General features: G+C 69.5%; 107 protein-coding genes, 4 pseudogenes and 1 riboswitch (2 of these 112 cut by a window edge). Of the genes and pseudogenes, 53 read left to right on the forward strand and 58 right to left on the reverse strand.

Annotation, left to right across the window (positions count from 1 at the left end; genetic code table 11):
- The 3 genes from ACIA8E_RS12360 to ACIA8E_RS12370 all read right to left on the reverse strand — a co-directional run.
- Positions 1–271 carry the 5' portion of a DUF1990 family protein gene (locus ACIA8E_RS12360; RefSeq protein ID WP_399297166.1) on the reverse strand. The gene continues 239 nt to the left of window position 1, outside the view, so 271 of the gene's 510 nt are visible here — the first part of the coding sequence; it begins with the start codon at positions 269–271; the stop codon falls past the left edge of the window.
- Entirely contained in the window at positions 268–1230 is a 963-nt protein-coding gene (locus ACIA8E_RS12365) for a YndJ family protein (RefSeq protein WP_399297168.1), read from the reverse strand. Before ACIA8E_RS12365 ends, ACIA8E_RS12360 begins: the two co-directional genes overlap by 4 nt.
- 152 nt (positions 1231–1382) lie before the next feature.
- Positions 1383–1886: a cyclic nucleotide-binding domain-containing protein gene (locus tag ACIA8E_RS12370; RefSeq protein ID WP_399297170.1), complete on the reverse strand. Its 504-nt coding sequence runs from the start codon at positions 1884–1886 to the stop codon at positions 1383–1385.
- Positions 1887–2189: 303 nt separating this feature from the next.
- Between ACIA8E_RS12370 and ACIA8E_RS12375 the strand changes: the two genes are divergently transcribed.
- The 7 genes from ACIA8E_RS12375 to ACIA8E_RS12405 all read left to right on the forward strand — a co-directional run bounded on the left by ACIA8E_RS12375 (position 2190) and on the right by ACIA8E_RS12405 (position 10195).
- Positions 2190–3242, forward strand: coding sequence for a chitinase (locus ACIA8E_RS12375; protein ID WP_399297172.1), 1053 nt, complete (start codon positions 2190–2192; stop codon positions 3240–3242).
- Between the two features lie 108 nt (positions 3243–3350).
- The gene (locus ACIA8E_RS12380) at positions 3351–5417 is read left to right on the forward strand and encodes a SpoIIE family protein phosphatase (protein ID WP_399297174.1); all 2067 of its coding nucleotides are present in this window, start codon (positions 3351–3353) and stop codon (positions 5415–5417) included.
- A gap of 166 nt (positions 5418–5583) precedes the next feature.
- Positions 5584–7008, forward strand: a complete 1425-nt coding sequence (locus ACIA8E_RS12385; protein ID WP_399297176.1) for a wax ester/triacylglycerol synthase family O-acyltransferase — start codon at positions 5584–5586, stop codon at positions 7006–7008.
- 120 nt (positions 7009–7128) lie between these two features.
- The gene (locus ACIA8E_RS12390) at positions 7129–8127 is read left to right on the forward strand and encodes an aldo/keto reductase (RefSeq protein WP_399297178.1); all 999 of its coding nucleotides are present in this window, start codon (positions 7129–7131) and stop codon (positions 8125–8127) included.
- A 2-nt stretch (positions 8128–8129) separates the two neighbouring features.
- Complete coding sequence (locus ACIA8E_RS12395) at positions 8130–8441, forward strand: L-rhamnose mutarotase (RefSeq protein WP_399297180.1); 312 nt, start codon at positions 8130–8132, stop codon at positions 8439–8441.
- Between the two features lies 1 nt (position 8442).
- Positions 8443–9300 carry an amidohydrolase family protein gene (locus ACIA8E_RS12400; RefSeq protein ID WP_399297181.1) on the forward strand — a complete coding sequence of 286 codons (858 nt, stop codon included), beginning with the start codon at positions 8443–8445 and terminating at the stop codon, positions 9298–9300.
- 34 nt (positions 9301–9334) lie between these two features.
- Positions 9335–10195 (forward strand): Fpg/Nei family DNA glycosylase, encoded by an 861-nt coding sequence (locus ACIA8E_RS12405; RefSeq protein WP_399297183.1) that lies wholly within the window; start codon positions 9335–9337, stop codon positions 10193–10195.
- A 27-nt stretch (positions 10196–10222) separates the two neighbouring features.
- Here the strand turns inward: ACIA8E_RS12405 and ACIA8E_RS12410 are convergent, their stop codons facing one another.
- Entirely contained in the window at positions 10223–10918 is a 696-nt protein-coding gene (locus ACIA8E_RS12410) for a zf-HC2 domain-containing protein (protein ID WP_399297185.1), read from the reverse strand.
- Between the two features lie 36 nt (positions 10919–10954).
- Here ACIA8E_RS12410 and ACIA8E_RS12415 point away from each other — a divergent pair, with 36 nt between their 5' ends.
- The 4 genes from ACIA8E_RS12415 to ACIA8E_RS12430 all read left to right on the forward strand — a co-directional run bounded on the left by ACIA8E_RS12415 (position 10955) and on the right by ACIA8E_RS12430 (position 14932).
- Positions 10955–11737: a LytR/AlgR family response regulator transcription factor gene (locus ACIA8E_RS12415; RefSeq protein WP_399297187.1), complete on the forward strand. Its 783-nt coding sequence runs from the start codon at positions 10955–10957 to the stop codon at positions 11735–11737.
- A 62-nt stretch (positions 11738–11799) separates the two neighbouring features.
- Positions 11800–12162: a hypothetical protein gene (locus tag ACIA8E_RS12420; RefSeq protein WP_399297189.1), complete on the forward strand. Its 363-nt coding sequence runs from the start codon at positions 11800–11802 to the stop codon at positions 12160–12162.
- Positions 12159–13640, forward strand: a complete 1482-nt coding sequence (locus ACIA8E_RS12425; protein ID WP_399297191.1) for a cation acetate symporter — start codon at positions 12159–12161, stop codon at positions 13638–13640. Before ACIA8E_RS12420 ends, ACIA8E_RS12425 begins: the two co-directional genes overlap by 4 nt.
- A gap of 62 nt (positions 13641–13702) precedes the next feature.
- A complete protein-coding gene (locus tag ACIA8E_RS12430; RefSeq protein WP_399297193.1) occupies positions 13703–14932 on the forward strand; it encodes a sensor histidine kinase in 1230 nt (409 codons plus the stop codon).
- 37 nt (positions 14933–14969) lie between these two features.
- On the opposite strand, the gene ACIA8E_RS12435 is transcribed toward ACIA8E_RS12430, so the two are convergent.
- Positions 14970–15503 (reverse strand): hypothetical protein, encoded by a 534-nt coding sequence (locus ACIA8E_RS12435; protein ID WP_399297195.1) that lies wholly within the window; start codon positions 15501–15503, stop codon positions 14970–14972.
- A 128-nt stretch (positions 15504–15631) separates the two neighbouring features.
- Between ACIA8E_RS12435 and ACIA8E_RS12440 the strand changes: the two genes are divergently transcribed.
- Positions 15632–15832, forward strand: coding sequence for a zf-HC2 domain-containing protein (locus ACIA8E_RS12440; protein ID WP_376513452.1), 201 nt, complete (start codon positions 15632–15634; stop codon positions 15830–15832).
- Here ACIA8E_RS12440 and ACIA8E_RS12445 read toward each other — a convergent pair.
- Positions 15763–16335 (reverse strand): sigma-70 family RNA polymerase sigma factor, encoded by a 573-nt coding sequence (locus ACIA8E_RS12445; RefSeq protein ID WP_399297197.1) that lies wholly within the window; start codon positions 16333–16335, stop codon positions 15763–15765. The genes ACIA8E_RS12440 and ACIA8E_RS12445 overlap by 70 nt on opposite strands.
- Positions 16336–16560: 225 nt before the next feature.
- Positions 16561–19461, reverse strand: a complete 2901-nt coding sequence (locus ACIA8E_RS12450) for a glycoside hydrolase domain-containing protein (RefSeq protein WP_399297199.1) — start codon at positions 19459–19461, stop codon at positions 16561–16563.
- A gap of 97 nt (positions 19462–19558) precedes the next feature.
- Between ACIA8E_RS12450 and ACIA8E_RS12455 the strand changes: the two genes are divergently transcribed.
- The 4 genes from ACIA8E_RS12455 to ACIA8E_RS12470 all read left to right on the forward strand — a co-directional run bounded on the left by ACIA8E_RS12455 (position 19559) and on the right by ACIA8E_RS12470 (position 24414).
- Positions 19559–20698: an ROK family protein gene (locus ACIA8E_RS12455; protein WP_399297201.1), complete on the forward strand. Its 1140-nt coding sequence runs from the start codon at positions 19559–19561 to the stop codon at positions 20696–20698.
- A gap of 99 nt (positions 20699–20797) precedes the next feature.
- Positions 20798–21790: an ABC transporter permease gene (locus tag ACIA8E_RS12460; RefSeq protein ID WP_399297203.1), complete on the forward strand. Its 993-nt coding sequence runs from the start codon at positions 20798–20800 to the stop codon at positions 21788–21790.
- Positions 21787–22707 (forward strand): carbohydrate ABC transporter permease, encoded by a 921-nt coding sequence (locus ACIA8E_RS12465; protein WP_399297205.1) that lies wholly within the window; start codon positions 21787–21789, stop codon positions 22705–22707. The genes ACIA8E_RS12460 and ACIA8E_RS12465 overlap by 4 nt, the downstream gene beginning before the upstream one ends.
- Before the next feature lie 75 nt (positions 22708–22782).
- Entirely contained in the window at positions 22783–24414 is a 1632-nt protein-coding gene (locus ACIA8E_RS12470; RefSeq protein WP_399297207.1) for an extracellular solute-binding protein, read from the forward strand.
- A 40-nt stretch (positions 24415–24454) separates the two neighbouring features.
- On the opposite strand, the gene ACIA8E_RS12475 is transcribed toward ACIA8E_RS12470, so the two are convergent.
- From ACIA8E_RS12475 to ACIA8E_RS12495, 5 genes are all read right to left on the reverse strand, one after another.
- Positions 24455–24916, reverse strand: a complete 462-nt coding sequence (locus tag ACIA8E_RS12475; protein WP_399297209.1) for a universal stress protein — start codon at positions 24914–24916, stop codon at positions 24455–24457.
- Between the two features lie 202 nt (positions 24917–25118).
- Positions 25119–25772 carry a class F sortase gene (locus ACIA8E_RS12480; RefSeq protein ID WP_399297211.1) on the reverse strand — a complete coding sequence of 218 codons (654 nt, stop codon included), beginning with the start codon at positions 25770–25772 and terminating at the stop codon, positions 25119–25121.
- Positions 25773–26033: 261 nt separating this feature from the next.
- Complete coding sequence (locus ACIA8E_RS12485) at positions 26034–26564, reverse strand: hypothetical protein (RefSeq protein WP_399297213.1); 531 nt, start codon at positions 26562–26564, stop codon at positions 26034–26036.
- 163 nt (positions 26565–26727) lie between these two features.
- Positions 26728–27504 (reverse strand): hypothetical protein, encoded by a 777-nt coding sequence (locus ACIA8E_RS12490; RefSeq protein WP_399297215.1) that lies wholly within the window; start codon positions 27502–27504, stop codon positions 26728–26730.
- Positions 27505–27519: 15 nt separating this feature from the next.
- Positions 27520–27984 carry a hypothetical protein gene (locus tag ACIA8E_RS12495; RefSeq protein WP_399297217.1) on the reverse strand — a complete coding sequence of 155 codons (465 nt, stop codon included), beginning with the start codon at positions 27982–27984 and terminating at the stop codon, positions 27520–27522.
- 204 nt (positions 27985–28188) lie between these two features.
- On the opposite strand from ACIA8E_RS12495, the gene ACIA8E_RS12500 reads away from it, so the two are divergent.
- The 3 genes from ACIA8E_RS12500 to ACIA8E_RS12510 all read left to right on the forward strand — a co-directional run bounded on the left by ACIA8E_RS12500 (position 28189) and on the right by ACIA8E_RS12510 (position 32358).
- On the forward strand, positions 28189–29166 hold the full coding sequence (locus ACIA8E_RS12500) for an SCO0930 family lipoprotein (RefSeq protein ID WP_399297219.1): 978 nt from the start codon (positions 28189–28191) through the stop codon (positions 29164–29166).
- Between the two features lie 202 nt (positions 29167–29368).
- Entirely contained in the window at positions 29369–30187 is an 819-nt protein-coding gene (locus tag ACIA8E_RS12505; protein WP_399297596.1) for an SAM-dependent methyltransferase, read from the forward strand.
- Positions 30184–32358 (forward strand): putative bifunctional diguanylate cyclase/phosphodiesterase, encoded by a 2175-nt coding sequence (locus ACIA8E_RS12510; protein ID WP_399297221.1) that lies wholly within the window; start codon positions 30184–30186, stop codon positions 32356–32358. Before ACIA8E_RS12505 ends, ACIA8E_RS12510 begins: the two co-directional genes overlap by 4 nt.
- 224 nt (positions 32359–32582) lie before the next feature.
- On the opposite strand, the gene ACIA8E_RS12515 is transcribed toward ACIA8E_RS12510, so the two are convergent.
- Entirely contained in the window at positions 32583–33473 is an 891-nt protein-coding gene (locus ACIA8E_RS12515; protein ID WP_399297223.1) for a LysR family transcriptional regulator, read from the reverse strand.
- A gap of 95 nt (positions 33474–33568) precedes the next feature.
- On the opposite strand from ACIA8E_RS12515, the gene ACIA8E_RS12520 reads away from it, so the two are divergent.
- Genes ACIA8E_RS12520 through ACIA8E_RS12530 form a run of 3 tightly spaced genes read left to right on the forward strand, consistent with a single transcriptional unit; the run spans position 33569 to position 36970 of the window.
- Positions 33569–34276 (forward strand): succinate dehydrogenase, encoded by a 708-nt coding sequence (locus tag ACIA8E_RS12520; RefSeq protein ID WP_399297224.1) that lies wholly within the window; start codon positions 33569–33571, stop codon positions 34274–34276.
- 1 nt (position 34277) lies between these two features.
- Positions 34278–36227: a fumarate reductase/succinate dehydrogenase flavoprotein subunit gene (locus ACIA8E_RS12525; protein ID WP_399297226.1), complete on the forward strand. Its 1950-nt coding sequence runs from the start codon at positions 34278–34280 to the stop codon at positions 36225–36227.
- Complete coding sequence (locus tag ACIA8E_RS12530; protein WP_399297228.1) at positions 36224–36970, forward strand: succinate dehydrogenase/fumarate reductase iron-sulfur subunit; 747 nt, start codon at positions 36224–36226, stop codon at positions 36968–36970. The genes ACIA8E_RS12525 and ACIA8E_RS12530 overlap by 4 nt, the downstream gene beginning before the upstream one ends.
- Before the next feature lie 118 nt (positions 36971–37088).
- Here the strand turns inward: ACIA8E_RS12530 and ACIA8E_RS12535 are convergent, their stop codons facing one another.
- Entirely contained in the window at positions 37089–39512 is a 2424-nt protein-coding gene (locus ACIA8E_RS12535; protein ID WP_399297230.1) for an ABC transporter, read from the reverse strand.
- Positions 39513–39681: 169 nt separating this feature from the next.
- Between ACIA8E_RS12535 and ACIA8E_RS12540 the strand changes: the two genes are divergently transcribed.
- Complete coding sequence (locus ACIA8E_RS12540) at positions 39682–40170, forward strand: hypothetical protein (protein ID WP_399297598.1); 489 nt, start codon at positions 39682–39684, stop codon at positions 40168–40170.
- A gap of 58 nt (positions 40171–40228) precedes the next feature.
- Here ACIA8E_RS12540 and ACIA8E_RS12545 read toward each other — a convergent pair whose 3' ends face one another.
- Positions 40229–40444, reverse strand: a complete 216-nt coding sequence (locus tag ACIA8E_RS12545) for a dodecin (RefSeq protein ID WP_399297232.1) — start codon at positions 40442–40444, stop codon at positions 40229–40231.
- A 201-nt stretch (positions 40445–40645) separates the two neighbouring features.
- On the opposite strand from ACIA8E_RS12545, the gene ACIA8E_RS12550 reads away from it, so the two are divergent.
- The 3 genes from ACIA8E_RS12550 to ACIA8E_RS12560 all read left to right on the forward strand — a co-directional run bounded on the left by ACIA8E_RS12550 (position 40646) and on the right by ACIA8E_RS12560 (position 44067).
- Positions 40646–41902: an extracellular solute-binding protein gene (locus ACIA8E_RS12550; protein ID WP_399297234.1), complete on the forward strand. Its 1257-nt coding sequence runs from the start codon at positions 40646–40648 to the stop codon at positions 41900–41902.
- 417 nt (positions 41903–42319) lie between these two features.
- On the forward strand, positions 42320–43222 hold the full coding sequence (locus ACIA8E_RS12555) for a GNAT family N-acetyltransferase (RefSeq protein ID WP_399297236.1): 903 nt from the start codon (positions 42320–42322) through the stop codon (positions 43220–43222).
- Positions 43219–44067: a lysophospholipid acyltransferase family protein gene (locus tag ACIA8E_RS12560; protein ID WP_399297238.1), complete on the forward strand. Its 849-nt coding sequence runs from the start codon at positions 43219–43221 to the stop codon at positions 44065–44067. The genes ACIA8E_RS12555 and ACIA8E_RS12560 overlap by 4 nt, the downstream gene beginning before the upstream one ends.
- Here ACIA8E_RS12560 and egtD read toward each other — a convergent pair.
- From egtD to egtA, 4 genes are read right to left on the reverse strand one after another with little or no spacing between them, the layout of a single operon-like run.
- Positions 44010–44972 (reverse strand): L-histidine N(alpha)-methyltransferase, encoded by a 963-nt coding sequence (egtD, locus tag ACIA8E_RS12565; RefSeq protein WP_399297240.1) that lies wholly within the window; start codon positions 44970–44972, stop codon positions 44010–44012. The two genes, ACIA8E_RS12560 and egtD, sit on opposite strands and share 58 nt — an antisense overlap.
- Complete coding sequence (gene egtC / locus ACIA8E_RS12570) at positions 44969–45724, reverse strand: ergothioneine biosynthesis protein EgtC (protein ID WP_399297242.1); 756 nt, start codon at positions 45722–45724, stop codon at positions 44969–44971. The genes egtD and egtC overlap by 4 nt, the downstream gene beginning before the upstream one ends.
- A complete protein-coding gene (gene egtB / locus ACIA8E_RS12575) occupies positions 45724–47073 on the reverse strand; it encodes an ergothioneine biosynthesis protein EgtB (RefSeq protein ID WP_399297244.1) in 1350 nt (449 codons plus the stop codon). Before egtB ends, egtC begins: the two co-directional genes overlap by 1 nt.
- The gene (egtA, locus tag ACIA8E_RS12580) at positions 47066–48403 is read right to left on the reverse strand and encodes an ergothioneine biosynthesis glutamate--cysteine ligase EgtA (protein WP_399297246.1); all 1338 of its coding nucleotides are present in this window, start codon (positions 48401–48403) and stop codon (positions 47066–47068) included. The genes egtB and egtA overlap by 8 nt, the downstream gene beginning before the upstream one ends.
- 149 nt (positions 48404–48552) lie before the next feature.
- Between egtA and ACIA8E_RS12585 the strand changes: the two genes are divergently transcribed.
- A complete protein-coding gene (locus tag ACIA8E_RS12585) occupies positions 48553–49389 on the forward strand; it encodes a TIGR02452 family protein (RefSeq protein WP_399297248.1) in 837 nt (278 codons plus the stop codon).
- A gap of 245 nt (positions 49390–49634) precedes the next feature.
- On the opposite strand, the gene ACIA8E_RS12590 is transcribed toward ACIA8E_RS12585, so the two are convergent.
- The 3 genes from ACIA8E_RS12590 to ACIA8E_RS12600 all read right to left on the reverse strand — a co-directional run bounded on the left by ACIA8E_RS12590 (position 49635) and on the right by ACIA8E_RS12600 (position 52235).
- Positions 49635–50084 (reverse strand): type II toxin-antitoxin system PemK/MazF family toxin, encoded by a 450-nt coding sequence (locus ACIA8E_RS12590; protein ID WP_399297250.1) that lies wholly within the window; start codon positions 50082–50084, stop codon positions 49635–49637.
- A 231-nt stretch (positions 50085–50315) separates the two neighbouring features.
- Positions 50316–51857 carry a flotillin family protein gene (locus tag ACIA8E_RS12595; protein WP_399297252.1) on the reverse strand — a complete coding sequence of 514 codons (1542 nt, stop codon included), beginning with the start codon at positions 51855–51857 and terminating at the stop codon, positions 50316–50318.
- A 159-nt stretch (positions 51858–52016) separates the two neighbouring features.
- A complete protein-coding gene (locus ACIA8E_RS12600) occupies positions 52017–52235 on the reverse strand; it encodes a hypothetical protein (protein ID WP_399297254.1) in 219 nt (72 codons plus the stop codon).
- Between the two features lie 49 nt (positions 52236–52284).
- Between ACIA8E_RS12600 and ACIA8E_RS12605 the strand changes: the two genes are divergently transcribed.
- The 3 genes from ACIA8E_RS12605 (at position 52285) to ACIA8E_RS12615 (ending at position 55485) form a co-directional block, all read left to right on the forward strand.
- Positions 52285–53307: a LacI family DNA-binding transcriptional regulator gene (locus ACIA8E_RS12605; protein WP_399297255.1), complete on the forward strand. Its 1023-nt coding sequence runs from the start codon at positions 52285–52287 to the stop codon at positions 53305–53307.
- 119 nt (positions 53308–53426) lie between these two features.
- A complete protein-coding gene (locus ACIA8E_RS12610; protein ID WP_399297257.1) occupies positions 53427–53750 on the forward strand; it encodes a hypothetical protein in 324 nt (107 codons plus the stop codon).
- A 298-nt stretch (positions 53751–54048) separates the two neighbouring features.
- Positions 54049–55485 (forward strand): aldehyde dehydrogenase family protein, encoded by a 1437-nt coding sequence (locus ACIA8E_RS12615; protein WP_399297259.1) that lies wholly within the window; start codon positions 54049–54051, stop codon positions 55483–55485.
- 98 nt (positions 55486–55583) lie between these two features.
- Here ACIA8E_RS12615 and trxA read toward each other — a convergent pair whose 3' ends face one another.
- Positions 55584–55958, reverse strand: a complete 375-nt coding sequence (gene trxA / locus ACIA8E_RS12620) for a thioredoxin (protein WP_399297261.1) — start codon at positions 55956–55958, stop codon at positions 55584–55586.
- Positions 55959–56073: 115 nt separating this feature from the next.
- On the opposite strand from trxA, the gene ACIA8E_RS12625 reads away from it, so the two are divergent.
- Positions 56074–57516, forward strand: coding sequence for a dihydrolipoyl dehydrogenase family protein (locus ACIA8E_RS12625; RefSeq protein ID WP_399297263.1), 1443 nt, complete (start codon positions 56074–56076; stop codon positions 57514–57516).
- A gap of 322 nt (positions 57517–57838) precedes the next feature.
- Here ACIA8E_RS12625 and ACIA8E_RS12630 read toward each other — a convergent pair whose 3' ends face one another.
- The 4 genes from ACIA8E_RS12630 to ACIA8E_RS12645 all read right to left on the reverse strand — a co-directional run bounded on the left by ACIA8E_RS12630 (position 57839) and on the right by ACIA8E_RS12645 (position 60477).
- On the reverse strand, positions 57839–58336 hold the full coding sequence (locus ACIA8E_RS12630) for a hypothetical protein (RefSeq protein ID WP_399297265.1): 498 nt from the start codon (positions 58334–58336) through the stop codon (positions 57839–57841).
- Between the two features lie 73 nt (positions 58337–58409).
- Positions 58410–58964, reverse strand: coding sequence for a hypothetical protein (locus tag ACIA8E_RS12635; protein WP_399297267.1), 555 nt, complete (start codon positions 58962–58964; stop codon positions 58410–58412).
- A 165-nt stretch (positions 58965–59129) separates the two neighbouring features.
- Entirely contained in the window at positions 59130–59633 is a 504-nt protein-coding gene (locus tag ACIA8E_RS12640; protein WP_399297269.1) for an Asp23/Gls24 family envelope stress response protein, read from the reverse strand.
- A gap of 247 nt (positions 59634–59880) precedes the next feature.
- Positions 59881–60477, reverse strand: a complete 597-nt coding sequence (locus ACIA8E_RS12645; protein WP_399297270.1) for a histidine phosphatase family protein — start codon at positions 60475–60477, stop codon at positions 59881–59883.
- A gap of 127 nt (positions 60478–60604) precedes the next feature.
- A riboswitch (adenosylcobalamin (AdoCbl) riboswitch) is annotated at positions 60605–60753 on the forward strand.
- 3 nt (positions 60754–60756) lie between these two features.
- On the opposite strand from ACIA8E_RS12645, the gene ACIA8E_RS12650 reads away from it, so the two are divergent.
- Positions 60757–60975: a CbtB domain-containing protein gene (locus ACIA8E_RS12650; RefSeq protein ID WP_030980799.1), complete on the forward strand. Its 219-nt coding sequence runs from the start codon at positions 60757–60759 to the stop codon at positions 60973–60975.
- A 28-nt stretch (positions 60976–61003) separates the two neighbouring features.
- Positions 61004–61777, forward strand: a complete 774-nt coding sequence (locus ACIA8E_RS12655; protein WP_399297273.1) for a CbtA family protein — start codon at positions 61004–61006, stop codon at positions 61775–61777.
- A gap of 89 nt (positions 61778–61866) precedes the next feature.
- Here the strand turns inward: ACIA8E_RS12655 and ACIA8E_RS12660 are convergent, their stop codons facing one another.
- Together ACIA8E_RS12660 and ACIA8E_RS12665 are read right to left on the reverse strand one after the other, a co-directional pair.
- Positions 61867–62454 (reverse strand): GNAT family N-acetyltransferase, encoded by a 588-nt coding sequence (locus tag ACIA8E_RS12660; protein ID WP_399297275.1) that lies wholly within the window; start codon positions 62452–62454, stop codon positions 61867–61869.
- A gap of 130 nt (positions 62455–62584) precedes the next feature.
- The gene (locus ACIA8E_RS12665; RefSeq protein WP_399297277.1) at positions 62585–62950 is read right to left on the reverse strand and encodes a tetratricopeptide repeat protein; all 366 of its coding nucleotides are present in this window, start codon (positions 62948–62950) and stop codon (positions 62585–62587) included.
- 168 nt (positions 62951–63118) lie between these two features.
- Between ACIA8E_RS12665 and ACIA8E_RS12670 the strand changes: the two genes are divergently transcribed.
- Together ACIA8E_RS12670 and ACIA8E_RS12675 are read left to right on the forward strand one after the other, a co-directional pair.
- On the forward strand, positions 63119–64084 hold the full coding sequence (locus ACIA8E_RS12670; RefSeq protein ID WP_399297279.1) for a pirin family protein: 966 nt from the start codon (positions 63119–63121) through the stop codon (positions 64082–64084).
- A gap of 474 nt (positions 64085–64558) precedes the next feature.
- Positions 64559–65218, forward strand: a complete 660-nt coding sequence (locus tag ACIA8E_RS12675) for an MSMEG_1061 family FMN-dependent PPOX-type flavoprotein (RefSeq protein ID WP_399297281.1) — start codon at positions 64559–64561, stop codon at positions 65216–65218.
- A gap of 224 nt (positions 65219–65442) precedes the next feature.
- Here the strand turns inward: ACIA8E_RS12675 and ACIA8E_RS12680 are convergent.
- From ACIA8E_RS12680 to ACIA8E_RS12720, 9 genes and pseudogenes are all read right to left on the reverse strand, one after another.
- Positions 65443–65589 (reverse strand): annotated as a pseudogene (locus ACIA8E_RS12680) (sulfite oxidase-like oxidoreductase); the annotation flags it as partial.
- Positions 65590–65753: 164 nt separating this feature from the next.
- The gene (locus tag ACIA8E_RS12685) at positions 65754–66080 is read right to left on the reverse strand and encodes a DUF1048 domain-containing protein (protein WP_399297283.1); all 327 of its coding nucleotides are present in this window, start codon (positions 66078–66080) and stop codon (positions 65754–65756) included.
- A gap of 1 nt (position 66081) precedes the next feature.
- Complete coding sequence (locus ACIA8E_RS12690; RefSeq protein WP_399297285.1) at positions 66082–66438, reverse strand: DUF1048 domain-containing protein; 357 nt, start codon at positions 66436–66438, stop codon at positions 66082–66084.
- Positions 66435–66761, reverse strand: coding sequence for a PadR family transcriptional regulator (locus ACIA8E_RS12695; RefSeq protein ID WP_363189592.1), 327 nt, complete (start codon positions 66759–66761; stop codon positions 66435–66437). The genes ACIA8E_RS12690 and ACIA8E_RS12695 overlap by 4 nt, the downstream gene beginning before the upstream one ends.
- Before the next feature lie 120 nt (positions 66762–66881).
- A complete protein-coding gene (locus tag ACIA8E_RS12700; RefSeq protein WP_399297287.1) occupies positions 66882–67028 on the reverse strand; it encodes a hypothetical protein in 147 nt (48 codons plus the stop codon).
- 285 nt (positions 67029–67313) lie between these two features.
- On the reverse strand, positions 67314–68249 hold the full coding sequence (locus tag ACIA8E_RS12705) for a GNAT family N-acetyltransferase (RefSeq protein ID WP_399297289.1): 936 nt from the start codon (positions 68247–68249) through the stop codon (positions 67314–67316).
- Positions 68250–68364: 115 nt separating this feature from the next.
- Positions 68365–68712 carry a YciI family protein gene (locus ACIA8E_RS12710; protein ID WP_399297291.1) on the reverse strand — a complete coding sequence of 116 codons (348 nt, stop codon included), beginning with the start codon at positions 68710–68712 and terminating at the stop codon, positions 68365–68367.
- Positions 68709–69644, reverse strand: a complete 936-nt coding sequence (locus tag ACIA8E_RS12715; RefSeq protein WP_399297293.1) for a virginiamycin B lyase — start codon at positions 69642–69644, stop codon at positions 68709–68711. Before ACIA8E_RS12715 ends, ACIA8E_RS12710 begins: the two co-directional genes overlap by 4 nt.
- Positions 69641–70294, reverse strand: coding sequence for a CatB-related O-acetyltransferase (locus ACIA8E_RS12720; RefSeq protein ID WP_399297295.1), 654 nt, complete (start codon positions 70292–70294; stop codon positions 69641–69643). The genes ACIA8E_RS12715 and ACIA8E_RS12720 overlap by 4 nt, the downstream gene beginning before the upstream one ends.
- A 248-nt stretch (positions 70295–70542) precedes the next feature.
- On the opposite strand from ACIA8E_RS12720, the gene ACIA8E_RS12725 reads away from it, so the two are divergent.
- On the forward strand, positions 70543–71433 hold the full coding sequence (locus tag ACIA8E_RS12725; RefSeq protein WP_399297297.1) for a LysR family transcriptional regulator: 891 nt from the start codon (positions 70543–70545) through the stop codon (positions 71431–71433).
- Positions 71434–71473: 40 nt separating this feature from the next.
- Here the strand turns inward: ACIA8E_RS12725 and ACIA8E_RS12730 are convergent, their stop codons facing one another.
- The gene (locus ACIA8E_RS12730) at positions 71474–72277 is read right to left on the reverse strand and encodes a Cof-type HAD-IIB family hydrolase (protein ID WP_399297300.1); all 804 of its coding nucleotides are present in this window, start codon (positions 72275–72277) and stop codon (positions 71474–71476) included.
- Positions 72278–72771: 494 nt separating this feature from the next.
- Between ACIA8E_RS12730 and ACIA8E_RS12735 the strand changes: the two genes are divergently transcribed.
- The 7 genes and pseudogenes from ACIA8E_RS12735 (at position 72772) to ACIA8E_RS12765 (ending at position 77756) form a co-directional block, all read left to right on the forward strand.
- The gene (locus ACIA8E_RS12735; protein WP_399297302.1) at positions 72772–73011 is read left to right on the forward strand and encodes a hypothetical protein; all 240 of its coding nucleotides are present in this window, start codon (positions 72772–72774) and stop codon (positions 73009–73011) included.
- A gap of 52 nt (positions 73012–73063) precedes the next feature.
- Positions 73064–73210, forward strand: coding sequence for a hypothetical protein (locus ACIA8E_RS12740; protein ID WP_399297600.1), 147 nt, complete (start codon positions 73064–73066; stop codon positions 73208–73210).
- Between the two features lie 39 nt (positions 73211–73249).
- Complete coding sequence (gene gnd / locus ACIA8E_RS12745) at positions 73250–74281, forward strand: phosphogluconate dehydrogenase (NAD(+)-dependent, decarboxylating) (protein WP_399297304.1); 1032 nt, start codon at positions 73250–73252, stop codon at positions 74279–74281.
- 5 nt (positions 74282–74286) lie between these two features.
- Positions 74287–74979: a 6-phosphogluconolactonase gene (pgl, locus tag ACIA8E_RS12750; protein WP_399297306.1), complete on the forward strand. Its 693-nt coding sequence runs from the start codon at positions 74287–74289 to the stop codon at positions 74977–74979.
- A 48-nt stretch (positions 74980–75027) separates the two neighbouring features.
- Positions 75028–76437 (forward strand): glucose-6-phosphate dehydrogenase, encoded by a 1410-nt coding sequence (zwf, locus tag ACIA8E_RS12755; protein WP_399297308.1) that lies wholly within the window; start codon positions 75028–75030, stop codon positions 76435–76437.
- Positions 76438–76561: 124 nt separating this feature from the next.
- Positions 76562–76930 (forward strand): annotated as a pseudogene (locus ACIA8E_RS12760) (transposase); the annotation flags it as partial.
- Positions 76931–77228: 298 nt separating this feature from the next.
- Entirely contained in the window at positions 77229–77756 is a 528-nt protein-coding gene (locus ACIA8E_RS12765) for a DUF1062 domain-containing protein (protein ID WP_399297602.1), read from the forward strand.
- A 63-nt stretch (positions 77757–77819) separates the two neighbouring features.
- Here the strand turns inward: ACIA8E_RS12765 and ACIA8E_RS12770 are convergent.
- The 3 genes and pseudogenes from ACIA8E_RS12770 to ACIA8E_RS12780 form a co-directional block, all read right to left on the reverse strand.
- Positions 77820–77922: pseudogene (locus ACIA8E_RS12770) on the reverse strand (IS5/IS1182 family transposase); the annotation flags it as partial.
- A 176-nt stretch (positions 77923–78098) separates the two neighbouring features.
- The gene (locus ACIA8E_RS12775) at positions 78099–79403 is read right to left on the reverse strand and encodes a ThuA domain-containing protein (RefSeq protein WP_399297310.1); all 1305 of its coding nucleotides are present in this window, start codon (positions 79401–79403) and stop codon (positions 78099–78101) included.
- A gap of 20 nt (positions 79404–79423) precedes the next feature.
- On the reverse strand, positions 79424–81583 hold the full coding sequence (locus ACIA8E_RS12780; RefSeq protein WP_399297604.1) for an RICIN domain-containing protein: 2160 nt from the start codon (positions 81581–81583) through the stop codon (positions 79424–79426).
- 1052 nt (positions 81584–82635) lie between these two features.
- On the opposite strand from ACIA8E_RS12780, the gene ACIA8E_RS12785 reads away from it, so the two are divergent.
- Entirely contained in the window at positions 82636–83586 is a 951-nt protein-coding gene (locus tag ACIA8E_RS12785) for an AEC family transporter (protein ID WP_399297312.1), read from the forward strand.
- 16 nt (positions 83587–83602) lie between these two features.
- Here the strand turns inward: ACIA8E_RS12785 and ACIA8E_RS12790 are convergent, their stop codons facing one another.
- From ACIA8E_RS12790 to ribA, 5 genes are all read right to left on the reverse strand, one after another.
- Positions 83603–84763: an alpha/beta hydrolase gene (locus ACIA8E_RS12790; RefSeq protein ID WP_399297314.1), complete on the reverse strand. Its 1161-nt coding sequence runs from the start codon at positions 84761–84763 to the stop codon at positions 83603–83605.
- 424 nt (positions 84764–85187) lie between these two features.
- Positions 85188–85754, reverse strand: coding sequence for a hypothetical protein (locus ACIA8E_RS12795; protein ID WP_399297316.1), 567 nt, complete (start codon positions 85752–85754; stop codon positions 85188–85190).
- A gap of 432 nt (positions 85755–86186) precedes the next feature.
- The gene (locus tag ACIA8E_RS12800; RefSeq protein WP_399297318.1) at positions 86187–87185 is read right to left on the reverse strand and encodes a cytochrome d ubiquinol oxidase subunit II; all 999 of its coding nucleotides are present in this window, start codon (positions 87183–87185) and stop codon (positions 86187–86189) included.
- Positions 87182–88621, reverse strand: a complete 1440-nt coding sequence (locus ACIA8E_RS12805; protein ID WP_399297605.1) for a cytochrome ubiquinol oxidase subunit I — start codon at positions 88619–88621, stop codon at positions 87182–87184. Before ACIA8E_RS12805 ends, ACIA8E_RS12800 begins: the two co-directional genes overlap by 4 nt.
- A gap of 214 nt (positions 88622–88835) precedes the next feature.
- A complete protein-coding gene (ribA, locus tag ACIA8E_RS12810) occupies positions 88836–89492 on the reverse strand; it encodes a GTP cyclohydrolase II (protein WP_399297320.1) in 657 nt (218 codons plus the stop codon).
- Between the two features lie 214 nt (positions 89493–89706).
- On the opposite strand from ribA, the gene ACIA8E_RS12815 reads away from it, so the two are divergent.
- Both ACIA8E_RS12815 and ACIA8E_RS12820 read left to right on the forward strand, forming a co-directional pair.
- Positions 89707–90537, forward strand: a complete 831-nt coding sequence (locus tag ACIA8E_RS12815) for a creatininase family protein (protein WP_399297322.1) — start codon at positions 89707–89709, stop codon at positions 90535–90537.
- Positions 90534–91439, forward strand: coding sequence for a RibD family protein (locus ACIA8E_RS12820; RefSeq protein WP_399297324.1), 906 nt, complete (start codon positions 90534–90536; stop codon positions 91437–91439). Before ACIA8E_RS12815 ends, ACIA8E_RS12820 begins: the two co-directional genes overlap by 4 nt.
- On the opposite strand, the pseudogene ACIA8E_RS12825 reads toward ACIA8E_RS12820, so the two are convergent.
- The 5 genes and pseudogenes from ACIA8E_RS12825 to ACIA8E_RS12845 form a co-directional block, all read right to left on the reverse strand.
- Positions 91371–92285: pseudogene (locus tag ACIA8E_RS12825) on the reverse strand (YbhN family protein); the annotation flags it as partial. The gene ACIA8E_RS12820 and the pseudogene ACIA8E_RS12825 overlap by 69 nt on opposite strands.
- Positions 92286–92314: 29 nt before the next feature.
- Complete coding sequence (locus tag ACIA8E_RS12830) at positions 92315–93352, reverse strand: methyltransferase domain-containing protein (RefSeq protein WP_399297607.1); 1038 nt, start codon at positions 93350–93352, stop codon at positions 92315–92317.
- Positions 93280–94437, reverse strand: a complete 1158-nt coding sequence (locus ACIA8E_RS12835) for a glycosyltransferase family 4 protein (RefSeq protein WP_399297326.1) — start codon at positions 94435–94437, stop codon at positions 93280–93282. Before ACIA8E_RS12835 ends, ACIA8E_RS12830 begins: the two co-directional genes overlap by 73 nt.
- Complete coding sequence (locus ACIA8E_RS12840; RefSeq protein ID WP_326607045.1) at positions 94410–94808, reverse strand: 6-carboxytetrahydropterin synthase; 399 nt, start codon at positions 94806–94808, stop codon at positions 94410–94412. Before ACIA8E_RS12840 ends, ACIA8E_RS12835 begins: the two co-directional genes overlap by 28 nt.
- A gap of 111 nt (positions 94809–94919) precedes the next feature.
- Entirely contained in the window at positions 94920–95927 is a 1008-nt protein-coding gene (locus ACIA8E_RS12845; RefSeq protein ID WP_399297328.1) for a zinc-binding alcohol dehydrogenase, read from the reverse strand.
- Between the two features lie 113 nt (positions 95928–96040).
- On the opposite strand from ACIA8E_RS12845, the gene ACIA8E_RS12850 reads away from it, so the two are divergent.
- Complete coding sequence (locus ACIA8E_RS12850) at positions 96041–96799, forward strand: CDP-alcohol phosphatidyltransferase family protein (protein WP_399297330.1); 759 nt, start codon at positions 96041–96043, stop codon at positions 96797–96799.
- Positions 96800–96815: 16 nt separating this feature from the next.
- Here the strand turns inward: ACIA8E_RS12850 and ACIA8E_RS12855 are convergent, their stop codons facing one another.
- The 6 genes from ACIA8E_RS12855 to ACIA8E_RS12880 all read right to left on the reverse strand — a co-directional run bounded on the left by ACIA8E_RS12855 (position 96816) and on the right by ACIA8E_RS12880 (position 104830).
- Complete coding sequence (locus ACIA8E_RS12855) at positions 96816–98540, reverse strand: ArnT family glycosyltransferase (RefSeq protein WP_399297332.1); 1725 nt, start codon at positions 98538–98540, stop codon at positions 96816–96818.
- A gap of 112 nt (positions 98541–98652) precedes the next feature.
- On the reverse strand, positions 98653–100290 hold the full coding sequence (locus ACIA8E_RS12860) for a sulfatase (protein ID WP_399297334.1): 1638 nt from the start codon (positions 100288–100290) through the stop codon (positions 98653–98655).
- Positions 100291–100783: 493 nt separating this feature from the next.
- The gene (locus ACIA8E_RS12865; protein ID WP_399297336.1) at positions 100784–102391 is read right to left on the reverse strand and encodes an MDR family MFS transporter; all 1608 of its coding nucleotides are present in this window, start codon (positions 102389–102391) and stop codon (positions 100784–100786) included.
- 57 nt (positions 102392–102448) lie between these two features.
- Positions 102449–103054 (reverse strand): TetR family transcriptional regulator, encoded by a 606-nt coding sequence (locus tag ACIA8E_RS12870; protein WP_399297337.1) that lies wholly within the window; start codon positions 103052–103054, stop codon positions 102449–102451.
- Positions 103055–103263: 209 nt separating this feature from the next.
- Positions 103264–103545, reverse strand: coding sequence for a hypothetical protein (locus tag ACIA8E_RS12875; RefSeq protein ID WP_399297339.1), 282 nt, complete (start codon positions 103543–103545; stop codon positions 103264–103266).
- A 109-nt stretch (positions 103546–103654) separates the two neighbouring features.
- Entirely contained in the window at positions 103655–104830 is a 1176-nt protein-coding gene (locus tag ACIA8E_RS12880; RefSeq protein ID WP_399297340.1) for a thiolase family protein, read from the reverse strand.
- Positions 104831–104976: 146 nt separating this feature from the next.
- Here ACIA8E_RS12880 and ACIA8E_RS12885 point away from each other — a divergent pair, with 146 nt between their 5' ends.
- The 6 genes from ACIA8E_RS12885 to ACIA8E_RS12910 form a co-directional block, all read left to right on the forward strand.
- The gene (locus tag ACIA8E_RS12885) at positions 104977–106134 is read left to right on the forward strand and encodes an acyl-CoA dehydrogenase family protein (RefSeq protein WP_399297342.1); all 1158 of its coding nucleotides are present in this window, start codon (positions 104977–104979) and stop codon (positions 106132–106134) included.
- 23 nt (positions 106135–106157) lie between these two features.
- Positions 106158–106922 (forward strand): SDR family NAD(P)-dependent oxidoreductase, encoded by a 765-nt coding sequence (locus ACIA8E_RS12890; RefSeq protein WP_399297344.1) that lies wholly within the window; start codon positions 106158–106160, stop codon positions 106920–106922.
- 37 nt (positions 106923–106959) lie between these two features.
- A complete protein-coding gene (gene fabG, locus ACIA8E_RS12895) occupies positions 106960–107727 on the forward strand; it encodes a 3-oxoacyl-ACP reductase FabG (protein WP_399297345.1) in 768 nt (255 codons plus the stop codon).
- A gap of 134 nt (positions 107728–107861) precedes the next feature.
- The gene (locus tag ACIA8E_RS12900; protein WP_399297346.1) at positions 107862–109403 is read left to right on the forward strand and encodes an AMP-binding protein; all 1542 of its coding nucleotides are present in this window, start codon (positions 107862–107864) and stop codon (positions 109401–109403) included.
- A 14-nt stretch (positions 109404–109417) separates the two neighbouring features.
- The gene (locus ACIA8E_RS12905; protein WP_399297347.1) at positions 109418–110200 is read left to right on the forward strand and encodes an enoyl-CoA hydratase/isomerase family protein; all 783 of its coding nucleotides are present in this window, start codon (positions 109418–109420) and stop codon (positions 110198–110200) included.
- 30 nt (positions 110201–110230) lie between these two features.
- On the forward strand, positions 110231–111174 hold the 5' portion of the coding sequence (locus tag ACIA8E_RS12910; protein ID WP_399297349.1) for an acyl-CoA dehydrogenase family protein. It continues 178 nt past the right edge of the window; the window shows 944 of its 1122 coding nt (coding positions 1–944); it begins with the start codon at positions 110231–110233; the stop codon falls past the right edge of the window.

The following is a 111174-nucleotide window of genomic DNA, read 5'->3' on the forward strand; positions in this document are numbered from 1 at the left end:
CCGTCCAGACCACCTCGCACGGCGCGGTGAACCGGAACGGGCCGACCCCGATCGACACCCGTACGGTGGTCCCGGCCTCGGCGCGAGCCGTCGACGCCCGAACCCGGGCGCCGGAGGTGCGATGCATGCGCCAGTCGGTGACGGCGCCGCCCGCAACCTCGAAGGCGGCGCGGCCGCGGCCCACCGCGACCCGGTGGTGGAGATGGTGGTACCCGTCGGGGAGCGGGCCGAGCCGGGTGGCGCCGACCTCGGGATAGGTGAGGGTGCTCATGACGTCCTGTCTTCGAGGTCGGTGAGGTCGGTGAGGGCGGGGCCGGTGAGGCGCGGGTCCGTGCGGACCGAGGTGGTGAGGGCCGGGTCGGCAGGGGGCCGCTCGGACCGAGGACGGTCGGGCGGGGCCTGCTCGGGACGGTCCTGGAGCCGTCGCCAGGCGAGCACCGAGCAGAGCGCGAACCCCAGTGCGTTACCGAGACCGTGGGTCGCGGCCATCCAGGTCAGCGTGGGGTGGGGCAGCCCGGTCGCCTCGCCGAGCGCCCAGCTCAGCGCGAGCACCATGGTCACCACGAGCACGGCGGACGAGACGGCGAACAGCATGCGGGTGGTCCGGTCCCGGCCGCTGCCGCGAATCGTGCGCCAGGTCAGCAGGGCGACGGTCCACATCCCGGCCGTCAGCACGACTGCCCCGGCCAGCTCGGCCCAGTCGCCGATGAAGTATCCGATGAGCACGAGCAGGGTGCCCAACGGCACGCTCGACGCGGCGAACCGGCCGGCCGGGCCGTCCGCGACCCGGCAGACGAGTCCGGCGATCAGTGCGGCGGCGAACCCGGCGAAGTGGAAGTGCGGCACGGTCAGCGCGAGAATGCCGAGCCCGAAGCCGAAGAGGGTATGCCCGGAGCGTTCGGCGACCAGCGCCGTGGCGGCGACCGAAGGGGTGACCAGGGCGGTGAACAGCGCGATCTCGGCGGTGCGGTGAGCGGCGGAAGCCCGGACCGTGCGGAGCAGACGGGGCGGCGCATGCAGGGCGAGGAGTACGGCCCCGAGGGCGTAGCAGCCGGCGAGGACCGTGGCGGGTCCGCCGCGCGGCAGCCAGAGGGCTACGGCTCCAGGGACGGCGAAGAGCGGCCACAGTCGGCGGATCCGGTCGAGCTCGGGTGCCCCGGTCAGCCGCAGCCCGGCCGGTACGACGACCAGCATGCCCAGCATCACGATCAGGTCGACCAGTGCGGACATGACACACCCCCTGTCTTGAACGTGTTCAAGTAGTTGCCCGCGCCGACTCTAGAGCTTTTCTTGAACGTGTTCAAGGAGGGGTGTCGGGGATGTGTTGCCGGTTCAACAGGGGATGGTGGAACGGCGGGTGGTGTGCGACCGTGCGCGGCGCGTCAGATGTCCGCGAGGTCCTGGCCGATGTCCGCTTCATGGGCCGTATCCGCCAGGTTGCCGGACTGCGGACCATACAGGGCGAGCAGCCGGGTCCGGGTCCCGCGCAGCCGTGCCGCCACGGTCTCCGCGACGTACTTGTACAGCGCGCGGCCCAGCTCGGCGTCGTCGTCGCACAGCGCGCAAACGGCCGCGGCATCGAACTCCACGGCTTCCACCGGGTAGATCGCGGCGGCGCCGAGATGCCAAATGCGTGGCGGGAACAGCCAGGACCAGCCCAGCAGTTCGTCTCGGCCCAGCGTCTCGATCACCGCGGCGCGACGGCCGGGCACATGGAGGTCGAGTTCGACCTGGCCGGACCGGATGATCCAGAAACGGTCGGCCTTTCGGCCCTCTTCGAAGATCCGGGTGCCGACGGGCAATGACACCACGTGGGCCGCCTGGTCGAGCAGTCGCGCGCGCCCTTCGGGTGGGAGCGCGTCCAGCAGATTCTTGGCCGTTGACATTCCGTCCTCCGTCCGCCACGGATTCCGGGGCGCTGTGCACGTGGACTGCAGCCGCACCGGCACACCACCTCTAGAGAACGATATGCGCTCTTCCGCGCCGCCGCTCGGGCGCGGCAGGGGCCGTGCCGCGCCCGGCTCGTGGAGCCTCCCGCGCCGAGCGGCCCGCTCGGCGGCCTTGCCTGTCGTGGGTACAGGCCCATTGACGGAAGGTCTGGACCATTTTAGCGTGTGCATTGTCAGGTGCATGATGACAGCCATTCCGACGGTGCGGTGGGCGGCCGGCCATGACAGAAGGGAATCCGCATGTTCGGACGGACATCGCGTCTGCTCGGGATCGGCCTGGCGGCCGTGTGTCTCGTGCAGACGCTCGTCGCCGCGACCCCGAGCGCGGCGCAGGACGAGACCTGCGCGGTGAAGTCGAAGCCCGCGGGCAAGGTGCTCCAGGGTTACTGGGAGAACTGGGACGGTGCGGCGAACGGTGTACACCCGCCGCTCGGGTGGATCCCGATCACGGACTCCAGCATCACCGCCCACGGGTACAACGTGATCAACGCGGCCTTCCCGGTCATCCGCTCCGACGGCACCGTCCTGTGGGAGGACGGGATGGACTCGACCGTGAAGGTCCCGACCCCTGCCGAGATGTGCCAGGCCAAGGCGTCGGGTCTGACCACCCTGCTGTCCATCGGCGGTGCCACGGCCGGGATCGACCTCAGCTCCAGCGCCGTCGCCGACCGCTTCGTCGACACCGTGGTGCCGATCCTGCAGACATACAACTTCGACGGCATCGACATCGACATCGAGACCGGCCTCACCGGCAGCGGCAACATCAATCAGCTGTCCACGTCGCAGGCCAATCTCATCCGCATCATCGACGGTGTACTCGCCCGGATGCCCGCCAACTTCGGCCTGACGATGGCGCCCGAGACGGCGTACGTCACCGGGGGCAGCGTGGCGTACGGCTCCATCTGGGGCGCGTACCTGCCCATCGTGAAGAAGTACGCGGACAACGGCCGGCTCTGGTGGCTGAACATGCAGTACTACAACGGCAGCATGTACGGCTGCTCCGGCGACTCGTACTCCGCCGGAACCGTCCAGGGGTTCACCGTGCAGACCGACTGTCTGAACAACGGCCTGACCATCCAGGGCACCACGGTCAAGGTTCCGTACGACAAACAGGTCCCGGGTTTGCCGGCGCAGCCCGGCGCCGGAGGCGGCTACATGGCGCCGAACCTGGTCTCACAGGCCTGGAACACCTACGGCGGCGGGCTGAAGGGCCTGATGGACTGGTCGCTCAACTGGGACGGGTCGAAAGGGTGGACGTTCGGGGACAACGTCAAGGCGCTCCAGGGGCGCTGAATTCGGCGGGACAGCGGTGCGGCGGAGGGGGCCCGGCGACCGGGCCCCCTGGCGTCCGGCGACCGGGATCATTCGAAGAATCGGACAATTGATGGCAGAGTGACCCGCATGGATGATCGGGTTGCGGGTGCCCTGTCACTCCCGGACGGCTGGCCCGCCCACCCGGATCTCAGCCTCGCCCTGAACCGTATGGGCAGCTTCGACTGGGACCTCGACAGTGGCCTCATGCATATGGACCGGCCCGCACTCGACGTGTTCGACCTGCGCGTCGACGAATACGACGGCCGGCCGGAGAGCCTCGGTCCTCGGGTGCCGACCGACGAGGCCGCACGGCTCGATGCCATGGTGTCCCAGGCCCTCAAGTGCGGGCAGGCCAACTACGGTGCCTACTTCCGCATACTCCGGCGTGACGGCACGCTGCGCTGGACCCACACCCAGGGCTTCATCCGTCGCGACGAGGCCGGCCGCCCCCACCGCATCATCGGCATCGTCCGGGACGCCACCCAGGAGCTGGCCGACTCCACCGCCCGGCGGGAGCTGGACGAGGAGCGGCGCCGCCGCACCAGCCTGGTCGAGACCACCACGGCCGCCCTGGCCCATGCCCGTACCGTCCAGGACGTCATCGACGTCCTGAAGAACTCGCAGGGCCTCGCCCACCTCGGTGCCACCAGTCTCGTCGTGGGGCTGGTCGAAGCCGGGCGCATCCACCTCGTCGCGGACGGCCCTGCGGGGTCCTTCGTGCCGGGCACCCGTTTCACCCGTACGGACGAGCCGTACCCGATGAGCGAAGTGATCCGTACGCTCAGGCCTCGTTTCATCGTGTCCGCCGAGGACTTCGCCATCTCGTACCCGATCCTGTGGCCGCACATCAGCGGTCTCGGCATCACCTCCGCCGCCTATCTGCCGCTGATCGCCCAGGCCCGGCCCATCGGTGCACTCGGACTCCTCTACAGCGACAAGGACGGCTTCGAGGGCGACGAACGCAATCTGCTGGTCGCGCTCGGCAGCTCCATCGCCCAGAGCCTCCAGCGGGCCATGCTGTACGAGCAGGAGCACGACCTCGCCGAGGGGCTCCAGCAGGCCATGCTGCCCCGCCGGATCCCCGAGGTGCCGGGCGCGCAGATCGCCGTGCGGTACCGCTCGGCCCGGCAGGGGCAGGACATCGGGGGCGACTGGTACGACGTCATTCCGCTGCCCGGCGGCCGCGTCGGCGCCGTCATCGGGGACGTACAGGGCCATGACACACATGCGGCGGCCGTCATGGGACAACTGCGCATCGTGCTCCGCGCGTACGCGGCGGAGGGGCACAGCCCGGCCACGGTCATGGCGCGGGCCTCCGCGTTCCTCCACGAACTCGACACCGAACGCTTCGCGACGTGCACGTACGCCGAGGTCGACCTGACCACCGGGGTCATACAGCTGGTCCGGGCCGGTCATATCGATCCGCTGGTCCGGGACGCAGACGGGAGCTGTCGCCGGATGCCCGTCGAGGGCGGGCTGCCGCTGGGCCTTTCAGCCGAGTTCGGAGGGCTCGAGTACCCGGTCAGCACGATGGAGCTGGACCCGGGTCAGACGATGGTGCTGTACACCGACGGCCTGGTGGAGCTGCCCGGCGTCGATCTCGACGAGGGGATGCAGCTGCTGGCCGCCATGATCCGCAACGGTCCTCAGGACCTCGAGCAGCTGGCCGACCAGCTCTGCGAGGAGGTCGACGAGTGCGGCGGTGAGGACGATGTGGCGGTGCTGCTGCTGCGCCGCAGGGCCGCGCACGCGCCCCGGCCGGGCGGCCGGCTCCAGCAGAATGTGCCCCAGAACGACCCGGAGGCGCTGATCTCGTCCCGGCACATGATCCGGGCCGCGGTACGGGCCTGGGGCGCGAAGGAACGGGCGGACGAGGTCGAGCTGGCCGCCGACGAGCTGATCACCAATGCGCTGACGCACACCGACGGCGGGGCGATCGTCACCATTCGGGTGCTCACCGGCCCCATGCGGCGCCTGCGGGTCGATGTCGAGGACCGGTCGAGCGCACTGCCGCGACGCCGGGACGCGGGCGAGACCGGGGTGTCCGGACGAGGCCTGATGCTGGTGGACCGGCTGGCCGACACGTGGGGTGTGGAGTCCCGCGGCACCGGCAAGTGTGTCTGGTGCGAATTCATCATTCCGGAGCGCGAATGACGGGTCGGGCGGAGGGGCTGAGCCGGTGGAGGGAGCGGGCGACACTACCAGACAGTAACAGAACGTAACATGTCTGTACTTGACCGTAACCGATCGAGGGGGATTGACTGCGACTGCGGCAGTCGTTGACTCCGGCAATCTTTGTCTTCGATGACATGAGGACCCGTTGGGCACTGAGCTACTGGCACCTCTCGATCTGGCGTTCTGGCACCTCGAATCCGATGCGCACCCGATGCACCTCGGAGCGCTCGCCGTCTTCTCGCCGCCCCCCGCTCCCGCGCCCGCCGTCGATGCGGAGGCGGTACTGCGGCTGCTCGGCACCCGCGCGGCTGCGATCCCCCGGCTGCGGATGCGTGTACGGGACGTCCTGCTGCCGGTCGGCGGCGCCGCCTGGTCCGTCGACAAGGACTTCGACGTGTACCGGCACGTCAAGCGAGTGCGGCTGCCCCAGGACGAGGTGGATCCGGCGGGCGGCGGGTTCATGGCAGGGGCCACCCGGCTCGCCGGTGAGCTGATGGAGCAGCCTCTCGAACGCGGGCTGCCGCCCTGGCAGATGTACGTCATCAGCGGCGCCGACGACGGCCCCTTCGCCGTGCTCGTGAAACTGCATCACGCCCTCGCCGACGGAATGCGCGCGGTCGCCATCGGCGCCGGGATCTTCGACGAGATCGCCTCCGTCGGGGCCCGCGCCCGCGGCGGCGCGAGCACCCGCCTGGCGCGCCCGGTCCCGCCCCGCTCCTGGATGCCCGGGCCACGCCAGGTGGTCGGCTTCGCGCTGGGCCGGATCGAGGATCTCGGCCGGGCGTTCGGTGTCGGCGCTTCCGTCGTACGGGCCAGCCGCCTCGATCTGCGCGGCGCCCCCGCACTTACCGCGACCTCCAGCGGCACCCGGCGACTGGCCACCACCGACCTGGACGCCGAGGCCGTCCGCCGGATCCGCCGGATCGTCGGCGGCACCACCAATGACGTGCTGCTCGGCGTCGTCGCCGGGGCGCTCCGCCGCTGGATGCTGGAGCGCGGCGACCAGCTGCCCGACGCCGACCCACGCGCCCTCGTCCCCGTCTCCCGGCGCAGGCCCGGTGCCACCGCCGCCACCGGGAACCGGCTGTCCGCCTATCTGCTGGGCCTCCCCGTCTCCGAGGCCGACCCGTGGAACCGGCTGCGCGCAGTCCGTACGGCCATGGACCGCAACAAGGCGGCCGGACCGCTGCGGGGCGCGGGTGCGGTCGCCGTACTCGCCGATCAACTGCCTTCGCTGGCACACCGCTTCGGCGCCCCGCTGGCGGGCAGCGCGGCCCGGATGCTCTTCGACGTACTGGTCACCAGTGTGCCCCTGCCGCGCTCGGCGCTCTCGCTCGGTGGCTGCCCGCTGCAGGCCGTCTATCCGATGGCGCCGCTGGCCCGCGGCCAGTCCCTGGCCGTCGCCCTGTCCACGTACAGCGGCCGGGTGCACATCGGTCTGGTCGCCGACGGCAAGGCGGTCCCGGACCTGGAGCGGCTGGCCCGCTGCGCCGAGGACGAGCTGGAGGAGCTGCTCGCCCTGATGCCCGCGGACCAGAGCGCCCACCTGTCGGAAGGCGTTCGCCTATAGGTCGGATAAATTTCCTCGTACAAGTGCTATGTGATGGCGTTCAGGGAGTTGACGCGCCCAAGTGATCCGATGAATATTCGTTGTGCAGAAACAGCGATCATCGGGGAGGGCGGCAACGGCATGCGGCGAAACAGGCTGGGAAGCAGTGCGGTCGAGGTGACCGAGCTGTCCTTCGGGGCGGCGGGCATCGGCAATCTCTTCCACGAGGTCGATGCCGCGCAGGCCGCCGCCGCCGTGGACGCCGCCTGGGACGAGGGCGTCCGCTACTTCGACACGGCACCGCACTACGGGCTCGGCCTCTCCGAACGCAGGCTCGGCGAGGCCCTGCGCCACCGGCCCCGGGACGCGTACGTGGTGTCCACCAAGGTCGGACGGGTGCTCGACCCCCTGCCGGCCGGCGAGCCGGCCCCGGACGACGGTCTCTCCGAAGGCTTCGCCGTAAGGGCCACCCACCGACGCCGATGGGACTTCAGCGCCGACGGCGTACGCCGCAGCATCGAGGACAGCCTCGAACGGCTCGGCCTCGACCGGATCGACATCGCCTATCTGCACGACCCGGACGACCACGCCGAGGAGGTTTTCCGCACGGCCTACCCGGCCCTGGAGAAGCTGCGCGCCGAAGGTGTTGTCGGCGCCATCGGCGCGGGCATGAACCAGACCGCGATGCTCACCCGCTTCCTGCGCGACACCGACGTCGACACCGTGCTCTGCGCCGGTCGCTACACCCTCCTCGACCAGTCCGCGCTGGCCGAGCTGCTGCCCGAAGCAGCCGCGCGCGGCCGCGCCGTCGTCGTCGGCGGGGTCTTCAACTCCGGGCTGCTCGCCGACCCGCGCCCCGGCGCGACCTACGACTACGCCGCCGCCCCGATGACCCTGCTCGACCGGGCCCTGCGCATCAAGTCCGTCACCGAGGCGCACGGCGTACCGCTGCGCGCCGCCGCGCTGCGCTATCCGCTCGCTCACCCGGCCGTCGCCTCGGTGCTCGTCGGCACCCGCTCGCCGGACGAGATGCACGACGCCGCCGACCTGCTCTCCCGTGAGATCCCGGACGCCGTCTGGGACGACCTGCGCGCGGAGGGCCTGCTCACCGAGGGCCCGCTCGACGAGGACGGACGCTGATCATGAGGATCGCCCTGCACACCAAGGTCCGTGCCGACCGTATCGAGGAGTACGAGGCAGCGCACCGCGAAGTCCCCGCGGAACTCACCACCGCGATCCGCGCGGCGGGCGCCACTTCGTGGACGATCTGGCGCAGCGGCACCGACCTCTTCCACGTCATCGACTGCGCGGACTACGCCCGGCTCCTCGCGGAGCTGGAGCAGCTCCCCGTCAACGTCGCCTGGCAGGCCCGGATGGACGAGCTGCTCGATGTCTCGCACGACTACTCGTCGGACGGCGCCGCTGCCGGTCTCCCCGTCGCCTGGGAGCTGTGACATGACCGGCCGGGAACGGATCGTCGACGCCCACCACCACGTATGGGACCTGGCGGTACGCGACCAGGAGTGGATCACCGGGGACGAAATGGCCCCGCTCGCCCGCACGTTCACCCTCGCCGACCTGGAGCCCGAGGCCCGCGCCGCCGGGGTGTATGCCACCGTCCTCGTCCAGACCGTCACCGTCCCCGGGGAGACCCCCGAGTTCCTCGCCCTCGCCGACGGCAACGACCTCGTCGCGGGCGTCGTCGGCTGGACCGACCTCACCGCGCCCGACATCGCCGACACCCTGGCCGCGCTGCGCGAACTCCCCGGCGGCGACCGGCTCGTCGCCATCCGCCACCAGGTCCAGGGCGAACCCGACCCCGAGTGGCTGCTGCGCCCCGACGTCCGTCGCGGGCTGTCCGCCGTGGCCGCCGCCGGACTCGTCTACGACCTGGTCGTCCAGTCCCATCAGCTGCCCGCCACAGTCTCGGCCGCCGCCCTGCTGCCCGAACTCACCTTCGTACTCGACCATGCCGGCAAGCCGCCCATAGCCACCCGGAGCCTGCACCCCTGGGCGGCCGACCTCAAGGCCCTGGCCGGCCACCCCAACACCGTCTGCAAGCTCTCCGGCCTGGTCACCGAGGCCGACCTGCGCTCCTGGACGGTCGACGACCTCCGCCCGTACGCCGACACCGTTCTCGACGCGTTCGGGCCCGACCGGCTGATGTTCGGCTCCGACTGGCCGGTCTGCCGGCTCGCGGCGAGTTACGCGGAGGTCGTCGACGCGGCCCGCGCCCTCACCGAGGACCTTGCCGAGGACGAGCGGGCGGCGGTCTTCGCGACCACCGCCGAGCGGGTGTACGGACTTCGATAGGCACGGGCCCGTCGGGTGCGGCACCCTGGGAACCATGCCCGAACTACCGGAGGTCGAGGCCCTGCGGGTCTTTCTCGACGAAAACCTGGTCGGCAAGAAGATCGCCCGCGTCCTGCCGCTCGCCGTCAGCGTGCTCAAGACCTACGACCCACCGCTCTCCGCCCTGGAGGGCGGCACCGTCACAGGCGTCGCCCGGCACGGCAAGTTCCTGGACATCGGCGTCGGCCCGCTGCATCTGGTCACCCATCTCGCCCGGTCCGGCTGGCTGCACTGGAAGGACAGCTTCCCCGCCACCCCGCCGCGACCCGGCAAGGGACCCCTGGCGCTGCGCACCGTACTCACCGGTGGTGACGGCTTCGACCTCACCGAGGTGGGCACCACCAAACGGCTCGCCGTGTATCTGGTCCGCGACCCGGCCGAGGTGCCCGGCATCGTCCGACTGGGGCCCGATCCGCTCGACGACGCCTTCGACCGTGACGCGTTCGCCGCGCTGCTTGCCGGGGAACGCCGTCGGATCAAGGGCGCTCTGCGCGACCAATCGCTGATCGCGGGCATCGGCAACGCCTACAGCGACGAGATCCTGCACGCCGCGAAGATGTCACCGTTCAAACTGACCGCGAGCCTCACCGACGACGAGACCACCCGGCTGCACAGCGCGCTGCGCACCACGCTCCGGGACGCCGTGGCACGCTCCAGCGGAGTGGCGGCCGGAAAGCTGAAGGCGGAGAAGAAGAGCGGGCTCCGCGTCCACGGCCGCGCCGGCGAACCCTGCCCGGTCTGCGGGGACACCATCCGGGAGGTCTCGTTCAGCGACTCGTCGCTGCAGTACTGCCCGACCTGCCAGACGGGCGGCAAACCGCTGGCCGACCGCCGGCTCTCCAAGCTGCTCAAATAGCGCGCCGCCGCGCTCACCGCCGGTCCCTCAGCGAGTGAGTTGCAGCAGCCGTCGTCCGTCCGCCGCACGGATCTCGAAACGGTCGATGGCCGCCGGGTGCAACGCAGCCCCGCCCTGCATCGACAGCGGATTCTTGTCCGGGCCCGCCACCGACCAGGTGGTGACGGTCTCCTCGCTGCCGTCCCGCCCCACCGCGACCAGTGCGCACACCCCCGCCAACGGCACGCGCGACACCTCCAGGCCGACATCCGTGCCCCACTCCTTCGCCCCGGTCGTCACCACGGCCGCCAGCCCCGTGGACCGGTCGGCCGCCGCCCACCGCTGCACCTGCGCCTGCCCCGGAGGCCCGGCCGACTCACCGACCACCACGAGCGGCCCGCCCACCGCGAGGACCACCGCCGCCGCCACCAGCGCCAGCCGCCGCCTGCGGCTCCTGCGCCGCGCGGCCACCACCGCACCCACCGCACGCCGCATCAGCTCCGGGCCTGCCCGTACCACCGGATCCACCCCCGGAGGCGTCCGCCGCACATGCTCCGCGAGCACCGCAGTCACCGCGCCGAACTCCGCCGCCCGGACTTCGCACAGGGGACACTGGGCCAGATGCTCCTCGAAGCGGAAGGCATCGGCAGCGCCGAGCACGCCCAGTGCATAGGCGCCGACATTGCGATGAGGTTCCGGGGTGCGCATGCCGTCTGGTACGGACCGGGCCCGTGAATCACTCAAGCCAACTCCACCGGACACGCTCTACACTCCGGCCTCATGCTGCGCGTACTGGCCGTCGACGACGAAGCACCCGCCCTGGAGGAGCTGCTCTACCTCCTGCGCGCCGATCCGCGCATACGCAGCGCCGAGGGCGCCACCGGGGCCACCGAGGCGCTGCGCCGGATCGGCAGCGCCGTCGACGTGGGGCCTGACGACCCGTCCGCCATCGATGTCGTCTTCCTCGACATCCACATGGCCGGCCTCACCGGACTCGATGTCGCCCAGTTGCTGGCCGGGTTCGCCGCGCCCCCGCTCATCGTGTTCGTCACCGCCCATGAAGGCTTTGCCGTCCACGCGTTCGACCTCAAAGCCGTCGACTACGTCCTCAAGCCCGTGCGCCGCGAGCGGCTCTCCGAAGCCGTGCGCCGCGTCGCGGAACAGATCGGCGACCGCTCCGCACCCGCGCACGCCACGCCTGTCCACTCCACCGCCGTCCACGACACCGCGGCCGACCAGATACCCGTCGAACTCGGCGGAGTCATCCGGTTCATCCCGGTCGACGACATCGCATACGCCGAAGCGCAGGGCGACTACGCGCGGCTGTACACCGCCACCGGCAGCCACCTCGTCCGTATTCCCCTCACCACCCTCGAGGAGCGCTGGCGCTCGCGGGGCTTCGTGCGCATCCACCGCCGCCATCTCGTCTCCCTCGCGCGCATCGACGAGCTGCGGCTCGACGCGGGCACCATGAGCGTCCGCATCGGCACCGCGGAGCTCGCCGTGAGCCGACGTCACACCCGCGCGCTGCGCGACCTGCTGATGCGGCGGACCGGCCGCTGACCAGGGCCTACCCGGGTTCGAACCCTTCCCAGACCGCCCCCGGCTGCGTACACTCCGGGCCCATGTCCGCAGAGTCGACGCCCCGGCGTGAAGTGGTGACGGGGGAGCCCCGGCGGGTGCGCCCACTGCCGCGATACCGCACCCAGTCGGAGATCGACGAGCAGACCGCGCTCGGTGGCGCCTATGTCCGGTCGCTGATGCGCAGTCAGCTGCGTGCCGGACTCACCGCCTTCAGTGTGCTCGCCGTGGTCGCCGGTACCCTCCCGTTGGTCTTCGAGGCCCTGCACAGTGCCGCCGTCGTATGGGCGGTCCTCGGCTTCGCCGCCTATCCGCCGCTGACCCTGATCGCCTGGTGGTACGTGCGGCGGGCCGAGCGTAACGAGCGTGACTTCGCGCGGCTCGTGGAAGGCCGCCCCGCACAGTGAGCCGGACATACGCGGTGGCGGCCGTGGCCGCCGTCGTTCTCACCACCCTTCTCGTCGGCGGTTTCGGGCTGCGCATCTCCCGTACCACCTCGGACTTCTACGTCGCCTCCCGCACCGTCCGGCCCCGGCTCAACGCTGCCGCGATCAGCGGCGAGTACCTCTCCGCCGCCTCCTTCCTCGGCATCGCGGGCCTGGTGCTCGTGCACGGGCCCGACATGCTCTGGTACCCGGTCGGCTACACCGCCGGCTATCTGCTGCTACTGGTGTTCGTCGCCGCGCCGCTGCGCCGCTCCGGGGCGTACACCCTGCCCGACTTCGCCGAGGGGAGGCTCGAATCGCGGCAGGTGCGCAGGCTGGTGAGCGTCCTCGTCGTCGGGGCGGGCTGGCTCTATCTCGTACCGCAGCTCCAGGGCGCCGGACTCACGCTGAAAATCCTGACCGGTGCGCCCGGCTGGCTCGGCGATGTGCTCGTCGCGTCGGTCGTCGTGACGGCCGTCGCCGCGGGCGGCATGCGGTCCATCACCTTCGTGCAGGTCTTCCAGTACTGGCTGAAGCTGACCGCGCTCCTGGTCCCCGCGATCTTCCTGGTGCTGGCCTGGCACGGCAGCGGGCACCCCCGGGGCACCTTCGACGAGCAACTGTCCGTCTTCCGCGCCGACCACCCCCTGTACGCCACGTACGGGCTGATCATCGCGACGTTCCTCGGCACCATGGGGCTGCCGCACGTCGTCGTCCGCTTCTACACCAGCCCCAACGGCCGCGACGCCCGCCGCACCACCGTCGTCGTGCTCGCCCTCATCGGCACGTTCTATCTGCTGCCGCCCGTCTACGGAGCGCTCGGCAGGGTGTACGCCCCCGAGCTGATTCACGGCGGAGACGCGGACGCGGCGGTGCTGCTGCTGCCCGAGCGGGTCATCGGCGGACTCGGCGGGGATCTGCTCGGCGCGCTCATCGCCGGCGGCGCGTTCGCCGCGTTCCTGTCGACCGCCTCCGGACTCACCATGGCCGTCGCCGGAGTCATCACCCAGGACGTCCTGCCGTCGCGCGGGGTGCGGCACTTCCGGCTGGCCACCGTGCTCGCCATGTGTGTCCCGCTGGCCGGTTCGCTGATGGTCAGCCGGGTGCCGGTGGCGGACTCGGTGGGGATGGCCTTCGCCGTGTCGGCGTCGTCGTTCTGCCCGCTGCTGGTCCTCGGTATCTGGTGGCGGCGGCTCACCCCGCCCGGAGCGATCGCCGGGCTGCTGCTCGGTGGCGGCTCGGCGTTCCTGTCCGTCGCCATCACCGTCAGCGGTGCGGCGCGTCCGCCGGGATGGCCGCACACGCTGCTCGCCTGGCCCGCCGTCTGGTCGGTGCCGGTCGGCTTCCTCGCGATGGTTCTGGTGTCGCTGGCCACGCCCGGCCGCATCCCGCCCGGGACGAACGCCGCGATGACGCGCTTCCACCTGCCGGAAGCGCTGATGCCCGGCAGACACCGATGACTTGGGGCCGCGATGACTGAGGAACGCGATGCGCCGGGGGCCTCGACACCTGGGGGACAGCCATGACCGGGGCCGGTTACGCCGTACTCGTCCTGCTCGTGCTCCTGCTGTTCGGCGGCGGCTTTCTGCTCGGCCGCCGTACCGCCCGCCCCGTTCGCACCAGCGACGTCGGCACCCCCGTCGAGCACGCCACCTTCGAGACCCTGCACACCGCCTCGCTCGCCGCGCCCCCGCTGCGCGCCGGACTCACCGAGGAGAGCGCCCGTAAGTCCGCCCGCAGGCTGCGTTCCCTGCTCGGCACCGACGCACTCTGCCTCACCGACCGGGACCGGGTGCTCGTCTGGGACGGCGAGGGCGACCACCACGGCAAGCACGTCATGGACCAGGTGCGGGGCCTCCTCGCGAGCGGTCGCGACACCGCCTTCCACAGCGAGTGCGACGACCTGGACTGCCCGCTGCGATGGGCCGTCGCCGTGCCGCTGACCGTCGACCACCGGGTCCTCGGCACCCTGATCGCCTACGCCCCGCGCGAGTCCGCAGTGCTGGCCAGGGCGGCCGGAGAGGTCGCCCGGTGGGCCTGCGTACAGCTGGAACTCGCCGAACTCGACCGGTCCCGGACTCAGCTCATCGAGGCCGAGATCAGAGCCCTGCGCGCCCAGATATCCCCGCACTTCATCTTCAACTCCCTCGCTGCCATCGCGTCGTTCGTCCGCACCGACCCCGAGCAGGCCCGCGAGCTGCTGCTGGAGTTCGCCGACTTCACGCGATACTCGTTCCGCAGCCACGGCGACTTCACCACCCTCGCCGACGAGTTGCACTCCATCGATCAGTATCTGGCGCTCGTACGGGCCCGCTTCGGCAAGCGACTCTCGGTCAGGCTCCAGGTCGCCCCCGAAGTGCTGCCCGTCGCACTGCCGTTCCTCTGTCTCCAGCCGCTCGTCGAGAACGCGGTCAAGCACGGCCTCGAAGGCGCCGTCACCCTTCCCCGAGACCTCGACTCCCGTCGAGCTGGGGAGACCCCGATCCGCATCACCATCAGCGCCCTGGACGCGGGCTCCGAGGCGGTGGTCGTCATCGAGGACGACGGCACCGGCATGGATCCCGGACGACTCCGGCAGATCCTGCGCGGCGAGGGCGGCATCTCCACCGGCATCGGGCTGCTCAACGTCGACGAGCGGCTGCGTCAGGTGTACGGCGACGACTACGGGCTCGTCATCGAGACGGGGATCGGCGCAGGGATGAAGATCACCGTGCGTCTGCCGAAGTACCGCGCCGGGGTCCACGGTTCGTGACCGCCATCAACGGCGGCACCCGCCGGGCGCGCAGCGGTCAGTACAGGTGGATCGCCAGATGCCCCAGCGGCAGTCCCAGCTGCCAGGCCGGCGTCCACACCTGGGCCGTCTCCTGCAGCCACTCCAGATCCTCCTCGACATCGACCGGCTCCCACGGCGCCGGACCGATCGCATCGAGGTCGGCCGCGAGCAGCTCGGTCTCCTCCAGCCACCGCCACGCGACGCGGGCCAGCGCCAGATCGGGGTCCGGTCCGCCTCGCTCACCGTCCGGCGCCGGAGCCGCTGCCAGTGTGTCGAGCCGCTCGCATACCCATCTGCGCCAGGCGGTCCCGTACGCGGTCAGCAGCCGCAGCTCGTCCATCCGGGTCGCGGGCAGGGCATCGGCCACGCCTCCGTCGGAGAGAAAGATGGTCAGGGCGAGCGCATCGCGCCCCGCGCGGTACTCCAGCGTCGACGGCTCCATCAGATCGCCGGTCCGCAGCAGCTCATCGGCGATGTACTCGGCGTACATCCAGGCCATCGGGACCAGCAGCCCGCCCCCACTGGTTCCATCCGTACGTTCCGGACGCATCCCGTCTCGCCTCTTTCTCTTCTCGGCACCGGGCTACACGCAGCATTGAACCGGGGGAGCGCGCCCCGCGTGGCCAGAAGGACAGGATCCGTCGGACCGGATCCGTCACAGACAGACATGAGGTTGCGATGACCGCCGATCCCGGGGAGGGCCCGCATGTGCGGCAGCTGCTCGGCGCCTATGTTCTCGACGCGCTCACGCCCGGGGAGACCCGTCGCGTCTGCCGCCATCTGCGGGAGTGTGACGGCTGCGCCGCCGACTATGTGGAGGTCGCGGAGGCCGCGGCCCTGCTCGGCCTGGTCAGCGAGGAGGACCTGCTCGGGGAGTAGCCGGGCAGATTACGGGACAGCAGGCGCAGCGCGTAGTACGAGCGGGACTTGACCGTGCCCGCGGGAATGCCGAGCACCTGCGCCGTCTCGCCCACGCTCAGCCCGCGGAAATATATCTGCACCAGCACCGCACGGTGCTCGGGGCTGAGCGTGCGCACCGCCTCGCGCACATCGAGCGCGGCGACGGTGGACTCCGTGGAGTCCTCCCGGTCCGGGGCGCTCTCCAGCGCGATGTCGCCGACCTCGGCCGGCCGGGCCTGCCGGGACCTGCGCGCGTCGATCGCGAGGCGCCGCGCGACGGTGAAGAGCCAGGGCCGCATCGAGTCGTACGGACCGTCGAGGGCCTCCGGGTGCTGCCAGGCCCGTACCAGCGTCTCCTGGAGGAGGTCCTCGGCCCGCTGCCGGTCGCCGAAGGTCAGACCGAGCAGGAAGTGCAGGAGCGCGGGACCGTGTTCGCGCTGCAACTTCGCGAGGGCCTTTTCATCGGTCGTCGTCGTGGTCATCGTGCACGCCCTTCCCCGCGGAGGCCCTTGCCGCCGCGCCGCTGCCTGCGCCGTATACGAACGCATTCGCGCCGAGACGAACAGCAGATGCACCGAGGCGTGCGACGAGCGGTCGCACAGAGCGGCGAATGGTGCGGTGAACGGTCGGGCGGACGCCGAGTGGGCTCAGGGCCTTCTTCGGCACCCCCGGCCCGTCCTCGGCCGCGGCGGCCGAGGACGGGCCGGTCAGCGGGGCACCGGAGCCGGCCGTACGGACAGCAGCCAGCCGCGTCCCGGCGCCACCGGCACCCGCTCACCCGCCGCGAAGGAGCGTTCCGGCTGGAACCCCTCGATCGCGGGCGCATACGCCGCCACCGGGCCGTCGGCGTCCGTCAGGACACACCCCACCGGTTCCGCCGCCCATGACGCGACCGCGGTCACCGTCCCGCCGGGTCCCTCCCAGGTGGAGGCGAGGACATCGTCCCGCCCGGTGGAAACGGGAGGTTCGTCCGCCCACCAGCCGGTGAACTCGGCCTCGGTGAGGCGTAGTTCGTCGAGGGCCCGCCATATCGGCCGCACATCGGTCATCGGTGCGCGCGCCGTCATCCCGAAGACCAGGCCCCGCCACGGGTTGCCGCCGCCCTCCAGCATCTCGCCCATCAGCCCGAACGGGATCCCCGACAGCTCCACCAGCCAGTACGCGGGATCGGCTCCCTCGTAGTCGAACAGCTCGCCCAGCCAGAGGCGGTCGGTGTACGGCATCAGTTCCGCGTAGAGATTGGCGCTGGACGCGAAGCCGTCCGGCTCCCGGTACTGGTTGCAGGAGTGCAGATCGACCAGGGGTGCCGTGTCCCCGGAGCGGGCCAGGGTCTTGCGTACGCGCTTCATGGTGGTCCGGTCGTACGCCACATCGTCGAGATAGAGGCCGTCGACCCCGATCCGGCGGCGCAGCCGGTCGATGCCGCACACATAGGAGTTGTGCCACCGCGAGTCGCCCGAGGTCACGACGGCCACATCGGCGACGTCGGGTGCCACCCAGCCGGGGACGTAGTCCGTGCCCAGATGCTCGTGCAGCCAGGCGTGTCCGCCGCCGGGCCCCGGCGCCAGCACTTCGCTTCCGAGGGATGCCAGGACGGGCAACTCCGGGTTGTGCCGGGTGAGTTCACGCACCGTGTCGTACACCTTGACGCGGATGCCGAGCCGGTGCGCCTCGGCGGTGTACTCCTCGAGCACATCGGCAGCGAGCAGGGGGTCGTTCAGGTAGGGGTTGGGCGGGGTGGCGTGGTGGAGGTTGACGACGTTCGCGCCGTAGGCGGCGATCTCGGCGGGGGAGGCGTATGCGTGGAAGTACCGCTCGGCGAGTTGGCGTCGCACCCGGATCGGCTTGAACGGCGTGAGCAGGAGACGCAGTTCGAAGCAGCGGCGCTCCCCGGCGGCGAGCCTCAGCGGGCCGCTGTACGCGGTCAGCGTCCGCACCCCGTCCGCGGTGCGCAGCCGGATGCCGCCGTGCCCGTCGCCCGCCCAGGAACGCGGTGCGACGAGTGGCTTCTCGCGGTAGTAGTTGGTGTTCAGCGGCCGCGCATAGTGCTCGTCGCGCAGCGACACCTGGATGCCGGCCGAGGGGGAGCCGAGCCAGAGGGAGTCCTGATTGCGCGTGGGGGTGTCCCACTGCCAGTCGTACGTCTCCGGGCAGACCTGCCCCGGCAGTCCGAGCCCCATTGCGTACCGGGCGATCGCGGCAACGACCGGCACATCGAGCCGTACGTCGAGGGCGAGGTCGTCGACCGCCTCGACGGTGGTCCGTACGACAAGGAAGCCGTCGGCCTCCAACTCGCCCTCGGTGGCGAGACGGAGCCCAGGACCGGTGGCTTCGGTGGACCAGCGCACCCGAGCCGGTCCGGTACGGTCCACCTTCACCGGAACCCGGTCGAGCGGGCGGCCGACCGTGAGCGTCACCGGCCCGGCCAGCAGATCGCGCTCCGGCCCGTCCGTGCCGGTCACCGCCGAGGTGAACGAGGAGGTGAGCCGCTGCGGCAGCCCGTCGGGGCCGATCTCGACCGCCCGGCCGAGGATCTCCAGCCGGCTTCCGGCCACCTTCACCGGGGTGAACGGCGGGACGACTTCGTCGTCCTGGCCGAGCGTCGAGTCCAGCCAGCGCAGCCGGGCCAGACGTGCCGGATCCCCGGCGCCGTGGTCGTCCACGGTCCGCGGATCCACGGTGATCCGCAGCGGCAGCACCTGCTCGCCGGCGCCGTCGGCGCGTACGGCGACCTCGCCCTCGTACGTCCCGGGCTCCGTGTCCGCCGGGACGTCCAGGCCGAACCAGAGCACGTGTACGCGCCCCGCGTCGATGCCGATCCGATGCTCGAACGGCAGCCCGCGTGCGTCGGTGCCGCCGGCGGTGAGCGACCGGACGGGGAAGGGCAGCCCGCGGACCTCGGTACGGACCTCCGTCAGCGCCCGCACCGCGTACACCCCGGTCTGCAGCACATAGAACTCGCCCCGCGCCGCCGAACCCGAGAACGGCGCGAACGGCACGGCGCCCGCCCAGCGGGCGGGCAGCCCGTCATACCGGCCGAGCGGGCGCTCGCGGTCCTCGCCGAACAGCAGGAACGGCTCGTCCGGGTGGGCCGCGGTCAGCGCCGCGCACTCGCCGGCGGTGGCCGCGAACCCCATCGGGGCGAAGGAGTCGACGGCGCTCACGGCCTCGTACCGGAACGCCTCCGCGCGAGGCAGCGTGGCCCAGACCCGCTCCGGCCGATGCAGCCCGCACCGATGCACCCAGCCGGGTTCGGCGGTCCGTGTCGGCTGCCGGTACGCGGCCTGCGGATAGTACGGCCGGCCGGTATGCGCGTACGGCAGGTAGTGCACGGCGTAGTCACCCTCGCCCTCCACTGGCTCGAAGGCGATCCGGCCGTGCCCGGCCGTCACCTCGATCGGCACAGTGTTCCGCACCCGCCGACCGGACGGCGCGAGCACGATGACGTCCACCGCAGCGGGGTCCGGATCCCGGCGACGCCATGGCAGTTCGGCCCCGAACACCGGGCCGCCCGAGGGCGCGCGTACCAGGATCCGGTGGTTGCCGTACATGTCGCTGTCCCATGATCCGAGCCCGCACTCCAGCTCGGGATGGCCCTGCTCACCCATGTCCGCACTCCCTCAAGGGCGCTATTTATTAGGTAAGTTGCTCAATCGCCATGGGCCACCATGGAGAGACTTCGATCACGCTGTCAAGGGAGAGGCCATGGACCGGGGTGGGGACGCCTCGCTGCTGCGCCGACTGAACACGGCCGCCGCGCTACGGGTGATGCGGGAACGCAACGAGGTCACCGTGCCGGAGCTCGCCGGGCTGATCGGGGTGTCCCGGCCGACCGCCCAGGACCTCACGGCACAGCTGCTGCGCGAGGGCAGGCTGGTGGAGCTGGAGGCCAGCAGCGGCGCCGTCGGCCGCCCGGCCCGCCGGTTCCGCTTCCGGGCCGAGGCGGGTCATGTCGTCGGCGTGGACATCGGAGCGCACAAGGTGCTGGTCCACGCCGTGGACCTGCTCGGCCGCACGGTCGCCGCGCAGCGCGTCGTGGTCACTCCCGTCATGACCGCTCGGCGGCGACTCAAGGCCGTCCGCGGGGCGATCGAGACCTGCCTGGCCAAGCCGGAGGCCGCCGGGGTGCGCCCTCTGGCCACCGGGATCGGCACCAGCGGCATGGTGGACCTGGCGGGCCGGGTGGTGCGGAGCACCGCGCTGCCCGGCTGGACCGGACTCGACCTGGGCCATGAGCTCGCCGGCTGCGCGCCGGGGCCGGTGTTGGTCGGCAACGACATTCAGCTCGCGACGCTCGCCGAATGCGCCGGGGGAGTGGCCGTCGGCGTACGGGACGCCATCTACCTGTACGTCGGCAACCGACCCGGCATCGGCCTGTGGCTGCACGGCCGGCTGCACCGGGGCCACGGCGGTGCAGCCGGCGAACTGCTGCCCCCGGACGGCTGGTCGGCGGCATACCGGCGGCTGCTGGACTGGGCCGCCGGACACCAGGGTGCCGAGCTGCCCACCCGGAACAGCGCCGCCCGCGCCGTGGTCGAGGCCGCGGCCGCGGGGGACGGCGGCGCACGGTACGCCCTGCGCGCCTTCGCCGAGTCGCTCGCCGAATGCCTGGCGCCACACGTTGCCGCGCTCGATCCGGAACTGGTGGTGCTCGGCGGCGGCATCTCCCGGGCCGGCGCGCTGCTCAGCGAGCCGTTCGCCGCGGAACTCGCGGGCCGCTGCCCGAATGCGCCATCCGTGCGGAACTCCGCACTGGGCGAGGAATCAACTGCAATCGGGGCAGCCCGGCTGGCATTGGAACACATCGATCACGCCGTGCAGAAAAGTCCAACTGCCCAGGACTGATTGGCTGTTGACCTACGGGTTCGGCACTTCGATGATGTGGCCACTCTTTTCGGAAAGTTGGTTTCTAAATTCGTCGAGCCGCCAGGCCAGGGAGTACGTGTGACATCCGCCGCAACAGCGCGCAGCCCACGGGCTGCGTCCCCACCCGAGCCCAGGGCCGAGAGCGGTCGGCCCCCGCTGCGGCGCGTACCCCTACGGGTGCGGCTGCGCAACAACTGGGTGATGCTCGCCCTGATGGCCCCGGGCCTGCTCTTCTTCGCCGTCTTCTTCTACGTGCCGATGCTGGGCAACATCGTCGCCTTCCAGGACTACCAGCCGTTCATCGGCTTCAAGGACAGCCCCCTGGTGGGACTGGCCAACTTCCAGGAAATGTTCGCCGATCCGGCGTTCTGGGAGTCCGTACGCAACACCCTTGCCTTTGCGGCGCTGCAACTGATCTTCTTCTTTCCGGCGCCGCTGGCCCTCGCCCTGCTCATCAACAGCCTGGTCAGCAGCCGCGTCAAGAGGTTCGTGCAGAGCGTCGTCTACCTTCCGCACTTCATCTCCTGGGTGCTGGTCGTCGCCCTCTTCCAGCAAGTACTCGGCGGCGCCGGACTGATCAGCAACTTCCTTCGTGACCACGGCCTTTCGGCCCTCGACGTGATGACCGACCCCGGTACCTTCCCCATGCTGATCACCGCGCAGGTGATCTGGAAGGACATCGGCTGGGGCATGATCATTTATCTGGCGGCGCTCGCCAACGTCGACCAGAGCCTGTACGAATCGGCCGCCGTGGACGGTGCCGGACCCTGGCGGCGCATGTGGCATGTCACGCTGCCGGCCGTCCGCGGAGTAACGATCATGCTGCTGGTGCTGCGCCTCGGCGACGTACTGTCCGTCGGTTTCGAACAGTTCCTTCTGCAGCGCGACGCGGTCGGCGCCCGGGCCGCCGAGGTACTCGACACCTATGTCTACTACCACGGCGTGGTCTACGGCGACTGGGGCGTCGGCGCCGCCGCCGGCCTGGTCAAGGGCGTGGTCGGCGCGCTGATGATCTGGGGCGCCAACCGGCTGGCCCACGCATTCGGAGAGCAAGGGGTGTACAGCAGATGAGCATCGGACTGTCCTTGTCGAAGCCCCGGACCGCGGACCGCCAGGCCGCCTGGGAGGAGCCGCCCACCCGGCTGGGATCGGCGGCCAAGGCCGTCGTGATCACTGTCATCGTCGCTGTGATGACAGTGCCGTTCCTCATCGTGCTCTCCACCAGCCTCGCCTCCCGCGAGGAGATCACGGCCGCCGGCGGGTATGTCCTCTTCCCGACCGAACCGACCCTGCAGGCCTACCGAACGATCCTGTCCGGCGGACTGGTCACCCGCGCCGTCACGGTCAGCGTCCTGATCACCGGCGTCGGCACGGCACTCTCCCTCCTGACGACCATCGCCCTGGCCTACGCGCTGAGCAAGCGAGGCGTCCCCGGCAGCAAGCCCGTCCTGCTGCTCGTCCTGTTCACGCTGCTCTTCGCCCCCGGCATGATCCCGATGTACGTCCTGGTGAGGGAACTCGGTCTGCTCGACTCCTACTGGGCGCTGATCCTGCCGGGCCTGGTCAACGCCTTCAACCTGGTGGTGATGCGGGCGTTCTTCATGAACATCCCCGACGAGCTCTACCAGGCGGCCCGGATCGACGGTGCGGGCGACTGGCGGATCCTCACCCGGATCGTGCTGCCGCTCTCCAAAGGCGTCATCGCCGTCGTCGGGCTCTTCTACGCGGTGACGTACTGGAACGCGTTCTTCAACGCGATGCTCTACCTCAACGACTCCGGGAAGTGGCCGGTCCAACTGCTGCTGCGGACCTATGTGGTGCAGAACAAGCAGATGGCGGCCGATCAGCTCGGCGTGGCCCATCTGCCGCCTCAGCAGTCGATCTCCATGGCGGTCGTCATGATCGCGCTGATCCCGATCCTGCTGCTCTACCCGTTCCTCCAGAAGTACTTCACCAAGGGCGTGCTCACCGGCGCGATCAAGGGCTGACCCGCGCCCGCTCCTCGCCGTCCTCCCCTCACCCGTCCCCCCTCTCACCCTGTTGCGGAGATTTCCATGACCGGCATGTCCCGACGCACTTTCCTGGGCCTGAGCACCGCCGTCGCGGCGGGCGCCGCCGCCACGGCGCTCACCGGCTGCGGTTCGTCCACCGGCCACCGGACCGAAGCCGCCTCGGCAAAGGTGAAGCTTCCCGCGTACGCCCCCTTCACCAAGGTCACGCCCGATCTGCCGGCCAACGCGAAGGGCCTCTCCGCGGGCTATCTCTCGTACCCCAAGGAGCTGATCCGGAGCGTCCCCAAGGCTCCCGGCGACGGTTCGAAGGTCACCCTGCTCACCGAGATCTGGACCCAACCGCCGCTCCCCGAAGGTTCCAACGAGCACTGGCAGAAGATCAACAAGGAGCTCGGCGTCGACCTCTCCGCGATCCTGGGCACGGATCCCGGGTACGAGGAGAAGTTCTCCGCCACCGTCGCCGGCGGGGACCTGCCCGACCTGATGTGGATACCGCCCAACCAGGGCATCCAGCACATTGCCGAGTTGCTGGAATCGAAGTGCGCCGACATCACCGACTACGTCTCGGGTGACGCGGTCAAGGACTACCCGAACCTCGCCGCGATGACCCCCGCGCACTGGAAGACCGCCGTGGTCAACGGCAAGATCTGGGGTGCGCCGAGCCCCTACCCTGCGTTCGGCCAGGTCTACGCCGGCAACCCCGAGGTCTGGGAGAAGGCGGGCGGCCTGTCCGCGGGCAGCCCCGACGAGTTCCTGGCCAAGTGCAAGGAGGTCACCGGCGGCAAGGTCTGGGCGCTGGAACCGATCTATGTCAATGCCGTCAGCGTGCTGAGCCAGTGCTTCGGCACCCCGAACAAGTGGCGGCAGAACAAGGACGGCTCGCTCACCTTCTGGCAGGAGACCGACGAGTACCTGGCGGCACTGGACTTCGTGCTCAAGCTCAAGCAGGCCGGCGTCTTCTACCCCGGCGACCCCAAGATGGCCGACGCCTATCTGAAGATGGCGCAGGGATCCATCGGCGCCACGGTGTTCGCCAATCCGTCCGGCGGCCGTGCCAACCTCCGTACCAACGACCCGTCGCTCGCGGCGGAGATCCTGATCCCGTTCGCCGCGGGCGGCCGGCAGCCGAACCACCACTACCACCTGGGCACGATCGGCTACACCGCCATCAAGAAGGGCAGCGAGAAGCGGGTACGGATGCTGCTCGGCGTGCTGAACTACCTCGCTGCGCCGTTCGGCAGCAAGGAGCGAGAGCTCCTGGAGTTCGGCACCGAGGGAGCCGACTTCACGTACGACGAGCAGGGCTTCCCGCAGCGCACCAAGAAGGGGAAGCAGCAGGTCGAGGGGTTCTACAGCGGACTGGCGACCGCGACGACCGCACCGTTCGCACTGCTGCCCTCGGCCTTCCCCGGCACCCACGGCCCCGAGGACGTGAAAGCGACGTACGCCGTCGAGCAGAAGCTCATCACGACCGCCATCGCCAACCCGACGGTTGGCCACTACTCCGACGCGTACACCGAGCACTACGGACGCATGTCGACCGAGGCCACGGACCTGGTCAACGACATCGTCAGTGGCCGCAAGAAGATCGGCGAGTGGAAGCCGTTCTGGACCGGGTGGCGCCCCAAGGGGCTGGACCAGATGGCCCGGGAGTTCCAGAAGTCCATCGAGAAGAACGCCTGACCGCCCGGAAGGCGGGGCCCGCCCCGACACCGTCGGCCGGTTACGGAACGACGGTGACGGGCCAGCGCCCTGCCTTCACCAGCCGGATCGCCACCGAACCGATGAACCGGTGCCCCGCCGACTCCGACGCGCCCACCACGACGGCGTCCGCCTTCAGCTCGTCGGCCGCGGTGACCAGCCCGTTGTACGGATCACCACGGAAGGTGTGGAACTCCCAGCGCACATCCCATATGTCCTTCAGCCGCTCGGTCGCCGCACGGATCTCGCTCACCAGACCCTCCGCGACCTCGCCGGTCGTGTCGGCGACCGGCGCTCCGAGCGCGGCACCCGCAGCCATCACGGGCTGCACATAGACGAGGGCGAGCAGGGCGTGCTGCCGACGGGCAAGCCCGGCAGCGTACGCGGCGGCGCGCATCGAGGAATCGGACCCGTCGAGGCCCGCGACGATCACCTTCGGACCGTCTGTGCCACGTTCGAACTGGTGGGGCTGCTGGTCTGTCACGGCAGTGAGGTTAGCCGCTCCCGCCGCCACCCTTGACCCGGGCTGCCCCGCCGCCGGGTCCGGAGCCGCCGGTTACCACGGGTGCGCTCCCTCCATCGGGTGCAGAGTGCTCCGGAACGAAGGATGCTGCTCCGACGACGCCTGCCTGGATCACGGTGCCGCACCGCAGCTGAGCGCGCGGTGGCGGCTGCTCGGCCCTGGATCAGTGGGTCGCGACCAGGCGGGCGAAGACGACGACACCGGCGTCGTGGCCGTCGGCTGTCGTGCAGCCGCCGGGGGTGATGAGCCGCAGCTCCGCCCTGTCGGTGTCGCTGTACACCCGGTCGCCGGGGAAGTCGGCGGTGGAGATCACCTCGACCCCGTAGACCTCGAACACCGCGACCCGGTCGTCGTGCCGTGGCACCTCGATCCGGTTGCCCTCCCTCAGCGAACCGAGGCCGTGGAACACGGCAGGTCCCGCCATGGTGTCGACATGGCCGACGAGAACCGAAGTGCCCAGCTGGCCCGGTGCGACGCCGTCGCGGTACCACCCGGCGACCTGGGGATCCTCCGGAGGGGGTGTGCCGAGCGAGCCGTCCGGCTCCAGGTTCACATCGACGAGCGGCGCATCGACCCGGATCGCAGGGATGACGACGCGTGAGGCGGCGGCGTACGCCAGCGGCCGCTCCGTGACGTCCGCCGGAGGTGCACCGGAGGCGTCCTGATGGCGGTGGGCCGAGGCGGCGACCGGCCGGGGCGGGCCCGGCGAGGGGTCCGGACCGTTCCGCACCAGGGCGAGGCCGGTGAGCAGTACCAGGGCGAGCGCGCCCCAGGGCGAGTATCTGGTCCGCTCGACGCGCCAGTGGTCCCGGCCCATGTTTCTCCCTTCGTCGCGACGCCAACGCTAGGCGTGCGGCGGCCGGGCGGCGATCAGGGAAGGGCGAATGGGTGGCAGGCCGAGAGGTCCTCCTCCGTGGAGCCGTGGCCGGATGACGATTCTGTCCATTCGTCATATGTGGCGCCGTCAGATCGACGGGTGCCGACGGGACATGTCGGGTCATCGGTCCGATGTGCCCGTCACCCCGGGTCCTGATCCAGGACCCGGGGCGACGGGCGTTCCACCGTAGGCTCGCGCCGTTCAGTGGTGGCGGCTCTCCCTCCGCCGGCGCACCACGAAGAGGGTGCCGGTGGTTGCGACCACTGCCAGTGCGGTACCGCCGACCACCTCCGCGGAACTCATGCGGCCGATGCCGCCGAGGCCACCTTGCACGCTGCGCGGCGCGATCGCCGTGGAGCCGGTGGGTGTGGGATTGCCGGCGGAGATCGTGAGGCGGATCTTCGCCGTGGAGGTAGGGGACGTGTTGCAGATGAACGTCACTTCATAGGAAGCGCCGGGTTTGGCATCCCAGTCGACCGTTGCCGCGGCGGTGCCCCCGCTGGGAATGGTGATGCTGTCGAAGACGCCCGAACTGGCCGTCGCTGCTTTTGAGCACCCCCGGGCGGCCAGGGTGACCTGGCCGCCCGGCGCGACCACCGACGGGGCGACGATGGGTCCGGTCGCGCTGGGCGCCTCCCCCGACATCGCGGCATGCGCGGTCGCGGCCGGAGCAGTCAGAGTGAGAGCGGTGGCGCCGAGCAGGGCGACGGGTGCGACACCTATGGGGCGCATGATGATTCCTCCGAGTCCCCGAGGAGCAGCTGCGGAACGGTTTCCCACAAAGCGTCAGATATGCACCTCGATGGGGGAAACGCTAGAAGTGCCGCATATCATGCGCGATCGGGGTCCGGCGAATGGGGCACGGGTGTCCCTCGGGCGGCGCACCGCCATGCCGTCAGGACGACGGCCCGTCCCCCGCGTTGGGGAACAGATCGAGGAACGGCGCGGCGGTGGCGGAGATGCCGCGGCCGAACGGGGAGTCGAAGTCCCAGATCAGGAAGAGCAGGAAGGCGATGAGCACGCTGAACAGCCCGGCCAGCAGCAGCTCCCGGAACGTTCTGCGGATCTGCAGGGTGAAGATCAGTCCGACGGTCACCAGCGCCCCGGTGATCAGACCGAACCAGACGACGCCCGGCATGGTGGCGCCGGCGCTCTGCCCACGGGCGCTGCGTGCGTCGTCGGCCGCGGCGACCTGGTCGACCAGTGGCTGATAGGCCTGCCCCTCGTGGTCGGTCTTCGGCCGGTATTCGGTGACATCGGCACGTACTCGGCCGAGGAGTTCCGCGCCCCGGTCGGTGAGATCTCCGTGCTCGCTCATCGCCTGCCACTCGTCATGGACGACATAGCTGACGTACGCGTCGACGTCGGCGCGGATCCGGGCGCGCACCTCGGCCGGGTAGACCGAGGAGCGGACGTTCACCTCGTGCAGTGCCTGGGCCTCCTGGCGTACGTACTCCTGGGCGGCGCTGCGGCCCTCCCAGACGCCCGCGATGGCGAGGCCGAGCACGATCGCGTACACCACGCCGATCATCATCGTCATGTACTCGATGACGTCAGGGGTCTCTGACGGGTCGTCGTCCTCCGCGATCCGGCGGTTGTTGAGGACGGCGATGGTCAGCACGACGGCGCAGGCCGCGGCCATGGCGAGGGTGAGAACAAGCCATTCCGACATGGGCTTCTCCGTGGGTCATCGGGAGCGGGGACGTAGCACGGCGACGGCGAACACCGCGGGGGCGGTGATCAGCAGGGTGAGTGTGACCAGGGAGGGGCCGTGCTGCGGGACCTTGCGCGGCGGCCTGCGGTAGGCGGGTAGCGCCACCGGCCTGGGCGGGGGTGGTGTGGGGCGTGCGGAGGGCGGGGGCGGCGGGGGTGGCGGCGCGGGCTCCGGTTCCGGTGCGGGTGGTGGCGGTGGTGGCGGTGGTGGCGGTGGGGGCGGTGGGGGTGGTGGGGGCGGTGGCTCGGGCCGGGGAGTTGGCTTGGGCGCTGGGCCCGCCTGGCAGTGCCCGTCGCCCGTCGTGGCGACCGCCGCGTTCCCGCCGCCGTCCCCGATCGAGGCGTACGAACAGTTGTCGGCCGCCGCAGGCACCGGGGCGGCCAGGAGCCAGATGAGTGCGAGGGCTGCGGTGAGCCGCCCCATGAGTGATCCGTACACGACGGGGAGCATGTTCCGGCTGGTGGGACCACACGCGGACCGCGGCCAGGATTCCCCTGATGGAGGGGACCTGGGGCGCTGGGGGTTTGCGGCTCGGGAAAATTCTGCGGACGCGTTGAACAAAGAAGCACCCGCCGCCCGTACCTAGGGCCATGAACGACGCGGACGTGCGTCGCAACTGGCGGAAGAATTACGGGAGTTGACATGAACACCTGGCGGAACGCCTCGCTCGCGGTGACCGCGGCGGCCCTGTTGGCGCTGACGACGGCGTGCGGTCAGGACAAGGGCACCGAGTCCCCCAACGGACAGAACGTGGGCAATGCGAGCCCGGCCGGGCAGGCGGGCAGCGGCTACGACACGGACAGCGGCTATGGCTCCGACACCGGCTACGGCTCCGATTCCGGGGCGCAGTCCGCCAAGTCGAAGCAGGCCGGACAGCTCGCGGCGTGGGACAGCAAGAAGCTCGGCAAGGTGCTGACGGACAGTGAGGGATTCACGCTCTACCGCTTCGACAAGGACACCGCGAGTCCACCGAAGTCGAATTGCGAAGGTGACTGCGCGAAGATCTGGCCGGTGGTCCCGGCGGGCAATGTCACGGCCGCCGCCGGTACCGACGACGCACTGATCGGCAAGGTCACCCGCGCGGACGGCACCCAGCAACTCACCATTGCGGGCTGGCCGATGTACCGGTATGCGAAGGACGCCAAGCCCGGCGACGCCAATGGGCAGGGTGTGGGAGGCACCTGGTTCGCCTCGGCTCCCGACGGCAAGAAGGCTGCGGTGAACGCCGACGGGCCGGCCGGTGGTGAGCAGGCTGATCTCGCGGGACTTTCGGTGCGAAAGGACCCGGAACTCGGGAACATCGTTGTCGACAAGCGCGGGATGACGGTCTACCGGTTCAAGAAGGACACTGCCTGGCCGATGAAGTCGGCCTGCACCGGGGCCTGCCTCTCGAAGTGGCCGGTTGTCGCCCCATTGGCCAAGAATGATGTTTCGGGTGTTACCACCAAGGGATTTGTCACCTTCAATCGACCCGACGGACTCAAGCAGCAGGCCATCGACTGCTGGCCCATCTATACGTTCTCCGGTGACACGAAGCCCGGTGACACCAACGGCCAAGGCGTCGGGGGCACATGGTACGCGGTGTCGCCCGAAGCAAAGCTCGTGGGCGCCCCGAAGTAACCTCACAACAGCCGTTCCGGACCGGCCCGTCGCTGAATGTCACACTTAGCGACGGGTCGGTTGCACATGCCACTGGTGTGTGACCGATAACGGACCGGTAATTTCCGTTTCCGCTCGCTCTCCTGGCGGTCGATCAGTAGCCTCTGGTCCACACTGACCATGAACATGGCCGGATCACCGTGGCGACTTGTTGGAGACATCGATGGAGCGTCCCGCCTGGGCACCGCAAGGCATTGACATATCGGTGCCGAGCGTGTCACGCATGTATGACTTCTATCTGGGCGGATCGCACAATTTCGAGGTGGACCGGGAAGCGGCCCGCAAGGCCATGGAGTTCATGCCGGGACTTCCCAAGATCATGCAAGCCAATCGCGCCTTTATGCGCAGGGCCGTGCGTCATGCGGTGAGTGAGGGCATCACTCAGTTCCTGGACATAGGTTCCGGCATACCGACCTTCGGCAACGTCCACGAAATCGCCCAGGCGGCCGACCCCGAGGCGCGAGTTGCGTACGTCGACCACGACCCCGTTGCGGTCGCGCACAGCCAGGCCGTACTCGAGGGCAACGACCGGGCGCTGATCGTCACCGCCGATCTGCGGCGCCCGCAGGAGATCCTGAAGAGCCGCGAGATCACCGAACTCCTCGACATGGACCGTCCGGTGGCGCTGATGCTCGTAGCCGTCCTCCACTTCATCGAGGACGCCGACGACCCGCAGACGGCCCTCGCCGAACTGCGCGCGGGGCTCGCACCCGGCAGCCTCGTCATCATCACCCACGCCTCGTACGAGGGCATTCCGCTCACCCAGGAGGAGGCGGGAGGTGCGGTCGGCGTCTACCGGAACATCCGTAACCCGTTGATCATGCGGTCGCGCGACGAGGTCGCCAGGTTCTTCGACGGTTACGAGATGGTCGAGCCCGGTCTCGTGGCGATGCCGGAGTGGCGTCCCGACACCTCCGTGGCGCAGGAGCAGGAAGACCCGTATGCGTTCTCGGGCTTCGCCGGAGTGGGACGCAAGGCGTGAGCATTCCCGCCCAGGCGTCCGACGCACCGGACGCGGAGCCCGACGGTCCCGAGGACCGGCTCCGAAGATTCGCGACGATCTGGAGCCGGGCCACCTTCCCGTCGACGGCCACCTCCATGACCCGTCCGGAGTTCGAGCAGCACCTGCTGCCGCTGGCCCGCAGACTGAGTGACATCCTGCACGCCCGGCCCTTCGACGCGGCGCCCGCGAACAAGGTGGGGGCCGCGCTCGTCGACGCGCACTGCACGGACCCGGAGGCGCTCAGCTCCACGCTCGGCGTCGTCGACTCGTACCTGGTGCTCTACTGCGGCGGCAATGGCCCGGTGGCACTTTCGACCGAGGACAGCCGGGCCCGCTGCGCCCGGATGCAGCACGCCCTCGCGGGCGGCTTCACCCAGGCGCTGCGGGAACGGACCCTTGCCGAGCAGGAGGCCATCGCCCGCTCGGCGCTGACCGCCCGCTCCCACGCCGAACAGGCCCTGCACGCCACGGAGGCCCGCTTCCGCGCCGTCTTCAAGGACGCCGCCGTCGGCATCGGGATCGCCGACCTGGAAGGCAACGTGCTGGAGGTCAACGACACCCTGACCCGGATGTTCGGCGGGCTCGACCACCATGTCCGCAGCCACAAGATCAACGAGTGGGTCCACCCCGAGGACTCGCCGTACGTGTGGAAGTACTACGAGGAGCTGGTACGCGGCGAACGCGAGCACTACCGGGTCGAGAAGCCGTTCTACCGCAACGACGGCACCGTGCTGTGGACCAACCTCACGGTGTCGCTGCTCCGCGACTCCGAGGGGCGGCCGGAGTATCAGCTGGCGCTGATGGAGGACACCACGGAGCGCCGGCTGCTCAATCTGCGGCTGCGCTACGAGGCCACCCACGACGCGCTCACCGGCCTGCCCAACCGGACGCTGTTCTTCGAGCGGCTGGAGAAGGCGCTGTCCGCCGACGACGGCAGCCGCTTCGGGCTCTGCTACCTCGACCTCGACGGTTTCAAGGCGATCAACGACAGCCTGGGCCACGCGGCAGGGGACCGGCTGCTCGTCGAGGTCGCCGACCGGCTGCAGAGCTGTGCGACCGCGCCCGGCGAAATGGTGGCGCGGCTCGGCGGCGACGAGTTCGTGGCACTGACCACCGGCCCCAGCACCGAGGAGGAGGTCGACGAACTGGCCGGCCGGATCCTCGGCGTACTCGCCACCCCGATCCGGCTCGACGGCCGCGAACTGACGGTGCGTGGCTCCATCGGCGTCGTCGAGGGACCGGCGGGCGAACGAACCGCCGCCGAAGTGCTGCGCAGCGCCGACATCACGATGTACCGGGCCAAGTCGGCGGGCGGCAACCGCTTCGAACTCGCCGACGCCGAGGCGGACGCTCGCGCCATCACCCGGCACGGGCTGACCACCGCACTGCCCGCCGCCCTGGAACGCGGCGAGTTCTTCATCGAGTACCAGCCGCTCGTGCATCTCGGCGACGGTACGGTGCACGGTGCGGAGGCCCTGGTGCGCTGGTGCCACCCGCAGCACGGCGTGCTCGGCCCGGACCGGTTCATCCCGCTCGCCGAGCACACCGGGCTGATCGTGCCGCTCGGGCGCTGGGTGCTGGAGGAGTCCGTACGGCAGGCCAACTTCTGGCAGGAGCGTCACAGCGACGGCGGCCCGCTGCGGATCAACGTCAACCTGTCGCCGACCCAGCTGCACCACCCGCAGCTGGTTGCCGAGACGGTCGATGTCCTGGAGCGTTCGGGGCTGGAGCCGAGGGCGCTCTGCCTGGAGGTCACCGAGTCCGCGCTCATCGGTGCGGACGACGATCTGCTGAAGCCGCTGCGTCAACTGGCCGAAATGGGCGTCGACATAGCGCTCGACGACTTCGGCACGGGGTACTCGAACCTGGCGAATCTGCGTAGGCTGCCGGTGAGCGTGCTCAAGCTGGATCGTTCCTTCACCCAGGGCATGCAGCGGCATCCGGCGGATCCGGTCGACCTGAAGATCGTCGAGGGGATCGTGTCGCTGGCGCACAGCCTGGACCTGGCAGTGACGGTGGAGGGCGTGGAGACGGGCGCCCAGGCGGAGCAGCTGCGGAAACTGGGCTGCGACACGGCTCAGGGGTGGTACTACGCGCGGCCCGGTGCGCCGGACCGGATCCACTCGTTGCTGCTGGCCGACGCGGTCTGAACGGGGAGCCGGGCCACCGGTTCCGTCCTAGGCCGTGTCTGACAAATCCCGCCTGGCGCGCGACGCCCGGCACGCGCACTCGCCGCGTTGCCGGAGTCCTCCGAGTACGCAGTACGAGGATGATCCTCCGCCTTGCAATTGCACGCACCGGACGCCGCGCGCCCCGCCCTGCGGGCGGACGGCGGCACTTCTCAGACACGACCTCGGTCGCCGGACGGGCTTGATCACCCCGTCCGGCTGGCCAGCAGTACCTTCTGCAGCTCCCGCGCCGCCCGTGGCGGCGCCACGTCACTGCGGTGCGCCAGCGCGATGGTGCGCCGCAACCCCGGCGGGGCCAACGGCGTCGTCCGCAGATCGCTCCCCGCCCGCGTCGCCACCATGCTCGGCACCACCGCCACCCCGAGCCCCGCCCGTACGAACCCGAGCACCGCGTCCATCTCGCCGCCCTCCACCGTGAACGACGGCTCGAAGCCCTCCGCCCGGCAGGCAGTCACCGTCAATTCGCGCAGGTCGTAGCCGTGCCGGAACATCACCAGCGGTTCGCCCTCCAGATGTGCGATCCGTACGCTCCCGCCCTTCCCGGGCCGCGGAGCCTCCGCCGCCGAGACCACCACCAGGTCCTCCTGGAGCAGCTCCACCGTCGTCAGTGCCGGAGACGCGGCAGGCAGCGGCAGCACCACAAGTGCGAGATCGAGCGCGCCGCGCGCCAGCTCCCGTACGAGGTCGTGCGAGCCGCCCTCCTCCAGCAGCAGCTGAATCCCCGGATGCCGGTCGTGGAAGGCGCGCAGCACGTCGGGCAGCAGCCCGGTGCAGAGGCTCGGCGTCGCGCCGAGCCTGACCCGGCCCCGGCGCAGCTGGGCCAGCTCCTGCACCTCGTGGCGGGCGGTGTCGGCGTCCGCCAGGATCCGGCGGGCGAGCGGCAGCAGCGCCTCGCCCGCGTCGGTGAGCGTGATGTTGCCGCGGGCCCGGCTGAACAGTTCCGCGCCCAGCTCGTTCTCCAGGGCCCTGATCTGCTGGGAGAGCGACGGCTGGGAGACATGCACCTCCTCCGCGGCGCGGGTGAAATGCCGTGCCTCGGCGACGGCCACGAAATACGTGAGCTGCTGGAATTGCATACACGCAGCATAAAGCTCGCGATAGGCTGTGCCTATGGATATGAGCCATACCATGTCTTGGACTGATGAGGCCCTTCCGTCCTAGCGTCGTGTCCATGGCGTTGGCAACCCGGACGGACCGACGGCCGTCCATGACGCGCACGCTCTGGGACTCGTCCGTCGGCAAGAAGGCGATCATGGCCGTGAGCGGCCTGATCATGCTCCTCTACTTGGTCGTTCACATGGTGGGCAACCTGAAGATCTTCTTCGGGTCCGGCGAGTTCAACCACTACGCCCACTGGCTGCGGACCTTGGGCGAGCCCTTCCTGCACTACGAGTGGGCCCTGTGGATCGTCCGGGTGGTGCTCGTCGCGGCCGTCGTGCTGCACGCCACCTCCGCGTACCAGCTGAGCCGTCGCGACATCAGGGCGCGCCCCAGCAAGTACGTCCACAAGAGGCCCCGCGCGAGCTATGCCACCCGCACCATGCGCTGGGGCGGGATCATCCTCGCCCTGTTCATCGTCTGGCACGTCCTCGACCTGACCACAGGCACCGTGCACTCCGGCGGCTTCCAGTCCGGGCATCCGTACCAGAACGTCATCGACACCTTCTCCACCTGGTACGGCAACGTCATCTACATCGTCGCCATGCTCGCCCTCGGACTCCATGTCCAACACGGCTTCTGGAGCGCCGCACAGACCCTCGGCGCGGGCAGAGCGACCCGCGACCGTGTTCTCAAGACCATCGCCGACGTCCTCGCACTGGTGCTGACGGTGGGCTTCATCTCCGTACCCGTCGCCGTCATGACCGGAGTCGTGAGCTGACATGACCGACTACTCGCACTACGAGACCGGTGCACCCGTCGTCGACACCAAGGCCCCCAAGGGCTCCGTCGCCGAACGCTGGGACACCCGCCGCTTCGAAGCCAAGCTCGTCAACCCGGCCAACCGGCGCAAGCACACCGTCATCGTCGTCGGCACCGGTCTGGCCGGCGGCTCGGCCGGGGCGACGCTGGCCGAACAGGGCTACCACGTCGTCCAGTTCTGCTTCCAGGACTCGCCCCGCCGCGCCCACTCCGTCGCCGCCCAGGGCGGTATCAACGCCGCGAAGAACTACCGCAACGACGGCGACTCGATCCACCGGCTCTTCTACGACACGGTCAAGGGCGGCGACTTCCGCGCCCGCGAGTCCAACGTCCACCGGCTCGCCCAGATCTCCGTCGAGATCATCGACCAGTGCGTCGCCCAGGGAGTTCCCTTCGCCCGCGAGTACGGCGGTCTGCTCGACAACCGCTCCTTCGGCGGCGTCCAGGTCTCCCGTACGTTCTACGCCCGCGGCCAGACCGGGCAGCAGCTCCTCCTCGGCGCCTACCAGGCGCTGTCGCGGCAGATCGCCGCGGGCAACGTCGAACTGCATGCCCGGACCGAGATGCTCGACCTGATCATCGTCGACGGCAAGGCCCGCGGCATCGTCGCCCGCGACCTGGTCACCGGGAAGATCGACACGCATTTCGCCGACGCGGTCGTGCTGGCCAGCGGCGGCTACGGCAACGTCTTCTACCTGTCGACGAACGCCATGAACTCCAACGCCACCGCCATCTGGCGCGCCCACCGGCGCGGCGCGTACTTCGCCAACCCGTGCTTCACCCAGATCCACCCCACCTGCATTCCGCGCACCGGCGACCACCAGTCCAAGCTGACGCTGATGAGCGAGTCGCTGCGCAACGACGGCCGGATCTGGGTCCCGAAGGCCAAGGGCGACAACCGGCCGGCGAACGAGATCCCGGAGGACGAGCGCGACTACTACCTGGAGCGCATCTACCCGGCCTTCGGCAACCTCGTACCGCGTGACATCGCCTCGCGCGCCGCGAAGAACGTCTGCGACGAGGGCCGCGGCGTCGGTCCCGGCGGACAGGGCGTCTACCTGGACTTCGCGGAGGCCATCCAGCGGATGGGCAAGGCCAAGGTGGAGGAGAAGTACGGCAACCTGTTCGACATGTACGCGCGGATCACCGCGGAGAATCCGTACGAGACCCCGATGCGGATCTACCCCGCCGTGCACTACACGATGGGCGGACTCTGGGTCGACTACGACCTGCAGACCACGATCCCCGGCCTGTTCGCGATCGGTGAGGCCAACTTCTCCGACCACGGGGCCAACCGGCTCGGCGCCTCGGCGCTGATGCAGGGGCTCGCCGACGGCTACTTCGTCCTGCCGTCGACGATCAACGACTACCTGGCCCGCAACCCGCACCACGACGACGTCGACGCATCGCATCCGGCCGTGGATGAGGCCCTCGCGGAGACCGAGGACCGGCTGAACCTGCTGCTCGCCGTCGACGGCGACCGCACTCCCGACTCCTTCCACCGGGAGATCGGCGAACTCATGTGGGAGTACTGCGGCATGGCCCGCACCGAGACGGGGCTGCGCAAGGCACTCGACCGGATCCCGCAGATCCGCGAGGAGTTCTGGCGTCGCATCAAGGTCCCAGGCACCGGTGACGAGTTCAACCAGTCCCTGGAGAAGGCCAACCGCATCGTCGACTACCTGGAGCTCGCCGAGCTCATGTGCCTCGACGCCCTGCACCGCGCCGAGTCCTGCGGAGGCCACTTCCGCGAGGAGTCGCAGACCCCGGACGGCGAAGCCGCCCGCCGGGACGAGGAGTTCTCGTACGCCGCCGCGTGGGAGTTCAGTGCCACCGGCGAAGCCCCCGTCCTGCACAAGGAAGACCTCGTCTTCGAGTACGTCCACCCCACTCAGCGGAGCTACGCATGAAGCTCACCCTGCGCGTCTGGCGCCAGAAGAACGCCGACGCCCCCGGCGCCATGTCCACCTACCAGGTGGACGGCATCTCGCAGGACATGTCGTTCCTGGAAATGCTCGACACCCTCAACGAGGAGCTCATCCTCACCGGCGACGACCCCGTCGCCTTCGACCACGACTGCCGGGAAGGCATTTGCGGCGCCTGCAGCCTTGTCATCAATGGCGACGCCCACGGCCCGGAACGCACGACCACCTGCCAGCTCCACATGCGGTCCTTCCAGGACGGCGACACGATCGACATCGAACCGTGGCGCGCCTCGGCCTTCCCGGTCGTCAAGGACCTGGTCGTGGACCGCTCGGCCTTCGACCGGATCATCCAGGCGGGCGGCTACATCTCCGCCCCGACCGGCACCGCACCCGACGCCCACGCCACCCCTGTGCCCAAGCCCGACGCCGACTTCGCGTTCGAGCATGCCGAGTGCATCGGCTGCGGTGCCTGCGTAGCGGCCTGCCCCAACGGCTCGGCGATGCTCTTCACCTCGGCGAAGATCAACCACCTCAACGTCCTGCCACAGGGCGCCCCCGAGCGCGAGACGCGAGTGCTCGACATGGTCGAGCAGATGGACAGCGAGGGGTTCGGCGGCTGCACGCTCACCGGGGAGTGCGCCACGGCCTGCCCGAAGGGCATCCCGCTGCCGTCGATCTCGGCCATGAACAAGGAGTGGCTGCGAGCGACCCGCAAGGTGCACCGCTAGGGCCTCTCGTTCGGATCGGGCCCCGCGAGCCCAGCCTGATCCGAACGAAAGACCCCAGAGCCTCTCCGCCGTTCCCGGTCCTGGGAGCCGCCCGCTCCCGGGACCGGAGGGCGAAGGCTCAGACCGGGCGGAGCGCCGCCGACAGGTACGGTGCCGTCCGGCTGTCCGCCGCACCCGCCACCTCCGTCGGCGGTCCCACGGCGACGATCCGGCCGCCCCGGTCCCCGCCGCCCGGACCGAGGTCGATCACCCAGTCCGCGCCCGCGACGACCGCCATGTCGTGCTCCACGACCACCACCGTGCTGCCCCCGTCGACCAGTCCGTGCAACTGCCGCATCAGCACCTCGACATCGGCCGGGTGCAGACCCGTGGTCGGCTCGTCGAGCAGATACAGGGTGTGACCACGACGGGTGCGCTGGAGCTCGGTGGCCAGCTTGATCCGCTGTGCCTCACCACCGGACAGCTCCGTCGCCGGCTGCCCCAGCCGCAGATATCCCAGCCCGACATCGAGCAGTGTCCGCAGACTGCGCTCCGCGGCGGGCGTCCCCGCGAAGAAACCGGCCGCCGACTCCACCGTCAGGTCCAGCACCTGCGCAATGTTCAGCCCGCGCAGAGTCACCTCCAGCGTCTGCGGGTTGTACCGCGCACCGTGACAGTCCGGGCAGGGCGCATACGTACTCGGCAGGAAGAGGAGCTCGACGGAGACGAACCCCTCGCCCTGGCAGGTCTCGCACCGCCCGCCCGCCACGTTGAACGAGAACCGCCCCGCCCGGTAGCCGCGCTCGCGCGCCATGTCGGTCCCGGTGAACAGCTTCCGTACGACGTCGAAGAGCCCGGTGTACGTGGCCAGGTTGGAGCGCGGGGTACGGCCGATCGGCCGCTGGTCGACCTGGACGAGACGGTCCACCGACTCCAGCCCCAGCGCCGATGCGCACCCCGGCACGGGCCGCTCGGCGGGGAGATCGGCGGTGGTGGAAGCCTGCCGGTCGGCGAGGGCCCCGGCGAGCACCTGGCCGACCAGGGTCGATTTGCCCGAGCCGGAGACACCGGTGACCGCTGTGAACACCCCGAGCGGGAACGCGGCGTCGACTCCGCGCACATTGTGCCGGTCGACACCGATCAGCCTCAGCCACCCGGAGGGCGTACGCGGCTCCCGCACCGGCGCCGGACCCCTGTCGAAGAGGAACCGTCGCGTCGCCGACTCCCGCACGTCCGCGAGCCCGGCCGGCGGCCCGCTGTGCAGCACCCTGCCCCCGTGCTCGCCGGCCAGCGGCCCCACATCGACCAGCCAGTCCGCCTGCCGCACCACATCCATCTGGTGCTCCACGACGAAGACCGAGTTCCCGGCCTCCTTCAGCCGCCCGAGGACCGCGAGCAGCGACTCGGTGTCCGCCGGGTGCAGACCGGCCGACGGCTCGTCCAGCACATAGACGACCCCGAACAGCCCCGACCGCAGCTGGGTGGCGAGCCGCAGTCGCTGCAGCTCGCCGGAGGACAGCGTCGGAGCCGTACGGTCGAGGCCGAGATAGCCGAGACCCAGCTCGGTCACCGTCTCGATCCGGGCCAGCAGATCGGCCGTCAGCACCCGCGCGGTGTCGTCGCCACCGGCAGCCGACAGCACCTCGGCGAGATCCGCGAGGGGAAGTGCGGCCAGCTCGGCGATCGTACGGCCCGCGAAGGTGACGGCCATCGCCTCGGGGCGCAGCCGGCTGCCGCCGCAGACCGGGCAGGGGACACCGGCCAGGAAGCGCTCGGCCTTGGCCCGCAGGGTGCGGCTCTTGGAATCGGCGAAGGTGTGCATCACATAGCGCCGTGCACTCATGTACGTGCCCTGGTAGGGGCGCTGGATCCGGCCCGCGTCACGCACCGGATGGACCGTCACCACGGGCTGCTCGTCGGTGAAGAGGATCCATTCCCGGTCGTTCGCGTCCAGCTCGCGCCAGGGCCGGCCGATGTCGTACCCCAGGGTGTCCAGCACATCGCGCAGGTTCTTGCCCTGCCAGGCGCCCGGCCAGGCCGCGATCGCACCGTCGCGGATCGACAGCGACGGGTCGGGGACGAGTAGCTCCTCCGTGGTGCGATGGATCAGGCCCAGCCCGTGGCACCCGGGGCAGGCCCCGGCGGCGGTGTTCGGCGAGAACGCGTCGGAGTCCAGCCGCTCGGCGCCGGCGGGGTACTCCCCGGCGCGCGAGAACAGCATCCGCATCGAGTTGGACAGCGTGGTGACCGTGCCCACGGAGGAGCGGGCGCCGGGCGCGGACCGGCGCTGCTCCAGGGAGACTGCGGGCGGCAGCCCCGTGATCTCACCGACCTCGGGCGCGCCGACCTGGTGGATCAGCCGGCGGGCGTACGGGGCGACGGACTCGAAGTAGCGGCGCTGAGCCTCGGCGTAGATCGTCCCGAAGGCGAGCGAGGACTTCCCTGAACCGGAGACGCCCGTGAAGACGGTGAGGGTGTCGCGCGGGATGTCGACCTGGACGTCCTGCAGATTGTTCTCGCGGGCGCCGCGCACCCGAACGTACCGATCGTGAGGGGTGGGCATGCGCGTGGGACTCCGTACGGATCGGGACAGGGCTGACACCTGAGGGCAAACAGCACGATCCTAGGCGTCGATGGTGGCCGGGCCCGAGAGGAGGCCTGCCGCAGGCCGTTCGAAGCCACCCGGGAGCCCGGAGGTGGACGCGTTGTCTGTCGCCCAGGACACTGGAGGCGTGATGGACGACGCCCGGCCGCTGGCCGTATTCGACCTGGACGGCACGCTCGCGGACAGCGGCCACCGGCAGCATTTCCTGGAAGGAGCCCGGCGTGACTGGGGCGGTTTCTTCGCCGCCGCCGTCGACGATCCGCCGCTCGACGAGGGCGTGCGGCTGGTGCTGAGCAGCGCCGAGGAGTGCGAGATCAGATATCTCACCGGACGGCCGGAGCGCTGCCGCCGCGACACCGTGGCCTGGCTGCAGGAACAGGGCCTGCCCGAGGGGCGGGTGTACATGCGCCGCAACGACGACCGCCGGCCGGCCCGCCACACCAAGCTGGAGATCCTGAAGCGGCTGGGCCGGGAGTGTGACGTGCGGATGCTGGTCGATGACGACGAGCTGGTCTGTGATGCGGCCGAGCAGGCCGGGTTCGCCGTGGTACGGGCCCGCTGGGCGGTGGCCGCGCCTTCGATGCGGGACGCGCAGGAGCGCGAAGGGCGTACGTGACGCCGTCGAGCCGGCTCGGGTCACGTCGGGCCGGCTCGGCTGTGCGCGTTGCGCCGGCTCAGCTGCTCCCGTCGAGCCGGAAGCCCACCTTCAGGCCTACCTGGTAGTGCTCGATACGGCCATCCACGATCTGCCCGCGCACCTGGGTGATCTCGAACCAGTCGAGATTGTGCAACGTTTCCGAGGCCCTTGCGACGCCCCTGCGGATGGCGTCATCGACCCCTTCGTGGGAGGTTCCTACGATTTCGGTGACCCGATAGGTGTGGCTTGACATCGTGTGTCTCCTTTCGTCTCTACCACGGTGCCCCATCCGGCCCTGGTGCGCGAGGGGTCGGGGTGGCGAACGTGTCGTGAACTGGCCTTGACCAATTGAATGGTCCATACCAAAATCCAGCCACGCCCGTGCGAGCACCGCCCGCAGTCCCCCCACACCGGGTCCTGTACCAGTCGTGCTGTTTCGCAGAAGGTGACCCCTGTGAAGAACCGCGTACTCATCGGCGCTGTCGCGCTCGTGTCCACCGTTGTGCTGGGTGGCTGCGGCTATCTCCCCGGCTCGGGTGGGTCCGGCGACAAGAAGGTCACGATCTGGCTGATGAAGGACAGTGTTTCCGCCGATTTCCTGGACCGTTTCACGAAGTCGTACGAGGACGAGCACCCCTCAGTCGAACTGGAGTTCAAGATTCAGAGCTGGAGTGGAATCGGCCCCAAGGTCACCGCGGCCCTCAAGGGCGAGGACACCCCGGACGTCATCGAAGTCGGAAACACCCAGATCGCCCAGTACGCGGAGAGCGGCGGTCTGCGCGACCTCACCCTCGAATCGATGCGTGACCTCGGCAGCGATGACTGGCTGCCCGGCCTCGCCGAGCCGGGCAGCATCGAGGGCATTCAGTACGGCATCCCCTGGTACGCGGCCAACCGTGTGGTGATCTACAACAAGGATCTCTTCGAGCAGGCAGGCATCAAGAACCCGCCGAAGACCCGGCAGGAGTGGGTCGAGGACAGCCGGGTGCTCAATCGGGAGGGCAACCAGGGCATGTATCTCGCGGGCCAGAACTGGTACGTACTCGCCGGGTTCATCTGGGACGAGGGCGGCGACCTGGCCAACGACAACGGCGGCGAATGGGAAGGCGCCCTGGACACCCCCGCCGCACTCAAGGGCATGGCCTTCTACAAGGAACTCCAGTCGTACGGCAACGGCCCCAAGGACGCCGACGAGGAAAAGCCTCCGCAGACCGACGTGTTCGCCAAGGGCGATGTCGCGCAGATCATCTCCGTGCCGGGCAGCGCAAAGCTCATCGAGCAGAAGAACCCCGAACTCAAGGGGAAACTGGGATACTTCCCGATCCCCGGCAAGACCGCGAAGAACCCCGGCTCCGTGTTCACCGGCGGTTCCGATCTGATCGTTCCGCAGAAGGCGGCCGAGCGCAGCGCCGGCATAGACGTGGTCAAGGCGCTCGCGGGCGAGAAGTGGCAGGAGGATCTCGCCAGGACGATGAGTTACGTACCGAACAAGCCGACCCTCGCCCATGTCATCGAGGGCCAGGCGGGCACCGCGGCCATGGCCGAGGGCGCCAGGCGTGGGCGCGCCACCCCGAGCTCGCCCCAGTGGGCGGCTGTCGAGGCCGACAACCCGATCAAGCCGTACATGACGGCTGTCCTGCAGGGCGGTGACCCGCTGGAAGAGGCCAGATCCGCTTCGGAACGGATCACCGGCGAGCTCGCGGGCAGCTGAGGGGCAGCTCGATCGGTGCACGGCAGGGTGCTAAGGTTCTTCGTTCGGACCAGGCTGGGCTCGCGGGGTCCGTCACACACATCTGCGGCGTTGTCGTCGGTCTTCCCCGAGCTCTCGGCTTCGCTCGAGCAGGGGAGACCTCATTCGCTCCGCGTGGGCTCCTTCCTCCGCCTTGCGGCTGCACGCACCACGGTGACATCAGCCGCTCCGCGGCGGGCCGCTCCCTGATCCAGCCCGATCCAAACGAAAGACCCTAGGTCCGCCGCCCGACACCTCGGGATTCAGCCGTCGCACATCCAGGCTCTCCACAGCGGTCACGTCGAATCCAGCCGGTCAAGGAAGAAGTAAGGGGCCGGGCCGTCGCAGCAGTGCGGCAGCCCGGCAGCCGCCCTTGCCGATCCGTCCCCGGAGACCGTCATGAACGCGCTTCCCACCCCACCACTCGTCGCCGGACCGTTCACCGCCACCCCCTCCGTACCGCAGCAGCCCGCCCCGGTGCAGTCCGCCCCGGCGCTGTCCGAGGCTCCGGCCCCGTCCGACAGCCCTGCCCCGCCGCTCTACCGGGTCTCCCTAGCCGTCAGCCCGGAAGACGTGCGCGCCGCACAGCGGTTGCGTCACCAGGTCTTCGCCGGTGAACTCGGCGCCCGGCTCGACGGCCCCGAACCCGGCCTGGACAGCGACGCCTTCGACGCGTACTGCGACCACCTGCTGGTACGGGAGGTGGCGAGCGGCGACGTCATCGCCACGTACCGGCTCCTGCCGCCCGAGCGGGCCCGGATCGCCGGACGTCTCTACGCGGAGAGCGAATTCGATCTCGGCCGCCTCGGCCCGATCCGCGACGATCTGATCGAGGTCGGCCGCTCCTGCGTCCACCCGGCCCACCGGGACGGCGCCGTCATCGCCCTCATCTGGGCGGGCCTCGCCCGCTACATGGAGCGCAGCGGGCACAACTGGCTGGCCGGCTGCTGCTCGATCTCCCTGGCCGACGGCGGCGTGCTGGCCGCCGACTCCTGGGACACCGTAAGGACGAAGTACCTGGCCCCCGAGGAGTACTGGGTCACCCCGCACCGTCTCTGGCAGCCCACCGCCGCCACCCGCCCCACCGGAGCCGTGGGTGCCGCCGGTGCCACCCCCGCGCGCACCGGGCTCGCCGCGCTCCCGCCGCTGCTCCGCGGCTACCTGCGGCTCGGCGCCTGGGTATGCGGTGCGCCCGCGCACGACCCGGACTTCAACGTCGCCGACCTCTACGTACTGCTGTCGTTGCGCCGCACCGACCCGCGCTATCTGCGCCACTTCCTTTCGCTCGCTCCGCTGACATGAGCGTCTGGCTGCCCACGGCACCCTGCACCCCGCACACCTGCGCCGGTCACACCGGCCCCGTGCGCGGCCGGCTCCTGGCCTGCGCCCTGCTGATCACGGGATGCACCTTCGTCCTCGTAGGCGTGTTGTGCTTCCCGGCCGTGCTGCTGCTCGGCCGGGCACCGCGGGACCGGTTGATCCGGTGGTGGGCCTACGGGGTGGTGCGTGCGTTCGGCGTACGGGTACGGGTGATCGGCCGACCACAGTCGCCGGCCGGAGAGGCGCGCGTCGGCGCACTCGTTGTCGCGAACCACATCTCGTGGCTGGACATACCACTCGTCGCCGCCGTGCTCCCCGGCCGGATGCTCGCCAAGAGCGAGATCCGGCGCTGGCCGCTGCTCGGTGCGCTCGCCGCTCTCGGCGGCACGCTGTTCGTCGATCGCGACCGGCTGCGGGCGCTGCCCACGGCCGTGCGCGACATAGCGGGGGCGCTGCGCGACGGGGCCCGGGTGGTGGTGTTCCCCGAAGGCAGCACCTGGTGCGGGCGCGGAACCGGCGGCCGGTTCCGGCCCGCCGCGTTCCAGGCCGCACTCGACGCGCACGTCGATGTCCGCCCGGTACGCATCACCTACCGCACCGCGCGGCCGGACGAACCGGCAGCAGGCGCCGCCGCCTTCGTCGGGGACGATCCACTCACCGCCTCACTGTGGCGCGTGGTCACGGCGGCCGGACTGACCGCAGAGATCCGCGTCCTGCCGCCGATCCCCGCGGGCACGCTGCCCGGCCGCCGTGCGCTCGCCCGGGCCGCTCAGACCGCCGTGGCCAGCGACAGCGCGAAGCGGTCCGCGGAATCCGTCCACCACTGAGTCAGCTTCAGCCCCGCCGGGGCGAGCTCGCCCCGGATCCCCTCCTTGCGGAACTTCGCCGACACCTCCGTGCGCAGGCCCTCGCCGGCCTCGAACGGAACCACCAGATCCAGCCCGGGGATCTTCACCGTCAGCGCTCTGCGGGCCCGCAGGCGCATCTCGATCCACTCCTGCCGCCGGTCCCACAGCGCCACATGGTCGAAGTCGGCCGGGTCGAAGTCCGCGCCCAGCTCCCGGTCGACGACCGTCAGTACGTTCTTGTTGAACGCCGCCGTCACTCCGGCCGCATCGTCGTACGCCGCGACCAGCACCTCCTCGTCCTTCACCAGATCTGTGCCGAGAAGCAGCGCGTCGCCCGGCGAGAGCAGCGACCGCACGGATTTCAGGAACACCGCCCGCTCGTCCGGCAGCAGGTTGCCGATCGTGCCGCCCAGGAACGCGACCAGACGCGGTCCCGGCGTGTCGGGCAGCACGAGCTCGCCCGTGAAGTCGGCGATCAGCGCGTGGACCGAGAGATCCGGCCGTTCCACGAGCAGCGCCTCGGCCGCGCCTCGCAGCGCGCTCTCGCTCACATCCACCGGCACGTAGCTGTGCAGTCCGGGCAGCGCGTCGAGCAGGTGCCGGGTCTTCTCCGACGAGCCGGAACCCAGCTCGATCAGGGTCTTCGCCCCGGACGCAGCGGCGATCTCCGGCGCGCGGGCGACCAGGATCTCCCGTTCGGCGCGGGTCGGGTAGTACTCGGGGAGCCGGGTGATCTCCTCGAAGAGCTCGCTGCCGTGCGCGTCGTAGAACCACTTGGGCGGCAGCGCCTTCGGGTGCCGGGTCAGACCGTGCAGCACATCGGCGCGCAGCGCCGCGTCCGTCGCGTCCACCGGCAGGGTGCGGGTCAGCAGAAAGGGACTCACTCGGTGGGCTCCTTGAGCGGGGTGAGCAGAACGTCGGCGCGGGTCGCGACCAGCAGAGTGCGGTCGGGGACCTCTTGCCAGTGCGGATCGTCGTCGTAGGGTTCCGAGGCCACGACCGTTCGGTGGCCCGGCTCGGCCAGGTACCACAGGGTGTCGCCCCAGGCCGTCGCCACGATCGTCGTACCGTCGGTGAGCAGCAGATTCAGCCGCGAGCCGGGCGCCGCTTCCGCGACCTCGCGCACCGTGTCGGCGACCGCCTGGGGCACGTCGTCGCCATCCGCGGCCCGGTGCCGCACCAGTGCCCAGATCAGGGCCGAGTCGCAGCGCGCGGCAAGGGCGAGGAGGTCGGCCGGGGGCAGCGTGGCGGCGAGCGCCGCCAGTGATCCTGGCCAGCCCTTCACCGCGCCGTTGTGGCTGAACAGCAGCCGCCCCGCGGCGAACGGCGCAGCCGCAGCCTCACCGTCCGCGTCCCTCTCGGTGGCGTCCCGGACGGCCGCGAGCAGCGCCGTGCTGCGTACGACTCTGGCCAGATCGTCGAACGACTGGTCGGCCCAGATGGGTCCCTGGCGCCGGTAGCGTCCCGGGACCGGGTCGCCGTCCGCGTACCAGCCCACGCCGAAGCCGTCCGCGTTGACCGTTCCGTACTTCTGACGGCGCGGTTCCCAGGACTGGCGGACCAACGCGTGGGGCGGACGGGTCAGCAGGTCAGCGAGAGCCACGGGTGGCCCAAGATAGGCAATATGGCGGCACATCAGAGATCCTTCGCGGTATGGAGGTCCCTCGCGGTACGGAATCCGGAGAAGATCTGGCGCCGCACCGGAAGGTCCCAGTTCCGGAACGTGCCCCGGCAGGCCACGGTGTCCACGGCGAACGAGCCGCCGCGCAGCACCTTGTGGGCGGGCCCGAAGAAGACCTCCGAGTACTCGCGGTAGGGGAATGCCGAGAAGCCCGGATAGGGGAGGAAGTCGCTCGAGGTCCACTCCCACACATCGCCGATCAACTGCCGTACTCCGAGCGGTGACCGACCCGCCGCATACGCCCCGGCGGGTGCGGGCCGCAGATGGCGCTGGCCCAGGTTGGCCCGCTCGGGGGACGGGTCCTCGTCGCCCCACGGATAGCGTCGTGAACGCCCTGACGCCGGGTCGTGGCGCGCCGCCTTCTCCCACTCGGCCTCGGTGGGCAGCCTGCGCCCCGACCAGCGGGCGTACGCGTCCGCCTCGTACCAGCTGACATGGAGTACCGGCTCGTCGGCGGGCACCGGTTCGGTCACTCCGAAGCGGCGGCGCAGCCACTGGCCTCCGTCCCGGTGCCAGAACAGCGGGGCGGTCAGCCGGTGCTCACGGACCATCGCCCAGCCCTCGGGGGCCCACCACCGCTGGTCGGTGTAGCCGCCGTCCTCGACGAAGCGCTCGTACGCGCCGCAGGTGACCGGCGCCGTGTCGATGAAGAACCCTGGCACCTCACGCACATGGGCAGGGCGCTCGTTGTCGAGCGCCCACGGCTCGGTCGACGTACCCATGGTGAACGGGCCACCGGGAACCATGACTTCGGCGGGCAGTGAGGCCGCGTCGGTGGGCCGCGGCGGCTCCGGTGCGGTGAGCACGGCCGGACCGGATCGCAGCTGATGGGTGATCAGCATCGTCTCGTCGTGCTGCTGCTCGTGCTGGGCGATCATTCCGAAGGCGAAGCCGGCCTCCACGAGCGGGCGGTCACCGATCAGGGCGGTGCTCTCCAGGACGTCCAGGGCCCTGCCGCGCACCTCCGCGGCATACGAGCGGGCCTCGGCAGGCGGCAGCAGCGGAAGAGAGGGGCGGCTGGCCCGCGGATGCTCGAAGGCGTCGTACAGCCCGTCGATCTCGGGGCGCATCGCCTCCCGCCCGGCGACGACGCGCAGCAGCCACAGCTCCTCCTGATTGCCGATGTGGGCGAGGTCCCAGACCAGGGGCGACATCAACGGCGAGTGCTGGGCCGTCAGGTCACGGTCGTCGACGCTGTCGGTGAGGAGCGTGGTGCGATCCCGGGCGGTGAGGAGCGCCGCGAGAGCGCGCTGCCGCAGCGCCTCCGTGTCGAGATCGGGCGTCGGGGTTGCGGGGTCAGTCATGAGCGGGCTTTCCTTCCCTCATCCGGACGGAGCGCCGGGGCGCCGCATGCACCGAGGGCATCGCGAGCAGTTCGGGCAGGTCGTCGGCCGGACATCGGCCCCGGGCGACGAAACGGTCGTGGAAGACCGCCACCGCCTGCTGAACGGCCTCGGACGCACCCAGTCGGGGCAGAGCCTCCAGCGCCACTTCGAAGCAGGTCGCGGCCGTCACCCGCAGTTCCGGGTCGGACAGGCCGGCACGGGCGGCGCCGACCCAGAGCGGATTGCGCGGAGCGGACCGCGCGCCTGCTATCTCGGCCAGAGGTTTGACGGTGCGGTACACGGTCTCGGCAGCCTCGGGGTCGTCGAACAGAGCGGTGGTGACGGCGAGCGGCACGAGCCATCCGTCGTCACCGAACTGTGCGTCGATCATGCGCAGTTCGAGATGTCCGCGCGGGCGAGCCGGCGGAAACAGCGTGGTCATGTGGTACTCGAGATCGGCGCGCGTCGGCGGCCGCGGCGCGCCCGTACGGATCCAGTCCCGGAAGGTCAGACGGGCCGGCACGGCCCACGGCGCCTCGTCGCTCCGGATACACATCACCGGGGCGTCGAGCACATGCGTGGCCCAGTCGTCGCGCGGGGCGGAACGGCCCGGCGGTGCCAGGCTCCGTACCGGATCGAGGTCGGCCCACAGCGACTGGCGGGTGGACCGCCATCCCGTCGGCCGGCCCTCCCGGTACGGCGAGTTGGCGAACGCCGCCACCAGCACCGCACCCAACAGATGCACCAGCTGCCAGCGCCGCCCGTAGCCGAGCGGCCCCGGCTCCTCCTCGCCGGCGTCCAGACAGACCTGGACGGACGCGGTGGAGCACATCATGGCGCGACCCGCCGGTCCCGACCGGTCCAGCGAGGCCTCCAAGGCGTCGTAGCGGGGCTCGTGCAGCAGACGACGCGGCGGATGCCACGGATCGACACCGAGACCGACCGGTACGAGGTCCAGCCGGCCGAGCGCGGCACGTACGGCGGCCAGGTCGGTGGCCATGGCATCGATACAGGCCATCAGGGAGTCCGCCGGCAGCGAGCTGAGCTCCAGCTGTCCGCCGGGTTCGAACGTGAGCGCCGCACTCAGCGGCAGCGCGCCCACGGCGGCGACGGCCGCGTCGATACGGTCGTGGGCGACCGGGGTACGGGGCCGGTCACGGTCGTGAATGAGCCATTCGAGCTCGACACCGACCGTCCGGGGCGGGCCGGTCTTGAAGCAGATGCATCGCAGTAAATCCTCCGCCTCGCCCTCACCGAGAGGGCGGTCGTAATCGGTCGGACCGTGGCCGACGGGTGCGTCCGGTGACATGCCGGGGCCTCCTTTTTCGGTACGTCCGTACCACCCAAACCCTTGCAGGGAGATCGCACAAGGGTGCCCTTGCGCGGCACATAATCCCGTTGCGCAGGGAGCGCAGGAGCGTCGATCATGCCCCGTATGCATTACACGGGGGAGTGCCGATGAGCGCACGGCTGCGCGCCATCGCGACAGAGACCGAGTCCATTGTCGAAGCCGGGCTCTACCGCACGCCCGAGGGGCGTGAGATCAGTATTGAGCGCACTCTGGCCGCCGCGCTCTCCGGGACCCGGCTGTACGGGCCCGACCCGGTGCCCGTCGCCGCACTCGACACCGACCGCACCGCGGTCATCCAGGTGACCGGCGAGAGCAGCCTGCAGGCGGCGCACCGGATGACCGGCGAAGGGCCCGGCAGGATCGCCGTTCTGAACTACGCCTCCGCCCGTAACCCCGGGGGTGGTTACCTCAACGGCGCGCAGGCCCAGGAGGAGGCCCTGTGCCGCGGCTCCGCGCTGTACGCCACCCTGCTGCGGGCCCCCGACTACTACGCCCACCACCGGGCCGAACGCAGCGCGTTCTACACCGATCGGGTGATCCACTCGCCCGGCGTGCCGGTGTTCCGCGACGACCGGGGGCGGCTGCTGAACAGCCCGTACACCGTCGGCTTCCTCACCTCGCCGGCGCCCAACGCCGGAGTGATCCGCAGCCGGACGCCCGAGGACGCCCACCGCATCCCCGCGGTGCTCGCGTCCCGCGCCGAGCGGGTGCTGGAGGTCGCCGCCGTGCGCGGGTACCGCAGGCTCGTGCTCGGGGCCTGGGGCTGCGGCGTGTTCATGAACGATCCGGCGCAGGTGGCCGGCGTGTTCCGGGCGCTGCTCGCCGACGGGGGCCGGTTCGCCGGCCACTTCGAGCAGATCGTCTTCGGCATCCTCGACCGCAGCCGCACGGCGGCCACCCGCAACGCGTTCGCCCGGACGTTCGACCGCGAGCCGCGGACGTAACCGTGACGTTGAGCCGGAGGAGTGGCGGCCAACCGCAACGGGCACGTTGAGCCGGAGGAGTGTGCACCGACCGTGACGGCCGACGTCGGACCGGCGCTGTGGGAAGCGGCTCTGACGGCGACGTCGAGCCGTGGGCGCCAACCGTGACCGTCAGGTCGAGCTGGAGGGATGGGCGCCGGCCGTGACGGTGTCGAGCCGGAGAGGCCGACGTCAGCCGCCACGGCCGGTGGGTCCGGCCCCGTCGGTCAGCTCCAGCCGTAGCGCTCCCGCAGCCGCCCGACGACCAGATCGAACCGGTCCCGGTCCAGCGCGCACGCCTCGCGGCGCATCCCGTCCTCGTGCACCCGCAGCACCCGGTCCAGATCGACCCAGGACGGCCGGCCCGAGCTGTCCCACGGCCCGGCGCCGAGGGCCACCCACTCGCGCTCCCGGTCGTGCTGCTTGCTGGAGAGCTGCACGGCGAGCAGCGTGCCCGCCGCCTCGCGTGCCACCACGAGCACCGGGCGGTCCTTGCCCCGGCCGTCGTTCTCCTCGAACGGCACCCAGGTCCAGACGATCTCGCCGGGGTCGGGATCGCCGTCACGGTCGGGGGCGTACGAGGTGCGGACCTGGCCCACATCGTGCGGGTCGGCCTCGGCGGTGGCGGTCGGACCGGAACGGCCGGGGAAGTCGGCCGAGCCGTCGGTGCTGGTCATACCGAATGTGCTGACTGAACGGTGAGGGATCGTCATCCGGACACCGTAGAACGTGCACGACCCATTCCGTGGAGCCGGGTCCGCCGAACACGCGGCGGACCGGGAAGGACGACGCCGATGCGCTGCGGAGGGCACCGGGCGCGCCGTTCCGCTCGACGGGACAGCACAGAGCTGTGGCCGGTACTCGCCCGTGATTGACGGACAAGAACCGGCCACAGCTGCCACGACCGGTCAGGAGGGTGCGCCGCCCTCCTGACCACCCGTCACCGGAATGTGCTCCTTGCGCGGCGCGGGCGGGACGGCGGGCGCGACACCGTTGACCGGGGGTGCAGCCTCCGTCCCGCCGTTGCTCCGGCCATCGTTCCGGCCGTCGCCCTGGCTCATCGTGGACAGGAGCTGGCGGGCCAGGCCCAGCCCCGTACCACCCATCGTCAGCGCCTTCGCGAACATCTCCGACATGCCGTCCGCCCCGTTCAGCAGCACCATGTGATCGACGCTGCTGAAGGCGCCTGCGCCGGCCTCGACGATCTCCGGCCACCTCTCCGCCAACTGCTGTGCGACCACGGCTTCCTGGTTCTCCGCCAAGGCGGCGGCCCGTGCCTTGATCGCCTCCGCCTCGGCCAGACCCTTCGCCCGGGTCGACTCGGCCAGCGCGAGCCCCTTGGCCTGCGCCGCTGCTGCCTCCGCCTCACCGGTCGCCCGGGTCGCCGACGCGGCTGCGGTGCCACGCGCCTTGGTCGCCTCGGCTTCGGCGATCGCCGCCGTCTTCACCCGGTTGGCCTCGGCGATCGCAGCGAGCTCCGTCTCCTTCGCATGCGCCTCGGCGGCCGAGATCCGGGCGTCGCGCTCGCCCTCCGCCAGCGTGCGCTTCTCGTACGCCTGGGCATCGGCGGGCTTCCGCACGTCGACCTGCAGCTGTTGCTCGCGCCGCTGGGCCTCCAGCTCGGCGACCCGGGTCTCCTGGACCACGACCTCCTGCCGGGCCGCTGCGTCGGCGAGCGGACCTGCCTGCCGTGACTTGGCCGCGGCCTTGTCCCGCTCGGCCTGGTAGCCGGCCTGCAGGATCTCGCTGTCGCGGGTCGCCTCCGACATCCGGGCGGCGGCCTGCTGCTCCGCCTCGGTGGCCCGCCGGTTGGCCTCGGCCTGCGCGATCCGGGCATCCCGCTGAACGGCGGCGGCATGCGGCATGGCGAGATTCTTGATGTACCCGGTCGGGTCCTCGATCTCATGGATCTGCAGCGAATCGACGATCAGCCCGAGCTTCTCCATCTCACTGCCGCACGCCGCCCGGGTCTGACCGGTGAGCTTCTCCCGGTCCCGGATCATGTCCTCGACGGTCAACCCGCCCACGATGGAACGGAGATGACCGGCGAACACGTTGTGCACCCGCTCCGCCATCATCTTCTGCTGGTCGAGGAAGCGGCGGGCCGCATTGGCGATCGACACGAAGTCGTCGCCCACCTTGAAGATGACAACACCGCGCACCCGCAGGGGAATCCCCTGATGCGTGACGCAGTCGACGGACAGTTCCGTCTCGTTGAGGTCGAGAGACATCTTCCGTACCGCTTGCACACCGGGCAGGACGAGCGTGCCGTGCCCGGTGACGATACGGAACCCCATGCCCTGCCCAAGACCTTCGGTCTTGTGCTTGGAGCCCGATATGACCAGTGCTTCGTTCGGCTCGGCCACTCGCCACATCAGCTTGAAAAGGCCGATCAACACAATGATGGCGGCGAGAACCAGACCCGCCGTGACGCCGATGACCATCGGCATGCGCCCCCTTATCGCAGTGCCCCGTCGGCACTGCTGAACAGACGGAGTCTTCTCCTGGGGGCGACGGCGGAGAAGAGGTGTACAAAACCTTGCCGCATTCTTGACTCCGCGGACCCGACGCCTGTGCGTCACACACCTCAACTGGTCTGCGCGTGCACGTCAACTGTCGTACGCGCGCGCCACATACACCGTGCGCGGGGGGAGATACTCGATCACCGTCACCACGGTCCCCGGATCCATGCGGTCCTTCGGTGAGGACGGGTACGCGAGGAAGTGCTCGGCGCCCCCGCGAATCCGTACGATCACCTCGCCGACCAGCCCCGGCCCCACCGTCCCGGTCACCCGGCCGAGCAGTCCCACCATCGACGAGTCATCCATGCCCCGGAGCGTACCCACGCAGGACCGGTCTGGAAGACTGCCCGACGCCATGAGCCAGTTACCCGAGCAGCCCTCCGAAGGTCCGGTCCCGACGAGCGCCGACGTGGCGCGACTCGCAGGCGTCTCCCGGGCCACCGTGTCGTACGTACTCAACAACAACTCGTCCGTGCGGATCAGTGATCCGACCCGCCGTCGGGTCAGGGAAGCAGCCGGCGAACTCGGCTACGTTCCGCACGCGGCGGCCCGAAGTCTGCGCGCCGGACACACCCGGATGGTGCTGCTGCCCACCGGTGACCATCCGGCCGGACCGCTCCACCACCGCTTCTTCCATGAGCTCGAGTCAGGCCTGCGCCGCCTCGACTACACCGTGGTCCAGCACGGCAGCCTCGGCCTGGACGCCGAGGAGGCCGCCCGTGCCTGGGCCGAGCTCCGCCCTGTCGCCGTCGTCGCCCCCGGCGGGATCGCCCTCACCCCGCAGGGCATCGCTGTGCTCCGGCGTTCCGGGGCCAGGGCGGTGATCACCCTCGGCCCGCAGCCGGTCGAGGGTGCCCACGCCCTGGTCATGGACGAGCAGGAGGTGGGCCGTTGCGCCACCACGCATCTTCTGGAGCGCGGCCGCCGCCGGATCGGAGTGGTCATGCCCGAGGAACGGGGCGTCGGCGTGTTCGCCGAACCCCGGCTGGCCGGAGCCCGGCGGGCCGCGGCCGGTGGCGGAGCCCGTATCGAACCGCTGCCCCTGCGGTACGAGGAGGAGCCGGCCGCTGCCCTCGCCGCGCGCTGGCGCACGCTCGGACTCGACGCCGTGTTCGCGTACAACGACGACTACGCGATGCTTCTGATGCGGGCGCTCCAGGACGCGGGCATCGAGGTGCCCGGCGAGACCGCCGTGATCGGAGCCGAGGATCTGATGCTGGGCAGGCTGCTGAGGCCCCGGCTGAGCAGTGTGCGGATGGAACTGGCGACGGCGCAGCCACTGGCCGATCTCGTCGACCGGCTGGTGCGGAACCCGGGGAGCGAGCCCGAGCGGCACGACCTGCTGAGTGCGCGGGCGATCCCCCGCGAGTCGAGCTGAGGCGGCGGGGCGTGGTCGTCGGGCTCACCGGCGGCGGGACATGGGGTGGCCTGCCCGGCACTGCAACACGGCAGCGCGGCAACGTGCGCGCCGCGCGTCGCTTGCTTAGCGTCATGACCATGAGCTATCCGCAGAGTTACGAGATCCTGCTCGTCCCCGGGTTCACCGACACCAGGACCGAACCGGCCGAAGCCCCCGAACGCCCGGAAGCCACCGACGACACCGAGCACACCGAGGCTCCCGACTCCGTCGCCGTCATCCGCTCGGCCGTCGTGGAGGCCACGGGTGAGACGGGGGCCTCGGGCTACCCCCGGTACGCCGGGGAGGGCATGGTGGCGGACATCGATCCGGTGACCCGGACCGTGGAGGCCCTGCTGATCGACGGCGCCGAACTGGACTACGGCCTCTCGGTCAGGGTCTCGGAGCGGAAGACCCAAGGCTGAGCCGGGACGCAGGGAACTTCCTTCCACTGATGGAGAGTTGGGAGGTTCCGTCGCTGAGTGAGGTCAGCACGGAACGGCGGGCGCAAAAGGGAGCAGCAGTTCGATCAATTCCCTTGTCGGTGGGTGCCGCGTGGCTACGATGTTGCAGGTTCAACCGAGCGAGGTCACGTTCGATCGCCGAACGCAGTTCGCACGGTTGCGCCGGATCGCGTCGTCCCGCGAACCCGCGGCCGCACCCCGCACCCCCGCGCCCCACCGCATGGGACCACCGCTCGAACCGATCGACTGGAGAGTCTTCATGTCCCTGCTCGACCCCAAGGCCTGGCAGTCCCGCACGCTTGCGGGAGGTGAGTCGGACGTCGTCGAGCCCGCCACCGGCGAGGTGCTCGGACGTGTCACGCTGGCCGCGCCCGAGGACATCGCCGCGGCCGCCAGGTCCGCGGCCGCCGCCCAGGACGCCTGGTCCCGCACCCCGCACTTCGTCCGCGCCGCGGTCCTGCGCCGGGCCGGCGACCTGTTCACCGCGCACGCCGACGAACTGCGCGAATGGATCGTACGGGAGTCGGGCTCGATCCCCGGCAAGGCCGACTTCGAGCTCCACGTCGCCGCCCAGGAGTGCTACGAGGCCGCCGCGCTCGCATCCCGGCCGACCGGTGAGGTACTGCCCAGCGAGGACGAGCGTCTCTCCTACACCCGGCGCGTCCCGGTCGGCGTCGTCGGCGTGATCGCCCCGTTCAACGCGCCGCTGATCCTCTCCATCCGGTCCGTCGCCCCCGCACTCGCCCTGGGTAACGCGGTCCTCCTCAAGCCCGACCCGCGCACCGCCGTCTGCGGCGGGCTCGCGCTGGCGGCGGTCTTCGCCGAGGCCGGACTCGACGAACACCTGCTGCACGTCCTGCCCGGCGGCGCCGAGGCCGGACAGGCGCTGGTCGCCGAACCGCGCGTGCCGGTCATCTCCTTCACCGGCTCCACCGCGGCGGGCCGCGCCGTCGGTGAAGCTGCCGGACGGCTCCTCAAGCGCGCCCACCTGGAACTCGGTGGCAACTCCGCCCTTGTCGTTCTGGAGGACGCCGACCTGGAGGGCGCGGTGGCCCAGGCCAGTTGGGGCTCGTTCTTCCACCAGGGCCAGATCTGCATGACCACCGGCCGACACCTCGTACACGCCTCGCTGCTCGACGAGTACGTCGAACGGCTCGTCGCCAAGGCGGACGCGCTGGCGGTCGGCGACCCGCACCGTGAGCAGGTCCACCTGGGCCCGATCATCGACCGTGGCCAGCTCGGCAAGATCCACCGGCTGGTCGAGTCGAGCACCGCAGGCGGCGCGAAGCTCGCGGCCGGTGGTACCCACCGCGATCTGTTCTACCGCCCCACCGTCCTCACCGACGTCGACGACCACACGCCTGCCTACACCGAGGAGGTCTTCGGTCCGGTGGCCCCCGTGCGGTCCTTCGAGACCCTGGACGAGGCCGCGGCGCTGGCCGCCGACAGCCCGTACGGACTCTCCCTCGGCATCGTCACCCGTGACACCGCGCTCGGCCTGGAACTCGCGGACCGGATCCCGACCGGCATCGTCCACATCAACGACCAGACGGTGAACGACGAGGCGGTCGCGCCTTTCGGCGGCATCGCCGCGTCCGGCACCGGCGCACGGTTCGGCGGCGGGGCCAACCTGGAGGCCTTCACCGAGCTGCGCTGGACGACTGTGCGCCACGAACCGGCCGGCCACCCCTTCTAGCCGCCCCTTCCGGCCCTCAGGTCCTGTCCGCCTCCGCAACGCCAGGAGGGCCCGGCCGATGGCCGGGCCCTCCTCCACCCGCAGTCGGGGCGCGCAGGCTACTGCTGCTGTTCCTTCTGCTGGTTCTCGATGGACTTGCGCACCTCGTCCATGTCCAGCTTCCGGGCCTGTCCGATGACATCCTCCAGAGCAGCCTCCGGCAGTGCCCCGGGCTGGGCGAACACCGCCACATTGTCCCGGACGATCATCAGCGTCGGAATGGACTGGATCTCGAAGGCCGCCGCCAGCTCCTGCTGCGCCTCGGTATCGACCTTGGCGAAGACCAGGTCGTCGTGGCGCTCGGACGCCGCGTCGTAGACCGGCGCGAACTGCCGACACGGGCCGCACCAGGAAGCCCAGAAGTCGATCAGGAGGAACTCGTTCTCGCTGACGACCTGATCGAAGTTTTCTTTGGTGAGCTCTACGGTGCTCATGCTTCTGTACCTCTTCCTGTGCCCGCTGGGACCTGTCCCGGACAACGGTCGCTTCCTTTGCGCTATTCCGCCTGCCCATGTGGCCGCAGCCCACACCCACCACCAGACTGTCCCCATGACAGATGCTGATGCTGTGAAAAACGCCGTATACGACGTCGTGGTGATCGGCGCGGGGCCGGTGGGGGAGAACGTGGCGGACCGGACCCGCGCGGCCGGGCTGAGTACGGCGGTCGTCGAGGCGGAGCTGGTCGGCGGCGAATGCTCGTACTGGGCCTGTATTCCCAGCAAGGCCCTGCTGCGCCCGGTCGTCGCCCGTGCCGACGCGCGCAGGGTCCCCGGCCTCAGCGCAGCCGTGCAGGGCCCACTGGACACGGCCGCGGTCCTTGCCCACCGCGACTGGTACGTCTCGGACTGGCACGACGACGGGCAGGTCGCCTGGCTGGAGGGCGTCGGTGCGGATCTCTACCGGGGCCAGGGCCGTCTGGCCGGTACGAAGCAGGTTTCCGTCACCACCCCCGACGGCACCGAACACCGGCTCACCGCGCGGCACGCCGTCGCCGTCTGCACCGGCAGCCGCGCCGTGGTTCCCGACCTGCCCGGAGCCGCCGATGCCCGCCCCTGGACCAGCCGGGAGGCGACCAGCGCGAAGGAGGTTCCGGGCCGCCTGGTGATCGTCGGCGGTGGGGTCGTCGGCGTGGAGATGGCCACCGTCTATCAGGCGCTCGGCGCCCAGGTCACGATGCTGATCCGTGGCAAGGGCCTGCTGCCGAAGATGGAGCCGTTCGCCGGTGAGCTGGTCGCCGAGGCGCTGACCGAGGCCGGAGCCGACATCCGTACCGGCGTCTCGGCCACCTCCGTCAACCGCACAGCCCCGGACGGCCCCGTCACCGTCGAACTGGACAGCGGCGAGCGCATCGAGGCCGACGAGATCCTCTTCGCCACCGGCCGCGCCCCGCGCACCGACGACCTCGGGCTGGAGACGGTGGCCCTGAAGCCCGGATCCTGGCTCCCGGTCGACGACAGCTGCCGTGTGGAGGGCAGTAACTGGCTCTACGCCGTCGGCGACGTCAATCACCGGGCGCTCCTCACCCATCAGGGCAAGTACCAGGCCCGCATCGCGGGTGCCGCGATCGCCGCCCGCGCCCAAGGTGCCCCGCAGGCGACCGGTCGTTGGGGCGCCCACACGGCGACCGCCGACCACGCGGCCGTCCCTCAGGTGGTCTTCACCGACCCGGAGGCCGCGTCCGTCGGTCTCACCCTCGCCGAGGCGGAGCGGGCGGGCCATCGCGTACGCGCCGTCGACTACGACCTCGCCGCGGTCTCGGGCTCCGGCCTCTACGCGAGCGGTTACCGGGGCCGCGCCCGCATGGTCGTCGACCTCGACCGGGAGACCCTGCTCGGCGTCACCTTCGTCGGGCCGGGCATCGGCGAGCTGTTGCATTCGGCGACCGTCGCGGTCGCGGGCGAGGTCCCCATCGACCGGCTCTGGCACGCGGTCCCCGCCTTCCCCACGATCAGCGAGGTCTGGCTGCGCCTGCTGGAGGCGTACCGCGGCTGAGTACGGTCGGTGGGCCGACGCGTGGAGGGACGGGATCCCGACGTGGCCCGAGCGCCCCTGCAGGAGGCGGGGTCGCTGCGCTGTCGGGATCCGTCGCCCCCGCGTACTCGCACGCTGCCCTCGCGTCCCGAAGTGCGGCGGAGTGGCGGCGAGCTCGTCGGGCGAAGCATTTCCCGGTTCTCACCCGTATTGGCGCCGCCCGCCCATCCCGTGGCCGACAGCACCGAGAATCGTGTTTCTCCACGTGGCCGACGACTGCTGTCGCTCACACCCGACCCGGGCCAGGAGACCGTGGCCCGGATCGCAACCGATCACTCCGCGATCAGGTGCTGAGCAGGCGGTTGAAGAACGAGCGGTAGCGCTGAAGCGCTATGCGCAGATCCTCGGTGAGGACCTCCTCACCCCGGCCCCACTGGCTTTCGAGCCCTTCCTTGCGGGATGCGAACGACCGGGCCAGCGTCTGCATGACCTCGGCGACCAAGGCGTCGGCCGTACGGACGGCGTCCTGCGGATCGTCGACGAAGGCTGTCTGGACGGCCTGCCATTTGGCCTTGAAGGCCTCGGCTTCCTCGGGACCGAGAAGCGGCTCGTTCTCCTGGCCCTGCTCCGGCGCCGAAGCGTGCGGTGTACCCGCCACGGCCTGCTCCGTGGACGGGGATCCCTCGGCGGCGCCCACGGTGGGCGGGGGAGCGGCCGCCGCTGCCGGCGGTGTTCCACGATCTGCGTCTCGGTCGTCCCGGGGCCGGGCGAGATCCTCGGTGCTGAGTCCCGCGTCGGTCGCGCTGCTGTGGTCGCCTGCTCCACCGTGTTCGCGCTGCATGCTTGTTCACCTCGTCCGAATGGGTTTCGACGGGCTCTCGATCCGTGGCCCGCCGGTATACGCGGGCGCCGGGTCAAGTGTGTTGCTGCCCCGGCCTGTCGCCGTTGGTGAGCAGGTCGTCGAAGAGTGCGCGGTAGTGCACCATCGCTCCCCGCAGTTCCTCGGTGGTCGTCTGCTGGCCACCGGCTCGTGCATTGACTTCGTGGGCGGCGCGGTAATGCTCCAGCGTGCGCCCGTGTTCGACCGACAGATCCTTCACCTGCTGCTCATAGCCCTCGGTCGGGTAACCGCGTTCCTTCATGAGCCGGGTCACCAGCTGGTCCGCCTCACCGACCGCCTCTTGCGGACGGTCCACGAAGTGCTCCTGCACGCTGTTCCACTCCTGCGCGTACTGCTGACGAGCGGTCGAGGGCAGCGGCTTGAGATCGAGGTCGTCGTGACGTTGCTCGCGGTCGCGCAGATCACGCTCGGCCGCCGTGCGGCTGTCACCGGCTTCAACAGTGCGCTCGTACTCGGGCCCGAAGCGCTCCCGCAGATGCCGCCGCCGAATGGCGAGCCGGACAATCACCGCGAGGGCGACAAGGACCACCACCACGACGACGATGGCAACAATGATTCCTGTGGACATCTGGTCCTCCGATCGAGGTCAGCCACCCCCGTCATGTGCGGCTGCCTCAGTGGCCCTGTACCAGGCGGATATCCGACGGACCTCGGGAGACAGCCGAGGTTTCAGGCCGACGACACGGCCGATGGTCACCCCCTTCGACCAGGTGCGATCCGGTCCGGCGAACCCCTACACGACTCGCCTCTCCGGCACCTGCTCCTCCTCTTCCTCGTCGGGCAGCTTCACGTCGGTAACCGTGATGTCGACCTCTACGACCTCCAGACCGGTCATCCGCTCGATGGCGGCGATCACCTCGGTCCGGATGTCGCCCGCGAGCTCGACGATCGGGAAGCCGTATTCGACGATGATCGACAGGTCGACCGCGGTCTGGACCTCGCCGACCTCGACCTTGACCCCGCCGGTGACGGACCGACCTCCCGCTCCGGGCACTCGCTCCCGCGCGGTCCCCATACCGCGGATGAAGCCTCCGCCCATGCCCTGGACTCCGGGCACGCTCCGGGCCGCCAGCCCGGCGATCTTCGCCACCACGCCGTCGGCGATCGTGGTACGCCCTCGTGCCCCGGGTTCCGTCCGGCGGTTTTCTCGGCGGTTTTCGCTCTGCGGTCCTGCTCCGTGCGTGGACTCGGATGGGCGGGTGGTCTCGGGCCGGCTCAGCTGCGTCTGATCGGTCATGGTCGGTCGCCCTTCCGAAGAGGAGGTGGGCTCGATCGCCTTGGCCATTTTACGTACGATTTGTCAGCATTGCTTGGGCGGAAGGGTTCGCGGCCGGGTCCGCCGCGGAGGGGAGCAGTTCGGTGTGGGGGAGTCGGGTCCCGGGTGCCCGCCCTTCATCCGGGACAGGGGAGGCGCAGTCCGTCGTGACGCATGGTGGAGGGGGCGTACGTGATACCGCGGTCCGTCACGGAGACGGCTCACCCGGCTACCTTCCGTGCGCTGGGGTGTTCTGGTCCGTTCCGGTGCTCAGGGGCCGCCCGCAACGCAGGTTCCAACGCCCGGACCGGCCGCTGAGCTCGGTCAGTGTCAGCGGAGCGACGTCCAGCCGCCAGAACGCCTGCGGCGGAAGGCCCAGCGCATGCACGATCGCGGCCCGCACCGCAGCGGGTTCGACCACGGCGAGCACGCTGCCGTCATCGGCGCCCTCCCCATGCAGCGAATCCAGCCAGCCGCCCACCCGCGCATGCAGATCCAGCAGCGACTCACCGTCGTGCGGGGCGGCCGAGGGGTCGGACAGCCAGGTCGACACCGCCTCCGGCTCGTCCCGGCTCACCTCCGCCAGCCGTTGTCCGCGCCAGCGACCCAAGTCCCAGCCGCGAAGGGCAGGTTCGGGCTCGGACCGCAGCCCCAACGCCTCGGCGGTCCCGGCGCACCGCGCGTCCGAGCCGTGCACCCGGCGGTCGGCAGCCGGCACCTCGGCCGCGGCCGCACGCGCCCGCCGGACGCCGGACGCGTCGAGCGGGGTGTCGCCGTCGAAGCGGGCCTCGCGCAGCGCCGCGTTGAGCGCCGGTGAGATCAACATCACCCGTACCGTGAACACCCGCGTCAACTCCCTGAACTGTGGCCTCTTCAGTAAGCACACCATGGCATCCGGGGCTGTGGGGTGGGCAGATGGTGCCATGGCGGCGGGGTGCTCCCAGACGGTATGGTCGCGACGAACATGACGACGGTGTGATGGAAGTCCGGTGAGAATCCGGCACGGTCGCGCCACTGTGAACCCGTATCCGTACGGGAAGTCAGACCCAGCACTGTCGTCTCAGGCACCACGATCGGGACGCGTGTTCCCCCAGGAGGTTCTGCCATGGCACAGACTGCTGCCCCCGCCGCCGTCGCATCACCCGCCATCACTCCCATCTCGCTGAAGGCCATCGCCCCATGGGCGGTCTTCTTCGGCATTCTCATGCTCGTTCTGCTGTACTTCGTCGGCGCCGAGCAGGGCGCCACTGCGGTCATCTCCGGCGAGGGTGTCCACGAGTGGGTCCACGACGGTCGCCACCTGCTCGGTTTCCCCTGCCACTGACATACCGAGCAAGCCAGGGGAACCCCTCATGAACTCCATATCTGTCAGAGCCCTGCTGGTCCGCGGAATGCTGGCCGGCCTGGTCGCGGGCGCGCTCGCACTTGCCGTCGCCTACTTCCTCGGAGAGTCGCGGGTCGACGCGGCGATCGCCCTCGAAGAGGCGCACAGCCACGACCACGGCGGCGGCGAGGAACTCGTCAGCCGCGCCATGCAGTCCACGGCCGGCCTCGCCACCGGTGTCCTCGTCTTCGGCGTGGCCGTCGGCGGCATCGCCGCGCTCGTCTTCTGCTACGCCCTCGGCCGCATCGGCAGGTTCGGCCCCCGGGCCACGGCCGCACTGATCGCGTTCGGCGCCCTGCTGACCGTGTACGTCGTGCCGTTCCTCAAATACCCGGCCAACCCGCCGGCCGTCGGCAACCCCGACACGATCGGCCAACGCACCGCCATGTTCTTCCTCATGGTCGCTCTCAGTGTGCTGCTCGCCATTGCGGCCGTCATCCTCGGCAAGCGGCTGGCTCCTCGCCTGGGCAACTGGAACGCGACGATCGTCGCATCCGCCGCCTACGTCCTCGTCATCGGGCTCGCCTACGCCTTCCTGCCCTCGTTCAACGAGGTCGGCAAGGACTTCCCGGCCGGCCTGTTGTGGGAGTTCCGCCTCGCCACCCTCGCCGTTCAGGCCACGCTCTGGACCACTTTCGGTCTGTTCTTCGGCTACCTGACCGAACGGCTGCTGGTGCCGGGACCGGACCCGGTCCCGGCGGAGGGTGGCACGGTATCCCGCACGGCCACCGCTGCCGGCTGACCGGCCGAAACACCACTACGACCGAACCCGCCAGGAGCTGCCTGGCGGGTTCGGTCGTGGTAGGGGTCCAGCCGCCCGGGTGTCCGGCGTCATGACGGACGTCGAGCCGAGACCTGGGGAGAAGGTGCGGACCCGGCGGCTCCGTCCGTCGCAGCCGCTCCGTCCCCGCGTTCGGCCGCCGATCCGGCCGTCCAGTCGATCCGGTAGTGCCTCAGCAGGTCGTCCTCCCCGACGAAGCGCATCCCGGCCGCTGCCATGACGTGCTGGGACGCGGCGTTGTCGAGGTCGGCGTCGCCCTTGACCGACGCGACACCCTCGGCACGGGCGAACTCCAGCAGCGCGCGCAGAGCCTCGGAGGCGTACCCCTTGCCGCGCATCGCCGGTATCAGGCCGTAGCCGATCGTGACCTGCCCCTGGTCGTCCGGGACGCCATGGAAGCCGACTCCGCCGATGGCGTGCCCGTCCTCGCGGAGGCGGATCTCGTACGCGCCGAACGGCTCGGGATTGCCGGTGTCCGCGCAGTGCTCCAGGAAGTGCCGCGCGCCCGCCCGGTCGCCGTCGTTGGGATAGTCAGGTGCCCAGAGGGCGTCCGGCCCGGGACGGCCTTCCACTACGTACTCCGCCTCTGCGGGGGTCAGAGGGTGGAGCACGAGCCGCGTTGTCACAAGAGCTTCCATGACTCGTCGGACTATCACGGCGGCAAGCCTCGACGCATCGGAATTTTGGCCGACCGAAGAGGGGGTAGCGACGTGCGTAAGGGCCGACTCCCCCCGAACACGCCCGCAGCCCTACCGAAGGCGCTCCGCCTCAGACGTCCGAGTCGCCCTCGTCGTCCCAGAAGTCCCCGGACATCGCCGCAGCCATGCGCAGATGCGGTGTCGCCTCGGCCTGCCGTCCCTGCCGCTCCAACGTGCGACCGAGCATGAGCCGTGCGTAGTGCTCCACAGGGTCGCGCTCCAGCACGGCCCGCAGCTCCGTCTCGGCCTTGCCGAGCCGGGCCGAGTGGTAGTAGGCGCGGGCCAGCAGCAGCCGCGGGGCGACCTGCTCCGGCGCTTCCTCGACCAGCCCACCCAGGATCCGGGCCGCGGTGAGATACTCCTTCGCCTCGAAGAACATCCGGGCGCGATCCCAGCGGTCGGCTGCTGTGCCGAACTCGAAGTAGCTGTCGTTCACTTGTCCTCCTCGGTCGCGGCTTTCCCGGAACCTGCCGGTCGGGCGTCCGGTCGCATCCGCCCAGCCCTTCGTTCACCGTTGACAACACAGCATAATGGTTGAACATTCCACTAAAATCTCGGCGTGGGTATCGACCACCCACGCCCGCACGGGAATAGGTTGAGCGCCATGAGCAATCTCGATCGCCAGGCCGCACTCTCCGTCTGCGGAGGGCGGGGTTTCGTCGTCGCCGAGCCGGTGCGTGAACTTCTCGCTCCGCGCCACGTCCAGCTCGGCGAGTCCACCGAGGTCCGCCGGCTGCTGCCCAATCTCGGTCGGCGCATGGTCGGCGCCTGGGCCTTCGTGGATCATTACGGCCCCGACGACATCGCCGACGAGGCGGGGATGCAGGTCCCGCCGCACCCCCACATGGGTCTGCAGACGGTCAGCTGGCTCCATGAGGGCGAAGTGCTGCACCGAGACAGCCTGGGCAGTCTGCAGACGGTCCGCCCGCGCGAACTGGGGCTGATGACCTCCGGCCGGGCGATCAGCCACGCCGAGCAGAGCCCGAAGTCGCACGCCCGTTTTCTGCACGGCGCCCAGCTCTGGGTGGCCCTGCCCGACGCGCACCGGCAGGTCGAGCCGCACTTCCAGCACCACACCGAACTGCCCACCGTCACCGCCCCCGGCCTCACCGCCACGGTGATCCTCGGCGAACTCGACGGCGCCACCTCACCGGGCACGGCCTACACCCCGATCGTCGGCGCAGACGTCGCCCTGGCGGGCGGCGCCGAGGCGCGACTGCCGCTCGACCCCGACTTCGAGTACGCAGTGCTGTCGATGTCCGGCGAGGCGGAGGTCGACGGTGTGCCGCTGCAGCCCGGATCGATGCTCTACCTCGGCTGCGGCCGCAGCGAACTTCCCCTGCGCGCCAACTCCGACGCCGGACTCATGCTCCTGGGCGGCGAGCCGTTCGAGGAAGAGATCGTCATGTGGTGGAACTTCATCGGCCGTTCCCACGAGGAGATCGAGGAGGCCCGGAGGAGCTGGATGGAGAGCTCCCGCTTCGGTGAGGTGAAGGGTTACGACGGCGATCGGCTGCCCGCTCCCGAACTGCCGCCTGTCGCGCTGAAACCGCGCGGTCGAGTGCGCTGACCTGGTGTGATGTGCGTGTTGCGAGTCGTCGTCGTCCTCGCTGCGTCCCTTCGTCGGTACGGTGAGGGGACGCAGCTGTGCCCGGCGTGGGCTGGTCCTTGGGTGATCGGTACTTGAGTGTTGGCGCCTGTGACCAGGTCTGATCAGACACTTGCTGACGCTTTGTTGACCTTATTGACCAGTAATCAGAATCCTGTAGTTGCTGAGTGCGCCGCCGACCGCCGAGCTGTTGGACCTCCCAAAGCTGCGTGGCGTGGAGTGACACCGCGTACTCGATGATTGCTGCTCCATCGCTTGCCTTTCGGCACCGCCGCTCGTGTTCTGCGCGTTCCCGTCGCCCGGCGTTCACTGTGGACTGCCTCTGGCTGCTGCTGTGGTGTCGGCCGTGCGGCGGAGCGGTTCGAGAGGCCGTCTCTATGTCCCCACGCTCACCGACCAAGATCAATCGCAGGTCGGCCCATTAGGGTCGAAGGCATGACGACACCCCTTGCCGGCAGTGCCTTCGACTCGCTCCGCCTCGACGCCGTGCCCGGCCAGGAGGCGTTGCGCCGGGTCTACGAACTTCCCAGCGACGCGGCCGTGCGGAAGCAGATGACCGAACTCACCGAGCAGACTCGGCGGTTGATCGGCTGCTCATCGCTGGTCCTGGTCGCCAGCGCGGATGCCGAGGGCAACTGTGACGTCTCCCCGCGCGGCGGTCCCGCCGGGTTCGTCGCCGTCCTGGACGCACGGACGGTGGCGATACCCGACGCGACCGGCAACAAGCGTCTGGACACCCTGCAGAACGTCGTCGCCACGGGACGGGCCGGGCTGCTGTTCGTCATTCCGGGGCGCACCACGACACTCAGGGTGAACGGCCGGGCCTGCGTCTCCACCCGCGCGGAGCTGCTGTCGCAGCTGACCGCCGTGGGCAAGCCGCCGGCCAGTGCGCTGGTGCTGGGGATCGAGGAGGTCTACCCGCACTGCCCCAAGTCGCTGCTGCGCAGCGGGGCCTGGAAGCCGGAGGAGTGGCTGTCGGCGGACGCCCAGCCGGCCTCGGCCGAGGTGACGCTGGCCCAACTGCGGATGCCGGAGCTGACGATCGCCGACATCGAGCAGGCGGAGGCGGACTCGCTGAAGTACCGGTACGAGTAACGGGCCGACCTGCGATTGCTGAACCACCAGCCGGCCGAACCCCCAGATCGGCACGCCCCGAGATCGATCGCGGGGCAGCTCGTCAGCGAGTAGGCCCCCGGGGCGACCGTCGCGAGGGCGGCGTCCCCCTCGGACAAAGGGCCGGCATGCGCACCACCCGTGTCCGCACCATCTCCTTGAGGGCCTTGCTGCTCGGCTGGATCGTGGGGCGCACAGTGGTTGCCTCATCCGCCAGGCAGGTGCGGGCCGTCGTCCTCTTCCTCCTGGTAGGAGTAACGCTGCGGCCGCCACGGGTCGGCGATGTTGTGATAGCCGCGTTCTTCCCAGAAGCCACGCCGATCAGCGGTCATGTACTCGATGCCGCGCAGCCACGACCGTGCTGGCCACGCACCATGAAGGAGAGCCACGCACCGCCGGGCCAGGTATCGCCAGCCTGCTCGACCACCTCGGTGGACAGGATCTGCGGCGGCTTCCGGTGACCGGTCGGTCCGCGCCTGTTCGCGCTGCGCCGAGGCGAACGAACCCGCGTGCGGGCTTACTTCTCGGCCGTGCCGGGTTCCCTGCTGATGGACTCCTGGTAGGCGTCCGCATAGGTGGGTGAGTCCTTGACCAGGTCGTCGCAGAACGCGGCGACGTCGTTGCCGATGAGTTGCAAGACCCCCTTGCCCGCGGCGGCGCCCTCCTCGAAGAAGTCGACGATCCCGGGGAGCAGGGGCCCGTCAGGCAGGTCGATCGGTCCGACCTTGAACAGGTATTTCTGCATCTCCTTGTAGACGATCTGGTAGTCCGGCGGGAGCGCCTTGACTCGAGCCATGTGCGCCCGCCACTGCTTCTTGCCCTCGATGATGTCCTGGATGCCCATGTCAGCCTCCCAGCCGGCTCAATTTCCTTGCGACGTTCCTGTTCAACTGCTCGCGCCACCGGTCGCGATAGGTTCGGGCCCCTTCTCCACCAGCCAGTGCCGTGCAAAAGCCTCGGATGTCGTCGCCGAGCACCTCGTGGACGCTCTGCCCGTCGGCCGCTGTTTCTTCGAGCAGCCCCAGGGCTGCGTCGAGGATCGGCATCAGGTTGCGGCCGGTGAAGCCTCCATGGGGGAAGAGGTGGACTTTGATCTGTTTCCACGCCGCCCGGTATTCGTCCGGCAGGGCCTCGGCCCGGGCTTCGAACGCCTTCCATTCCCTGGTGAGATCGCTGCCTGTGATGGTCTCCCAGAAGTTCATCTCCCGCCCTCCTTGAGCCTGTCGATGCGTGATGAGACGTACTGCCATTTCGTCCAGAACTTCGCGAGTTCCTCGCGTCCGGCGTCGTTGAGCGCGTAGAACTTGCGCGGCGGACCGACCCCGGATGGTCGCTTCGTCACCTGGACGAGTTTGTTCCTCTCCAGTCGCAGCAAGATCGTGTAGACCGTCCCCTCGACGACGTCGGCGAAGCCGAGCTCGTTCAGCCGGCGGGTGATGGCGTACCCGTAGGTTTCCTCGCTGCCGATGATTTCGAGCACGCACCCTTCGAGCGTGCCCTTCAGCATCTCCGTCAGGTCGTCCATCGCGCGTCCTCCTCGGCCCTAGTGGTACTGCGTAGTACCGAGTACCACTATACGGTATCACCGAGTAGTGGAGGAGGGAGCTGCCGGCAGAGAAACTCCGTGGGGCACGTGTGGTCGAGGTCAACGGCGGTGCGCGTGTGCGGCCTCCGGCGAGGCCGACGCAAGGCCGGCACTGGTGGGGGGCGCCGAGTGGCGCAGGTCCACGCCGATGCCCTTGGCCGTGAGCTGCTGGACCAGAAGGCCCGCGGTGCCATCAACTGCCGCCATCCGGGGAGGTCGTGGACGGCCCGCATGTCGTGCTGTGCAGGATCGAGGCGAATCTGGCGGAGCTGGTCGGCGGTGAGGCGCCCTCCGTCGAAGATGAAACCGACCTTGTTCAGCGGCAGCCTGGGCCCGGCGTGGAGGAAGTGCGTCAGGAGCAACCTCGGTGCGCCCGAGCCGAGTTCGAAGAGGCTGTCATGCATCGGGCGGGAGACCACGGTCAGCCGCTGAGTCCGTGACGGCCTTCGGGCAGGGGCCTGATCCGCATCGCGGGTCAGGCCCGCGGCAGGGTCAGTCCCAGACCAGGTTGAGGGAGCGTTCGAAGTTGACGTATCCGGCGCGGGCGAAGGAGTTCGCCATGGGAACGTTGCCGAGGTCCGTCGATGCCCTGATCCGGTCGACGCCCTCGGCGGCCAGGATACGGGTGCCCTCGGCGAGGATCTCGTCGATGTAGCCGTTGCCGCGGTGTGCGGGCAGGACACCGATGTACGCGATGATCGGGTGGTAGCTGTTGCGGGCCGGGACCACGAAGCCCACCGGACCGCCACCGTCGGGGAGTTCGGCGATGCGCCACCACTCGTGCGGACTCTTGAACCCGGCGAACTCTCCGTCGTAGTGCCGTTCCGCCGCCTCGCGCGGGCTCAGTCCGGATGCCAGGTCCGCCTGGCCGTGGGCGTCGAGGGTGCCCTCCATGACCGGAGTCATCAGGGCGAGGAGGTCCTCACGGTCGGTCACCGGGCGGAAGACGAGACGCCCCTTGGACTCCGGGAGCAGGGACGACGGGGTCCACTGCAGCCGTAGGCGCTCGACCAGCAGCCGTGCTCCGGTGCTCTCCAGCACGCGCGTGCGGGATTCGACCACCTCGCGCGCTGCGGGGTCCTCGTGCCAGTCGGGCGGGACGAAGCGACCGTACTCCGGCAGCTTCGCGCCCGCCGGGAAGACGGTCGCCGTCGCTGTCTCGAACAGCCGCAGGCCGATCTCGTCGCGGTCGGCCCGGGGCAGTGTGTCGTCGATGTCGAAGAAGTCGAACTGCAGCGGGACGTCACCGCCCGGGGTCGTCCACCAGGCGAGCCGCGCGAGGAGACGGTCGCCGTCCAGGGCCACCCATGCCCACTCGGGGCGGCGGCAGCCGTCGGCGAAGTCCGCGGTCAGTTCGTGGTCGAGGACGTAGGAGAGCCGGCAGAAGAGATCGATCTCCTCGGGGCCGGTCAGAGGTCGGTAGCTCACCGATGTCAGTTTCAAATCAACTCCTGTGAAGGGATACAGCGTTCCGGGCCCGGTATGTCGTGCTGGTCGGGCACGCCGGGTGTCCGGGCAGAGGGCGTCGCGGGCCGCATGGCGCTCAGGCCGATTCGAGGATCGGGCGGACTTCGAGCGCCTCCGGGGTGGGGAAGCCGCGGGCCAGCTCGATGGCCTCGGCGTGGTTGGCCACCTCCAGCACGAACCAGCCGCCGAGGGTTTCCTCGCCGCTGTGCACGGGCCCGTCGGTCACCGCCGCGGACCCGTCCGCCGTCTTGCGCACGGTGACGGGGCCTTGGTGCTCGGTGTCGAGGGCGTCGCCGCCCGCCAGCTTGCCCGCTGCCGCGAGCTCGCCGATCCAGGTCTCGTACGCCTTTCGGTAGGCGGCGCGGTCGGCCTGGATCAGGGCGCGTGACGTATCCGTCTCGAAGATCACGAGGGCGTATTTCATGGGGTGTTCCTCTGCTCGGTGTTCTTGGTGGCGAGGGTGGTTCTGGTGGTGGTCGGTTTGATGCGGGCCAGTGCGCCCGTCTCCAGGGCCGTCCACAGGGCGCCGTCCGGGCCCACGGTGATGCCGTGCGGCTCGGAACCCGAGGTCGGCAGGTCATGGACGGTGACCGTGCCGTCGGAGGTGAGCGAGCCGACTCGGTTCCCACCCCATTCGGTGAACCAGGCCGTTCCGTCTGCGTCGGTCGTGACCGCGTGCGGCTTGGCGGAGCGGTCGGGCAGCGCGTACTCGGTGATGCGGCCGTCGGGTGTCAGCCGGCCGATCTGACCGGCTGCGATCTCGGCGAACCAGACACTTCCGTCCGGGCCCACGGCGATCCCCACCGGTGCGGCCGCCTCGGTGGGCAGCTCGTGGACCGTGATGCGGCCGTCCATGCCGATACGGCCGATGGCGTTGGCCTGGTTCATGGTGAACCACATCGAGTCCCCAGCCGCGGCGATCATGGAGGGGAACGCGCCGGTGCGGGGCAGCGGGTACTCCGCGACCGATCCGTCGGTGGTGACGCGGCCGACGCGGTCGGCGGCGGTCTCGGTGAACCACAGCGCGCCGTCCGGCCCCGCCGCGATGCCGAAGGGCCCGCACTCCGCGGTCGGCAGCGCGAACTCCGTCACCTGGCCGGCGGGCGTGATCCGCCCGATCCGGTGCCCCCGGTACTGCGTGAACCACAGCGCACCGTCCGGCCCGTTACAGATGACCGTCGGACCGCTATCCGGGGCGAGTTGATGACTGGTCGGCTCCTGTCCCGGGACCAGCCGGCCGATCCTGCCGCTGTGCACCAGGGTGAACCACAGCGCGCCGTCCGGGCCCGTGGTGAGCGCGTACGGCCCGCTCTCGCGGTCGGACACCGGGTACTCCTCGACGGTTCGGGGCGTCACTGCTGCTCCAGACCTTCGGCGGCGGCGATGCACCCGATGTCCTTGGGGGATCCCGCCATGATGGTCCGGGCGTGCTCGGTCACCAGCTCGACGGGCCAGTCCCACCAAGCGGCCCGGGTGAGCCGCTCGATGTCACCGTCGTCGAAGCGCTGTCTGATCGTCCGGGCCGGATTGCCGCCCACGACGGTGTACGGCGGCACGTCGGCGGTGACCATCGCTCCGGCCGCGATCACCGCACCGTCGCCGATCCGTACCCCCGGCATCACGGTGGCTCCGTATCCGAACCACACGTCGTTGCCGACCACCGTGTCACCTCGGCTGGGCATGCCGGTGACGAGGTCGAGAGTCCGCTCGGTCCACTCTCCGCCGAACATGGTGAAAGGGAAGGTGGACACCCCCATTGACGGGTGGTCGGCGCCCGCCATCAGGAACCGGGTGCCCGTCGCGATCGCACAGTACTTGCCGATGATCAGCCGTTCCGGACCATACGCGTACAGCACGTTGCGCTGTGCGAAGTCGGTCGCGCCGTCGGGGTCGTCGTAGTAGGTGAAGTCACCCGCCACGACGTTCTTCCCGTCGACCAGTGGCTTGAGGAAGACGACACGCTCGTGGGCGGGCAGGGGTTGGACGGTGCTCGGATCAGGTGTCACGCGGGAATCTCTCCAAGGGGGTTCGCGGCGAGCGAGCACTGGGCGGCGCGGCCCCACGGACGATGAGGTGCGCGCCTGCCGGGCCGTCGGCCGACTTGAGCGGGCAATTCCTGCCGCCCCGCGCCGGCTCATGTCACCTGCGGGAAGCCTCCCGGCCCGTTCACCAGCATGCTAGGGGGGCAGCCCAAGAACAACGGCTTATCCAGTTACGATCGTTAACCCAGAGGTTTACGATTCCGAGGACCAGAATGGAATCGGGGGACAAGATGGAACTGCGGGACATAGAGATCTTCCTGACGCTCGCGGAGGAGCTCCACTTCGGCCGCAGCGCCGAGCGCCTGCATATTTCCCCCGCCCGTGTCAGTCAGGCGATCAAGAAGCAGGAACGCGCCATTGGCGCCCAGCTCTTCGAGCGCACAAGCCGCCAGGTGCGGCTGACCCCCGTCGGAGAGGTGCTGCTCCAGCGGCTGAAGCCGGCCTATGAGGGCACCAAAGAAGCCCTGGCGGAGGTGATCAACGTCGCCCGCCAATCGGCCGGCACGCTGACGCTGGGGGTCATGGGCGCACAGATGCACGACATGGCCCCGGTCCTGACCCGCTTCCGGGCCCGGCATCCGTCCGCCGAACTCCGGTTCCGGGAAGTATTTTTCAGCGATCCGTTCGGAGCCTTGCGGGCCGGCGAGGTCGACGCGGTCACCACCTGGCTGCCGGTCCGAGAGCCGGACCTGACCGTCGGTGTAGTTCTGCGCGAAGAACCGCTCAACCTGATGGTGGCCGCGGACCACCCGCTCGCCCGACAGGAGTCGGTGAGCATGGAGGCACTCGGCGACCACATCGTCCCTCGCCTGAAAGGCCCCGTACCCACCTACTGGGAGAGCGCCGTCCTGCCGACCCGCACACCGGCCGGACGCCCCGTCCGCCGCGGCCCGGACGTCACCACCTTCAACGAGATCCTTGCCCTCGTCGCGGCAGGCGACGCGGTCTGCCCCGTCCCCGACGAGGGACGGCGCTACAACGCGCAGACCGACGTCGTCCACCTGCCCCTCTACGACGCCCCGCCCGTCCGGTGGGCCCTGATCTGGCGCACGGACCGCACGACCCCGCTGGTACGTGCATTCGCCCAGGCGGCGACAGACTGAAGGAACGCAATCAGCAGACTCGGGCATGCGGTGCCGCGGGTCATAGGATGAACTGCTCGACCGCGTTCGCGAAACCCTCCTCCTCGTTGCTTGTCGTAACCCGCCTCGCGGCGCGCTGGACCTCGTGGCCGGCGTTGCCCATCGCGATGGACAGTCCCGAGTTGGCGAACATCAGCACGTCGTTGGGCATGTCGCCGATCGTGGCGATCTGGTCGGGGGAAATCCGGAGCTTGGCGGACCAGTACTTGACGACACCGCCCTTGTTGGCCTGCGGATGGGTCACGTCGAGGTAGTAGGGCTGCGAGCGGGCGGCCGAGACATGCTCGCCGAACTGCGCGCGCGCTGCGACCGCGGCCGCCTCTACGACCTGGTGGTCATCGCTGACCCCGACGACCTTGGCGGCGCCCTGCTCGAGCCCGTCGAAACCGGGGACGAGCGTGGGCGCGAACTGCACCGTCCAGCTCTCGCGATCAACGTGTGGCCCCTTGAGATCGCGGACGTACCAGTCGGCGCCCCGGTAGATCCAGACGCTGAGGCCGAACGACTCCATCAGCGCGACGACCGGGGCCACCACCTCCACGGGAATGACCTGCTGTTCGACAACGGTCATGTCCGGGTTGACGATGAGACCACCGTTGAAGGCGGCGAGTTCAGTGGTCAGCGCCAGGGGCTCGATAATCATGGACATGCCGCGGGGTGGTCTCCCGCTGGTCACCGCGAAGAGGATGCCGGCGTCGTGGAGCTTGTGGACCGCCTGGACTGCGCGGTCGGTGAGGAGCTTGTCGCTCGTGACCAAAGTGCCGTCGACGTCGGCAAGTAGCAGGCGGATCGGTCGGGTCGGCATCACGCCTCCGTGAGCTCTGGTCGCGGCACGTCCGGGTGGGGAGAGGTAGCGGCGCATGGATGCGGGGGACCTGCGGGACGGGTTCGAGTCGTTGATTTCCGAAAGTTGCTGGAGGGCACCGTCGCGGCCGGCGTCAGTCGCAGTCGCGTTCCTCTCGAACGGAGGGGAAGGCTGATGTCCTTGCAGGCACGCAATGCTTGGATATACCCCTTAGCTTTTTATATAACCCTATAGGGCGGTATAGCGGACATAGGTGATATGTGCAAATATCAAAAATTATGTAGCGAAGCTCTTGCGGGGCCCAAGGGCTGTCCCGTAATCCCTGGTGGATCAGCGCGCGGCGTCGGATGCGGTGCATCGCAAGGCGGAGGGGCGTCCTCCTACTGGGCGTATTCGGGCGTTCCGACAACGCAGCGAGGTGCGGTAGCTGTCGTCGTGCGCCCGCCAGGGGTTACGACGACAGCCCTTAACGTCCAACGTTCACACAACACGTTTTGGGCGAGCCCCTGAGGGGAGCGGGCAGTGACGGAGGCACTTCTGCCCTCGAGCTCGGCAGCCTCATCGGTGAGCGGATCCGGATCCCGACCCCGCATCCGGCGACCCCGGGCGCAGTCGTGGACGTGGTCGTGAAGGTGCTGTCCCGGCTCGGCGCCCCAGGACCGGTCGGGCTAACCCTCCTGGCCCTGATCCGGGGCGGCAAAGTCCGGACGACGTGCAATATGGGCCTGGCCTGAAGTGCTCACCCCGGACGGGCTCGGCACGCTGGTCGCGCTCAACGAGCACAGCGTGTTCACCCGGGGGACGATCTGGGGGATCGACTCCTTCGACCAGTGGGGCGTCGAGCCCGGTAGGTGCTTGCTGTCGCGATCATCCCGGAGCTCGAGAGCGCGACCGAACCTGAGTTCGGCCACGACTCGTCGACGAACGCGCTGATCCGGCACTACCGCACGCTCAAGGACCAGGAGGCGCCACATGGCGACAGAGAAGCCCATGCAGCTCGGGATGATCGGGCTCGGCCGGATGGGGGCGAACCTGGTGCGTCGGCTGATGCGAGACGGCCACCGTTGCGTCGTGTCCGACGTCAACGCGGCCGCCGTCGCCGAACTGGCTGGTGAGGGCGCGACGGGCGCAGGCTCGCTCCGGGACTTCGTTGCGAAACTGAACAAGCCACGGGTCCTATGGCTCATGCTTCCGGCTGCGATCGTCGACTCCATCCTCGACCAACTCGAGCCGCTGCTGGAGCCCGGCGACATCCTGATCGACGGCGGCAATTCCTACTACCGCGACGACATCACGCGTGCCAAGCGTCTTGCCGACAAGTCGCTGCACCATGTTGACTGCGGGACCAGCGGTGGGGTCTGGGGGTTGGAGCGCGGCTACTGCCTGATGATCGGCGGCGAGGATGAGGTCGTGGCCCATCTCGACCCGATTTTCAAGTCGATCGCTCCCGGCGAGGGGAGCGCCGAGCCGACGCCGAGGCGGACCCGGACCGAAGGCACCGCCCCGCTCGGGTACCTGCACTGTGGGCCGAACGGCGCCGGGCACTTCGTGAAGATGGTCCACAACGGGGTCGAATACGGGATGATGGCCGCGATCGCCGAGGGCCTCAGCATCATCAAGCGCGCGAACGCCGGCAAGAGCCGGCAAGAGGTCGACGCGGAGACGACGCCGCTGCGCGATCCGTGGGCCTACCAGTACGACATCGACGTCGCCGAGGTGGCCGAGGTCTGGCGGCGCGGCTCGGTCGTCGGCTCGTGGCTGGTCGACCTGATCGCCGACGCCTTCGCCGCCTCGCCCTCCCTCGACGGCTTCGCCGGGCGGGTCTCCGACTCCGGGGAAGGCCGCTGGACCGTCCTCGCCGCGGTGGACGAAGGCGTCCCGGCGCCGGTCATCACCACCTCGCTCTACGAGCGCTTCGAGTCCAGGGAGGCCGGGGAGTTCACCGCCAAGATCCTCTCGGCGATGCGCTCGGAGTTCGGCGGGCACGACGAAAGGAACGGCTGAGGGCTGTGCATCACGAACTCGAAGTCGTCGCCGACCCCGATGCGGTCGCCAGCACCGCGGCGGCGTTCGTGGCGCGGCTGGCCCGGGCCTGCGTGCAGGCCCACGGCCGATTCACGTTCGCCGTCAGCGGGGGGCACACGCCATGGGCGATGTTCGCGCGGCTCTCACATGAGCGCGTCCCCTGGGAGCACGTGGCGGTGTTCCAGGTCGACGAGCGGGTCGCGCCCGACGGCGACCCGGACCGCAACCTCACCCACCTGCGGGAGAGCCTCGGTGCGGCCCCGGCCGAGGTCATCGCGATGCCCGTGAACGACGCCGACCTTGACGTGGCGGCTGCCGCCTACGGGCGGTCGCTGCCCGAGCGTTTCGACCTCGTTCACCTGGGCCTCGGCCCGGACGGGCACACCGCCTCGCTGGTGCCACGGGACCCGGTGCTCGAAGTCTCGGACCGGCTGGTGGCCCTGACGGCGCCCTACTTGGGCCACCAGCGCATGACACTCACCTACCCTGCGCTCGCTCGCGCCCAGCAGGTGCTCTGGCTCATCACCGGAGCGGACAAGCGCGAACCGCTCGCGAGGCTCGTTGCGGGAGACCGGTCGATTCCCGCCGGCCGGGTCGAGGCGGCGGCGTCGCTCGTCCTCGCGGACGCGGCGGCCGGCCGAGGCTCTGCTCGCGCAGGCGCCCAGTCGCCAGAATGACCATGACGCCCGACCCTATTGCCGTGCCGGCTCCGTAAGGGGGATCAGATGGCTTCGAACTCGTCGAACGTTCCCGCAGACGTGCTGGTCATTTTCGGGATCAGTGGCGACCTCGCGCGAAAGATGACGTTCCGCTCGCTCTACCGGCTTGAGCGGCGCAAGCTGCTGACCTGCCCGATCGTCGGAGTGGCGCGCGACGACTGGTCCGACGACGCGCTGCGTGACCACGCCCGCGCGGCGATCAAGGCAACGGGCGAGCCGCTGGACGACAGCGTCTTTGCCCGGTTCGCCGCCCGACTCAGTTATGTGCAGGGCGATTTCGCCGACCCGGAGACGTTCCATCGCCTCGCCCGGGCGGTCAACGGCAGGCGGCGCCCCGTCTTCTACCTGGAGATCCCGCCGTCGCTGTTCGGCCGGGTGGTCGGCGGCCTGGCAGGCGCCGGACTGACCAAGGGCGCCCGGGTTGTCGTGGAGAAACCGTTCGGGCATGACCTCGCGTCTGCGCGCGCCCTCAACGCCGAGCTGCGTCAGCTTCTCGATGAGGATCAACTGCTGAGGATCGACCACTTCCTCGGCAAGGAGCCGGCGATGGACATCCTGTTCCTGCGGTTCGCCAACTCCGTGTTCGAGCCGGTGTGGAACCGCGACCACGTCTCCTGCGTGCAGATCACCATGGCCGAGGACTTCGGGGTCGAGGACCGCGGCCACTTCTACGACCCGGTCGGCGCGCTCCGCGACGTCGTGCAGAACCATCTGCTGCAGTTGCTCGCCCTGGTGGCGTCCGAGCCGCCATCAGCCGCCGATGCGGATGCGCTCCGGGACCGCCGGGTTGATGTGTTCCGGGCGATCCCCGACGCCGACCCGGCCCATTACGTCCGCGGGCAGTACGCCGGGTACCTGCAGGTCCCCGGCGTGCGGCCGCGCTCGCGCACCGAGACCTTCGTCGGTTTGCGGCTGGAGGTCGAGAACTGGCGCTGGTCCGGGGTGCCGTTCTTCATCCGCGCCGGAAAGTCGCTTCCCGAGCGAGTGACCGAGATCCGGATCGTGTTCAAGCGACCGCCGCGGCTTGCGTTCGCGGAGCGGTTCGCGCCCGAGCCCGGCCAGTGGATCCTGCGGATCGATCCGAGCCCCGGCATGAACTTTCGCATCCAGGCCAAGCAGCCGGGCAAGCAGGACACGCAGCTCGTGGACCTTGACCTCCTCTTCGCGGCCGAGCTCGGTGAGGCACCCGAACCGTACGAGCGCCTGCTCAGTGATGCAATGCAGGGCAACGCGAGCCTGTTCACCCGGGAGGACTCGGTGGAGGAGACGTGGCGCATCGTCCAGCCCCTGCTGGAGGCGCCCGGCGACCCCGAGCGCTACCGGCAGGGGACCTGGGGACCGGCGGGGGCGAGCAAGCTCGTCGCCGGATACCCGCGATGGCACGAACCATGGCTGCCGGCGAGGTCCCCCCACTGACACGGCCGCGGCCGCAGGTGCGGACAACATCGACGACCGGAACGTTCTGCGCCGCGGTGCTATGCCGGCCGTGTTCGGTGGAATCCGTTCCCCCGTCCACGCTGTGCACGTTCCTGCGCGCCTTCACCCGTCCGGTGAAGGTGGGTGCCGCCCGCTGTCATTCGTGATCACACCAGGGCAGTGGGGCGACGCATCGCAGCTCATTCCAGTCATGGAAGGCATCCGCGTCGTCCGCCTGGACGGCGGGCATCCTCGCACCCGCCCCGATCACCTCGGGGGCGACGCGTCCCACTCGCGCCGTAACCGCCGCTGCCTGCGCAGACGCCACATCAAGCACACCATCCCCGAGGCGAAGGACCAGCGGGCCAACCGCAATCGCCGGGGCAGCAAAGACGGTCGGCCCGCCGGCTTCGACACGACGATCTACAGGCGTAGGAACGTAGTGGAGCGGACGATGAACAGGCTCAAGAACTTCCGGGTCGTGGCCACGAGGTAGCGGGCCTACGTCTTCCACGGCACCGTCACCGTCGCCGCGATCTGGCTCCGGCCTCGTCCGTGATCCGCCGGACAGAACCTGGCGGAGAGGCGCTCGAAAACCAGTGGAGCAGCGCCGCTGTGCTGCCTTACCGTGCTGCCGAGTCAAGTCGTCTGGTGAAGGACGTGCCGTTGTACACCCTGTGAGACCTCCCGAGAGCTGATGTGTCGCGCGTCGCGCATGTGCGCCGCGCTCCTTTTTGCTGCGGACTTCTCACTGAAACCGGTGTACTTCTGTGCTCAATAACTGGGTGGTCATGCCCACCTGCCTGCCGACCGTTCTCCGCCGTTGCCACGCGTGCGCGTCCGAGCGCTTCCGGGCAAGCGGTAAATTTCGCGTCAACGCAAACCACAAGCTCCTCGACGCCTGGCTCCTCGTGCTCTGTACCGCTTGCGGGGACACGGCAAAGCTCACGGTCCTGGAGCGGATGAATGTGCGCTCCGTACGACCTGAGCTGCTGGACCGGCTGCATGACAACGACCCAGGCCTGACGGCTGAGCTGCTCCAGGATCCGGTCGTGCGGCGCCGTAATCGCATCGCCCTCGACTGGGACGACGCCTGGCGCCTCGACACCGGCGGATCGGATCACCTGGACCGCGAGGTGATCGACATCTCGGTCCGCTTTGCGGCGCGGATCCCTGTCCGGCCGGTGCGACTGATTGCTGAAGGCTGCGGTCTTTCGCGGGCCGAGGTCGAGAGACTGATCACGGAGGGGAAACTCGTTTCGGCAGTCCGGCTGAGCGGCAAGCTCTCCGGCGACTTCACCTTCACGCTCAAGCGCTGAGCCCTCCTCGGACCAGGGGCCTGTTCGGCAAGATCCGCCACTGCCCTCAACGCCCCCGCCGCGAGGGCGGATTCCAGGGATCGTCGCAACACGTGATCACTGCGTGTGGTGGTGAGCAGTTAATGCAGGCGCTCGGCTGGGGTTTCCCGGCCGAGCGTTTTGCGTGGGCGGTCGCACGGCAAGGCCAAGCCTGTCAGCGGGTGTCTGCACCGCCTTACACCCCGACTGACCGTGGCTGACTGCTCGATCTGGCACCCGGCCGCCCCTGTGGGTGCCGTCGTGAGAGCGGGCCGGTGCCCCTCGCCGCGGATCAGCGGCGAGGGGCACCGGCAGGTGGAGCGGTCAGGGCTGGGCTGTGAGCGTGAAGCTCTGCGCGGAGGAGCCGTCGCAGGGTCGCTGGGTGAGCTGGACGCCGTTCGCCGAGGAGCTCCCGGAACTCAGGCACTGGCCGCTGTGCCGGGCGGTGAAGTGGTAACGCCCGCTGCTCTCCTTCACGGGCTGCCACTGCTGGTTCTGGCCGCCGCCGTAACTCCACAGCTGAAGTGGCGCGTTGTCGGCGGTCGAGCGGTCGGTCACATCGATGACCTGCTGCGGGTTCCCCCGGATGGTGATCCGGGTGTATCCGCTGTCCGTCGAGCGGAACTGGAATTGCTGTGCCAGGGTCCCGTTGCAGGAGTACTGCTGGATCGCCGTCCCGTTCGCCGTGGCGGCGGAACGGGCGTCCACGCAGGTGCCGTTGGCGGCGTTCGTCAGCGAGTACCAGGCGGTCTCGGAGATCTGGTCCGCCGGTGGCACGGTGCCTCCGGCCCCGCCCAGCCACTTCAGCCCGTCGAGCAGGAACCGGTTCTGTGTCTCACTGGCGAACGTCGACGACAGCGCGGTGTTGGATGCGTAGTCCATCGCGTTGTGACCGAAGTTCGCGTACAGCATCTTGTACTGCGTGTTGGTCCACAGGATCGGGTAATAGCCGCTGTACCAGGTTTGGTTGGGGTCCGTTCCCAGCGGGAAGCTGCTGGGGTCTATCGAGGCGAGGATCTTGATGTCCGGATTCTGCCGTAGGTCGTTGGACCAGCTGTACCACTCGCTGACCGACGAGGTGAAGGTCGCGGGCAGGTTCTTGGTGGACGGGTGAGTGCGGTCCTCGACGTTCAGGACGGCCGTGGTCGGACCCCAGGTGTTGGACTTGAAGGTGCCGCTGCCGAGGAACTGGTTGTGATACCAGGGCCAGGACTGTGCGTCCGTAGTGAAGGCGGAGACGTGGAAGCCCATCCAGGCACCGCCACCACGCATGTACTGCTCGAAGCCGGACCGCTGGGCGGCTGTCTGCGGTAAGTCGTCGAGGAACAGGATGACTTGGTAGGCGTTCACGCCACCGTTGCTGAGCAGGTCCCAGTTGTTGCTGGCCGTGTAGGTGAAGCCGTTCTGCGTGGCCTGCTCGGGGAACCAGTCGTTGGCCTCGTGGACGAAGCTGATGTGCGCGGCGTCCCAGGTGCCGTTGTAGAGGGCGAGCACCTTGAACGGCGTTGCCGCCGTGCTCGCGCGGGCGTCGGGCGGTGCTGCCAGGCCGAGCAGCGTCGCCAGCAGGACGAGGACCCACAGGGTCGCACGCGCCCGACCGGATCTGCTGTTGTCCGTGCTGATGTCCATCGACGATCCTTTCTTGAGTATCAGGGGTAGCTGACGAGGTTGGCGACGTTGGAGGTGGAGTTGGACGGGCCACCCCGGTCGTTGACGACGTGCCGGATCGTCCCGGTGCCGCCCAGCGAGACCGTCACCATGTCCTTGAAACGCACGTTCGCGTTGTTGGGCGCCTCGATGGCATGCTCGGCGGTGACACTCGGATTGACGTTGAAGTAGCAGTAGCTGCCGAATCCGTAAACCTGATGACTCGTTACGGAGTCCGCGACCTTGTAGGCGGCGTAGCCCTGCGTCGAACCGTTCATCCAGGAGGCCTGGTTGGGCGGGTCGTACGGCATCTCGTTCTGGTAGAAGTACGTGCGGCCGCCGTTGCCGTTCCAGATGGTCTGGTGCTTCTGGTAGTGCTCGACGAACAAGCCGTACATCGTCACGTTGTTGCCGTTGACGACGAGCCCCGTGGCGCCGGTGTTGCTGGTCCAGCCCACGCCACTGCCATGGTCGGCGCGCCACAGCCACAGGTGGTCGCCGATGACGCCGTTGCTGTTGATGGTCAGGGTGGTGGTGGCCTTGCCGACGCCCGCGCCGCCGATGCGGAAGAACACGTCGTGCAGGGAACTGGGGTCGGCGCTGTGGTCGGCCGACGATCCGCTCGGCCCCATCTCCAGGAGCTGGGACGAGTTCGTGGTGCCGGCGTCGATCAGCAACCCGGCCAGCTGGACACCGTTGACGTCGGCGACCGTCATGGCGGTGATCCCGTTGTCGGGAATGAGCGTCGCCAGGCCGAGGCCCAGGACCACGGTGCCGGCTCTGGTCACCTTGAGCGTCTGGTCGAGGTGGTAGACACCCGGCGTCACCAGCAGGTTCTTGCCCTGGGCGAGCGCGTCGTTCATCTGTGCGGCCGTCGCGCCCGGCTTGACGATGAAGAAGTCGGAGAGGGGCAGGGACGTGCCAGCGGGCGTGCCCGAACTCCATGAGGTGCCGGACGAGTTGGTGCGTACGCCGGGCACGAACACCTTGTAGGCGCCCGCCGGGTCGACGTACAGGAAGGGCTTCTCACGCGACACGGGGGTCTGGTCGACCGTGGTGTACGGCGGGCTCGGGAAGCTGTTCGCGGGAGCGTTCCTGGCGCCTACGTAGACCATGTTCCAGTTGGAGCCGGTCCAGCTCGACCACTCGGTGTTGCGCGACAGCCATTGCTGCTGCGAACCCGAGTTGACCTGACCGTCGATCTTCGTGTCGGCCATGTAGCCGCCGCTGGACCAACCGCCGTCGTCCAGCCGGAGGTTGCCGCGCAGATGCATCCGGCGGTACGGGGCGGCCTGCGACACCGCCCAGCGGTCCGTGCCGGAGGTCGGGGTCACGGACAGGTTCTCCGCCGACCGCCAGAAGTTCTGGGTGGCGTTGCCCTGGAACCAGTCCGCCTCGGCGTGTACCGCACCGCGGATGGTGACGTCGTCGGGTGAGAGGCCGAGCCCCGCGACCTGGGTGTAGAAGCCGACATTGGCATCGGCGTCGTAGGTGCCCGGCTTGAAGAGGAAGGCCTTGCGGGCGGTGCCGAACTGGTTGGTCTCCTGCTGGGCGAAGGCCGCGTTCAGGCTGCTCTGGATGGTGGCAGCGGGTGTGGACGGGTCGAAAACGGTGACATTCGGGCCGAGGTCCGGTGTCCCGGGCGGCTGTTCGGGGTCCGCGGCGTTGACCTGGAAGGACTGGGCCGCGCTGCCGTTGCAGGCGTACTGCTGGAGCTGCACACTGTCCGCGGTCGAGGCGCTCGGCACGTCCAGGCACTTGCCGCTGTTGCGGTTCACGAAGTGGTACGCGCCGCTGGACTCCGCCACGGCCTGCCACTGCTGGTTGTTTCCGCCGCCGTACGTCCACAGTTGCACGAGCGCGCTGTCCGCCGTCGAGACGTCGGTGACGTCCCAGACCTTGGTGGCGTCGGTGCGATTGCCGACCTGGGTGAATTCGCCGGAGGTGGCGGCGAACTGCCACTGCTGGGCCTGGCTGCCGTTGCAGGCGTACTGCTGGACGACGGTGCCGTTCACCGCTCCCGCGGCCCGCGCGTCGACGCACTTGCCGCTGCCCACGTTGACCACGGTGGCCCAACTGGTCGGCAGCGCGGCGGCCTGCGCCGTCGCTGTGTCCTGCGAGGCGGCCGCGACACCGGTTCCGGCCGTGGCGACGAGGGCGATCAGGGTGAGGAGCTTCGGTATCCGGCGACGGCCGGTTTCTCTCTTGGATCCGGGCACGGTGGGATCTCCTGTGCGGGTCGGGGTGGGGGGTGGGAGCGGCGGACGTGTCCGTCAGCCGGTGACTCCGGAGCAGCGTGCGAGTACCGCTGTCGAGAGGGTGGCGCGCAGCGTTGTGGAGCGCGGAAGGAGATGTCCGGCCATCGAGGGGCACAGCCTTTCGTGCGTGGCCGACGGTGGGGGTGGGAGCGTGGCGCGCAGGTGCAGGCATCGGGACGGAAGGTGCGTGGCCCGTCCAGACATGTGAACGTCGAGTGCATTCATGGAACGGTGGTGATCGGTGAACCTAAAGGTCTGAACCAGGCACGTCAAGATGTGAAGCAAGGAGACCCGGTAATTGCCGTGCAAGTGCAAGGAGTTGAACGCATGGGCGCATCGGCGACTTGGCATCGTCGACGGACGTGAGTGGTGCCGACAGCACCCGTGTTCGCGGTCGGAGCGCCGACTCGGCCATCGCGGGCCCCGCGGGACTCCTGGAGGGAAGGTCGCCCGCGCCTCGGCCGGCAGGACCCCCTCCGTGTACCTTCCGTCCGGAGACTTTCGGGCCAAAACCGCCTGCCCGGCCCTGGCCGCGTACACCCACGAGCTCATGCACGCCTCGGCTCACTGGCCGCCGTCCGCCCCGCCGCGCCGGCATCGCCACGATCCGGACCCGGCTCGGCACCGTGCCGGCCCTATTGCCCGAGGGGTATGGCGCTGACGCTGCCCCTCCCGGAAACCGGCCCGGGAGGGGCTCCTGGCTCCAACTCTTCGCCACCTTGTGCGCCCCGCCCCGCAGCTGACGCCCCGTCCGGTGCGCCTTGATCCCAACGGCCGCATCCGGCGTCCATGTCAGCCGGTTCGCCCATGGATGTCGCGGCCGCGACCGCACAGCGGCGTCGTGTCCGGGTTCGACCGCCGGGTGAGCACGTACGGGCGACCTCACCGCACATTCATGCAAATCTAGGCGAAAGTCATTCTCCGTAGTGATTCATGTAGAAGTCTATAGTTTTTGCATGGTTTATGAGATCGCGACGGCGCTGCTCCCCGTCTTCTTCGCCCTCGCCCTCGGGTTCGGCGCAGGCCTGCGCGGATACGTCGACAACCGGGACGTTTCCTCGATCAACAAGCTGGTCATGGATTTCGCCATCCCGGCGTCGCTGTTCGTATCGATCTCCTCCACGGACCGGTCCGACATCACTGCGCACGCCGGGTACATCGTGGTGTCCGTCGTTGCCATGGCTGTCGTGTATGGCGTGACTCTCGTCCTGCAGCAAAGTACGTTCGGGCTGCAGAAGGGGGAGGCCGCGGTGCAAGCCCTCACCGTCGCGTTCCCGAACTATGCCTCCATCGGCCTGCCGTTGTCCGCCGCCGTGGTCGGCGCCCGTGGGGCAATCTCCGTGGCCATTGGTCTGGCGGTCGGGGCTGTGACCATTGTGCCGTTCAGTCTGGCCCTGCTGCAGGACTCCAAGCTGGGCCCGAATGCACAGGGGTCCACTCTCTCCCGGTTCGGCGGCGCACTGGGCAAGTCGGTGCGACGGCCCATTTTCTGGGTCCCGATGCTCGCCATCGTGCTCGTGCTCTGCGGCGTGCACATGCCCGACCTGGTCGAGAAGACACTGACCCCCATCGGTCAGGCCGGTGCGGGTGCGGCACTGTTCCTCACCGGGCTCCTGCTCTCCGCGCAGAAGGTGTCGTTCGGGCCGAACGTGGCGTACGGCATCGTGGCGAAGAACGCGCTCATGCCGCTGTTCGTCTGGGGGCTGTGCCTGCTCCTCGGGCTGGACAGGCTCAGCACCACCGAGGCCGTGCTGCTCACCGCAATTCCCAGCGGGTTCTTCGGGCTGGTATTCAGCGCTCCCTTCGGAGTGCAGTCCAGAGTCGCCGGATCGACTCTGATGCTGTCGACGGTCGCGGGCATTGCCTCGCTGTCCGTGGTGATCGCCCTGCTCCCCCAGCACGTATGAGTCCAGGAACTGCGTGTTACTTGCCGGGGCCGGGGTCGGTCGGTGCGTACAGCGCCTCGTGCAGAGTCGCAGTGGTTTGAGCGACGGCCTGCTTGGCGGCCCGGGTGTCGGCCAGTGCGTCGAGCATCATGAAGTCGTGGGTGACGCCGCTGTGGTGGGACGAGGTGACCGGGACGCCGGCTGCACGGAGCTTGGCGGCATAGGCGTTGGCCGCGTCCACCAGCACATCGGAGTCGGTGATCATCAGGGCGGGCGGCAGGCCACGCAGCTGGTCGACGGTGGCGTGCAGCGGAGAGGCCAGCGGGTTGCTGCGGTCGGCCACGCGGGGCGCATAGGCGTCCCAGAACCACTTCATGGCCGGCCGGGTGAGCCAGCAGTTTTCGGCGAAGCGGTTGTAGGAGGCGGTGTCGAAGTCGGCGTCGGCGACCGGGTAGAGCATGACCTGCTGCTTGAAGTGAGGGCCTCCGCGCTGCTTGGCCATCATGGTGACGGCCGCGGTCATGTCTCCGCCCACCGAGTCGCCGGCGACTGCCAGCCGGTTGGGGTCGACACCGATCTCACGGCCGTGGTCGGCCACCCACTTGGCGACGGTGTACGCCTGCTCGACCGGGACGGGGAACTGGGCCTCGGGGGAGGGGGTGTAGTCGACGAAGACGACGGTGGCGCGGGCACCGTCGGCGATCTGCCGGACGAGGCGTTCGTGGGTCATGAAGTTGCCCAGCACCCAGCCGCCGCCGTGGATGTACACGATGGCGGGCAGATCGCCCTGGACACCGTCGGGGCGGACGACGTGAATGGACACCGGACCGGTCGGACCACCGGGCACGGTCCGCTCACTGATCTGCGCGGGCAGCATGTCCACGGGACCGGCCTGCAGCTTGTTCAGCACTTCCCGGGCGTCCTTGTACGACTGCTCGTACAGCGGGGTGCCGCCCGCTGCAGCGAGCGTGTCGAGGAAGTCCTGGTCGATCTTTTCCAGCTTCACCGGCGGCTTGCCGCAGGGCACGTACCCGGTCGGGATCTGTTTGGCCCCGGCGGCCGCCGCCTGGCTGCTGTCGGCGACGCGGTCGCTGCGGTCGGCGCAGGCGCTGAGTGTTGCGCTGATGGCCACCAGGAGCGCGACCATGGTGCCGTAGCGAGTCCTGCGGGCTATCGGGCGCCGTTGCGAGGGTGTCATGTTCTGCGGATTCCCAACGTGATCGTAGGTCCCCCGGGGTCAGCCTGTTGGCATCGCGGGTCACCGACCAGTCGGGTTGGGCTGCTGGAGTGTCCTCGCGCGGTATGCACGGCGGCCCGGCAGCAGAGGTCAGCCGGTCCCATTCGTGGTCGGGACACGGGGCGACGCCTCACCCGGTGATGACCGCGGTCGAGGTACGGGAGCTGCTGAGCGTGTGGCCGGACGCGCGGGTCCGGGCTGCCCTACGGGCTGAAGGCGATGTTCGACGCGGCAGCCGGACGGCTGCGCGCACGCCGTGTGCCGCTGCCCGGGGGAGCCGTCCGGCCAGGTGGGCGACGCTGAGGTCCACCACCGTGTACTTGACGACGCGGGCCGGTCCGCGGCGGGGCGAAGCTGCCCGTGCCGCTTCCCGCGTGCCCGTCGGTCACGAGCACCGGGTGTGCCGGAGCGCGGCGCCGCACCGCCGAACTCCCGCTCGGATCCCGTCGGTGTGATCCGTCGGGCCAGGTTCCAGACCCCTGACGACGGCGACGGTGACCAGCGCATAGGCCACGTGCGGAACGATGTCGGCGACCCAGTCGGAGCGTGACCACGTGCGGGGGTCGGTCACGCGCAGCACAGTCATCGGGCCGTTGGTCCCGATCAGCGCCCCCGTGGTCGCCGTGGCGGTCAGGACCGCATTGCCCGGCCGCCAGCCGCAGGAGAGAGCGAGGCCGAGCAGGGCGCCCATCCCCACACCCGCTGCGATACCGGTCAGGGGGCCCAGACCTTTGACGCGGTTCTCCCGTGCCTTCTCGTCGCCCGGGATCGGAACGTGCAGGGTCTCCGACAGCCGTTCCACGGTGACCTCGGGTGTCGTACTCGCTCCTCGACCGCGGATCACCATGTCGAGGTACCCGACCGAGTCCAGGACCGTGGTCCCGGCAGCGCCTGCGGCGGCCCCCGCCAGGAGGCCACGCAGGTGCCGGGCCGGACCGCTGATTCCTGCCATAGGACGCTCATCCCTTCACGGAGTCCAGCAGCGCGGGGTGACAACCTCCGCCGGTGTCGGGGCTTCGTTGTGCGGACCGCTTCCACCCTCACGAAGGTGAGGTCCTTGATCAGTGGAGGCAGTCGGCCGGCGGTTTTCTCGTACGGGCATGATGCGGTCCGCGTCACCATGGGTGAGGAGCGCGGCATTCTCCTGGCCGACGTCGGCCGTCGCCAGGTGCGCCCAACTCGCGGTAACGGGAGCATGGCACTTCCGGCCCTGCCGCATTGCGTCGTGAGCTGCCGACTGCATGCCGTCTCAGTAAATACACCGAATGACTCGCTCCGCCACCGGAGCCTCGGCTTCGGATCCGGGCGGATCGGTTAAGGGACGCGTCGACGGCGAACCGGGACCGGGGTACCGGGCAGCATGGGAGACGGCAGAGACTCTTGTTCACACGCCTGCGTCCAGGCGCCCACGCTCGTACATGCCGAAGAGAATTACCAGCGAAGGAACGATCAGGACCACAGCAGCACATGCGACGCCGACGAGAACCCATAGTGTCGAGTCCGGTGCAGCCGCGTCCGCGATCGGCACATGGGTCCCCAGAAGGTAGGGATACTGCGCCACCCCCCACCCCGCCACGACAGCGGCCACCGCAACCGCTGCTGTCTCACGCAAGCCGCGGGACCTTCCGGCTCTCATCAGCAGAAGGCCGGCAACTCCGCTCAGCGCCGCCACAATCATCAGAGGTAGTCCGCGGTGACTGAGCTGATGGAAGAGACGGGGCGAATCCGACCGCAGAACGAAAACACCCGCCAGGCTGACCGCTCCGGTGACCGTGGCGACGATCAGTGCGCGCCGACGGAAGTACGTCTCGAGCTGCGCACTCTGCTGTTTACGGGCAGCCCGTGTCAGATAGACCGCGGCCAGATAGGCGCACACGAGCACCGCCAGTACCCCGCCGAGAACCGAGGTGGGGTTGATCCAGGAGCTGACTGCGTTCCCGTTCCCTTGTGACGGAATCCTGCCTGACGCGACGGCTCCGGCCACGCTGCCGAAACAGTAGGGCGTCAGGACCGAGGAGACAGCAAAAATCACTCCATAGACCCGCTGTTCAGCAGTACGCAAGGAGACCTTCCGGAAGGCGAACCCCGTGCCCCGTAGAACGATGCCCAGTGCCGCGAACAAGAGAGGAAGATAGAGAGTCGAAGTGATCGCGGTGAAGGCCGAGGGGAAACCGGTCCACAGAATGACCAAGCAGTAGATGAGCCACGTGTGGTTCGCCTCCCATACCGGGCCGATCGACACGTCGATCAGATGCCGAGGCTGTCTGCCACGGTCGGCCGGGCCGGCTGTCAGGTCCCAGAAACCTGCACCGAAATCGGCACCGCCGAACAACGCATAGGCGATGACGCCGACGAACATGATGAGTGCAACCGCATTGCTCATGACTGGCGCTCTTCTCCGGAGTGGGCCTCGGCGAATGGCTCGGAAGGGCCGTAGGGAACGTCGACAGACGCATCGCCTTCCTCTCTCCAGCGCCGCTTCATGGAGCGCAGAACCAACAGGGCACCTGTTCCGACGGCCAGGTAGAGGGCCAGGACAACGGCGAAGAAGATCCAGAGGTTTCCCACCGTGGTCACGGCGTCCCGGGTGAGCAGGAGTCCCACCACAGTCCAGGGCTGTCGGCCGACCTCGGTGACGACCCATCCGCTTTCGAGCGAGACAAGAGCAACGATCCCGCTGAGCGCGGCTGCCCGCAGAAACCAACGGTTCCGCGGCACTTCACGCTGTCGCCACCACAGCCAGACGAACCACAGCACCAGGGCGAGCAGCACGAACGCGGTACCCACCATCACGTCGAACGCGAGATGTACGACGCTGACGCCGCCATCGGCCGGCCGAACAGCCTCAGGAATCGCGTCGAGCCCCCGGATCTGCGTCGACGGCCTGAAGCCGGCCAGCAGAGACGCCATATCAGGGATCTGAAGCCCGTACTTCACCCGACCGTCGACGAGGATCCCACCCAATGTCTCCGGCACATGGGTCCCCGTCGTCGGGAGCATTTCGATTGCCGCGAACTTTGCCGGCTCCTTGTTGAACACCTGCCGGGCCACCAGGTCGCCGACGAAGATCTGCACGGGTAGCGCAACAGCCGCCACCAGGAAACCGGTGAGGAATCCGACACGGTGGTAATGGTCGTGCCTCCCCTTGAGCATGCCGACCGCATACACGCCCGCCACCGTGAGGCCCGCCACGATGTAGGCCGCCAGCAGCATGTGGACCGTTTCGAACCAGAAGGCTCCATTGAAGAACACTCCGGCAGGATCCACTTCCACCACCTGCCCGTTGCGCATGGTGATGCCCCCGGGCTGATTCATCCAGCTGTTCGCAGCGACGACGGCCGCAGCGCCGCCGATGCTGGACAGCACGACCGGCACCCCCGTCCAGAAGTGGACCCACGGTGGCAGCCTGTTCCAGCCGTAGATGTAGATCGATACAAAGATGGCCTCAAGGAAGAAGAAGAGCCCTTCGACAGCGAAGGGGAAGCCGAACGCGGCGCCGTACGTGCCCATCAGCCCTGGCCACAGGATCCCCAGCTCGAACGACAGGACAGTGCCGGTTACGGCGCCGACGGCGAAGAGAACCGCAGCGACCTTCGACCAGCGCTGAGCGAGGAGCAGGGCGTCATGGTCGCCGTGGCGCAGTCCGCGGTAGTTCGCGATCAGCATGAGGGCGGTCAGAGCTACACCGAACGGTACGAGAATGATGTGAAAGCCGAGGGTGAAGGCCATCTGCTCCCGTGCGGGCAGCAGTTGTGACGGATCACCCGCCGACGCCAGGGCGTGCAAGGCCGCCGGGGAAGGGGCAGACGATGACAGCATCTCCGCATCGTTCTGGCGAAGAAACGACGCTGCTGTCTCCCGACACGGGTAGTGCGGACATTCGACCCGGTCGGCCCAAGGGGGAGTCGCCGGCGCGCCGAATTTCCCGACCGTATGGCTGACGCCCTCCCCCGCGCCCTGCCTGCCGTCGCCCCCGAAGGCTGCCGGATCCCCCCTGCACGGGCTGCGCCGCGCACCGGGCTTCGCCCACGTGTCAGGTCCGGTCGACCTCGCCGTCCAGATGCGGCAGGTGATGGCCAAGGCGTTCTCGCTTGGTCCGCAGGTAGACGAGATTCTCCTCACGCGGTTCTGTCAGCAGCGGAACCTGTTCGGTGACCTTGATGCCGTGCTGCAGCAGCGCCTCGCGCTTGCGTGGGTTGTTCGACAGCAGTCGCACGGATCTGACACCGAGGTCGTGCAGAATCTCCGCCGCCACCTGGTAGTTGCGGGCATCGACCGGGAGCCCGAGCGCGATATTCGCCTCGACCGTGTCAAGTCCCTCTGCCTGGAGCTGCATCGCTCGGAGCTTGGCCAACAGGCCGATCCCCCGGCCTTCGTGACCCCGCAGGTAGATGAGTACGCCGCGTCCTTCGCCGACGATGGCGCGTAGTGCCGCGGACAGTTGGTCTCCACACTCGCAATGGTTGGATCCAAAGGTGTCTCCGGTCAAACACTCCGAATGCACCCGGGTCAGCGCATCGTCTCCCTCGATGTCGCCGTATACCAGCGCTATTTGTTCATCCCTGCGATTGTGGTCCCAGTAGCCGACAGCACGGAAAACACCATGCTCGGTCGACAGCTGGACAGTTGTCGCTCGTTCAGCGCCTGTTGAACGAGCGCTGTCGCGGTGTGCGCCATCGCTCTCTATCATGGCCCGATCATATCGGGTAGCCTTGGCCGGTGGGCCGGAAGTCGACGACAGGGAGGCAACCGGTCTGCCGCGTCATCGTGTTCGACTGATGAATGCATCGGATTTGCGTAGCCTGCTCTCGTGGGCGCGTACGGAACTTCCTTCCGGGTGCTGCCCTATTCGGACCGATCGGTGGTCAGGTCGCACGGCGCGAAGAAGGAATGGGTCGGGAAACATGAGTGAACGGCAAGGGCACACGGGGATATCCGATCTGTTGTCACCGGCCACGACGACGGCGGATGCGGGGGCCGGTCGGGCTGGTGTCGCAGTTCTTCCCATCGGCAGCTTCGAGCAACATGGGCCGTATCTGCCCCTGATGACCGATACGGTCGTAGCCTGCGCCATCGCCCGGGAGATCGCCGCCGCCCATACGGTCCACCGTCTGCCTCCGTTGACGATCTCCTGCTCGCACGAGCACGCCGCTTGGCCGGGAACGGTCAGCATTTCTGCGACCACCTTGTGTGCCGTTGTGCAGGACATCGCTGAATCGCTCCGTCGATCCGGTATCAACAATCTGGTTCTGATCAACGGGCACGGTGGAAACTATGCACTGCGTAACGCAGTTCAGGAGTCGGCGGGGACGGGGACTCGGATGGCGCTTTTTCCCGGGTCGGCCGACTGGGACAGGGCGCGGGACCGGGCCGGCCTGAGCACGTCTTCGTACAGCGACATGCATGCGGGGGAATTGGAAACATCCATCCTGCTGCATGTGGATCCAGGAATGATCCGCCCCGGTTATGAGACCTCCGATTTCCTTGTCGACGACCGGAAACATCTGCTCACTCTCGGTATGCGGGCCTACACCGAATCCGGTGTGATCGGCCGTCCTTCCTTGGCATCCGCCGAAAAGGGCGAGCAGTTGTTGGCCGGTCTGGTCGATTCCTTCGCCGAATACCTCTCTCTTCTGGCACCGGACGAGTTCCTGGTTCCGGCGGAGCCCGGGTCCCGGCCGTCCGGCGCAGCAGACGGCCGGCCGTCGGCCACCGTCCGGCGGGGAACGCGGTGACCGGCCGCACCGCAGAACAACGCGACGGCATGCTTGATGCGGCGGAAGCCTGGGAGCGGTTGCGCGGCATCCGGTCCGAGGCGGATGCCGAGGCCGCCGGACTGATCCGGGGAACCGACGGCCGACGCCGGTGGGGGAGTGCCTCGCCCGAGGCGGACATCCTCGCCGACCGCTATCTGCCGCTCTGTCTGGGCGGTCCGCGCTTCGCCATCGCGCAGCTGGGACAGAGTCTGGACGGATTCATCGCGAGCCGTACCGGCGACGCCGACTACGTCACGGGCGCGGAGGACCGCGACCATCTGCACCGCCTGCGTGCCCTCTGCGACGCGGTGGTCATCGGTGCCGGCACCGCCGTTGCGGACGATCCCCGACTGACGGTCCGTACCTGCGCGGGCAGCAACCCGGTTCGCGTCGTCCTCGATCCGCACCGCCGGGTACCGCTCGGCCACCGAGTGTTCAGTGACGGGGCAGCACCCACCCTGTGGGTGGTGGGCGCGGACAAGGAGTGGGGGCAGGCCGTTCCGGCCATGGACGGAATCGACATACTGCCCCTGCCCGACGCCGCTGCGTTCGCCCCTCGACGTCTGCTGCGGGAACTGGCGCGACGTGGGCTGGGCCGCGTGCTTGTCGAGGGCGGCGGAATCACCGTGTCGCGTTTCCTCCACGCGCGGGCTCTGCACCGCCTCTACCTCACAGTGGCACCGGTCCTGCTCGGCGACGGCGTCCCGGGGCTCGGATTCCCGGGCCCGCCGCTGATGCGCGATGCGCTTCGTCCGCCGACCCGGCGTGCCGCTCTCGGCGAGGACACTCTCTTCGAGCTCGATCTGCGGACGACGCATCCCGGTGAACCAGTGGGTGACGAGCACGCCGATACCGGGCAGGCTCGCGACGAAGGCGAGTAGTCCGTACACCACGGCGACGGTCAGTCCCTGCGCGGCACTCATGCCCGCAGCTCCGAAGGCCCATGCAGTGACCCCTTCCCTCGGCCCCCAGCCCCCGACGTTCAGCGGCAGTGCCATGGCGAGAAGTGCCAGCACCATCAGCGGCACCAGTTCGGTCGCCGGCGCCGTCGATCCTGCGGTTCGTGCGGCGAGCAGGAACATCCCGAGATGCCCTGCCAGCACCGCAAGGGACGAGATCAACACCCCCGGCCAGCTTCCGCGGGCGAGCAGTCCGAGGCGCGCTTCGGTCAGCGTGGCCCCAACCGTGCGGTGCCATCGGGATGTGCTCTGCTTCCCGCGGAGACGGACAGCACCCACCAACACCAGACCGGACATCAGGAGGAGAGCGGACAGGGCACCCGGCGCAGTGGCGGTCCGAACGGCGAGTCGGCCGATCCTGTCCAGTGCCAGGGAGGGCTGCGTGAGCAGGAGCGCCACGCCGACTGCGGCAAGGACCACCTGGCCCGCAACGCGTTCGAGGACGACGGTGCGGAGCCCCCGGCCGACGTCGCCTGCACTCCGTCCGTGCCGCACGCCACGGTGTACGTCGCCGAGGACGCCACCGGGCAGCGCCGCGTTCAGGAACAGAGCACGGTAGTAGTCGGCGACGGCCCGACCGAGCGGCAGCCGTACGCCCAGCCCTTTCGCCACCAGGCACCAACGCCACGCACTGCACACGGTGGTGAGCATGCCGAGACCGAGAGCGGCCAGGAGGGTGGGGCCGTCGATCCCGCGCACGCCGTCCAGGATGACGGCGGTGCCCTGCCACCACAGCAGCCCCGCGACGATGGCCGTTCCGGCGAGCATGCCGAGCCGGGCCCGCACGACCTGCCGCGTCACGAAGATCCACCCGTCGGCCCGGGCAGGGCCAGCACATCCTTGTGATGCACCACAACCTGCAACTCACCTGCCCAGCACTCCGCCAGGCGGCGCCGCAGATACGCGTCGGCACGCTGTGCGAGGTCCGGCCGCTGGTCACGAGCGGCGCCTACCCAGCCCCGTAGCCACTCCGCCGTCAGCGCGGACTCGCAGGTGCCCGGGTCCCGACTTCCGGATCCGTACGGATCGACCCCTTGCGTCCGGCGGGACCCGTCGCAGGGCAGAGAACGAGGCCCGGAACCGAGCCGCCACGGGCTCGCATGTTCTCGTACGGTCATGCCATGACGTGCGAAGGCCTCGGAGGCCGCCGCGACGGCGTCCGGCCCGAGGAGCCGGCGGCCCTGGACCACCCGGCGCTGGTGGGCGTTGAACGCGTGCACGATCTCGGCGTCCAGCGGGTCTGCCGGGGTGAGGTGGACCCTTCCCACCACGGAGAGCGACAGCAGTGCCGGGCAGCCGGCCCCGGCGCAGGCCGCGGCCAGCCCGTTCAGCTCTTCGCGGGTGAGCAGGTCCAGCAGAGCGGAGGCCGTCACCAGCGAAGTGCCTGACAGGACGTTCGCGGTCAGTCGCGCGACATCGCCGCGTTCTGTCGTGACGGTGACGGGACTGCCGTCGGCGGTCGTACGAGGCGTCCGAGCAGCAGCCAGGTCGAGCAGATCCGGGTCGTGGTCGTGCAGGATCCAGTGCTGGGGACCGTTCAGCCGGGGAGCGAGCCAGCGTCCCATGGAACCGGTGCCGCACCCGAGATCGCGGATCACCGACGTCGAGCGCCCTGGCGCCGGTTCTGCGCCACCGGGCCCACCGGCCGTGGCCTCCAGGTGCCACCGCAGCGGGCCGAGGAGTCCGGATGCGCGGGCGGCCGTATCGGCACCCTCCCGCAGCGCCAGCCACTCCGGGGCATAGCGAGTTGCACCGGTCCCGCTCACACGGCCTCCCGAGATTCCTTGCGGAGTTGTTCCAGCACCGCGGCCAGACTGCGCGAGGTCGTGTCCCAGCCGGCCAGCGCAGTGCGCCGAGCCATGGCGGCCTCCTTCGCACGTCGGCGTTCGACCGGCTTGCCGAGCCAGAGGCGCAACGCCGAGGCGAATCCTGCCGGGTCCTGCGGTGGTACCAGGAAGCCCGGCACACCCTTGTCGGGTGCGTGTCCGACCGCTTCCGGGAGTCCACCGACCGCCGTCGCCAGTACGGGGACGCCGCGGGCAAGAGCCTCCGTCGCCACCATGCCGTACGTCTCGGCGTACGAGGCGAGCAGCAGCAGGTCAGCTGCGGCGTAGCTCGCGTCCAACTCGGTGCCTGTCCGTGGGCCGACAAGGTGTACCCGGTCGCCGAGGCCGTACCGCCCGATCAGTTCCCGGAGCCGGGTGACGTAGCCGGGATCCTGTCCCAGTCCGCCGACGCAGACGCAGTTCCACGGAAGGTCCGTGACGGCCGCCAGGGACTCCACCAGCTGGAGCTGCCCTTTGCGCGGAGTCACAGAGGCCACGCACAGCAGGCTCGGGGCGCGGCCGGTACCGGCTGCGGTGCCGGCCGCGAGGGGTTCCGTGTCGGCTCCGGGGGCGGCGACGTGGACCCGGCCGGGGTCGAGTCCGTGGTGGGCCACGAGCCGGTCGGCCGCCCAGTCACTGGTTGCCACGACCGCCGCCGCGGCCTGCAGCGTCCTGCGCTCTCCGGCGTTCAGGGCTGCTGCCACGCCGGGGGTGAGGCCCGTCTCGTCGCCCAGCGGCAGGTGGACGAGTACCACCAGGCGCAGCCGTGCGGCTTCGGGGACGACGATGTCGGGGACGGCGCAGGCAACGAGCCCGTCGAGGAGGACGACGGCGCCGTCCGCCGACTCGCTGAGTATCCGGGCCAGTTCCGCACGCGCGGTGGCTCGGGGCTGTGGCCAGGTGCCCGCGACGGCGTACTCGTGGACCTGCCAGCCGATCCGGGGCAGGTCCCGGCACACTCTGCGGTCGTAGGTGTTGCCCCCACTCGGCACGGACGGATCGTCGACGCCACCAGGCATCACCACAATGACCGAGCGCCCGGTCATTGTGGTGGCAGCCGAGGGGTTCACAGGAGCCGCTCGTAGCTCGCCCATGCGATGTGTGATTCGTGCAGGGTCACCGTGATGCCGGTCAGGCCGTGTGCGCCCTCGCCCAGTGCTCCGGCGCGCACCTGGTCGGCCAGGCGGTCGGCGATGACCTTGGCCAGGAATTCCGTCGAGGTGTTGATGTCCGCGAACTCGGATTCGTCATCGAGGTTGCGGTAGTTGAACTCGCCCACCACGCGTTTGAGTTCTGTGGTGGCCAGCCCGATGTCGACGACGATGTTGTCGGCGTCCAGCTCGGGACGGCGAAAGGAGGCGTCCACCACGTACGTCGCTCCGTGCAGACGCTGCGCGGGACCGAACACCTTCCCGCGGAAACTGTGGGCGATCATGAAGTGCTCGCGGACGGTGACACTGAACAACGGCTGTGACCTCCTGGTCCGACCCATGTGGCCGCTCGCGGCCCTTGTCGTTCAGTACGGCTGGAACATGCTGTGCGTTCACGGCCCGACAGGTTCAATGGCGAGTTTCGTTCAACGTCCAGCAGGAACCCGTGGCACTCGAGTCGTGTCGTACAGCACGCGGTGGCACAACCCGGGAAGATCGCCGTGGCCGATCCTGGCCAGCACCGACGGCAGCTCCTCGAAGGCGCATTCGCCGGTGATCAGTGCGTCGAAGACGGGGTCGGCGAGCAGATCGAGCGAGAGAGCAAGCCGATCGGCGAAGGTACGACGGGAGCTCCGGGCCGGAGACACGGTCCCTACCTGGCTGCCGCGCAGGACCAGACGACCGGAGTGGAAGGCCTCCCCGAGCGACAGGCTGACTCGCCGGTCGCCGTACCAGCTCAGTTCCAGGACCGTGCCCTCCGGGGCGACGAGCTCCAGCGAGCGGGTGAGTCCCCCCTCGGTGGCGCTGGCGTGGACCACGAGGTCGCAGTCGCCCAGGGCATGTTCGGGGAGCGCGAAGTCGACGCCCAGCGCGCCGGCGACGGCGGCGCGGGTGGGATCGGAATCGACCAGCTGGACGCGGACGGCGGGGTACCGGGCGAGAAGCGCGGCGACGGAGCAGCCGATCATGCCTGCTCCGACGACGGCGATCCGGTCGCCGATCAGCGGTGCGGCGTCCCACAAGGCGTTCACCGCCGTCTCCACCGTTCCGGCCAGCACGGCCCGCCTGGCGGGGACGGTGTCCGGCACCGGGGTCACAGCAGTCGCAGGGACGACGTACCGGCTCTGGTGCGGGTAGAGGCAGAAGACCGTACGGCCCACGAGGCGCCCCGGCCCTTCCTCGACAAGGCCGACATTGAGATAGCCGTACTTGACGGGACCGGGGAAATCGCCGTCCTGGAACGGCGCCCGCATCGCGGTGTGCTGACTCTCCGGTACGCCGCCGCGAAAGACGAGACTCTCGGTGCCACGGCTCACACCGGAGAACAGCGTGCGCACCACGACGTCGTCGCCGGCCGGCTCCGGCAGCGGAACATCCCTTATCTCGCCATGGCCGGGGGAGCGGAGCCAGAAGGCGCGTGCGGTGCGCTCCATCGGTGACCTCCTGCTGAACGCTCGGGTGATGGTTTACGTTCTGATGATCGTGAGACCGCGCAAACGTACGCGGCTCTCGGCGAATGTGTCACACGGCAGGAGGGCGGCGCGCGGTGACCCGGAGTAGCACATACAGAACTCGGCTGCTGCGCCCGGAGCCGGCATCGGGGGCGGCCGGGCAGACACTCCTGCTGGTTCTTCTCGGCGTGACAACCGGACTGGGAGCCGCGGGATGGCTGACAGGCCTGGTCTTCGCGGCCGGCGTCTGGGTCATCCTCACACGCGCACTGGACCAGGCAGGCGACGGGCCGTTCGGTCCCGCCAACGGCGTCACCCTGGCCCGCACGACGCTCGTCGGGGGTGTGGCCGCGCTGGTCGCGGATTCCTTCGTGAGCCGACCGCCGGTCGCGGTCCTGGTCGCGCTCGCCACGGTGGCGCTGATCCTCGACGCAGTCGACGGCCAGGTCGCCCGGCGCACCGGGACGACGTCCTCCCTGGGGGCACGCTTCGACATGGAGGTCGACGCCTTCCTCATTCTGGTGCTCAGCGTCCACGTCGCCACGTCGTTGGGTGCGTGGGTGCTGCTGATCGGGGCCATGCGCTACGTATTCGTCATGGCGGCCCGGGTACTGCCGTGGTTGCGTGGGCCCCTTCGTCCGAGCATGGCGCGTAAGACGGTGGCCGCCCTGCAGGGGATCGTTCTTCTCGCGGTCGGCGCCGGGATCATCCCGCGCCTGCCCGCGTATGCAGCAGTCCTCGTGGCACTGGCGCTGCTCGTCTGGTCCTTCGCGCGTGACATCGGGTGGCTGTGGGGCGTCAGGTCCCGTGAGAAGGCAAGGGAGGTCCGGGACACGATGCTCGAAAACGCATGATCGCTGCCTTGCCCGGTCACGTCGTGGAACGGTTGTGAGGGACCTCTTCGCGCTGGGGCCACTTCGCATCGAGTGCCCCGTGCACGCGCGTTGCCCGGCGGTAGATCGTGATCGAGTGGCCCACCTCGTCGATGCGCATGCTGGTGTTGATCAGCGTCGCCAGTCGGTCATCGGCCTTGGCGATCGAGGAGTCCGACACGACGAGGAGCCCGTGAACCTCGCTCGGGGGCACCTTGCGCGGGTCGGACGCGTCGATGCCGTAGAAGGAGGGCACGCCGCTGCCCTTGTAGACGAGCCAGATCTTTTCGTCCGGGTACCGCTGCCGCAGACGGGCGGCCAACCGGCCCAGGTCCTGACCCCAATCGACGTTCGAGTCGTGCAGACGCAGGTGAGTCCTGGCCGGGCCGCCGAACGCCTCGTTGGAGTACGGCAGGTAGTACGGGTACGTCCGCAGCGAGCTCACCGCAACGAACAGGATCAGCGTCGCGGACGCGATGTGCGCCGACCGCCGTCGGAAAGCGGCCACCCCGGCCGCGGCGACTGCCAGGAACATCGGCATGAAGAGGGCGTACCGAACACCGAGATCGCGGGATCCGGTCATGGCCGCGGCCAGCAGCACCACCGTGGGGACCAGCACGTACGGTGCCGCGGACCGCAGCCGGGGCACCGTCACGGTGGCGACGGCACCGGCCAGCCACAGGGCGAGCATGCCCAACGGCGTCTTGATCAGCAGCGCGGTCGGCAGGTAGTACCACAGCGAACCGTGGTAGTGGCGGCCGAACAGGAAGCCGCTCCACGTCATGTTCTCGAAGCCGAACTGGATGCGCATACCGTCCCGGTACGGCTCCGGGAACGGGAGCCGGTCGACGACACGTGCGCGCAGCCCCTGGGTGACCGGCAGGTTCTCGGGACCGGCCCATCGCAACTGCGGGTCGACGGCGAGGTAGGTGGCCCACACCACGGCGATCGCGACGAGCGCCACGACCGATGCGGCCGCCACGCCGAGCATGAGAAGCCGCATCCGCCCGCGGGGTCCGGGGGTGTGCGTCCGGCGCGCGTGGCAGACCGACAGGACGACCAGGAGCAACAGCACCGGAACCGCGGGCAACGCGCTCATCTTCGTGGCCACGGCCGCGCCGAGCGCCCCTCCGGCGAGCGGGAGGCAGAGGCGAGGCCGCCGCCGCGCCCGCCACAGCAACCAGACCGACGTCAGCAGGAAGCCGGCCGCCGGTACGTCAAGTGTGGCCAGCGACCCGTGCGCGATGATGTCGGGCGAGAACGCGTACAGACCGAGCGCCACCAATCCGCCCACGGGGCCGGCGAGGTCACGGGCGAACGCGAGGACGACCAGCCCGAACAGCAGCGTCAGCACGATCACCGGCAACCGCGCCCACAGCATCAGACGCCACGGATCATTGCCCGATTCGTACAGGAGGTGCCGTCCGAGTTCCGTCTGATCGCCGACGAAGGCGCGGTCGAGGCGCGCGTCGGCGAAGGCCGTCCCTGACGCGATGAGCAGCTTGCCCAGCGGCGGATGTTCGGGGTTGTACCGCAGGCTGTGCTGCTGCAGGTAGACCACCGCCGTACCCACGTACACGGGCTCGTCGATGGTCGGGGTCTGCTTCACGGCCGTCGTGACCATCGCGACCGCCATCTCGGCGAGGAGCACGACCACGACGAGTGCGAACAGCAACCGCCGGTGTCTCCGCAGCCCTTCGCCTGCTCGAGCGGCCTGCCGCATCAGTGCGCGAACCGTGCGTTCCTTCTGTCGCGCATCCGGTGTGACGTCGACTGTGCTGTGGCGAGGCGACGCGACATCATGGCTCCACCTGGTCAACGGCTGATGCCTCTGTTCACCGGGTCGGCGGGGACGAATTGGGGCCCGGCCGCGGACCGAAGGCGGTCAGGAAGCGGTCGCGGAAGGTGTCCATTCTCCAGACCGGGGCGGACGGGCCGGGCTTCAGACCGTCCTGCCAGCCCCAGCCGGAAATATGGTCCAGCACGGCCGGATCGCGGGCGACGATCGCGACCGGTACGTCCCGGCCGAACTTGCCGCCGGTGACGGTCGTCACCGGCTGATGGTCGCCGAGGAAGACGAGCACGGTGTTGTCGTCGCCGTACTTCTCCACGTAGGAGATGAGACTGTGCAACGAGTACTCAATGGCACGCCGGTACTCGGTTCGCACCTGGGCGGGGTCCCGCCACACTTCTTTGGGGTCCTTGCCGGCCTTCTTGATGGCGTCGTACGCCGAGCCGTCACCGACCTCGTCCCAGCCGATCATCCTGGGAATGGGTGCCCAGGGATTGTGACTGGAGGCGAGAATGATCTCCGCCATCAATGGGTCACGGCCCGGCTTGCCGTGCTCCAGGCGTTCGAAGGCGGAGAGACTGTACTGGTCGGGTACGGGCGTCCAGCTGAACTTCGGGCCCTTGTACCCGAGCTGCCGGGAGTCGTGGATGTTGTCGAGGCCGAAGAACTTCCCCTCCGGCCAGGCCCGGGTGACGCCCGGCATGATGCCGACCGTCCGCCAGGCGTCGGCGCGCCGGAAGGCGCCGGTGAGGGTCAGGCGGTTGCTCGAGGTGACACTGCGATAGCGCTGCTGATTGTCGATCCACAGGCCTGACATGAAGGTGGTGTGGGCCAGCCAGCTGCCACCGCCCGTCGTGGGGGAGGTGAGCCAGCCGCTTCGCGAGGAGAACCCGGCCGCGCTCAGCCGACTGGTCCCGTCCGCGAGCACGGCGTCGACCTGCGACGCCATCGCCGGATCCTCGACTGCGGAGCGGCCGTAGCTTTCGATGAAGGTGAAGATGACATCCTTGCCGCGCAGCCCGGTCAGCAGCTGGTCGGCCGGGGTGTCGCCGAAGGCATCGACGGCGGACTCCTTTTCGAACTCCCGCTCGTCCTTGAGGCCTGCACGCACCGAGCCGGCACGGTCCTCGACGAGGGTGGCCGCGTTCCTGGAAGCGACCGGCACGCCGGCGATCTGCGTGCCGAGCGCCGTGAAGGTGATCCAGGCGGTCCCGAGCACCAAGGTGGTACGGGTCGCCACGGCGCTGTGCCGTGCCAGGAGGCGGCTCAGCCGGACCACGGCCAGCGTCATGAAGGCGAGCAGGGCGAGAGCGAGGGCCGCGATCCCGATCATCGCACCGATCGCGTCGGCCCGGCCGACCGAGTCCCTGAGGAAGGCTTCGGCGTCGTCGAGCAGGATCCAGTCGAGTACCGGATCGAACGGCCGGTCGAGACTCGCGTAGAAACCCATGTCGAGGAACTTCAGGATGGTCAGCAGGCCGAGGCCCACCCCGGCGAGTACCGCCACCACCCGCCTCGGCTTCGGCGGCAGGACGAGCAGTACGGCGACGCCGAGGATCCCCTCCACCGGAATGCGGGCGAATGCGCCGGGCGTGAGTCGGCTGATCTGGTTCGGGAGGAGCAGAGCGAAGAGCACGAGCGCGGTGGCCAGGGCAGTGGTCGCCCACGCCACGCTCCGCACCGCGACCGGCCGCCTGTCCCACCGGCCGCGGGCGACGGCCTCGCCAGGGCCGTCACTTGCGGCGCCGGCCGGGCCCGCGGCGTCACCGTCCGGGACGTGCTCCGGGGAACCGTCCCTCGTCGGGCCCCCCTCCGTGCGTGCGCTATCCGTTCGGGGCGGGACTGGAGCGCGGTCAGGGTGCGACACCCGAAGATCCTTCCGTACGAAGCCAGGCGGTGGCACGGCGGACCAGGTTGGGGGGCCGGGTTCCGCCACCCATCATGTACGGCTTGGAGGCGGATCCAGTTCAAGCAAGCACTGTGGTTGCGTGGGAGGGGTGAACGCGTCGTCGGTTCGGGGGCATCCGGTTTGTTCGTACCTTGGACGAGAAGGAGCCTGGCCGCCGTGCGCGCGACGTCCTCACGCGCACGCATCGTGCGTGTCCGCAGATTCTGTCCGGGCACGGCGGCCAGGCTCTTCGAACTCGGTGTGTGTACCTGTCCCTATGGCGCGCTCAGTGCAACGGGGCAGCCGGCGCCTTTGCCGCGGCGGCGTTTTCCTCCGCGAGCCGTTCCATGCCGCTCTGCGTCCTGAGCGGCTTCTCCTTGATGAACAGCACCGCGATCAGCGCGAGAAACGCGAAGGGGGCTCCGATCAGGAAGACATCCGCGGTCGCTACCCCGTACGCATGCTCGACCACCTGCCGGGCCGGTTCGGGAAGTGCGGCGAGGTCGGGGACTCCGTGCCCGGCGCCCCCGTTGTCCGCCGCCCCGCCGAAGCCCTTCTCCATCTCGCTCGCCACCCGGTGGCCGAGCACGGCGCCCAGCGCGCTCGTGCCGATCGCCCCACCGAGGCTGCGGAAGAACGAGAGCACCGAGGTCGCTGCGCCGAGCTCCGACGCGGGTACGTCGTTCTGAGCTGCCAGCACCAGGTTCTGCATCAGCATGCCGACGCCGACGCCGAGTACCACCATGTAGATGCTGAGCAGTCCGAACGAGGAGTCCGCGCTGATAGTGGCCAGCAGGCCCATGCCCGCGGTCATGATGATGCCGCCCGCGATCAGGAATCCCTTCCACTTGCCCCGGGCGGAGATGATCTGCCCGGCGACGGTCGTGGAGACCATCAGACCGAGGATCATCGGCAGGCTCATCAGACCTGCGATGGTCGGTGACTTGCCGAGCGAGATCTGGAAGTACTGGGAGAGGAACACCGTGCCGCCGAACATGGCCACGCCGACCAGCAGGCTCGCCACCGTCGTCAGCGCAACGGTGCGGTTACGGAAGATGTCCAGCGGGATGATCGGTTCCTGGACCCTGGATTCGACCAGGACCGCCGCAACCAGCAGGACCACACCGGCGGAGACCAGAGCGGCGGTCTGCCACGACGCCCAGTCGAACCGGTTGCCTGCGAGGGTCACCCACAGCAGCAGTGCGCTGACCCCGCTCATGATGAGGACGGCACCGAGATAGTCGATCTTCACCTCTCTGCGGACCGTGGGCAGCTTCAGGGTCAGCTGGAGCAGCACGATCGCGAGCAGGGCGAACGGCACACCGATGAAGAAGCACCAGCGCCAGCCCAGCCAGGAGGTGTCCACGAGGACGCCGCCGATGAGCGGTCCCGCGACGGTGCCGACGGCGAAGACGGCGCCGAAGATGCCGGAATAGCGGCCGAGTTCACGCGGCGGAATGACCGCCGCCATCACGACCTGGGCGAGCGCGGTGAGACCGCCCGCGCCGATGCCCTGCACCACTCGGCTCACGATGAGCAGGCCGACGCTGTGCGAGAAGCCGGCGACGAGCGAGCCGACGATGAACATCGAGAGCGAAAGCTGGATGAGCAGCTTCTTGTCGTAGAGGTCGGACAGCTTGCCCCAGATCGGGACGGTCGCCGTCATCGCCAGAAGCTCGGCGGTGACCACCCAGGTGTACGAGGACTGGCTGCCGTGCAGATCGGCAATGATCCTGGGAAGGGCGTTGGAGACCACGGTGGAGGCCAGGATGGCCACGAACATGCCGGCCATCAGGCCCGACATGGCCTGGAGTATGTGACGACGCGTCATGGCCGGTGCAGCCCCCTCGGGCGCACCGACGGTACCGGCTTCGGGTGTGGCGGCAGCGGTCATCGGCTGACGTTCCTCATTCTCTGGTGAAGGGCCCCTGGTAGGGGGTTCGGATGTGCTTCAGTCGCTCAGACCGTCGGTCAGCGAGGCGAACGCCTCGCTGTAGATGCTCTGGAACGTGCGGGTACGGCCGGAGGCCACCCAGAGCTCGACGGCGGCGCGCACGGCAGCGATCGTCACGTGCGTGAGAAGTCGGGGGTGGAGATCGGACTCGGGATCCTGGCCGAGGCGCTCGGCCACGACAGCGACCAGTGCGCGTTCGTCCGCGCCCTGGGCGGCCAGGAATCCGGGCAGCAGCGAAGGACTCTTCCTGAGCGCGGCCGTCTGGAGTTCCCAGCGTTCGTGATCCTCCTCGATATGGGCGAGTTCCTGGCCGATCGCCTCGCGCAGAGCATGGAGTGCCGAGAGTTCCTTCGGCGCGTTGAGTACCGCCCGACGGGCCCGCTCGGCGGTGTCGGGGTCGGGTCGGGTGACCGCGTCTTCCAGGCACGGGAAGTAGTTGAAGAAGGTGCGCGCAGAGACGCCGACCGCATCGGTGACCGCTTCCACGGTCACGTTCTCGATTCCGCGGTCCGCGGCCATGCGCAGCGCCACGTCCGCGAGGGCGTCACGTGTCGCACGCTTCTTACGTTCACGCAGCCCGAGTGGCATGTCGTCGACACTCATAAAGATGCATGCTATGCAATTTTGCGGGGTGTGCAAAATTCTGGCCGGAGGGAGCTGTGGAGGCCCTGAGGGGCCCCTGGCCGGCGGCTCTCCGGCGGATGGCGCGAAGCGGGGCATCGATGCTCCGAGTCGGAGCGTGGGTGAGGCATCGGCCGCCTTCGTCGTACTGCGGCCGGGCGTCAAGGAGACGAGGGCGTCCGACTCCGTCTTCACGCACTGACGTTGGACGCCCTCGTCCCATGTGCGCTGCAGCCCCGCCGATCACCGCAGGGGGTGAGGGCGGGGCGGTCGCTGGTCGCGCGGCTGGAGTGTCCCAGCCCCTGAGCGTCCACGCCCAGCGGGGCGAGTGCGCGGGCGACGGCTTCCGTACGGCCCGCCGTCCACGGAGCCACCATGTCGGTGCCGGGGGCGGCAGGGACTGTGGGTAGCGGGCGCAGGTAGCCGGCGGGGCCGTACGCGGGCACGGTCAGGTCGTAGATGCCGGGTCGCATCCACCGGCAGAGGCGGTCTCCGGGAGCACGCCAACCGTCTCATCGAGCAGTCGATGAAGGGGTCGGACCGGGTCAACCAAGGCGAGGCGCCGGCAGAGTGAGCCGGACTTCAGAGGAGCTCGAGGATCGTCGCGTTGGCCATGCCGCCGGCCTCGCACATGGCCTGCAGGCCGTAGCGGATGTTGTTGTCGCGCATGTGGTGGACCAGTGTGGTCATCAGGCGCGCGCCCGAGCCGCCGAGCGGGTGGCCGATCGCCATGGCGCCGCCGAGCGGGTTCATCAGCTCGTAATCGGCGCCGGTCTCCTTCAGCCAGGCCAGGGTGACCGGGGCGAACGCCTCGTTTATCTCGAAGGCGCCGATGTCGCCGATCGACAGGCCGGAGCGCTTGAGCGCCTTGGCGGTGGCCGGGGCGGGACCGAGGGCCATGGTGACCGGATCGGCCCCGGCGAGAACCGCGGTGTGCACGCGGGCGATCGGGGTCCAGCCGTTCCGCTGCGCGATTTCACCGGTGGTGATGAGCAGCGCGGCGGCGCCGTCGGAGATCTGTGAAGAGTTCCCGGCGCTCACCACGCCGTCCTCCTTGAACGGCGTCTTCAGACCGGCGAGCTTCTCCAGGGTCGAGCCACGCCGCACGCCCTCGTCGGTGTCGAAGACGCGCGTGGTGCCGTCCGGGTCGGTGACCGTGACGGGTGTGATCTGGGAGATGAAGCGCCCCTCGTCGATCGCGCGGGCGGCGCGCTCGTGCGAGTCCAGGGCGTGCTGATCGAGCTGCGTGCGGCTCAGGCCGTACCGCTCTGCGATCAGCTCGGCGCCGACACCCTGGTCGAACTCGCCCTCGCCGCGGGGGAAGTAGCGGTTCAGGACCAGGGGGCCGTACGCCTTGCCGGCCGTCAGGACGCTGCGGGCCGAGCCCATCGGCACCCGGCTCATCGACTCGACGCCGCCGGCGACGGCGATGTCGTACTGGCCGGCGGTGACCAGGCCGGCGGCGAAGTGCACGGACTGCTGGGAGGAGCCGCAGGCGCGCGAGACGGAGACGCCGGGTACGGACTCGGGCCAGCCGGCCGCGAGCGCCGCGAAACGGCCGACGACACCGGCCTGCTCGCCGACCTGGGAGACGGTGCCCCAGACGACGTCGTCGACGGTGCCGGGGTCGAGGCCGTTGCGCTCGGCGAGGGCGGTCAGGACATGGGCGGAGAGATCGACGGCGTGGATACCGGAGAGGGAACCACCGCGCTTGCCGACTGGGGTTCGAACGGCGTCCACGATCACTGCGTCACGCATGGGCTGCTCCTGGTAACGAGGGGGAGGGGTGGCATCAAGTTATTCCAGGCTAACCTCTATGTCCAGGCGAAAGGATCCCTTGACAGTAGGCCCAATGGGGCCCGAAAGTGAAAACCGGCTAACCCATGATCTGGAAAGAGGCAGGCATGCCGTGCACGGTATTCAACGAGGAGCACGAGGCTTTCCGGGCGGTGGTCCGGGAGTTCCTGGCCAAGGAAGCGGTCCCACACCTCCAGGACTGGGTGGCGGCCAAGGCTGTCCCACGCGACTTCTACCGAAAGCTCGGCGAGCTCGGCATCCTCGGCATCGAGGTACCGGAGGAGTTCGGCGGCGGCGCCGAGACCGGCCACCACTTCGGCGCCGTGTTCGCGGAGGAAGTCGCCCGGGCCGGGGCCACTGTCGGCACCGCGATGACGCACGCCAACATCATCCTGCCGTACCTCCTGCACTTCGGTACCGAGGAACAGAAGCAGCGCTGGGTACCGGGCTGTGCCTCGGGCGACATCATGCTCTCGATCGCGATGACCGAGCCCGGCACCGGCTCGGATCTGGCCGGCATCCAGACGAAGGCCGTGCTGTCCGAGGACGGCACCCACTACGTCCTCAACGGAGCCAAGACCTTCATCACCGGCGGTACCCAGTGCGACCTGGTCCTGGTGGTCTGCCGTACGTCGCCCACCCCGGCGGACAACCGCCGCAAGGGTCTGACGATCCTCGTCGTGGACACCGGGAGCGAGGGCTTCACGGTCGGCCGCAGCCTGGACAAGATCGGCCTGCACGCCTCCGACACCGCCGAGCTGTCCTTCACCGACGTCAAGGTGCCGGTCGGGAACGTCCTTGGCGAGGAGGGCGAGGGCTTCTTCTACCTGGGCCGCAACCTCGCGCGCGAGCGACTCGTCATCGCCGTCCAGGCCGCCGCCGCGGCCGACGCCGCCGTGTGCTTCGCCAAGGAGTACACCCAGGACCGCACGGTCTTCGGCAAACCGGTGGCGTCCTTCCAAAACACCAAGTTCGTGCTCGCCGAGTGCGCCACCGAGGCCGAGGCGGCCCGGCTCATGGCGCACGAGGCGCTGGAGCGTGACGCGCAGGGCGAGTTGTCCGCGGACTACGCCGCGATGGCGAAGCTCCTCTGCACCGGGACCGCGAGCCGCGTGATCGACAAGTGCCTTCAGTTGCACGGCGGTTACGGCTACATGCTCGAGTACCCGATCGCCCGCCTGTACGCCGACACCCGCGTCATGCGGATCTACGGCGGCACCAGCGAAGTCATGAAGACCATCATCGCCAAGTCCATCGGCCTCTGAGATTCGAGAAAGGAACCCTCACCATGCAGATCAACGGAGTCTCCGCCGTCATCACCGGTGGCGCATCGGGCCTCGGCCTCGCCACTGCCAAGCGCCTGCTCGAGCAGGGCGCGCACGTCGTCCTGCTCGACCTTCCCACCTCCGCCGGCGAGCAGGTCGCCAAAGAGCTCGGCGAGCGCGCACACTTCGTCGCCGGTGACGTCCGGAGCGCCGACGACGCAGCCCGCGCCGTCGCCACCGCCGCCGACCGGGCGCCACTGCGCATCACGGTCAACTGCGCAGGCCTCGGCAAGGGGGGACGCACGGTCAAGCGCGACGGCACGCCCTACGCGCTCGAGGACTTCGAGTTCGTCGTCGGCGTCAACCTGATCGGCACCTTCAATGTGCTGCGCCTCGCGGCTGCCGAGATGTCCAGGACCGAGGAGGTCGATGGCGAGCGCGGTGTCATCATCAACACCGCCTCCGCCGCGGCGTTCGAGGGCCAGATCGGCCAGTGCGCCTACTCCGCCTCCAAGGGCGGCATCGTCGGCATGACCCTGCCGATCGCCCGTGACCTGGCCGCCGCCAGGATCCGCGTGATGACCATCGCCCCGGGCCTGTTCTCCACCCCGCTCCTGAACAAGAAGCCGCAGGAGTTTCTCGACGCGCTCGGTGCCCAGGTGCCGCACCCCTCGCGCCTCGGTGACCCGTCCGAGTACGCCCAGTTGGCTACCTCGATCATCGAGAACCCCATGCTGAACGGCGAGACGATCCGTCTCGACGGCGCCATCCGCATGGCCCCGAAGTAGAACGCCACCCACCGCTGCTGCCCACAGGGAGTCAACTGTGTCCGAAACCAACCCGGCCCGGAAGGTCGCCGTCGTCACCGGCGCCGCACGGGGCATCGGTGCGGCGACCGCCGCCCGCCTGGCCCGTGACGGCTTCGCCGTCGCCGTGTTCGACCTGGATGAGGCGGCGTGCGCGAGCACCGTCGAGATCATCGAGAAGGACGGCGGCCGTGCCCTCGCCGTCGGCTGCGACGTCTCCGACCCCGAGCAGGCCGAGGCCGGCGTCGCCGAGGTCGTGGCCGAACTCGGCGCCCCCGCCGTGCTGGTGAACAACGCCGGCATCATCCGCGACAACCTCATCTTCAAGATGACCCCACAGGAATTCGACGCCGTCATCGGCGTCCACCTGCGCGGCGCGTTCCTGATGGCCAAGGCCTGCCAGAAGCACATGGTCGACGCCAAGTGGGGACGGATCATCAACATGTCCTCCGCCGCCGCGCTCGGCAACCGGGGCCAGTCCAACTACTCCTCCGCCAAGGCCGGTCTGCAGGCTCTCACCAAGACCCTGGCGATCGAACTCGGCCCGTTCGGCGTCACCTCCAACTGCGTGGCGCCCGGCTTCATCGCCACCGAGATGACCGCGGCCACCGCCGAGCGGATGGGCATCACCTTCGAGGAGTTCACCGGGCGCTACGCCACCAGCATCCCCGTCCGCCGGGTCGGCGCCCCCGAGGACATCGCCCAGGCGGTCTCCTACTTCGCACGCGAGGAGGCCGGCTTCGTCTCCGGCCAGGTCCTCTATGTCGCGGGCGGCCCGAAGGGCTGACGCCCTCAGGGCGTCTCCGACGGATCTCCGCGGCGTCGCGGCCATCCGTCGAACACGCCCTGACCGGGTCCGGTCGGATCCTGCCCACCCCGTACTGCCGCATCCTCTGCCAATGACGATGGAGGGACCCCGTCATGGGTCTGCACCTGCCCGAGGCCATCCGCCTGCACGCACGTGAGCGCGGCTCCTCCGCCGCGCTCACCTCGGAGGGCAGCACCGTCCGGTACGCCGAGCTGGACTCCCGTAGCAACCGGATCGCCCGCGCGCTCCTCGCCGCCGCCCCCGCCGGGTCCCGGATCGGTTTCCTCGCCCGCACTCGCAACGAAGCGGGCGAGATCCTGGTCGGCGCAGCCAAGGCCGGTCTGGTGACGGTGCCGCTCAACTGGCGTCTAGCCGTTCCCGAGTTGATTGCCGTCGCCCGGGACGCCGAGCTGACGTTCCTGCTCGCCGAGCCCGAGTTTCGTGCCGCAGCCGACGCCGTGTGCGCGGCCATGCCGGGCGTGCGCCTCGTCGTGATCGGCCCGTCAGCCGACGACGCCGTACCCGCGTACGAGACCTGGCTCGGCGCCCACCCCGACGACGACCCGGGGCGCGGCACGGCCGCCGACGCCGATGAGGTGTTCCTGCAGATCTACACCTCCGGCACCACCGGTGTCCCCAAGGGCGTCCTGCTCACCCACGGCAACTTCTACGCCGACACGACGGAGCTGGAGGAGTACCTCTGGGAGGCCCGGTCGGTGGCGCTGAATGCCCTGCCGATGTTCCACATCGGGGGCCTGGGCTGGCTGCGCGTCGCGCTCACCGCCGGGGCCAGCAGCCTGATGTTCCCGGACTTCACGCCTGACGCCGCGGCCGAGACCATCGAGCGCGAAGGCGTCACGCACGCCTTCCTCGTCCCCTCGGTGCTGCACATGCTCACGGAGCTGCCCGGGATCGAGAGGCGCAACTTCTCCCGCCTCACACTCATCACCTACGGCTCCGCGCCAATCACCCCGGCGCTGCTGCGCCGCTCGATGGCCCTCTTCGCCTGCCATTTCATGGGCAAGTACGGCCTGACCGAAGGAGGCGGCACGGTCACCCAGCTGCCGCCGGACGACCACGAGGCGGACGGACCCAAGCAGTACCTGCTGAAGTCCGTGGGCAGGCCGCGCCGCGGAGTGGATGTGGTGATCGCCGACACTGCCACCGGCAGCCCGGTCCCGGCCGGGACCCCCGGCGAGATCCGTATCCGTTCCCGGCACAACACCCCCGGCTACTGGAACCGTCCCGAGGAGACCGCGGCCCTGTACGACGCCGACGGCCTGCTGTGCACCGGGGACGGCGGATACCTCGACGAGGACGGATACCTGTTCCTCACCGACCGGATCAAGGACATGATCGTCAGCGGCGGCGAGAACGTCTATCCCGCCGAGGTCGAGTCCGCGCTCGCCGAGCACCCCGCGGTTTCCGAGGCCGCGGTCATCGGTGTGCCGCACGAGGTGTGGGGCGAGGCCGTCACCGCCGTGGTCGTCCTGCGCAAAGGCGTCGTACGCCCCACGGAGCAGGAGCTCATCGACTTCACCAGGCCGCGGATCGCCTCGTACAAAAAGCCCCGCAGGGTGCACTTCGTCGACGAACTGCCCCGCAACCCCAACGGCAAGGTCCTCAAGCGCGAGCTGCGGGCCGGCATCAAGTAGAGAAAGGGACGGCGATGGCCGACCTCGAATACACGGTCCGCGACCACATCGCGACCATCCTGCTCAACCGCCCCGAGCGCAAGAACGCCTTCACCATCGACATGGTGCACACATGGGCCGACTCCCTGATCGAGGCCCAGCGCGACCCGGAGGTGCGGGTGATCGTCGTCACCGGCGCCGACGGCTCCTTCTGCTCCGGCGTGGACCTCTCCGCCTTCAAGGGGGAGGAGCGGCCGCCGTTGGGGGAGAAGGAGCTGCTGACCCAGAACGTGCACCGGGTCGCGCTCGCCCTGGAGGACGTCGACAAGCCGGTGATCGCCGCCGTCGCCGGTCCCGCCGTGGGCGCCGGAATGGACATGGCGCTCCTGTGCGACCTGCGCTTCGCAGGACGCAGCGCCCGCTTCTCCGAGGGCTACATCAAGATCGGCCTGGTCCCCGGCGACGGCGGCTGCTGGCTGCTGCCCCGGGCCGTCGGCACCTCCACCGCCCTGCGCATGCTGTGGACCGGTGACTTCGTCGGCGCCGACGAGGCGCTGCGCATCGGCCTGGCGGACGAAGTGCACGAGGACGAGGAGCTGATGGACGCCGTGTACGCGTATGCCACCCGGCTCGCCGAGCGACCGCCGGCCGCGATCCGCACCATCAAGCGCGCCGTCCGCCAAGGCGCCCGCCACGACCTGCGGACCGCCCTCGACCTGATCTCGTCCCACATGGCCGTGATCACCTCGACCGAGGACTCCGCCGAGGCGTTCGCAGCCTTCCAGGAGATGCGCCCCGGCGTCTTCAACGGCCGCTGAACCCCTCGCCGCTACGCCCGAAAGGCCATCATGGACCACTCCCCAGGAACGGACTCCTGCGCCCGACTGCGCGACCAGGTCCGGCAGTTGACCGCCGAGTGGCGGGACGCCGGACGTTACGTCCCCCGCAGTGACTCCTGGCTGCGCTCCTTCGACCCGGAGTTCAGCAAGGAGCTCGCAGCCCGCGGCCTCATCGCGATGACGTACCCGAAGGAGTTCGGCGGCGCCGCGCGCACCAACGTCGAGCGCCTCGCCGTCACCGAGGAACTGCTGCGCGCAGGAGCCCCCGTTGCCGCCCACTGGATCGGCGACCGGCAGATCGGCCCCGCGGTCCTGCGCCACGGCACGCGCGAGCTCCAGGAGGAGATCGTGCCGAAGATCGCCTCCGGCGAGGCCGTGTTCTGCCTGGGCATGAGCGAGCCGGAGGCCGGATCCGACCTGGCCTCCGTGAGGACCACCGCGGATCCCACAGACGGCGGCTGGCTGGTCAACGGCCACAAGATCTGGACCACCCAGGCCCACCACGCCACCCACGCCTACCTCCTCGCCCGCACCTCGCGCGAGGAACGGAAGCACGAGGGGCTCAGCGAATTCGTCCTCGACATGGACGCCGAGGGGGTGTCGGTCACCCCGATCGTCGACCTCGCGGGTGAGCACCACTTCAACGAGGTGCGCTTCGAGAACGTCTTCGTGCCCGCCCACCGCCTCATCGGCGAAGCCGGCCAGGGATGGAAGCAGGTCGTCGAGCAGCTCTCCTTCGAGCGCGGCGGCGCCGAGCGCTCCCTTTCCAGCTACCCCGTCCTCGTGGAGCTGATCGCCGCAGCCGCCCGAGACCAGGACGACCGCGAGCTGCACGCGCTGCTCGGCTCCCTCGTCGCCCGCCTCGCGGTCCTTCGCCGGCTCTGCTTCGAGGTCGCAGGCGCCATGGACGCGGGCCGGGCCCCCGTTCAGCAGGCCGCGGCCCTGAAGTTCCT

Source organism: Streptomyces sp. NPDC051664, from assembly GCF_044453545.1.
Taxonomy (GTDB): Bacteria; Actinomycetota; Actinomycetes; order Streptomycetales; family Streptomycetaceae; genus Streptomyces.

Excerpts from the sequence above, each read along its gene's own strand:
- ACIA8E_RS12365 (WP_399297168.1), bottom strand. The coding sequence starts at position 1,230 with ATGTCCGCACTGGTCGACCTGATCGTGATGCTGGGCATGCTGGTCGTC.
- ACIA8E_RS12370 (WP_399297170.1), bottom strand. The coding sequence starts at position 1,886 with ATGTCAACGGCCAAGAATCTGCTGGACGCGCTCCCACCCGAAGGGCGC.
- ACIA8E_RS12375 (WP_399297172.1), top strand. The coding sequence starts at position 2,190 with ATGTTCGGACGGACATCGCGTCTGCTCGGGATCGGCCTGGCGGCCGTG.
- ACIA8E_RS12380 (WP_399297174.1), top strand. The coding sequence starts at position 3,351 with ATGGATGATCGGGTTGCGGGTGCCCTGTCACTCCCGGACGGCTGGCCC.
- ACIA8E_RS12390 (WP_399297178.1), top strand. The coding sequence starts at position 7,129 with ATGCGGCGAAACAGGCTGGGAAGCAGTGCGGTCGAGGTGACCGAGCTG.
- ACIA8E_RS12395 (WP_399297180.1), top strand. The coding sequence starts at position 8,130 with ATGAGGATCGCCCTGCACACCAAGGTCCGTGCCGACCGTATCGAGGAG.
- ACIA8E_RS12400 (WP_399297181.1), top strand. The coding sequence starts at position 8,443 with ATGACCGGCCGGGAACGGATCGTCGACGCCCACCACCACGTATGGGAC.
- ACIA8E_RS12405 (WP_399297183.1), top strand. The coding sequence starts at position 9,335 with ATGCCCGAACTACCGGAGGTCGAGGCCCTGCGGGTCTTTCTCGACGAA.
- ACIA8E_RS12415 (WP_399297187.1), top strand. The coding sequence starts at position 10,955 with ATGCTGCGCGTACTGGCCGTCGACGACGAAGCACCCGCCCTGGAGGAG.
- ACIA8E_RS12420 (WP_399297189.1), top strand. The coding sequence starts at position 11,800 with ATGTCCGCAGAGTCGACGCCCCGGCGTGAAGTGGTGACGGGGGAGCCC.
- ACIA8E_RS12430 (WP_399297193.1), top strand. The coding sequence starts at position 13,703 with ATGACCGGGGCCGGTTACGCCGTACTCGTCCTGCTCGTGCTCCTGCTG.
- ACIA8E_RS12435 (WP_399297195.1), bottom strand. The coding sequence starts at position 15,503 with ATGCGTCCGGAACGTACGGATGGAACCAGTGGGGGCGGGCTGCTGGTC.
- ACIA8E_RS12440 (WP_376513452.1), top strand. The coding sequence starts at position 15,632 with ATGACCGCCGATCCCGGGGAGGGCCCGCATGTGCGGCAGCTGCTCGGC.
- ACIA8E_RS12445 (WP_399297197.1), bottom strand. The coding sequence starts at position 16,335 with ATGACCACGACGACGACCGATGAAAAGGCCCTCGCGAAGTTGCAGCGC.
- ACIA8E_RS12450 (WP_399297199.1), bottom strand. The coding sequence starts at position 19,461 with ATGGGTGAGCAGGGCCATCCCGAGCTGGAGTGCGGGCTCGGATCATGG.
- ACIA8E_RS12455 (WP_399297201.1), top strand. The coding sequence starts at position 19,559 with ATGGACCGGGGTGGGGACGCCTCGCTGCTGCGCCGACTGAACACGGCC.
- ACIA8E_RS12465 (WP_399297205.1), top strand. The coding sequence starts at position 21,787 with ATGAGCATCGGACTGTCCTTGTCGAAGCCCCGGACCGCGGACCGCCAG.
- ACIA8E_RS12470 (WP_399297207.1), top strand. The coding sequence starts at position 22,783 with ATGTCCCGACGCACTTTCCTGGGCCTGAGCACCGCCGTCGCGGCGGGC.
- ACIA8E_RS12480 (WP_399297211.1), bottom strand. The coding sequence starts at position 25,772 with ATGGGCCGGGACCACTGGCGCGTCGAGCGGACCAGATACTCGCCCTGG.
- ACIA8E_RS12485 (WP_399297213.1), bottom strand. The coding sequence starts at position 26,564 with ATGCGCCCCATAGGTGTCGCACCCGTCGCCCTGCTCGGCGCCACCGCT.
- ACIA8E_RS12490 (WP_399297215.1), bottom strand. The coding sequence starts at position 27,504 with ATGTCGGAATGGCTTGTTCTCACCCTCGCCATGGCCGCGGCCTGCGCC.
- ACIA8E_RS12500 (WP_399297219.1), top strand. The coding sequence starts at position 28,189 with ATGAACACCTGGCGGAACGCCTCGCTCGCGGTGACCGCGGCGGCCCTG.
- ACIA8E_RS12505 (WP_399297596.1), top strand. The coding sequence starts at position 29,369 with ATGGAGCGTCCCGCCTGGGCACCGCAAGGCATTGACATATCGGTGCCG.
- ACIA8E_RS12515 (WP_399297223.1), bottom strand. The coding sequence starts at position 33,473 with ATGCAATTCCAGCAGCTCACGTATTTCGTGGCCGTCGCCGAGGCACGG.
- ACIA8E_RS12520 (WP_399297224.1), top strand. The coding sequence starts at position 33,569 with ATGGCGTTGGCAACCCGGACGGACCGACGGCCGTCCATGACGCGCACG.
- ACIA8E_RS12525 (WP_399297226.1), top strand. The coding sequence starts at position 34,278 with ATGACCGACTACTCGCACTACGAGACCGGTGCACCCGTCGTCGACACC.
- ACIA8E_RS12530 (WP_399297228.1), top strand. The coding sequence starts at position 36,224 with ATGAAGCTCACCCTGCGCGTCTGGCGCCAGAAGAACGCCGACGCCCCC.
- ACIA8E_RS12535 (WP_399297230.1), bottom strand. The coding sequence starts at position 39,512 with ATGCCCACCCCTCACGATCGGTACGTTCGGGTGCGCGGCGCCCGCGAG.
- ACIA8E_RS12545 (WP_399297232.1), bottom strand. The coding sequence starts at position 40,444 with ATGTCAAGCCACACCTATCGGGTCACCGAAATCGTAGGAACCTCCCAC.
- ACIA8E_RS12555 (WP_399297236.1), top strand. The coding sequence starts at position 42,320 with ATGAACGCGCTTCCCACCCCACCACTCGTCGCCGGACCGTTCACCGCC.
- ACIA8E_RS12560 (WP_399297238.1), top strand. The coding sequence starts at position 43,219 with ATGAGCGTCTGGCTGCCCACGGCACCCTGCACCCCGCACACCTGCGCC.
- egtC (WP_399297242.1), bottom strand. The coding sequence starts at position 45,724 with ATGTGCCGCCATATTGCCTATCTTGGGCCACCCGTGGCTCTCGCTGAC.
- egtB (WP_399297244.1), bottom strand. The coding sequence starts at position 47,073 with ATGACTGACCCCGCAACCCCGACGCCCGATCTCGACACGGAGGCGCTG.
- egtA (WP_399297246.1), bottom strand. The coding sequence starts at position 48,403 with ATGTCACCGGACGCACCCGTCGGCCACGGTCCGACCGATTACGACCGC.
- ACIA8E_RS12585 (WP_399297248.1), top strand. The coding sequence starts at position 48,553 with ATGAGCGCACGGCTGCGCGCCATCGCGACAGAGACCGAGTCCATTGTC.
- ACIA8E_RS12590 (WP_399297250.1), bottom strand. The coding sequence starts at position 50,084 with ATGACCAGCACCGACGGCTCGGCCGACTTCCCCGGCCGTTCCGGTCCG.
- ACIA8E_RS12595 (WP_399297252.1), bottom strand. The coding sequence starts at position 51,857 with ATGCCGATGGTCATCGGCGTCACGGCGGGTCTGGTTCTCGCCGCCATC.
- ACIA8E_RS12600 (WP_399297254.1), bottom strand. The coding sequence starts at position 52,235 with ATGGATGACTCGTCGATGGTGGGACTGCTCGGCCGGGTGACCGGGACG.
- ACIA8E_RS12605 (WP_399297255.1), top strand. The coding sequence starts at position 52,285 with ATGAGCCAGTTACCCGAGCAGCCCTCCGAAGGTCCGGTCCCGACGAGC.
- ACIA8E_RS12610 (WP_399297257.1), top strand. The coding sequence starts at position 53,427 with ATGAGCTATCCGCAGAGTTACGAGATCCTGCTCGTCCCCGGGTTCACC.
- ACIA8E_RS12615 (WP_399297259.1), top strand. The coding sequence starts at position 54,049 with ATGTCCCTGCTCGACCCCAAGGCCTGGCAGTCCCGCACGCTTGCGGGA.
- trxA (WP_399297261.1), bottom strand. The coding sequence starts at position 55,958 with ATGAGCACCGTAGAGCTCACCAAAGAAAACTTCGATCAGGTCGTCAGC.
- ACIA8E_RS12625 (WP_399297263.1), top strand. The coding sequence starts at position 56,074 with ATGACAGATGCTGATGCTGTGAAAAACGCCGTATACGACGTCGTGGTG.
- ACIA8E_RS12630 (WP_399297265.1), bottom strand. The coding sequence starts at position 58,336 with ATGCAGCGCGAACACGGTGGAGCAGGCGACCACAGCAGCGCGACCGAC.
- ACIA8E_RS12635 (WP_399297267.1), bottom strand. The coding sequence starts at position 58,964 with ATGTCCACAGGAATCATTGTTGCCATCGTCGTCGTGGTGGTGGTCCTT.
- ACIA8E_RS12640 (WP_399297269.1), bottom strand. The coding sequence starts at position 59,633 with ATGACCGATCAGACGCAGCTGAGCCGGCCCGAGACCACCCGCCCATCC.
- ACIA8E_RS12645 (WP_399297270.1), bottom strand. The coding sequence starts at position 60,477 with ATGTTGATCTCACCGGCGCTCAACGCGGCGCTGCGCGAGGCCCGCTTC.
- ACIA8E_RS12650 (WP_030980799.1), top strand. The coding sequence starts at position 60,757 with ATGGCACAGACTGCTGCCCCCGCCGCCGTCGCATCACCCGCCATCACT.
- ACIA8E_RS12655 (WP_399297273.1), top strand. The coding sequence starts at position 61,004 with ATGAACTCCATATCTGTCAGAGCCCTGCTGGTCCGCGGAATGCTGGCC.
- ACIA8E_RS12660 (WP_399297275.1), bottom strand. The coding sequence starts at position 62,454 with ATGGAAGCTCTTGTGACAACGCGGCTCGTGCTCCACCCTCTGACCCCC.
- ACIA8E_RS12670 (WP_399297279.1), top strand. The coding sequence starts at position 63,119 with ATGAGCAATCTCGATCGCCAGGCCGCACTCTCCGTCTGCGGAGGGCGG.
- ACIA8E_RS12675 (WP_399297281.1), top strand. The coding sequence starts at position 64,559 with ATGACGACACCCCTTGCCGGCAGTGCCTTCGACTCGCTCCGCCTCGAC.
- ACIA8E_RS12685 (WP_399297283.1), bottom strand. The coding sequence starts at position 66,080 with ATGGGCATCCAGGACATCATCGAGGGCAAGAAGCAGTGGCGGGCGCAC.
- ACIA8E_RS12690 (WP_399297285.1), bottom strand. The coding sequence starts at position 66,438 with ATGAACTTCTGGGAGACCATCACAGGCAGCGATCTCACCAGGGAATGG.
- ACIA8E_RS12695 (WP_363189592.1), bottom strand. The coding sequence starts at position 66,761 with ATGGACGACCTGACGGAGATGCTGAAGGGCACGCTCGAAGGGTGCGTG.
- ACIA8E_RS12700 (WP_399297287.1), bottom strand. The coding sequence starts at position 67,028 with ATGGCGGCAGTTGATGGCACCGCGGGCCTTCTGGTCCAGCAGCTCACG.
- ACIA8E_RS12710 (WP_399297291.1), bottom strand. The coding sequence starts at position 68,712 with ATGAAATACGCCCTCGTGATCTTCGAGACGGATACGTCACGCGCCCTG.
- ACIA8E_RS12725 (WP_399297297.1), top strand. The coding sequence starts at position 70,543 with ATGGAATCGGGGGACAAGATGGAACTGCGGGACATAGAGATCTTCCTG.
- ACIA8E_RS12730 (WP_399297300.1), bottom strand. The coding sequence starts at position 72,277 with ATGCCGACCCGACCGATCCGCCTGCTACTTGCCGACGTCGACGGCACT.
- gnd (WP_399297304.1), top strand. The coding sequence starts at position 73,250 with ATGGCGACAGAGAAGCCCATGCAGCTCGGGATGATCGGGCTCGGCCGG.
- zwf (WP_399297308.1), top strand. The coding sequence starts at position 75,028 with ATGGCTTCGAACTCGTCGAACGTTCCCGCAGACGTGCTGGTCATTTTC.
- ACIA8E_RS12765 (WP_399297602.1), top strand. The coding sequence starts at position 77,229 with ATGCCCACCTGCCTGCCGACCGTTCTCCGCCGTTGCCACGCGTGCGCG.
- ACIA8E_RS12775 (WP_399297310.1), bottom strand. The coding sequence starts at position 79,403 with ATGGACATCAGCACGGACAACAGCAGATCCGGTCGGGCGCGTGCGACC.
- ACIA8E_RS12785 (WP_399297312.1), top strand. The coding sequence starts at position 82,636 with ATGGTTTATGAGATCGCGACGGCGCTGCTCCCCGTCTTCTTCGCCCTC.
- ACIA8E_RS12790 (WP_399297314.1), bottom strand. The coding sequence starts at position 84,763 with ATGACACCCTCGCAACGGCGCCCGATAGCCCGCAGGACTCGCTACGGC.
- ACIA8E_RS12795 (WP_399297316.1), bottom strand. The coding sequence starts at position 85,754 with ATGGCAGGAATCAGCGGTCCGGCCCGGCACCTGCGTGGCCTCCTGGCG.
- ACIA8E_RS12800 (WP_399297318.1), bottom strand. The coding sequence starts at position 87,185 with ATGAGCAATGCGGTTGCACTCATCATGTTCGTCGGCGTCATCGCCTAT.
- ACIA8E_RS12805 (WP_399297605.1), bottom strand. The coding sequence starts at position 88,621 with ATGCTGTCATCGTCTGCCCCTTCCCCGGCGGCCTTGCACGCCCTGGCG.
- ribA (WP_399297320.1), bottom strand. The coding sequence starts at position 89,492 with ATGATAGAGAGCGATGGCGCACACCGCGACAGCGCTCGTTCAACAGGC.
- ACIA8E_RS12815 (WP_399297322.1), top strand. The coding sequence starts at position 89,707 with ATGAGTGAACGGCAAGGGCACACGGGGATATCCGATCTGTTGTCACCG.
- ACIA8E_RS12835 (WP_399297326.1), bottom strand. The coding sequence starts at position 94,437 with ATGGGCGAGCTACGAGCGGCTCCTGTGAACCCCTCGGCTGCCACCACA.
- ACIA8E_RS12845 (WP_399297328.1), bottom strand. The coding sequence starts at position 95,927 with ATGGAGCGCACCGCACGCGCCTTCTGGCTCCGCTCCCCCGGCCATGGC.
- ACIA8E_RS12855 (WP_399297332.1), bottom strand. The coding sequence starts at position 98,540 with ATGCGGCAGGCCGCTCGAGCAGGCGAAGGGCTGCGGAGACACCGGCGG.
- ACIA8E_RS12865 (WP_399297336.1), bottom strand. The coding sequence starts at position 102,391 with ATGACCGCTGCCGCCACACCCGAAGCCGGTACCGTCGGTGCGCCCGAG.
- ACIA8E_RS12870 (WP_399297337.1), bottom strand. The coding sequence starts at position 103,054 with ATGAGTGTCGACGACATGCCACTCGGGCTGCGTGAACGTAAGAAGCGT.
- ACIA8E_RS12875 (WP_399297339.1), bottom strand. The coding sequence starts at position 103,545 with ATGCGACCCGGCATCTACGACCTGACCGTGCCCGCGTACGGCCCCGCC.
- ACIA8E_RS12880 (WP_399297340.1), bottom strand. The coding sequence starts at position 104,830 with ATGCGTGACGCAGTGATCGTGGACGCCGTTCGAACCCCAGTCGGCAAG.
- ACIA8E_RS12885 (WP_399297342.1), top strand. The coding sequence starts at position 104,977 with ATGCCGTGCACGGTATTCAACGAGGAGCACGAGGCTTTCCGGGCGGTG.
- ACIA8E_RS12890 (WP_399297344.1), top strand. The coding sequence starts at position 106,158 with ATGCAGATCAACGGAGTCTCCGCCGTCATCACCGGTGGCGCATCGGGC.
- ACIA8E_RS12900 (WP_399297346.1), top strand. The coding sequence starts at position 107,862 with ATGGGTCTGCACCTGCCCGAGGCCATCCGCCTGCACGCACGTGAGCGC.
- ACIA8E_RS12905 (WP_399297347.1), top strand. The coding sequence starts at position 109,418 with ATGGCCGACCTCGAATACACGGTCCGCGACCACATCGCGACCATCCTG.